Below are 115343 nucleotides of genomic sequence, written 5' to 3'. Positions count from 1 at the left end.
TCCGGACAGCAGTCGCTTCAGGAGATTTGGCGTTTCCATGTGCAACTCCGTTCGTGGGGGGTTGACGCCACTCTGTGCTCGCCGAAGGGGTAGCACGCCCCGTGGGGCGACACAAGCGGGCGTGTCTTCGCCCTGTCCGGAGCTGCACTCTGGCATCTGACGAACATTCAACTATCCATGACTGTACGGAGATTGAGGTACCAGGTGGTCCCGAATGGTTCCGGCCGTCCTCGGGCGGCGGTGCCGATGCCTCCGTATGGCATCGGTGGACGTTATACCCCGAGTCAACGGTGTAAAGGCCTTGGCGCAAACACGTGCCGTGTGCGCACGGTCACTCTCGACCACGGTCGCGGGCCGCTGATTCACTTGCGGCGCGCACGGCTCCCGCGGCGGTGCAGGCGCTCCGTCCGCGGGGGCCCGGTGTGCTGGTCCCCCATGCCGTTGGAAGGAAACAGGATGACGACCGCATCGTCGGCGGAGCAGGCGGAGGGCCCTGAACAGAGCGCGGGGCAGGCACAGTTGAGTCTGGGCGTGGCGGCCGCGCGGAACCTCGCGACCACCACCAAGACCGTCCCGCAGATGCAGGGCATCAGCTCGCGCTGGCTGCTGCGGACGCTGCCCTGGGTCGAGGTGCGCGGCGGCACGTACCGGGTCAACCGGCGTCTCGTGTACGCGGTCGGCGACGGCCGTGTGACCTTCGTACAGGAAGGTGCCAACGTCAGCGTCGTCCCCGCCGAGCTGGGCGAACTGCCCCTGCTGCGCGGGTTCGACGAGGCCGACGCGCTGAACGCGCTCGCCGCCGGATTCGCCCAGCAGGAGTACGCCCCCGGCCAGTTGATCGTGGAGGCCGGACGCCCCGCCGACCACGTCTATCTGATCGCGCACGGCAAGGTCGAGCAGCTCGGCACCGGCAAGTACGGCGAGGAGACGCGGCGCGGCGTCATCGCCGACGGCGGCTTCATCGGCGGCCAGGTCGTCGGAGAGGACCCCGGCGACTGGGAGTTCACGGCACGCGCGGCCACCGCGTGCACCGTCCTCGCCCTGCCCCGTCAGGCGTACGAGGAGGTGGCGGGCCGGCACGAAGGGCTGCGCGCCCATGTGCTCAGAAGGCAGTCCGAGGCCGGCCGCCCGCAGAACAGGCGCGGCGAGGCCGACATCCTGCTCGCCTCCGGGCACGCGGGCGAACCGGCGCTGCCCGGCACCTTCGTGGACTACGAACTAGCGCCCCGCGAACACGAATTGAGCGTCGCGCAGACCGTCCTGAAGGTGCACACACGGGTCGCCGACCTCTACAACGACCCGATGAACCAGGTCGAGCAGCAGCTCCGGCTCACCATCGAGGCGCTGCGCGAGCGCCAGGAGTACGAGCTGGTCAACAACCGGGAGTTCGGGCTGCTGCACAACGCCGACTACGGGCAGCGCATCTCCACCCACTCCGGCCCGCCCACGCCGGACGACTTCGACGAACTCCTCAGCATGCGGCGCCAGACCAAGGCGTTCTTCGCGCACCCGCGCGCCATCGCGGCCTTCGGACGCGAGTGCAACAAGCGCGGCATCTACTTCGGCGACGCCGACGTGAACGGCCACCGGATTCCCGCGTGGCGCGGCGTGCCGATCTTCCCGCTGGGGAAGCTGGAGGTCTCGCCCGAGGGCGCCACCTCGATCCTGGCGATGCGCACCGGCGAGGAGGCGGAGGGCGTGGTCGGCCTGCGCCAGACCGGCATCCCCGACGAGTACGAACCGGGCCTGAACGTCCGCTTCATGGGCATCAACGACCAGGCCCTCATCTCCTACCTGGTCAGCACGTACTACTCGGCGGCCGTACTCGTCCCCGACGCGCTCGGCGTCCTGGAGAACGTCGAAGTCTCCCGTACGCCCGCCTGACACCTGCCGTAAGGAGTTCCCACGATGACGACCATTCCGGCAGTCTCGGACGGCGTGGTGCGCACCGCCTACCAGCGGGCCGTCGCGCAGTACTGGAACAACGAGAAGGACCCCGTCAACCTGCGCCTGGGCGACGTCGACGGCCTCTACCACCACCACTACGGAGTCGGTGACTGGAACCCCGCGGTCCTCGACGGCCCCGAGGAGACCAGGGCGGAACGCATCATCGAGGAGCTGCACCGTCTGGAGACGGCGCAGGCCGACGTCCTCCTCGACCACCTGGGCGCCGTCGCGCCGGGGCACCGCCTCCTCGACTCGGGGTGCGGCCGAGGCGGCACCAGCATCATGGCCAACCAGCGCTTCGGCTGCCGGGTCGACGGCGTCTCCATCTCCGAGTCCCAGGTCGACTTCGCCAACACCCAGGCCCGCAAGCGGGGCGTCGACGACCAGGTGCGCTACCACTTCCGGAACATGCTGGACACGGGCCTGCCGTCCGGCGCTTTCCAGGGCATCTGGAACAACGAGTCCACCATGTACGTGGACCTCTTCCCGCTCTTCGCCGAATACTCCCGGCTGCTGGCCCACGGCGGGCGGTACGTCTGCATCACCGGCTGCTACAACGACGTCACCGGCGGCCGCTCCAAGGCCGTCAGCCGCATCGACGAGCACTACACCTGCAACATCCACCCCCGCAGCGCCTACTTCAAGGCACTCGCGGCCAATGGCCTGGTCCCCATCAACGTCGTCGACCTCACGGCCGCGACCATCCCGTACTGGGAGCTGCGGGCCAAGTCCTCCCTGGCCACCGGCATCGAGGAACCGTTCCTGACCGCCTACCGCGAAGGCAGCTTCCACTACCTCCTCATCTCGGCCGACCGCGTCTGACCCGACCGCGTCTGACCCGACCGCGTCCGACCTGACCGCGTCCGACCCGACCCGTGCGGATCCGGCGGCGCGGACCGGGCCAGGCACGCGATGACCTCCTCGTCGGTGGTCTGCGAGAAGTCCCGGTACCACTGGCCCACGGACCCGAACAGGGCCGGCGTGGACAGGCTCACCACCTCGTCCGCCACCTCGCGCAGCCGGTCCAATGTGTCGGGCGGCGCCGTCGGCACGGCGAGCACCACGCGCGCCGCGCCGTGCGCCCGCGCCACCCGGCACGCGGCCGCTGCCGTGGCGCCGGTCGCGATCCCGTCGTCGACCACCACGACGGTCCGGCCCTCGACCGACGTCCGGGGCCGGCCGTCGCGGTACGTCCGCGCCCGCCGCAGCAGCTCCCGCTCCTCCGTACGCTCCACGGCCGCGCGCTGCGAGGACGTGACCCGGCAGTGCCGGACCACGTCGTCATTGATGACGCGTACGCCGTTCTCGCCGATCGCACCGAACGCCAGTTCCGCCTGGTGCGGAACCCCGAGTTTGCGGACCACGATCACGTCGAGCGGCGCTCCGAGCGCCAGCGCGACCTCCCGGGCCACCGGGACACCGCCCCGCGGCAGCCCGAGGACGACGGGATTGTCCTCCCGAAGGTGCCGCACTGCCCTGGCCAGGCGCCGCCCGGCATCCACACGGTCGGTGAACAGCACCGTGCTCACCCCATCCTCGGGGAGGGAACCCACCTTCGTACCCCCGCACCTTCGGACTAACTCCGTTCGCGGCACTTCGCAACCGGAGGGCGGGCACACCACCGGGTCCGCACCCGCTGCGAGGCGATCCGGCGGTGGCTACCGTCGGTCGTATGGAACGAGTCGGCGCGGTCCTGATCGACATCGACGGGGTACTCACCGTGTCCTGGGAGCCACTGCCCGGAGCCGTCGCGGCCATGGAGCTGCTGCGTGCCGCCGGGCTGCCCTTCGCGCTGGTCACGAACACCACCTCGCGCACCCGCGCCTCGATCGCCGCCCGGCTCGCCGACGCGGGGTTTCCCGTCGCCGAGGACGACATCCTCACGGCACCCGCCGTGACCGCCGGATACCTGCGGGAGCACTACCCAGGCGCCCGGTGCCTGCTCCTGAACGCCGGTGACATCCGGGAAGACCTGACGGGCGTGACGCTGCTCGGTGAGGAGGACCAGGAGGCGGACGTGGTCGTCCTCGGGGGCGCCGGGGGAGAGTTCAGCTACGCGGCCCTCAACCGCGCCTTCCGGCAGCTCCAGCGCGGAGCACGCCTCGTGGCCATGCACCGGAACCTGTACTGGCGTACGTCCGAAGGACTCGACCTCGACACGGGCGCCTTCCTGCCGGGCATCGAACGGGCCGCCCGGACCGAGGCCGAGATCACCGGCAAACCGGCGGACGCCTTCTTCGCCGCCGCGCTCGCCCACCTCGGCGCCGAACCCTCCGAGGCGCTCATGGTCGGCGACGACATCGAGTCCGATGTGCTCGCGGCCCAGCGCGGCGGCGTCACCGGCGTACTCGTCAAGACCGGCAAGTACCTGCCCGAGACCCACCGGGCCGCGACCGGCACCCCGGACCATGTCCTCGACTCCTTCGCCGACCTGCCCGAACTCGTCGAACGCCTGGACGCGCGCTCCGGGTGAGCCGGGGGCGACAATGGAGGTGCGGAACTCCTCCGCCGTCGCGGGGAGGCGATGCGGACATGCCCTACGTGACGGTCACCGCCCTGAGCCATCCGGGGCTCGTGCGCGAGCAGAACGAGGACAGCCTGGTCGTCGGACCCTGGACGCTCTGCGGAACCATGACCGAGAACCCGCAGACGCTGGGGTTCCCGCTCGGCGCGCCGCTCCTCGTCGCGGTCGCCGACGGCATCGGGGGCCAGCCCGCCGGCGAGGTGGCCAGCGGTGTGGTCGTGCGGAACCTGGCGCTGATCGGTCCGGTCCTGGAGAGCGAGCAGGCCGTACAAGACGCCCTGAACGCCTGCAACCGAGCCGTGTACGCGGCGGCCGAACGCGACCCGCAGCTGAGCACCATGGGCACGACGGTCGCGGGCGTCGTGGTCCTGGAGGAGGAACTCCTGGTCTTCAACGTCGGCGACAGCAGGGTGCTCGACGTGGCGGGGGACGGCCCGGCCACCGAGCTGCGGCTGCTCAGCGTCGACGACAATCCGCCGTTGCCGCCGGGCCGTCGTACCACCTCGATCGTCACGCAGGCACTCGGCGGCGCCCCGCACTTCACGGCGATCACGCCGCATGTCGGCACCGTGCCGCTCGCCCTCGGGAAACGCTACTTGGTGTGCACGGACGGCCTCACCGATCCCGTGCCCGATGACGTGCTCGCGGCCGTGCTGGGGGAGCACGACGGAGGCCGCGCCGCGTTCGAGCTGTGGAAGTCCGCCATCGAGGCGGGCGGACCCGACAACATCACCCTGGCGCTGATCGGCGTCCAGGAGTAGGCGCGGCAGGAGCAGGCGCGGTCAAGCCGGACGACAGGCCCGCTCAAGCCCGGCTGCAGTCCGGGCACAGACCCCGGTACGTCACCTCGACGTCGGAGACGGTGAAGCCGAACCGCTCGGAGGCCGGCAGATCGGACAGCGGATCGCCGCCGGGGTGCACGTCCCGGATCGCGCCGCAGCCCGAGCACACCAGATGCTGATGCGGGTGATGGGCGTTAGGGTCGTAGCGCTTGGCCCTGCCGTCGGTGGCCACCTCGATGACCTCGCCGATGGTGACCAGCTCACCAAGGGTGTTGTAGACGGTGGCGCGGGAGATCTCCGGCAGCCGGGCGGTGGCGCGCGCGAGCACCTCGTCGGCGGTGAGATGGACGTGTTCGCCGTCGAGCACCTCGGCGACCACCCGGCGCTGAGCGGTCATCCGCCAGCCGCGTCCGCGAAGTCGTTCGAGCAGGTCACTCATGACCACCAGCCTAACTGTGCATAGTCCGCCGAATGAATCCGTACGGCCCTGTCTGTCGTATTGACTTGGACTTGGTCCATCGTAGGATCGGTTCCGGCCGACGGCCAAGGGACAGGGCAACAGCAGGGAAATACGCGTGACTTCAGGAGACGGGTCCGCTCGCCGCGGCATCCGGTGCCCCGCTCGCGGAGAATCAGTACCGCGAGCAGGCGGCCTTTCTCGGCCCGGTGCGGGTGCAGCACCGGGTCCCGCTGGAGCAGGCTCCCCAGACTGTTCCATCGCCCCCCAGTTCTTGAGCACCGTGATCCGCCCCGTCCGGAGGGATTTCCATGACTGAGAACAACGACGCGATCGTCACCGACGCGAAGCAGGAAGAGACAGGTGGCTGCCCGGTCGTGCACGGGCGTGCGCCGCATCCGACCCAGGGCGGCGGAAACCGCCAGTGGTGGCCGGACCGGCTGAACCTGAAAATCCTGGCCAAGAACCCTGCTGTGGCCAACCCGCTCGGCGAGGACTTCGACTACGCCGAGGCCTTCAAGACCCTCGACCTGCCCGCCGTCAAGCGGGACATCGCCGAGGTGCTCACCACTTCGAAGGACTGGTGGCCCGCCGACTTCGGTCACTATGGCCCCTTCATGATCCGCATGGCCTGGCACAGCGCGGGCACCTACCGCATCAGCGACGGCCGCGGCGGCGCCGGTGCCGGTCAGCAGCGCTTCGCGCCGCTCAACAGCTGGCCGGACAACGCGAGCCTCGACAAGGCCCGCCGTCTGCTGTGGCCGGTCAAGAAGAAGTACGGCCAGAACCTCTCCTGGGCCGACCTCATGATCCTCACCGGCAATGTCGCCCTGGAGACGATGGGCTTCGAGACCTTCGGCTTCGGCGGCGGCCGCGCGGACGTGTGGGAGCCCGACGAGGACGTGTACTGGGGCCCCGAGACCACCTGGCTCGGCGACGAGCGCTACACGGGTGACCGTGAGCTGGAGAACCCGCTCGGCGCGGTCCAGATGGGCCTCATCTACGTCAACCCCGAGGGCCCCAACGGCAACCCGGACCCGATCTCCGCGGCCCGCGACATCCGCGAGACGTTCCGCCGCATGGCGATGAACGACGAGGAGACGGTCGCCCTGATCGCGGGCGGTCACACCTTCGGCAAGACCCACGGCGCGGGCCCGGCCGACAACGTCGGCGACGACCCCGAGGCCGCCCCGATGGCGCAGCAGGGCCTCGGCTGGAAGAGCACGTACGGCACCGGTGTCGGTGCCGACGCGATCACCAGCGGTCTCGAGGGCATCTGGACGAACACCCCGATCGCCTGGGACAACAGCTTCTTCGAGATCCTCTTCGGCTACGAGTGGGAGCTGTTCAAGAGCCCCGCGGGCGCCCACCAGTACCGGCCGAAGGACGGCGCGGGCGCGGGCACCGTCCCCGACGCGTTCGACGCGTCGAAGACGCACGCCCCGACGATGCTGACGACCGACCTCTCGCTCCGGTTCGACCCGGCCTACGAGCAGATCTCGCGGCGCTTCAAGGACAACCCCCAGGAGTTCGCGGACGCGTTCGCGCGCGCCTGGTTCAAGCTGACCCACCGCGACATGGGCCCGATCGTGCGCTACCTCGGCCCGGAGGTCCCCGAGGAGACGCTGGTCTGGCAGGACCCGCTGCCCGCCGTGACGCACCAGCTGATCGACGCGGCGGACATCGCCGACCTCAAGAGCAAGGTGCTCGCCTCGGACCTGACGGTGTCCCAGCTGGTGTCCACGGCGTGGGCGTCCGCCTCGTCCTTCCGCGGCAGCGACAAGCGCGGCGGCGCCAACGGCGCCCGGATCCGTCTGGAGCCGCAGAGCGGCTGGGAGGTCAACCAGCCCGACGAGCTGGCGACGGTCCTGCGGGTCCTGGAAGGGATCAAGCAGTCCTTCGACTCGGCCCAGTCCGGCGGCAAGCAGGTCTCCCTCGCCGACCTGATCGTGCTGGCCGGCGCCGCCGGTGTCGAGCAGGCGGCCAAGGACGCCGGCTTCGAGATCGAGGTGCCGTTCACGCCTGGCCGCGCGGACGCGACGCAGGAGCAGACGGACGTGGAGTCGTTCTCCGCGCTGGAACCGGCCGCGGACGGGTTCCGCAACTACGTCGGCAAGGGCAACCGTCTCCCGGCGGAGTACCTGCTGATCGACAAGGCGAACCTGCTGACGCTCAGCGCCCCCGAGCTGACCGTGCTCGTCGGTGGTCTGCGCGTCCTGGGCGCCAACCACCAGCAGTCGAAGCACGGCGTCCTCACGACGAAGCCGGGCACGCTGACCAACGACTTCTTCGTCAACCTGCTCGACCTGGACACGACGTGGAAGGCGACCGCGGACGACGAGAGCACCTTCGAGGGCCGCGACGCGTCCACGGGCGAGGCCAAGTGGACCGGCACCCGTGCCGACCTGGTCTTCGGCTCGAACTCGGAGCTGCGTGCGCTCGCCGAGGTCTACGCGAGCGATGACGCCAAGGAGAAGTTCGTGACGGACTTCGTCGCGGCGTGGACCAAGGTCATGAACCTCGACCGGTTCGACATCGCCTGAGCCGTAACGGCCGGAACATGATGGCGTCCGGGCCGACCCGCAAGGGCCGGCCCGGACGCCATCGGTCTGTGAAAGACCGGATTCCCGCCCGTCGTACGATTCGGATGTAGCCCCCACCGAAATAGCGACAGAGGGAGCCCAGTTGAACGTCGGCGCACCGGTTCCGGACAGCTACTACGTACGGATAGACGAGCACCGCTACAAGCCCACCGCCCACGCGAGCGGCGCCTGGGATCCCGACGAGCTGCACTTCAGCCCGCTCGGCGGGCTCGTCGTGCACGCCGTCGAGCGGCATCTCGCCGAACGGGCGGCGGACGCGGGCCTGCTCATCGGCCGGATCAGCTTCGACATCCTCGGGCGGCTCGCCCTGGAGGAGTGTGAGATCCAGGTGGAGACCGTCCGCCCAGGCCGCACCATCGAGCTGGTCGAGGCCACCGTGCGGGTCGCGGGCCGCGCCGTGGTGCGCGCCCGCGTCTGGCTCCTGGCCGCGCTCGACACCGGCGCGGTGGCGGGCGGAGCGCAGGCCCGGCTGACTCCGCCCGAGGAGCTGGCCCCATGGGAGATGGCCTCCGTCTGGCCCGGCGGCTACATCGCCTCCGTCGACGTACGCCCGCTGTCCCCGCCGCAGCCGGGACGTACGACCGCGTGGATCTCCACGGCACTCGACCTCGTCGCGGGCGAGAAGGCGAGCCCCCTCGCGTCGTACGTGGGCCTGGTCGACACCGCGAACGGCATCGCCGTACGCGAGGACCCCACCGCCTGGATGTACCCGAACGTCGACCTGACCCTCCACCTCCACCGACAGCCCGAAGGCCGCTGGACCGGCCTGGACACCACCGTGATCTTCGGCGGCACCGGACAGGGAGTCACCAGCACAGTGCTGCACGACGTCACCGGTCCGGTCGGATACGCCCAGCAGATGCTCACGGTGCGGCCGCAGCCGACGGAGCGGTGACCGGCCCGCGGGTCCGGACGGACGGCGGAATCCCTGCGGATCTTGACCGGCCCAACTACCTTTGCGCGTAAGGGAACTGGGAGAAGGGTCGGGCCGCGTGAGGTATTACCTCTATGTCTCCAGAGGGAAACTGGACATGCTGTTCGAGCAGATCCCGCGGAAGCTGCTGTCGAAGGTCGCCGCGGAGGCGAAGGTCGACCTGAAGGTCCTCAGCGCGTCGGTACAGAAGACGCCCACGGATGCGGGTCTGTACGACCGTCTCGACGTGGTCGAGAAGTATCTGGACCGCGAATACGACATCAGCTGGGCCACCGATCCCGCGCCCTGGTTCCGGGGTGACCTGGGCCTGCGGATCGCGGAGTACGCGGACGGGCCGCCCGGGCCGGTGTTCATGATGGGTGAGGCGGGCGGCACCGTGGTCGTGCTCATCGGTTCGGCCCACCATCTGGTGGGCAGGCAGCCGGGCCTGGAGGCGACGGTGAGCCATTCCTTTCCGTATTCCGTGCTCCGGCTGCTGCAGCAGATCCCGGAGGAATGGCAGCCCGGTGCGCCGATCCCCGGCGTGAACGGATCCCGCCTCTCGGACGACGAAGAGCCGCTGCACCTCCTCCTGCACTTCTCCAAGTCGATGACCAAGACCGCCACTTACTGCGAATTTCTCGCCCGGCGGCTGATGCACGGACGGGTCACCGGCCGGGACGGGATCGAGAAGGAGATCGTCGTCGGCACGCCGCTGTACGTGGCGCTCGCGGACGAGGAGCCGGAGGGGGAACACTGATGCCGAAGCCACCGACTCCCCCTTCCTCGGCGCGTATCGACGTGGCGCGGATGTGGCTGGACGGCGACGTGGACGCCTTGTGCGCGACCGTGGAGTCGGGCGACGCGCGGTCCGCCCGCCTCGCCGCCGAACTGCTCGCGGAGCGGCCGGACCCCCGGGCTTCGGATGCGCTGCTGCGTCGTCTCGAGGTCGTGGACGAAGCCCGGCCGTGGCTGTTCCTCGACGCCGTACGGGCGCTCGGACTGCTGCGCGAACGCCGGGCCGTTCCGGGCCTGGTGCGGCTCCTGGACGGCGGGCGGCTGCCCAACCTCGGCGCGCGGTACTGGATCCTGCGGGCACTGGGCCGCATCGGCGGCCCGGAAGCCACCCGGGTGCTCCTGGAGTGCCTGGACGACCGGGACCTGAACGAGGTGGTCCTCGAGGCGCTGGGCGACCTCCGTGACCCGGAGATCACCCCGATGATGCTGGCCGGGCTCTGGCGGTTCCTGCCGGGGCACGCCGTGGAGTCGATCGAGGTGCTCGACGCCTTGCGCGACGTACGCACCGCACCCGCGCTGCTCTTCCTCGCCGACGCCGAGGGGTCCGCTCCGGATGTGCGCAGGGCCGCGCTGCGTGCCCTGGCGCGACTGCCGCACGACGACTGGCCCGCTCCCGCGCAGGTGGCCGCGGTGGGGATGCTGATGCGCGGCCTGCGGGATCCGGACCCCGAGACGGGCCGGCTGGCGGCGGAACTCCTGGTCAGGACCGAAGACGGGCGGGAGAGACTGCGACGGGTCCTGAACCCGCACTTTCCGGCGATGTCGCGGTGGGCCGCGCGCGTCCAGGCCTGTACGGCGATACGGGACAACCCGGGGCTCTTCGCGAACCTGCGCGAGGACCCCGCGCCCCTGATCACCCTCCTGACCCGAGCGCCACGAGCCATCGACCGCAGGGCGGCGGCCGAGGCATTGGGCGCGCTCGGCGGCGAGGAGTGCGCCGCCGCGCTGCTCGCGGCGCTGGACGACGCCCCGATCGCCGACGCCGTGGGCACGGTCCTGGCAGGTCTCGCCGAGCCGCCCGCCGAGCGGCTGCTGAAGCTCGTCGGCGACGCCTCGGACGGCGGTCCAGGCAGTGGCGAGTCCCGGCGCCGAGGGGCCATCAAGGCGTTGGGACTCATGGGTCGCGAGGCGGCCGTCCCCTTGCTGCTGTCCGTACTGGACCCGGAGGAGTCGCCGTCCCTGCGTTCCGCCGCCGTCGACGCGCTCGGCGCGCTGCGGCACGGGCCCGCGCTCGGGCGGTTGACGGCACTGGCCGCCGACGATTCCGGCCGGGTGCGGGCCCGTGCCGTACGCGCCGTGGGCCTGATCGGCGGACCACAGGTGCAGCCGACGCTGCTCGCGGCGCTGGACGACCCCTCCGAGGCGGTACGCCTGCGGGCGGCGACGGCACTGGCCGACCATCCCTCACCTGAAGTCGCCGACAGGCTGGGGCAGTTGGCGGTGCGCGACGAGGACCGGACGGTGGTGCTGGGGGCCATCCGGGCCCTGGGCCGTATCGGCGCACCGGCGGCGGCCCCGCTCTCGGCCCTGGTGGACCTGGCGCTCCTGGACGACGCGCTCGTACGTGAGCGGCCGAGGGAGGAGCGGTACGAGTGGTCGCTGCGCATGAGGCAGCGCTTCGAATGGGTCTCGCGGACGCTGGTCGAGGCCCTCGCGCGCTGCCCCGGACCCGAAGCGACCGCAGCGCTGGCCCGGCTGGTCACCCATCAGGCCGCCCCCTGGGGGATCCACGAGGCCGCCGCCGAGGCGCTGGGGGACCGGCGCGACCCCGGCATCGCCACGCTCCTGATCCGGATGCTGGGCGAGGCCCGCGAGAGCTACCATCCGCCGCTGCTGCGAGCCCTCGCGCACATCGGCACCGACGAGGCCGTCGAGCGCGTCTCGGCCTACTATTTGGGCTCCTTCCACTACCCGGAGATCGACGGCCCAGGTGCCCGTGACGGGGCGCGCGCAGCGCTCGCCATCATCGCGTCCGGCCGCACCAGAGAGCCTCGGCGACCCTGACCGGCCGTCCAAGGAGTCGCGGGGCCCCGCTAGCCCACGATCCCGCGGGCGAACTCCAGTGACCGCGTGAAGATGTCCTCCGCCTCCGACGCGCTCAGCCCGTACCAGACGTGGTCCGCGCCCGGGACCGTCCACAGGTCGACCGGGGCTCCGGCCTTGCGGAGGTGCTCGGCGAGGGTCTCGCTGTGGCTGCGGTCCACCATGGTGTCCGCCTCGCCATGGACGAGGAGGAGCGGCGGGGCGTCGGCGTGGACGTGGGTGAGCGGGCTGGCCGCGTCGGCGAGTTCCGGGGCCGCGGCGGGGGCCGAGCCGAGCAGCAGGGCCTCGGGGCCGGCGGGGCTCGCCGGGTCGTAGCCGCCGCGGGCGGTGGTCAGATCGCTCGGCGCGTACCAGATGATGCCGCCCGCCAGGGACGGCTCGTCGTGGGTGAGGGCGAGCAGCGAGGCGAGGTGGCCGCCCGCCGACTCGCCCCACACCACCGTGCGCGCGGTGTCGACGCCGAGGTCGGCCGAGCGCAGCGTGAGCCAGCGCAGCGCGGCCCGGAGATCGTCCAGCGGGGCGGGGAAGACGGCCTCGCCGCTGAGCCGGTAGTCGACACAGGCGACCGCGAAGCCCGCCGCCGCGATACGGGCGAAGGGGCCGGGCGACCATCCCCGCGTATGCAGCCCCATGTCGTCGCGCCGCCCGCGGCGCCAGGCTCCGCCGTGCACGAAGAGCACCAGCGGGGCCGGCGAGGCGGAGTCCTCGGTTCCGGGCAGCCACAGGTCGAGCTCCAGCGGCCGGCTGCCCTCGGGCACGTCGTACGGGATCCCGCGCAGCACGCGGACCCCGGGCTCGCAGGGCGCGGCGGGCGGCAGCGTCGCGACATCCGGGTGCGGGGAGCCGATGACCTGCAGCAGGCCGGGGAGTTCCGAGGACACTGTGCGCTCCACTGGTGGTCGGGCAGGGAACGACCATCGTACTGGCGGGTGTTGACGCCAGGCCCGGCGCCTCAGGCAGGGGCGTACTCCCGCTCGGCGACGAACTGCTGCGTGAGCCGGGTGAACGCGCGGGCGGCGGCGCTCCGGTAGGCGTTCTCGCGGCGCAGCAGCGTGACCGTGCGGGGCGGCAGGGGAGGGTCCAGCGCGACGGGCCTGAGATGCGGGTGCTCATGAGTGATCGCGTCCGGCAGCACGGTGGCCAGCCCCGTGCGCCGCACGATCTCGGTCAGGGCCTGGATGGAGTTGGCCTCCACGGCGATGTGCGGGCGCACCGCGTGGGCGGCGAGATAGGCGTCGATGTGCGCTCGGGTCGCGAAGTCGCCGCTGAGCAGGGCGAGGTGGCGGTCCGTCAACTGCCGTACGGGTACTGGGGTGTTGCTCCCTGAGTCTCCCGCCCCCGTCACCAGGCCCAGCGTCTCCGTGAACAGGGGCGAAGCCGTGATGCCGGGCAGGTGCTGGCCGTGGAAGGCGATCCCCAGGTCCAGTTCGTCGGCCAGCAGAGCCGCTTCGATCCGCTCCTGCGTCATCTCCTTGACGTCCAGCGTGATGCCGGGATGCCGGCCGTGCAGTTCCGCCGCGAGCGGTCCCACCAGGTAGGCGGTGAACGTCGGGGTGATCGCCAGCCGCAGATGGCCGCGCGAGAGATCGGCGACGTCCAGGACGGCCCGGTCGGCGGCGGCCAGGTCCCGCAGCGCCCTGCGTGCGTAGTGGGCGTAGGTCTCGCCCGCGTCGGTGAGCCGCACGGTGCGCCCCGTGCGGTCCAGGAGCTGCGCGCCCACGTTCCGCTCCAGCTGCTTGATCTGCTGCGAGAGGGTCGGCTGCGACACCCGCAGGTCCTCGGCGGCGCGGGTGAAGTTGGCGTGCTCGGCGACGGCGAGCAGATAGCGCAGATGACGGAGCTCCGGGGCGGCCATGAACCCAACTATAGATGACATCGATAGAAGGCATGGGTATTGCGTCTTGGACGCTATAGGTGCAGTTCGTGCAGGGTGGATTCCATCAGCCCGGCGGGACGGCGGCACGAGGCCGCCCCCTGGGTGACCGTACGAAGGGAGTGACCATGCGCGACCTGACCGAGGGCGTCACGCGTTTCCGGCGCGACGTCTATCCGGCCAAGGCGGAGCTGTTCGCGGGGCTCGCCGCGTACCACCGGCCGTCGACGCTGTTCATCAGCTGCTCCGACGCCCGTGTGGTGCCGGAGCTGATCACCCAGAGCGAGCCGGGTGAGTTGTTCGTCATCCGCACCGCGGGCAATCTCGTCCCCGCCCACGCCCCTGGGGCGGACGGCGTCGCCGCCAGCATCGAGTACGCCGTGGCCGTCCTCGGCGTCACCGAGATCGTGGTCTGCGGGCACTCCGCCTGCGGCGCGATGACCGCCCTCGTGGAGAACCACGACCTGAGCGGCACCCCCGCCGTCGCCGACTGGCTGCGGCAGGCCCGGAGCGCCGCCGAGTCCTCCCGGTCCGGCGTGGGCACGGTGGCGGATCTCGTACGCGAGAACGTCCGCGCCCAGCTCGCGAACCTCGCCACCCACCCCTCGGTGTCCCATGCCCTGGAGGCGCGGCGGCTCACGCTGCGCGGCTGGGTCTACGACATCCCCACCGGCACCGTCGAGGAACTCGACACCGCCGGCCGCACGGCCACGCTCGTGGCCTGATCCCCGAAGTGACACCTCTGAAAGGAAGTTCCACCATGCCGCAGGCCCAGTTCGACCCCGCCGCCCGTCAGGCCCTCTCCATCGCCGCCGTCGAGGCGAAGGTCCGCAAGGACCTGTCCTGGAAGGAGATCGCCGACGCCGCGGGCTACTCGGTCGCGTTCGTCACCGCCGCCGTCCTCGGCCAGCACGCCCTTCCCGAGCCGTCCGCCCGTGCCGTCGCCGAGCTGCTCGGCCTGGACGACGACGCCGTACTGCTGCTCCAGACCATCCCGACCCGCGGCTCCATCGACGGCGGCATCCCCACCGACCCGACGATCTACCGCTTCTACGAGATGCTCCAGGTGTACGGCACGACCCTGAAGGCCCTGGTCCACGAGGAGTTCGGGGACGGCATCATCAGCGCGATCAACTTCAGGCTGGACGTGAAGAAGGTCGCCGACCCGGAGGGCGGCGAGCGCGCGGTCATCACCCTGGACGGCAAGTACCTGCCGACCAAGCCCTTCTGAACCCGGCGAAGAGACCCCGGGTCAGGCCTCCGGCTCGGGGTCCTTCAGCTGGAGCCCGTTCTCCCAGATCTTGTTGAGCGTCGTGACGAGCCGCTCGAAGGGGATGCGCTGTTCCAGCACGAACACCATGTAGGCCATCCGGCTCACCATGACGGACAGGGCGTGTGCCGTCACCAGCGGATCCAGGCTGGTGTCGGCCTCGCCGTTCTCCTGCAGCGTGCTGATCAGTTTGGCGTTGCGCCGGGCGAAGGCGTTGCCCCGCTCGATGCGCAGCGCCTTGAACTGCTCGTCGACCTGGGCGACTTGCTCGAACAGGGCCATGAGCCGTGCGTTCTTCTTGTACGCGCGCAGGTACTCGCGGTTCGAGGCGTCGATCAGCTGCCGGGTGTCGGTGATCCCGGTGCGCTCGCGCAGGTGCGGGTGGAGCATCTCCTCCTGCACCTGCTCGACGAGCGCCTGGAAGATCTCTTCCTTGCTGTTGAAGTACGTGTAGAACGACCCGGAGGCGACATGCGCCGCCTTGGAGATGTCCGTGATCCGGGCGTCCAGGTAGCCGTCACGCTCGAAGACCTCGCGGGCGGCGGCGATCAGCGCGTTGCGCGTCCTGACGCCCCGCGCGCTGCGTGGCGTGATCGGTTGCTTCTGGCCGCCGTCAGCGGCCGGGGCCTGCGCAGCCAAGGCGATCCATTCACTGTCGTACGAAACTCGCGGACACTTGCCGACACTCGCGGCACCGGTGGCAGCGGATGCTATCAGGGGAGGTCGGCGAGGAACTCCAGGAGCGCGGCGTCGACCTCGTCCGGGCGCTGCTGCTGGATCCAGTGGCCCCCGCCGTCGATGACGACGTGCCCGCGCAGATCGGTGAGCACGCGGTCGAGCGCGCCCGCGGGCATGTACCGCGCGACGGGGTCCTTGGAGCCGGTGATGAACAGCGACGGCTGTGCGATGGGGCGGCCGTCCAGCTGTTCCGTGAGCGTCCAGTTCCGGTCGATGTTGCGGTAGTAGTTGAGACCGCCGGTGAAGCCGGTCTCCTCGAACGCCTTCACGTAGTACGCCAGCTCCTCGTCGCCGAGCCAGCGCGGCGCCGGCAGATGCTCGTCCGGTCGGGCGGCCCACTCGGCGGAGTAGATCTCCTTCGCCACCAGGGTCCTGCGGACGTTCTGGCCGAGCGCCCGGTCGGCTACGCCCTGCTCCTGGAACCACACGATGTAATAGTCGTCGCCGAAGCGCGAGCGCAGGATCGGCAGCGGCGGTGCCGGGGCGCGCGGCGTCACCGGCACGCTCATCCCCACCACGGCGCGGACCCGCTCCGGGTACGCCCAGGCCATGTGCCAGACGACGGCCGCGCCCCAGTCGTGCCCCACGAAGACCGCGTCGTCCGCCCCGATGTCGTCCAGGAGTCCGGCGAGGTCGGCGCAGAGGGTCAGTACGTCGTACGCGTCGGCGTCCTGCGGGCGTGAACTGCCTCCGTAGCCGCGCATGTCCAAGGCGATCACGCGATGGCCCGCCGCCGCGAGCGAGCGGACCTGGTGGCGCCAGGAGAAGGCGAGCTCCGGGAAGCCGTGGACAAGGACCACCGGGGGCCTGCCCGGCTGTCCTGCCCCGTGCTCGAAGACCCGGAGCGTGATGCCGTTGGTCGCGACGTCCCTGACCGCGACGCGCTCCCAGTCGGTCATCGGAGTGTCTGTCGTCATCTGCGGAACTCCCTCGACAGCGTGGACCGGCGCCTGGAACTCGCGCTGGTGGGGGGCGTGTTCAAAGTATTGAACTTGACGTTGGGTTCAATTATACAGAGCGGGCCGTGAGTGCGGTGCGAAGCGCCACAAGAGGAGGCCACGACCCGTGAGTGGAAGCAGCCGGACGTCCCCCGAGGAAACGGTCCTCGCCCAGCGGCGCGGCCCCGTGCTCGTCCTCACGCTGAACCGCCCCGACCGTCTGAATGCCTGGACCGACGAGCTGGAGGCCCGCTACTTCGCCCTGCTCGACGAGGCGGAGGCGGACGCGGACGTACGGGCGATCGTGCTGACGGGAGCCGGACGCGGCTTCTGCGCGGGAGCCGACATGGACGACCTGCGCCAGGTGGCGTCCCCGGATCAGGCCGCCGCCGGCCGGCTGCCGAGGGAGCGCCCGCGCTGGTTCCCGCTCACCCTGCGCAAACCGCTGATCGCGGCGATCAACGGGCCGGTGGCCGGGCTGGGCCTGGTCGAGGCCTTGTACTGCGACATCCGGCTGAGCACCCCGGACGCCAAGTTCACCACGGCGTTCGCGCGGCGCGGGCTCATCGCCGAGTACGGCATCGCCTGGCTCCTGCCGCGGCTCGTCGGGCCGAGCCGGGCCATGGACCTGCTGCTGTCCGGGCGAGTGCTGCGCGGGACGGAGGCCCACGAGATGGGCCTGGTCAACCGGATCGTCGCACCGGGGCAACTCCTCGACACCGCCGTCGAGTACGCCACTGACCTGGCCGCCTGCTGCTCGCCGGAGTCCATGAGCGTCATGAAGCGGCAGGTGTTCCAGGCGCTCGACACGGACTTCACCACGGCGGCGGCGACCGCGGACGCGCTGATGCTCGACGCGTTCCGGCATCCCGACGCCGCCGAGGGCGTCACCAGCTATCTGGAGGGCCGCGCGCCCGCGTTCCGCCCCCTCGACCCCAAGTGACGTACGGAAGGTCATCGCATGCCCAATGCCGCCGCATCCGTCTGGGAACACGCCCGTTCCGCCCCCGAGAGTGTCGCCCTGCGCGGCGAGGGCGCCGACTCCTGGTCGTATGGCAGGCTCCGTGAGCGCGCCGCCGCCGTCGCGGGACGCCTGACGGAGCAGGGCGTGCGCCCCGGCGACCGGGTGCTGCTGGTCGCGCCGTCCGTGCCCGAGTTCGCCTTCGCGTACTACGGGATCCTCGCGGCCGGGGCCATCGCCGTCACCGCCAACACCATGGCCACGCGCCGGGAGCTGACGTACATCGCGCAGGACGCGGGGGCCCGCACCGTGCTCGGGTGGCACGGGATCACTCCGGCCCCCGAGCAGGCGGCAGCCGAACTCGCCCTTTCCTACTGGGAGTTGCGCCAAGGTCTCGCCGGCCTGCCCGAGACCGACGCGACCGGCGCGCCGCACCCCGTATCGGCGGACGACACCGCCGCACTGCTCTACACCTCCGGCACCACCGGGCGGCCCAAGGGCGCCCAGCTCACGCACGGCAATCTCGACGCCTGCGCGGAGATCTTCCGCGAGGTGCACGGCATCACGTCCCACGACCGCGCCGTGACCGGACTGCCCCTCTTCCACGTCTTCGGCCAGGCCTGCGTCATGGCCACCACGATGCGCGCCGGCGGCAGCCTGACCCTCCTCGAACGGTTCCGTACGCCGATGATGCTGGCCCTGATCCAACGCGACCGGCCCACCTTCATCTCCGGGGTGCCGACCATGTGGAACGCCCTCCTCGGCGCCGCCGACGGCACCGACGCGGACTTCGGCGGGCTGCGGCTCGCCTCGTCGGGCGGCGCCTCGCTGCCGGTGGAGGTGATGCGCGCCTTCGAGGAGCGGTTCGGCTGCGCCATCGTCGAGGGGTACGGCCTGACCGAGACCACGGGGGCCGCCACCTGTCATGTAGCGGGCGGACCCGCCAAGCCCGGCTATGTGGGCAGGGCGCTGCCGGGCTGTGCGATCTCCGTGCGCGACGACGAGGGGCGCGAACTGCCGCCCGGTGAAGTCGGCGAGGTGCACATCAAGGGCCCCGTCGTCATGAAGGGCTACTGGAACCGCCCCGACGCCACCGCCGAGGCGCTGCACGAAGGCTGGCTGCGCACCGGCGACCTCGGCGCCACGGACGACGAGGGAGACCTGCGCATCGTCGACCGGAAGAAGGACCTCGTGATCCGGGGCGGCTACAACGTCTACCCGCGCGAGGTCGAGGAGGTGCTCTACGAACACCCCGACATCGTCGAGGCGGCCGTCGTCGGCGTCCCCGACGAGCACTACGGCGAAGAGGTCGCGGCCGTCATCGCGCTACGGCCGGGCGCCGTGCTGGGGGAGGCGGAACTGCGGGCCTGGGCGAAGGAGCGGCTCTCCGCCTACAAGGTGCCCCATGTCGTCGCGGTCGTCGACGAGCTGCCGAAGGGGCCGACCGGGAAGATCCTCAAGCGGGCGATCGACCTGGCCCTGCCGGCTTCCGGGGCTGCCGTGCCGTCGCCGCCCGCCGAGCATTGAAGTTGACATCGGATTCAACTACGGTGAAGACGCACCGGAACAGAGTCGGTCCACCGAGCGGGAGACTTCGTGCAGATCAACGGGAGAGTCGCGATCGTCACGGGCGCGGCGGGCGGCATCGGTGCCGCCATCGCAGGGCGCCTGGTCGAGGGCGGTGCACGCGGCGTCCTGCTCACGGACCTCGACGCCGGCCGTCTCGACGCCACAGTGCAGAAGCTCGCCGGGACACACGGTGAGCGCGTGTGGGGCGAAGCGGCCGACGCGGCGTCCACGGCGGACGTCGAGCGGCTGATCGGGGCGGCCGAGGAACGGTTCGGGCCGGTCGACCTGTACTTCGCCAACGCCGGGGTCGGCGGCGGACCGGGGCTCGACGCGAGCGAGGCGGAGTGGAGCCGGGCGCTCGACGTCAACGTCATGGCGCATGTCCGCGCGGCGAAACTCCTCGTGCCGGGCTGGGTCGAGCGCGGCGGCGGCTACTTCTTCAGCACGGCGTCGGCCGCGGGCCTGCTCACCCAGATCGGCTCGGCGACGTACTCCGTGAGCAAGCACGGCGCGGTCGCCTTCGCCGAGTGGCTCTCGGTGACGTACGGAAAGGACGGCGTACGCGTGAGCTGCCTGTGCCCGCAGGGCGTGGAGACCGAGCTGCTCATGGCTGGCACGCGGTCGGCCGATCCGGTCGAACGGGCCGCCGCCCAGGCCGTGTTGGACGCGGGAGAGGTGCTCTCGCCGCTCGACGTCGCCGATCACGTGATGGAGGCGATCGGGGACGAGCGGTTCCTCGTCCTGCCGCATCCGCAGGTGCTCGACTTCTACCGGCACAAGGGCAGCGACTACGACCGGTGGCTGCGCGGCATGCGGCGCTACCAGGAGACGGTGCGATGAGCGGGGAACGGCCGCGCCACGCGGTCCTGTTCGACTTCGGCGGCGTGCTCACCACGAGCGTGGTCGCCGCCTTCGAGGAACTGAGCGCGGAACTCGGCGGCGAGCCGCGGCTGTTGCTGCGGCTCCTGGCCAAGGACCCCGAGGGCAGCGCGCTGCTGGTGGCGCACGAGGAAGGGCGGCTCGGCGAGCGGGAGTTCGAGGAGGGTCTTGCCGCCCGGCTGCGGGCGCACGGTGTGCCGGTCGAGGGTGCGGGACTCGTGGGCCGGATGCAGGAGAAGCTGCGGCCGGACCCGGACATGATCGCGCTCGTGGCGAAGGTCCGGGCCGAAGGACACCGGGTCGGGCTGCTGTCCAACTCCCTCGGCGACGACTGCTACGCCGGATTCGATCTTCCGGCCATGTTCGACGCCGTGACGATCTCCGGGGAGATCGGCGTGCGCAAACCGTCCCGACGCGCGTACGCCATCGCCTGCGAACGCCTCGGCACACGCCCCGAGGACACCGTGATGGTCGACGACCTGGAACAGAACATCACCGCCGCGCACCGCATCGGCATCGCCGGAGTCGTGCACCGCGACGCCGCCACGACGGCCGCCGCGCTCGCGGGGCTGCTCGCGCCGCCGGCCGACCAGTGAAATCTTGAGAACCTGACTTGTTGGAGGATTCGTGTTCGAGCTGTCCGACCGCGCCAAGGAGTACCAGGACAAGCTGCTCGCCTTCATGGACGAGCACATCTACCCCGCGGAACCCGTCTACGAGGCGCAGATGGCCGAGTCGGGGAACCCGCACTTCCAGCCGCCGGTCATCGAGGAGCTGAAGACCGAGGCGAAGAAGCAGGGCCTGTGGAACCTCTTCCACCCGCACCCCGAATGGGGTCCCGGCCTGAACAACCTGGAGTACGCGCCGCTCGCTGAGATCATGGGCCGCAGCGCCCACCTGGCGCCCGAGGCCACCAACTGCAACGCCCCGGACACCGGCAACATGGAGGTGCTCACGCTCTTCGGCACCGAGGAGCACAAGGAGAAGTGGCTGAAGCCGCTGCTCGCCGGTGAGATCGCCTCCGCCTTCGCGATGACCGAACCGGCCGTCGCCAGCTCCGACGCCCGCAACATCGAGATGCGGATGGAGCGCGACGGCGACGAGTACGTCCTCAACGGCCGCAAGTGGTGGACGTCCAACGCCCTGCACCAGAACTGCAAGGTCCTGATCGTGATGGGCAAGACCGATCCGGAGGGCCCGAGCCACCGCCAGCAGAGCATGATGGTGGTGCCCCTCGACGCCCCCGGCGTCACCGTCCTGCGCGGCCTGCCGGTCTTCGGCTACCAGGACCGCGAGGGCCACGCCGAGGTGCTCTTCGAGGACGTACGCGTACCGGTCACGGCGCTGCTCGCGGGCGAGGGCGACGGCTTCATGATCAGTCAGGCGCGGCTCGGCCCCGGCCGTATCCACCACTGCATGCGCTCGATCGGCATGGCCGAGCGAGCCCTCGACCTGATGATCGACCGTGCCCAGTCGCGCACGACGTTCGGCGCCCCGATCGCCGACCGGGCCAACATCCAGGACTGGATCGCCGAGTCCCGCATCGAGATCGACATGGCGCGGCTGCTCACCCTGAAGGCCGCGTACCTGATGGACACCGTCGGCAACAAGCAGGCCCGCACGGAGATCGCCGCCATCAAGGTCGCCGCCCCCGAGGTCGCCCTGAAGGTCGTCGACCGCGCCATCCAGGTGCACGGCGGCGGGGGAGTCTCCGACGACTTCCCGCTCGCGAGCATGTACGCCCATCTGCGGACCCTGCGCCTTGCCGACGGCCCGGACGAGGTGCACAAGCGGACGATCGCGGTGCGTGAGCTGCGCCGCCGCGAGCACGAGCGGAGCGCGCGATGAGCCGTCCGCTGGAGGGGAAGGTGGCCCTCGTCACCGGCGCTTCGCGGGGCATCGGCCTCGCCGCCGCCGCGGCGCTGCGCGACCGGGGCGCTCAGGTCGTCGTGACGTCGCGCAGCGAGGAGCGCGCCAAGGAGGCGGCGGCCGAACTCGGCGCAGGCGTCGCCGGTTTCGGCGCGCACGCCACCGACGAGGACGCGGCCCGCGCCTGTGTGGACTTCGTCGTCGGTACGTATGGACGGCTCGACATCCTCGTCAACAACGCCGGCACGAATCCGGCGTACGGCCCGGTCGTCGACCAGGACCACGGCCGCTTCGCCAAGACGATGGACGTCAATCTGTGGGCGCCGATCCTGTGGACGTCCCTCGCCGTGAAGGCGTGGATGGGGGAGCACGGCGGCTCGGTCGTCAACACCGCCTCCATCGGCGGCTATTCGGTCGCCGCGGACTTCGGCGTCTACCACGTGTCGAAGGCCGCGCTGATCCATCTCACCAAGCAGCTCGCCCTCGAACTCGCCCCGAAGGTACGGGTCAATGCCATCGCGCCCGGCGTCGTACGGACGAAGCTGGCCGAGGCGCTCTGGCAGGAGCACGAGGCGAAGGTCGCCGGAGCGACCCCGCTGGGCCGGATCGGCGAGCCGGAGGACATCGGCGAGGCGATCGCGTTCCTCGCCGGGGGAGAGGGCGCGCGCTGGATCACCGGGGAGACGCTGATCGTGGACGGAGGGCAGCTGCTGGGCCCCGGAGCCGTGTGAGGGGGGTCCGCCCGGCGCTGGGCGGACCCCCGCCGCACCATGGCATCAGCCACACTTTGGCAAGCCATAAGGCCGCCTTATGAGGTCATAAAGCCGACCCGGTTACTAACTAAGGCTTGCCTTAGTTTAGGCTTCCCGTCGAGTCACCCAACGCTCGAAGGGAACCTGAACATGCCTCGCCCTCTGCGGGTAGCCATTGTCGGAGCCGGCCCGGCCGGGATCTATGCTGCCGACGCGCTGCTGAAATCCGCAGTGGCCGCCGATCCCGGTGTGTCCATCGACATCTTCGAGCGGATGCCGGCCCCGTTCGGTCTGATCCGTTACGGCGTCGCCCCCGACCACCCGCGCATCAAGGGCATCATCACGGCCCTGCACCAGGTCCTCGACAAGCCGCAGATCCGGCTCTTCGGCAATGTCGACTACCCGCGCGACATCAGCCTGGACGATCTGCGCACCTTCTACGACGGCGTGATCTTCTCCACGGGCGCGACGGCCGACCGCGCCCTCGACATACCCGGCATCGACCTGGACGGTTCCCACGGTGCCGCGGACTTCGTCTCCTGGTACGACGGCCACCCGGACGTGCCGCGGACCTGGCCCCTGGAGGCCGAGAAGGTCGCCGTGCTCGGCGTCGGCAACGTGGCCCTCGACGTGGCCCGCATCCTCGCCAAGACCGCGGACGAGCTGCTTCCGACCGAGATCCCGGCGAACGTGTACGACGGCCTGAAGGCGAACAAGGCGCTGGAGGTCCACGTCTTCGGGCGCCGCGGCCCCGCCCAGGCGAAGTTCAGCCCCATGGAGCTGCGGGAACTCGACCACTCCCCGAACATCGAGGTCATCGTCGACCCCGAGGACATCGACTACGACGACGGCTCGATCGCGACCCGGCGCGGCAACAAGCAGGCCGATATGGTCGCCAAGACCCTCGAGAACTGGGCCATCCGCGACATCGGCGACCGCCCGCACAAGCTGTTCCTGCACTTCTTCGAGTCGCCCACCGAGATCCTCGGCGCGGACGGCAAGGTCGTCGGCCTGCGCACCGAGCGCACCGCCCTCGACGGCACCGGCAACGTCAAGGGCACCGGCGAGTTCAAGGACTGGGACCTCGGCGCCGTCTACCGCGCCGTCGGGTACCTCTCCGACGAGCTGCCGAAGCTGCCCTGGGACGTCGAGTCGGGCACGGTCCCCGACCAGGGCGGCCGGGTCATCGAGGACAGCGGCGAGCACCTCCGGTCGACGTACGTCACCGGGTGGATCCGGCGCGGCCCCGTGGGCCTCATCGGCCACACCAAGGGCGACGCCAACGAGACGGTCGCGAGCCTCCTCGACGACCACGCGAACGACCGGCTGCACACCCCCGGCTCGCCCGAGCCGGAGGCCGTGGACGCCTTCCTCGGCGAGCGGAACATCCGCTTCACCACGTGGGACGGCTGGTACCGCCTCGACGCCGCCGAGAAGGCGCTCGGCGAGCCCGAGGGCCGCGAGCGAGTGAAGATCGTCGAGCGCGAGGACATGCTGGACGCCAGCGGCGCCTGAGCCCGCCCATCGCGGCAGACCTGAGCCCGCCCTGCGCGGCAGACCTGAGCCCGCCCCTCACCGGAGAGGCGTGACCGTCACGGAGACGGTCACGCCTCTTCGGCGTTTCTCGACGGCCGGGAACCAGCCGGAGTCCGCGGCCGACCACTGGTGCATGAACTGGTACGAGGATGACGGATTCTGGTCGGACTTCGCCGAGACGATGTTCTCCGAACGGCGGCGGGCCGAGACGGCGGAGGTCGTGGCCCGTTCGCCCCTGCTCCAATTCCCGGCGCACAGCCGCGTCCTGGACCTGTGCTGCGGCCCCGGCCTCTACCTCGTGCCCCTGGCGGAGCGCGGCTACCGGGTGACGGGCGTCGACCTCAGTGCCGAGATGCTGAAGCGGGCCGGCGCGGTCTGTGCGGCGGCGGCGCCCGAAGTGCGGCTGCTCCAGGCCGACATGCTCACCCACGTCGAGCCCGCCGCGTACGACGTGGTGCTCAACGTGTTCACCTCGTTCGGCTACTTCGACGACCCCCGGGACAACCTCCGGGTGCTGACCAACACCCATGAATCCCTGGTCCCCGGCGGGCAGCTGCTCATCGACGTCATGGGGAAAGAAGTCCTCGCCGGCTGGATCGGCCGCCCCCAACTCGTCCGGCTCGACGGCGCGTACGTCCTGCAGCGCGACACCGTCCTGGACGACTGGACGCGGCTGCGCACCGACTGGACGCTCGTACGCGACGGCACCGCGCGCGAGGCGTCGATCACCTCCTTCCTCTACAGCGCGGCGGAACTGCGCGCCCTCTTCGAGACGGCCGGATTCACCGACGTCGAGTGCTACGGCGGCTTCGACGGCGAACCCTACGACCAGCACGCGCGCCGGCTGATCGTGCGCGGGACCAAGCCCGGCAGGTGAGGTGCGCGGTTCGTGAATTCGCGGGAACTCAACCGCCGCGCGGGCCGACTTCTGGACCGTGCCGCACACCGAGCGCGCGCCGCATGCCTTTGAACTACCCCATGCCTGAAGGGACTTCATGACCGAGGTCACATTGGAGCCCACATCCTCGCGTCCCGCCGAACCGCCCCCGAGCAGCCGGGCGGGCCGCGGCAGACTCGTCACCACGCTCACCGTGCTGTCGGTGACCCTCGTCGTCTCCGTCCTCGCGGGCATCGCCCTGGGGCCGACCGTCGTGGCACCCGCGGACGTCGCCCGCTTCCTGGGCGCCGCCCTCACCGGCGGCCCGATCGGCGCGGACGAGGTCAGCGAGTACTCCATCGTCTGGCACGTGCGCACGCCACGGGTACTGCTCGCGGCCGTCGTCGGCGCGGGACTCGCGGTCGTGGGCGTCGCCGTCCAGGCGCTGGTGCGCAACGCCCTCGCCGACCCGTTCGTCCTCGGGATCTCCTCCGGCGCGTCCGTCGGGGCCACCGCCGTCGTGGTGTTCGGGGTCTTCGCGGGGCTCGGGATCTACGCCCTGTCGGCCGCCGCGTTCCTCGGGGCGCTCGGCGCCACCGTCCTGGTGTACCTGGCGGCGCGCGGGCCGCTCGGTCTGACGCCGCTGCGCCTCGTGCTCACCGGGGTCGCCCTGGCATACGGCTTCCAGGCGCTGATGAGCGTGCTCGTCTTCCTCTCCCCGAACGGCCAGGCCGCGCGCACGGTGCTGTTCTGGCTCCTCGGCAGCCTCGGCTCGGCTTCGTGGGAGTCGCTGCCGCTCGCCGCCGGGGCGGTCCTGGTGACCGTCGTGGTGCTGCTGCGGCAGAGCAGGGCCCTCGATGTGCTGTCGCTGGGCGACGAGACCGCGGCCAGCCTCGGCGTCGACGCCGAGGTGCTGCGCCGGCGGCTCTTCCTGCTCACGGCGGCGGTCACCGGGCTGATCGTCGCGGTCAGCGGCGCCATCGGCTTCGTCGGGCTCGTGCTGCCCCATGTCGTCCGCATCCTGGTGGGCTCGACGCACCGCCGTGTCCTCGCGGTCGCGCCGCTCGCCGGTGCCTGCTTCCTGGTCTGGGTCGATCTGGTCGCCCGCACCGCGTTCGCCCCCGAGGAACTGCCGCTCGGCGTCATCACCGCGCTGATCGGCGTACCGGTGTTCATCACGGTGATGCGGCGGCGCGGCTATCTGTTCGGGGGACGGTAGATGAGCCTCGTCCTGCGCGATCTCACGGTCGAGGCCGCCGGCCGCGCCCTGGTCGACCGGCTGAACATCGAGGTGGCCGCCGGCCGGGTCGTCGGGCTCGTCGGCCCGAACGGCAGCGGCAAGTCGACCGCGCTGCGCTGCGTCTACCGCGCGCTGCGGCCGACATCGGGCGCGGTGCTCCTCGACGGCACCGAACTGACGTCGCTGAAACTCCGCGACAGCGCGCGGTCCATCGCAGCGCTGACCCAGGAGAGCCATACCGAACTCGACTTCACCGTCGAGGAGGTCGTGGCGCTCGGCCGGACTCCGCACGGCTGGGGCAACCAGCCCCTCACCGCGCACGAACGCGCCCTGTGCGCACGGGCGATGGAGCGGCTCGACGTCACCCACCTCGCCGACCGCGGCGTACTCACCCTCTCCGGAGGCGAGCGGCAGCGCGTCCTCGTGGCCCGCGCCCTAGTCCAGGAACCCCGCGTCCTCGTCCTCGACGAACCCACCAACCACCTCGACATCCGCCACCAGGTGGAACTCCTGTCGTTCCTGCGCGGATCGGGCCTGACCGTGCTCACCGCCCTGCACGACCTGAACCTCGCCGCCGCGGCGTGCGACAGCATCGCCGTCCTGAGCGCGGGATCGCTCGTCGCGACGGGCGCCCCCGCCGAAGTGCTCCGACCCGGCCTGATCCGCGAGGTGTTCGGCGTCGACGCCACCGTCGTGCACCACCCGCGCACCGGCACACCCCAACTCGTCTACGACCTCGCCCCCACCGGCACCCCGGCATTCGCCGACGCCCTACCAGAAGGACCGCACCCATGAACCGACCACCGCTGCCCCGTGCCCTGGCCGCCGCCGTGCTGCTGGCGACCGGGCTCCTGACCACCGGCTGCGGCGCCGAGGTCGAGCCGGCCGCCAAGGGCGCGGACGACAAGGTCACCGTCTCCAACTGCGGCAAGGACGTCACGTACACCCGGCCCGAGCGCCCGGTGGCCTACGACGTCAGCGGCGCCGAGAAGATGTTCGCCCTCGGCCTCGCCGACAAGATGCGCGGCTACGTCATGAACAAGCTCGGCGACCCTGCCATCAAGGGCTCGCCCTGGCGCGCGGACTACGCCGACGTGGAGCGGCTCGGCACCGAGCGCATCACCCGGGAGATCGTTGTCGACGCCAAGGCCGACTTCGTCCTCGCCGGGTGGAACTCCGGCTTCAGCGAGGAACGGGGCATCACCCCCGCCCTCCTGGACAAGGTCGGCTCCGCGAGCTATCTGCACACCGAGACCTGCTGGGACTACGGCGACAAGAGCGTCGACGTGACCCCGCTGGAGGCGCTCTACACGGACCTGGGCAACCTCGGCCGGATCTTCGGCGTGGAGAAGCGCGCGGACAAGCTCGTCACCGAACTGAAGGGGCGCGTCACGGCGTTGAAGAAGACCTGGCCCCAGAAGGGCGACCCCGCGAAGGTCTTCGTCTACGACTCGGGAACCGACCAGCCGTTCACCGCCGGACGCCACGCCGCTCCCGACGACATCATCCGCTCGGCGGGCGCCGAGAATGTCTTCGACGATCTCGACAAGGGCTGGACGACGGTGGGCTGGGAGCCGGTGATCAAGGCGAAGCCCGACGTCATCGTCATCATCGACTACGCCGACCAGCCCGCCAAGGAGAAGATCGCGTACCTGAAGTCGCAGCCCGGCCTGAAGTCGGTGCCCGCGGTCAAGGAGAACCGCTTCTTCGTCATGTCGTACGGAGACGCCGTCAGCGGCCCGCGCAACGTCAAGGGCGCGGAAGACCTGGGCGGCTACCTCCGGTCGGTCGGACGGTGACCGCCCTGCACACGGCAGCGGCTCTCCCGGCCCCCGCAGCGGCCACCGCCACCGTCCACGGCCACATCACCGACGCGATGAAGACCCCCGACCTGCTGCGCCTCGCGGACAACGTCGTCCTTGCCCGGTTCGAGACGATGAAGGTCTACGCGGCGCTCGGGGCGGTCCGCACCCTCATCGAGCGCGGCACCGTGAGCCCCGGCCAGACCCTCGTCGACAGCTCCAGCGGCATCTACGCCCTCGCCCTGGCCATGGCCTGCCACCGCTACGGCCTCGGCTGCCACATCGTCGCCTCCACCACCGTCGACGCGGCGATGCGGGCCCAGCTGGAGATCCTCGGGGCCACGGTCGACCAGATGCCGCCCGCCGACGACCTCCGGCTCGACCAGGAACGCCGGGTGCGGCGCGTGCGGCAGCTGCTCGCGGACCGCTCCGACGTGCACTGGATGCGCCAGTACCACGACGCCGTCCACTACGACGGCTACCGGGAGTTCGCCGACCTCGTCGACGCGGCGCTGCCAGACGCCCCGCTCACCGTCGTCGGCGCGGTGGGCACCGGCGCCTCCACCGGCGGCCTCGTCAGGCCGCTGCGCGGGCGCGGCCGGGACGTGCGGCTCCTCGGCCTGCAGCCGTTCGGCAGCGTCACCTTCGGCAGCCAGCACTTCAGCGACCCCGAGGCGATCATCGCCGGGATCGGCAGCTCGATCCCCTTCGACAACGTCCGGCACGAGCTGTACGACACCCTGCACTGGGTCGACTTCCGGCACGCCATGGCGGGCGCCGTGGACCTGCTGCGCGGCCACGCGGTGTTCGCCGGGCTCTCCACGGGCGCGGCGCACCTCGTCGCGGGATGGGAGGCGGCCCGCCGCCCGGACCGCATGCACCTGGTCATCGGCGCGGACACCGGCCACCGCTACACCGAGCGGGTCTTCGCCCGCCACCAGGAGGCGCTCGACCCGCGCTCCCTGAAACCGCATCAGATCACCGACCTGGCCGACCTCGCACCACCGTGGTCCGCGATGGAGTGGAACCGGCGCCCGTACGACGTACACATGCCGAAGGACCACGACCTGCACGGCCGACAGACGGACGACGTACCCGGTCAGCGGAACGACAAGGAGAGGACGGCATCGTGACCATCGCCGCCCTGGAAGCACTCACCTTCGGCCTCGGACGGCTGGCGGAGGCGGCCGACGCCGCCGGGCACCGGCTCTGCCTGCTCACCGGCAACCGGGCCGTCTACCGCCACGAGCTGGCCCGCATCGCGCCGGAAGCCGTCGACGTCGTCGACGTCGACACCCGCGACCCCTCCGCGTGCGCCGACGCGCTCGCCGCACTCCCCGGCCTGAAGGGGCTCATCAACTCGACCGACACCTGGAGCGTCCCCGGCGCGGACCTGGCGGCCCGACTCGGCCTGCCAGGACCCGATCCGGCAGCGGTGCGGGTACTGCGGGACAAGTCCCGCGTACGCGATCTGCTGCACGAACAGGGGCTCAGCCGGGGCCCCGCCCTCGCGATCCCCGCCGACCCCGCGGCGGCCGAAGACGTACTGCGGACCATCGGTCTGCCCGCGGTCCTGAAGGACTCGGCCGGCACCTCGTCCCGCAACGTCTGGCCGGTCCGCGACGAGCGGCAACTGCGCACGGCCCTCGACGAGGCCGCCCAACTCCCGTTCAACGGGCGGCTGTTCGCCGAGCCCTTCTTCGCCGGGCCGGTCTACAGCGCCGAGACGCTCAGCTGGGCGGGGAGCACGAAGCTGCTCGGCGTGCTCAGCCGCCAGATGTCGCCCGAACCCTCCGTGCGCGAGGAAGCGGCGGCCTTCCCGGTGGCCCTGCCCGCCCCGGAAACCGACCTGATCGAGGAGTGGGTGGGGCGCGTCCTGGAGACGGCGGGGCACGACGCCGGATTCGCCCACGTCGAGTTCGTCCTCACCGCCGAAGGACCCGAACTCGTCGAGATCAACCGGCGCATCGGCGGAGCGCTCGTCGGCGAGGCGCTGTGCCGCGCCCTGCGCGCCAATGTGTACGACGCCATGGTGTCCGTCGCGCTCGGCCTGCGCCCCGAGGTGCTCGACGCCCCGCCCGCAACAGGCCCCGCCACGGGATTCGTGCTCGTCTACCCCGACCGGCCCGGAACCCTCACCGGATGGACGGGCCTCGACGGCCTCGACGCCTTCCCCGGCTCGCCGGAGTGGTATCCGACCGCCGCTCCCGGCGACCGCGTCGACCATGTGCGCGATCAGCGTGGCTGCACGGGGATCGTCCTCGCGGAGGGCGCGACCTCGGAGCTGGCCCTGCACCGCGCGCTGAGCGCGGCGGGCAGCATACGGCCGGTCATGACCGCCGACGCGCCGGAGTGACGGGGTCCGGGAAGCCGCGCGGGCGCCTGCGTTCGGGCCTCGCGCGGCTCACCGCGCCCCAGCGGTTCCTGCTGGCCGGGTCGTTCCTGATCCCGCTCGGCAGCTTCGCGGTCCTGCCGTTCATGTCGGTGCTGCTGCACGAGCGCCTCGGCATGGGGCTCGGCACGGTCGGCGTGGTGCTCGCCGTCGCGTCGCTCGTCCAGTTCTCCGGCGGTGTCGCGGGCGCGGCGCTCGCCGGGCGGATCGGCCTGCGCCGCACGATGCTGCTGGCCCTGGTGATCCGCATGGCGGGGTTCGCGTGCTTCCTGCCGGGGCTGCGCCACCCGGCCGCCGCCGTGCTCGCCCTGTTCCTGGTCTCCGTCGGCGCCGCGCTCTATCTCCCCGCGAACAAGGCCTACTTGATCCACGCGGTGGACGAGGAGCAGCGGCCCCTGCTGCTGTCCGCGAGCGGCTCCGCGCTGAACGCGGGCATCGCCCTCGGCCCGCTCGCGGCGGCGCCGTTCGTGCTCGGCGCCTCGGCCGGACTCTTCACCGCGGTCACCGTGCTGTTCGCGGCGATCACGGCCGGGCACGCGCTGCTGCCGGCCGAAGCCCGCGACCGCCACGGGGAGGAGCGGACCGAACGGCGCCCGAGGGGCCTGACCGGGCCCGAAGTGCTGCCGTTCGCGGCCACTGTGCTGGGCCTCTACCTCTTCATGTTCTTCCAGCACTACCTCGCGCTGTACGCGGTGCCGCGCACCTCGACGACGTACTACGCATTGGTCCTCGCGCTCTATGCGCTCCTGCTGGTCGTCGCGCAGCCGCTCCTCTCGGACCGGATCGCCGCACTGCCCTACGCCCGTGCCCTGGTCCTCGGCTTCGCCGCGCTCGGCACCGGCATGGCCACGCTCGCCGTCGGCGGCCACGTCGCGATCCTGGCGGGCGCCCTGCTGATCTGCCTCGGCGAGATCGTCCTCTTCCTCAAGAACGACCTGGAGGCACTGGACCGTTCGCCGCGCGCACCCGCCGTGGTCTTCGGGCGCCAGCGCCTCGCGGCCGGAATCGGCGCCTTCGCCAGTGGCGCCGCCGGGGGCGAGGGCTACCGCATCGCCGAACGGACCGGCGGGCCCGGCCTGTTCTGGGCCGCGATAGCCGTGCAGTGCGCGCTGCTGCCGCTGCTCCTGGTCCCGGCGGTGCGCCGGGGGAGCCGGGCGCCCGCCGTCACAGGCCGAGGTCGCTGAGGCCGGGGTGGTCGTCGGGGCGGCGGCCCAGCGGCCAGTGGTATTTGCGGTCGGACTCCGCGATGGGCAGGTCGTTGATGCAGGCGTGCCGGGCGCGCATCAGCCCGTCGTCGTCGAACTCCCAGTTCTCGTTCCCGTACGAGCGGAACCAGTTCCCCGAGTCGTCGTGCCATTCGTAGGCGAAGCGCACGGCGATGCGGTGGCCGTCGTGCGCCCACAGCTCCTTGATCAGCCGGTAGTCCAGCTCGCGGGCCCACTTGCGGGACAGGAAGCCGACGATGGCGTCGCGCCCGGTGACGAACTCCGCGCGGTTGCGCCAGCGGGAGTCCTCGCTGTACGCGAGGGCGACCTTCGCGGGATCGCGGGTGTTCCAGCCGTCCTCCGCGAGACGGACCTTCTCGGCCGCGGTCTCGCGGGTGAACGGCGGGAGGGGAGGGCGTGCGGTCGTGGTCATGGCTCTCTCCGGAACGTCGGACGATGGGGGAGAACGTGCGTTCTCCGATGTTGTGCCACGATAGGAGAACGGTCGTTCTCGCGCAAGGGTGCGGGTGCGCTCCTCCTCGTAGTACCGTCGAAGAACGCTCGTTCTCGTTCATTTCCTTCCTTCGGACCGGGGCTCTCATGGATCGCGCAGAGGCGGAAGCCAGACTTCTCGACGCCGCCGAGAGCCTCTACTACGAGCGGGGGATCCAGTCCGTCGGCATGGACCAGGTCCGGGCCGCGTCGGGCGTCTCGCTCAAGCGGCTCTACCAGATCTTTCCGTCGAAGTCGGAGCTGGTCCTCGGCTGTCTCGAACGCCGCGACCGCCGCTGGCGCGCCCGGCTCGCCGAGTACGTGGACGGGCTCCCGGAAGGTGGGCGCCTGCTCGGGGTCTACGACTGGCTGCGCGAGTGGTTCGCCGAGCCGGACTTCCGGGGCTGCGCCTTCATCAACTCCTTCGGTGAACTCGGCGCCGTCGACCCCGCGGTGGCCGACGCGGTCCGGGCGCACAAGGACGCCTTCCATGCGTACGTCGCCGGGCTCGTCGCGGCCGAGGGGCGGCCGGAGTGGCTGGTGGGCCCGCTGGTCCTGCTCGCCGAAGGGGCCATGGCCACGGCCGCGATCTCGGGGTCCCCGCAGCCGGCGCTCCAGGCGCGGGAGGGCGCGGCCCGGCTGCTGTCCGCCGGGTGAGCGCTGATTGATCCGCCGCGGTCCTGAAGTGCCGCGCATTCCCTCAAGTTCACTCTTTTTGTGGTCTTTCACCGGCTTTGCCTGCCGTGATCAGCGGGCTGGAGATAGTTCTTACCGGGGGGTAGGCCAGCCGCGATTCCTTGTTATACGGTCCGTAAATAAGCGGGCTCTGGCGGCGTTGCGGGACGGCGCACCGGTCCGTTGCCCCGCCGTTGGCGCATACCTCCGAGCCAAGGAGCCCCAGCATGGCAAGCAGCACTGTCCGGCCGACCGCACAGGACCACTCCGAGGGTGACGACGTGGCCCGTCGGCTGCTCGACTCGGCGGCCGTTCTGGCCTACGACCCGGCGACCGAGGTCGACTGGGACACGCCGCTCGACCGTGACTGCCACGGGGCGAGCCCCGAGTGGAGCTCGCTGTACGGCACCGCCTACTGGCAGGAGCTGACCGAGGCGCAGCGCAAGGAACTGACGCGGCAGGAAGCGGCGTCGGTGGCCAGCACGGGCATCTGGTTCGAGATGATCCTGCAGCAGATGGTGCTGCGCGACGTGTACGCGAAGGACCCGACCAGCGACGAGGTCCAGTGGGCGCTCACGGAGATCGCCGAGGAGTGCCGGCACTCGATCATGTTCGCCCGCGGCGCCCAGAAGCTCGGGGCCCCGGCCTACCGGCCGCCCCGGCCCGTCCTTGAGCTCGGCCGCGTGTTCAAGACGCTGGCCTTCGGCGAGGCGGCGTACGCGGCGATCCTGGTGGCCGAAGAGGTCCTCGACGTCATGCAGCGCGACTGGATGCGCGACGAGCGCGTCGTGCCCTTCGTCCGCACCATCAACAACATCCACGTGGTCGAGGAGTCGCGGCACATGAAGTTCGCCCGCGACCAGACGCGCAAGCGGATGGTGGGCGCGGGCCGGATGCGCCGGCAGATCAACGCGTTCGTGATCGCGGTCGCGTCGTACTTCATCGTCACGAGCATGGTGAACCGTCAGGTGTACGCCAACGCCGGCCTGGACGAGAAGCGCGCGCTCGCCGAGGCGAAGGCCAACGAGCACCACAAGTCGATGATGCGGTCGAGCTGTTCGGGCCTGATGGAGTTCCTGGCCTCCTCGCGGCTGCTCACCAAGCCGGCGCTGGCCTTCTACAAGCGGGCCAACCTCATCTGAACCGGCCTGATCCGGGCCCACGCAAGCCGATCCGAGCCGAACGAGTCGAGCCGCCACCATGACCTATGCCATCACCCAGACCTGCTGCACCGACGCCACCTGCGTCGCCGTCTGCCCGGTCAACTGCATCCACCCGACGCCACAGGAACGGGCCTTCGGCAGCACGGAGATGCTGCACATCGACCCGGCGACCTGCATCGGCTGCGGGGCCTGCGCCGACGCCTGCCCGGTCGACGCGATCTTCCCGGTGGACAGTCTGTCCGCCGCGCAGCGGGAGTACGCCGACATCAACGCGGCGTACTACGAGGGCGAGACGCCTGCGCCCGCCTCGGACGGGCCGAACTTCCACGCCTGGGACGAGCCCACGTTCCCGCGCGTCCTGCCGTCGGACTTCGCGCCCCTGAAGGTCGCCGTCGTCGGCACGGGACCGGCCGGGATGTACGCCGTGCAGGACCTGTTGCTGCACACCGCCGCCGAAGTGACGCTGATCGACCGGCTTCCGGTGGCCGGCGGACTCCTGCGGTACGGAGTCGCCCCCGACCATCCCGCGACCAAGAAGGCCGGCGAGACGTTCGCGCGCTTCCACACCCACCCGCGGGTGCGCATGCACCTCGGCCTGGAGGTCGGCACGGACGTCACGCAGCGGGAACTGGCCGCACACCACGACGCCGTCATCTACGCCGTGGGAGCCTGTGCCGACCGCACCCTCGGCGTCCCCGGCGAGGACCTGCCCGGCACGGTCTCCGCGCGTGCCTTCGTCGCCTGGTACAACGCCCACCCGGACGCGGCCCCCGACGCCGTCGACCTGTCCGCGGAGCGGGTGGTCGTCGTCGGCAACGGCAACGTGGCCCTCGACGTCGCCCGCATCCTGCTCGCCGACCCCGACCGGCTTGCCCGCACCGACATCGCCGACCACGCCCTCGCGGCGCTGCGGTCGAGCAAGGTCCGCGAAGTGGTGCTGCTCGGACGCCGGGGCCCCGAGGACGCCGCGTACACGACGTCCGAACTGCTCGCCCTCAAGCACCTGCCCGGCGTGGAACTGACCGTGGACGACCACGACCCCCGCATCGCGCGGGCCATCGACGAGGCGAACCCGAAGGACAAGGCCGCCGTCCTGCGCGGCGTGCGGCGCGAGGGCACGGACTGGGACGCGCCGCCCGCGCCGGGGCGGCGCATCGTGCTGCGCTTCCACTGCGCGCCCCTGGAGGTGCGGGGCGAGGACGGCGTGGAGACCGTGCGCGTCTCGGACGGCTCCGGCGAGCGGACGATCCGCACGGGCATGGTGCTGCGGGCGATCGGCTACCGAGGGCTGCCCGTCGCGGGACTGCCCTTCGACGAGACGACCGGCACCGTGCCGCACGAGGGCGGCCGGGTGACCGGACGGCCGGGCACCTATGTCGTCGGCTGGATCAAGCGGGGCCCGAGCGGCGGCATCGGCGCCAACCGCACCTGCGCCGCCGAGACGGTCACCACGCTGCTCGCCGACGCGGTCGCGGGCACCCTGCCCGCGCCGGAGCACGCGCAGAAGGCCTTCCACCGGCTCGCGCGGCGCCGCAACCGCAAGGTCGTCGACGCGCGCGGCCTGGCGGCGATCGACCGTGCCGAGGTCACGCGGGGCGAGCGCGCCGGGCGGCCCCGCGTGAAGCTCGCCACCGTCGAGGAGCTGGTGTCGACGGCACGGAAGAGCCGCGGGGGCGTGCTGCGCTGAGCGGCGCCGTGCCGGGCCCGCGGAAGGGTCCGGCACGGCCGCGGCTCACTTGGCGCGGTCCTCGCCGAGGGTGTGCGCCACGAGGGCGTTGGCGTGTCCGTGCCCCAGGCCGTGCTCGGACTTGAGCCAGCCGACCAGCTCCATGTGCTTGGTCAGGGGCGAGGACCGGATGAGCCCCTGCCACTCGGAGATGGGGCGGCCGTACTTCTTCTCGATGGAGGGGAAGTAGGCGGCGGGGCCCTTGGCGGCGGTGCTCATGATGACGATGTCCCGTCTGTCGTGGTGATGTCGCAGGCCATGGTGGTGTCGCAGGTAAGACGGGCGGGGGCGGGAAAAGTCATCGGTGGTCGCCCTGCCGATCCCCTGTCGATCGAATGGCGGGCCGTCGGCGGCGGGACTAGCCTTGTTCCAGTGAACGCATCCGTTCACTGCCGGGCTCACGGCGAACGCCGCTGCCGGGCTTGAGGCGTAGGCAATCCCATGACGGGCGCTCGATCCACACCCTCGGAGTCTGCCGAATCCCCGGAGCGGGGACGGGGCAGCGGTATCGCGCTTCTCGTGATCGCCTCGTGTCAGCTGATGGTGGTCCTCGACATCACCATCGTGAACATCGCCCTCCCGCACATCCAGACCTCGCTCGGCTTCTCGACCGAGAACCTGTCCTGGGTGATCAACGCCTACACGCTGACCTTCGGCGGACTGCTGCTGCTCGGCGGCCGGCTCGGCGACATCCTCGGTCGGCGCAGGGTGTTCATGTTCGGCGTCCTGCTCTTCGTGTTCGCCTCACTGCTCGGCGGACTCTCCCAGGAGTCCTGGCAGTTGCTCGCGGCACGCTCCCTGCAAGGCGTCGGCGGCGCGATCGCCTCGCCCACCGCCCTCTCGCTGATCACCACGACCTTCCGCGAAGGACCCGAGCGGAACAGGGCGTTCGGCGTGTTCGCCGCCGTCTCCGCCGGCGGCAGCGCGATCGGGCTGCTCGCGGGCGGACTGCTCGTGGAGTGGCTCGACTGGCGGTGGGTCCTCTTCGTCAACATCCCCATCGGGCTGCTCATCGTGGCCGCCACGCCCCGCCACATCCGGGAGTCCGAGCGGCACCCCGGACACTTCGACATCCTCGGCGCGCTCACCTCCACGGTCGGCATGGTGCTGCTCGTCTACGGCTTCATCCGGGCCTCCGAGGACGGCTGGAGCGACACCCTGACCATCTCGGCCTTTGTGGCCGCCGTACTGCTCCTCGGCGTGTTCCTCGCCGTCGAGCGGCGGTCGAGGCAGCCCATCACCCCGCTGTGGATGTTCCGCGACCGCAACCGCGCCGGTGTCTACGGCATGATGCTGAGCCTGGCCGCCGCGATGTTCGGCATGTTCTTCTTCCTGACGCTTTTCGTGCAGAACATCCTGGACTTCAGCCCGTTGCGGGCCGGGCTCGCCTTCCTGCCGGTGAGCGCGATCATCGCGGTCGGCGCGGGGCTCGCCTCGCAGTTCCTGCCCAAGTGGGGTCCCAAGCCGTTCATGGTGGTGGGCGCGATCCTGGCCGCCGTGGGGCTCGGCTGGCTGACGATGACCGATGTCGACAGCACGTACGTGGGCAGCCTGCTCGGTCCTGTCCTCGTCTTCGGCTTCGGCATGGGCATGCAGTTCGTCTCCCTTACGCTGATGGCCGTGTCCGGGGTGGAGCCGCACGAGGCCGGCGCCGCCTCCGGGATCCTCAACGCCACGCAGCAGGTGGGCGGTTCGCTCGGCCTGTCCGTCCTGGTCACCGTCTTCGGCACGGCCAGCCGCAACGAGGCCACCGACCAGGTGCCGCGGTTCCTCGCGGAGGCCGGCCCCGCCCAGATCGTGGAGTTCCGCAGGACCGGCCAGCTGCCGGGGCGCTGGGGCGACGAGGTCCTCGCCTCGGGCATCTCCAGCTCGTTCATCGCCGCCGCCGTCTTCGCGCTCGTCGCCGCGCTGATCGCCCTGTTCGTCATCCAGGTGCGCCCGGACGACCTGGAACGGCTCAAGGGCAACGGGGCGGGGCCGTTCGCGCAGTCCGGGGAGGAACCGGCGGCCGAGCGCAAGGACCCTGCGTGAAAATGCGCAGCACCATGGCCTGATTCCCTTTCCCCGTACGCCGGTTGGGGCGTGACGGACGTAACATGACCGGACGTCGGGGGCGACGTGCGGGTGGGGGCGGTACGGGGCAGGGACGCATGGAGAGGGCGTGGAGACGAACACGGACTACCGCCTGCTGGGACCGGTCGAGGCGTGGCGCGCGGGCCGCAGGCTCGACCTCGGTGGACCCAAGCCCCGCGCGCTGCTCGCCGCGCTGCTCCTCGAACCCGGACGCGTCGTGTCCGTCGACGCGCTCATCGACGCCATCTGGGGCGAGCACCCGCCGGACACGGCGCGTTCCCTGATCCAGTCGTACGTCTCCGCGCTGCGCCGCGCGCTGTCCGCCGACGCCATCGAGACCAGGCCGCCCGGCTATCTGATCCACGCGGACACCGCCCTGGTCGACCGCGCCGCGTTCGAGCGACTGACAACCCGCGGCCGGCAGGCCGCCGCCGCGGGCGACCACCCCGCGGCCGCCCGGCTGCTGGGAGAGGCCCTCGCCCTGTGGCGCGGCCCCGCGCTCGGCGGGATCGGCGAGACCCTGCGGGCCATGGCCGACCAGCTCGACGAGGCGCGGCAGACCGCCCTGGAGGAGCGCATCGCCGCCGAGCTGTCCGAGGCGGGCCGCGAGACGGAACTGGTCGCCGAGCTGACCGCCCTGGTGGCCACGCACCCCACGCGCGAGCGGCTGCGGAGCCAGCTGATGCTCACCCTCTACCGGTTGGGCCGCCAGGCGGACGCACTCGCCGTGTACGTGGAGGGCCGCGACGTCCTCGCGGGGGAGCTGGGCATCGATCCGGGGCCCGATCTGCGGCACATGTACGAGTCGATCCTGCGCGCGGACGCCGAGCTGCTGCCGGGCGCGGGAACCCCGCCGGAACCCGAGGACGCGGCCCCGGCGCCCACCCCGCCGCCGGCCCTGCTGCCGCCGGTCATCGGCGACTTCACCGGACGCTACCGGCAGCTCTCTGAGGTGCGGGCCGCCCTCGCCGGGCCCCGCGAGGCCACGCCCGTCGTCGTCGTGTCGGGCACCGGCGGCGTCGGCAAGTCCACCCTCTCCGTCAAGGCCGCGCATCAGGTGGCCGACGTGTACCCGGACGGCCAGCTCTACGCCGAACTGCGGGGCTCCACCGACCCGGTGGCACCCGCCGAGGTCCTCGGCCGGCTGCTGCGGGCGCTGGGCGCCGATCCGCCGGACGGGGACGCGGAGCGCCGGGACCTGTTCCGCAGCATGGTCGCGGGGCGCCGGTTCCTGCTCGTCCTGGACGACGCGGGCAGCGAGTCGCAGGTCCGTCCGCTGCTGCCGGGGAGCGCCAGCTGCGGGGTGCTGATCACGGCACGGGCGCGGCTCGGGGCGCTGCCCTGCACCCACCGGGCCGAACTGGAGGTGTTCGACACCGGGCCGGGCATCCAGCTCCTGGCCCGTGTCGCGGGGGAGCGGCGGGTGCGGGACGAGCCGGACGCCGCCCGGCGCATCGTCGAGCTGTGCGGCGGCCTTCCGCTTGCCATCCGGATCGCCGGGGCCCGGCTCGCCACCCAGCGGCACTGGACGCCGCGGATGCTCGCGGGACGGCTCGCCGACGAGCGCCACCGGCTCGACGAACTCGCCGTCGGTGACCTGGAGGTGCGGGCCGGTCTCGGGCTCAGCTACCGGGCGCTGGACGTCCCCGCGCGCACCGCCCTGCGCCGCATCGGCCTGCTCGCCGCGTCCGACGTCCCGGCCTGGGTGGTGGCCGCGCTCCTGGACATCCCGGAAGCCGCCGCGGACCGCGTCGTGGAACAGCTCGTCGACGCCCAACTGCTGCACTGCACAGGCGTCGACCGGGTGGGACAGGCCCGCTTCAGGCCGCACGACCTGGTGCGCGTGTACGCCGCCGAACGCGCCGACGCCGAGGACCCGCCCGCCGAGCGGACCGCGGCGGTCGCCCGCGCGCTCGGCGCCTGGCTCTGGCTGACCGGCCGGGTCGCCTCCGTCACCCCGTCCGGGGCGGTCGAGCTGCACCGGCGGCTGCTGGACGGCGGCGGGGAGATGTGCGGGGCGGTCGGCCACGTCGTACGGCCCATCGGGCCCGAGGCCACCCGGCGCGCGCTCGCCGACCCGGCCGCCTGGTTCGACGCGGAGGCCGACGCCATCGCCGCCGCCGTGGAACGCGCGGCCGCCCTGGACCTGCACACCCTGGCCTGCGAGGCCGCGTCCGCGCTCTGCTCGTCGGTGTACACCGTCGGCAACCGCTTCGAGGCCTGGTGGCGTACGCACGACGCGGCCCTCGCCGCCGCCCGCCGCGCCGAAGACCAGGGCGGAGAAGCCCTGTTGCTGATCGGGCTCGGCCAACTCCGCTACGAACAGGACCGGTTCGACGACTCCCAGCGCTACTTCCGGCAGGCCGCCGGGCTCTGCGACGAACTCGGCGACAGCTGGGGCCGCGCCGCCGCGTACGCGGGACTCGGCAGCGCGCTGCGGGAAGCGGGCAGCCTGCGCGCCGCGCAGGACGTCCTCGCCGAAGCGGTCGACGGCTTCCGCCGGATCCACGACGACCCGGGCCTCGGCCTGTCCTGCCGCTACGCCGGATCCGTACGGCTGGAACTCGGCGACCACACCGCCGCCCGCACCCTCCTCGACGAGTCGCTGCTCGCCTACCGCAGACTCGGCAGCCGCCGCGGCGAGGCGCTCACCCTGCGCTCCATCAGCCTCGTGCACCGGGCGCTCGGCGAATACGCGGACGCGGCGGACCTCGCCGGGCGCGCGGTGGACCTCCTGAGCACCCTCCAGGACCCGCTGATGTCCGCGTACGCCATGCAGGCCCGCGCCAAGTCCCTGGTCCGGCTGGGCCATTGGACCGAAGCGGAGGACGAGATCCGCGATGTACTGGAGGTCTGCCGCGCCCACCGGGACCGCTTCGGCGAGGCACTGGCCCTGCGCACCCTCGGCGAGTGCGAACTGGCGGCGGGCCGCGTCCACGCCGCCGAACGCAGCCTGGCCGAGGCGGCCGACCGCTGGGACGCCCTCGGCCTGCCGCTGCCCCGCGCCCGCACCCTGCGCGATCTCGCCGCGACGCGGGTCGCGGTCGGCGACCGGGCGGGAGCGGACGCGCTGCGCGCCGAGGCACGGGAGGTCTTCATGGCGTACGAGGCACGGGAACGGGACGAGCCATGGCTCTGAGAGACCTTGACAACAAACCTGGCGGCCCGGCGCATTCCACTTGCCGTGGATTTACAGAGAACTTGCAGCGGCCTGCGCCAAGCTGGTCATGTCGGCGGGCGGCAACCCGCCGGTGCAACGGGGGAACAGGGAAAAACAACGGGGGACTCAGCGGAATTCGACGGGGGTTGACGGGGGAAGGCCACTGATGCCTCGTACGGTCCACATCGCCGGCGTCGTCGGGGGTGTGGACCGTTTCCCGTGCAACGGCCCCGCCAGGAACGAGGAGGGGACTCCGGGGGGGGGCGGCAGCCCGCCCCCGGAGCTGTGCCCGTCGCCGTCGCCATGAAGGGCCAGCATGCCGCCGATCATCCTCATGAACGATCCGAGAGTCGTCGACATCCCGGTCCAGGAATGCGGTGAGCCCCTCGTCGACCTGCGCCAACTGCCCTTCCTCGCCGTCGACGAACGGCTCGCCGACCCGGCGGGCGCCTACGCCCACCTGCGCGAGGGCGTCGCCTGGCGCCTCGCCCGCGCGGCCCGGCTGCTGCCGGACGGCCTGCGCCTGCTGGTCACCGAGGGCTACCGTCCGCTCGCGCTGCAGATCAAGTACTTCGACGAGTACGCCGCCGAGTTGCGCAAGGACCACCCCGACTGGTCCGAGGCGTATCTGCACCGCCAGACGAGCCGCTCCCTCTCGCCTCCGGAAGTGGGCCCGCACGTCGCGGGCGCCGCGGTCGACCTCACCCTGTGCACGGCCTCCGGCGCCGAACTCGACCTCGGCACACCGGTGAACGCCAGCCCCGAGGAGAGCGACGGCGCCTGCTACATGGACGTCGACTCGATCTCCGGCGCCGCCCGCCGCAACCGCCGCACCCTCACCGCGGCCCTGGCCACGGCGGGCCTGGTCAACTACCCCACCGAGTGGTGGCACTGGTCCTACGGCGACCGCTACTGGGCCCTCGCGACCGACGCCCCCAAGGCCCTCTACGGACCCCTGGAGTTCGAGGGCCGGTGACGTCTGCCCCTCGAATCGAGTCAACCTCGAGTCGGGTCGGCGCGTTGTGCGACTACCGGACCGGCCAGTGGGGATAGTGCTCCTGTCCGCCACCATGTGATCGTCGGCAAATGAGACCCGATCACGCCGGAAGAACGGAAGGGAGCAACGATGCACGCCGACCTGATCAAGGTCCCCGGCTATGTCGCCGGCACCTGGCTGATCGACCAGGCCCACTCCGACGTAGGCCTCCTCATACGACACCTCATGATCAGCAAGGTGCGTGGCCACTTCACCCGCTTCGAGGGCCGCATCGTCACCGCCGAGGACCCGCTGAAGTCCGAGGTGACCGCCACTGTCGACATGAGTTCGATCGACACCTCGTCCGCCCAGCGCGACGAGCACCTGCGCGACGCCGACTTCTTCGAGGTCGAGAGGTACCCCACCATGACCTACCGCTCCACCCGCATCAGACCCGACGGAGACGACTTCCTGGTCGAGGGCCATCTCACGCTCAAGGGCGTCACGCGGCCCGTACCGCTGCGGATGGAGGTCAACGGCTTCGCCGTCGATCCCTACGGCCCCGATCCGGGTACGGGGGCGCGCGCCGGGTTCTCCGTCACCGGCGAGATCAACCGCATGGACTTCGACGTCACCTACAACGGCCCGATCCCCGGCGGCGGCGCGGCGCTCGGGGAGAAGGTACAGATCGTCATGGAGATCGAGGCCGTGCTGCAGCCCGGATAGCACCGGGTCCGGCGGTCATCGGGGCCGGGGAGCTTGTGCGCCGGGCGGGCGAAGCCGGTCGGCGCGGCAACAAATTGTGCGGAACTGCGGTCAGCAGCCGCGCTATTGTGGTCCGGCAGCTCCCTCTGGGCTGTCGAGCTCGCGCGCGCGTGAGCGGTTCGGTCAGGCTGCGGCTCCCCTCGGCTGTGCCTCCTGATTCCTGGGTGTGAGTGCGGTGTGACTGAGCAGCACGGAGTCGAATCAGAGCTGGTCGACCTCAGCGGCGTCAGCCCGGCCGACGCCCGTACGCTGGATGCCGCACTCGTCGAGGCCTCGATGCAGCGACTCCTGAGCCGCATCGATGATCCGGCGGGCAGCATGGGCGGCTACAACCCACAGCGGGACGAGTAGCCCCGCAAGGCCTGGAGCCGTCATGCACGTCGAAACGCAACCCCACCGCGTGGCCCACAAGCCCTACGGCGATCTGCTCTCCGGCGCGTGCGGCCCGGACGCGGTGGCATCGCTGCGCGCCGCCGAGCGCAGCTGGCGCCTGCTGCTCCTGCGGGCGCTCATCGACGCCGCAGACGGCATCCCGACCGCACCCCTGGCACCCCTCGACGACGGCTGGGCACTCCTCACCCGCGCCTGGGAAGCGGACCCCGAGCCGGTGGAACGCCTGCTCCTCTACCCGACGGTGGGCACCTGGGCCGCCCACGCGCTGCGTCGCGTCCGCGGCGCCGTGCCGGGCGACTCTCCCCTGTGGGCGGAGCTCGGCCGACTGCACGCCGTGGCCGCGTCCGCCGCGGTCCTCGCGGGAGTGGACTTCCGGACCAGCGTCCCGGTGCGCGACGGCTGGGTGGTGCTGCCGATGCTGGGCGGCGCGCGCGTGCCGGAACCCGCCCCGGACGGCACCGCCGAGGTCTTTGCCGACGCGGGCATGGTGCACGTCGCAGGCGTACGGCAGAACGGCCCCGGCTGGTTCCCCCTGCGGGAGTTGCGCGCCGACGGCTGCGCCCTCCTGCTCGACGACCTCGACCCCTACCGCGCCCTGCGCGCCCCCCGGCCGCCCGAGCCGCTGCCGACCGCCGACCGCTGGTCCGCGCTGTTCGCCGAGGCCTGGGAACTGCTCGCCGACGACGACCCGGAAGCGGCACGGGCCGCGGCCGGGGGCCTGCGCTCGGTGGTGCCACGCCCGCGCGCGGAGCGCTACCGTCCGCACAGTGCCTCGTCCGGCGACGCGTTCGGCGCGGTGCTCGCCTCGGAGCCCGACGACGCGGAGCAGCTCGCGGCGACCCTGGTGCACGAGTTCCAGCACAACAAACTCAGCGCCTTCATGCACCTGTTCACGCTCCACCACGACGGTGGCGACGAGCGGTTCTACGCGCCTTGGCGCGACGACCCCCGCCCGCTCGGGGGACTGCTCCAAGGGGTGTACGCCTTCTTCGGGGTGACCCGCTTCTGGCGGCGACGGCGCGGTCCGGGCGCCGAGTTCGAGTACGCCCTGTGGCGGGCCCAGACCGTGCGGGCCCTGCACGGAATCCGGGCCTCCGACGGACTGACCGATCTGGGCCGGAAGCTGGTCGACGAGCTGACCGGCCGGCTCACCGCCTGGCAGGACGAGCCGGTGCACGGGACGGCACGGGACGCGGCGCGCCTTGCCGCCACCGACCACCACGCGACCTGGCGGGCCCATCACGTCGTTCCGGACCGGGCTGAGGTCAAGCGAGCCGCCAGGGCGTACGCCGAACGGAGCGGCCCCGTCCGGTTGCCGCGCGGCGCCGACGTGATCGTCGCGGGCGCGCCGCGCCGCGGCCTCGACACGCGGGCCGTGCTGCTGCGCCGGCTGCTCGACGCCCCCGAAGGGCTGCACGCGCTGAGCGCGGCTCCGGGAGCGGTCGTCGAGGGTGCGCATCCGGAGGACGTCGCACTGGTCACCGGCGACATCGACCGGGCCAGGCGACGGTTCGAGCGCCGGGTGCGGGAGGGCGACGCGAGCCCCGACGCGTGGGTCGGTCTGGGGCTTGCCCTGCGGGCCGAGAGCCACCCGGCGGCCGAAGTCCTGCTGGCCCGGCTGGAGTTCGTGATGGCAGTGCACGCGGCCGTGGGCGGCGGCGACCCCGTGCGCCTCGCGTCCGCGTTCCGCTCTTGACATTCCTGATGCCTCCTGACGCCTCCTGAGGTCTCTTGAAGGCTCCCGGGCGGCTACAACGGCAGCGGGTCGATGTAGCAGTTGGCGCGCGTCCAGTCGGCCAGGTTCGTCGTCGCCGGATGCAGGTCGCCCAACTGCGTGCGCAACTCCTCCAGGATCGAGCTGTGCAGCGCGTCGCACTCGTCGCGCCGCTGCAGCGCGTGCAGATCGAGCGCCCGGTTCGCGGCGGTGCTGAGCGTCGACGGATGCACCGGACCGAGCACCTCCGTGCACCGCTCCAGCGTCGCCGTGCCCAGTTCCAGCGCCTCCTCGTACCGTTCGAGAGCCGCCAGATCACTCGCCTGGTTCGTCGCCACGACCAAGGTCAGCGGATGCCGCTCGCCCAGCTTCTCGGTCAGCGCGGCATGCGCGCGCACATCCAGCTCGTACGCCTCCTGCGGCTGCCCGTCGAGCCGCAGGGTGATCGCCAGATTGGCCTCCGCCGACACCGTGTGCGGATGCTGAGGACCGAAGATGCGCCGGTAGCGCCGACAGCACGCGTCGGAGAGTTCCCGCGCCCGGTCCAGCTGCCCGTCGTGGCGCAGGTCCACCGAGAGGCCGAGCGTCGCCTCGATGGTGTCCGGATGCTCCCTGCCGAACCGGCTGAGCATCACCTCGAGCACCTCCTCCGACACCTCGAGCGCCGCATGGTGGTCACCGGCCTTGCGCCGGGCCACCGCGAGGACGCGCTTGGCGTGCAGGGCCGCCGGGGTGTCGGACCGCAACTGGCGCTCGTACTGGGCGACGACCTCCTCCTGCCGGTCGCGGGCCAGGGCGTACCGGCCCAGTTCCCGCTCGTCGATCGTCAGGCCGACCTGGGTCAGGAGCGTCAGTGCGTGGTCGGTGCCGAAGAGGGTCTGCTTCAGCTCCCAGGTGGTGCGGTCGAGTTCGTACGCGTCCTGGAAGCGGCCGACGAGGCGCAGACAGACGCCCAGGTTGTGTGCGGCGTTGATGGTCACCGGGTCGTCCTGGCCGAACGCCGCCGTCGCCTGCTCGTACACCCGCTGCGTCAGCGCGAGCGCCTCGTCGAAGTCCCCCTTGACCCGCAGATCGGCGGCGACCGCGCCCATGGCGTCCAGATGGCTCTCGCGGGTCTCGGACACCGGGACGGGGGACGGCTGCTGGGCCGTCTCGTAGGCCTTCAGCGTCTCCTTGTTGAGTTCGGCGGCCTCCTGGTAGTGCCCCATGCTGAACAAGATCCAGCCGAGCCAGAACGCCAGGGTCAGCGTCTTCTCGTCCTGCCGGCCGAACAGCTCACGGGCCGCCGCGTACGCCTCCCCGGTGAAGCCCAGGGCGCTCTCGTGATCGCCCCAGCGCTGGAGATACTTGGCGATGTTGACCACAAGATTGTGCACCCACGGATCGGTGGAGCGGACGGCTCCGGCGGCCACGGCGTGCGGATAGAGCACCGCATAGCGGTTCCAGGTCAGGTTGGACTCGGGATTGCGCGGATCGGCCGATGCGAGCAGCAGCTGCGCGCCGCGTTTCATCTGCTCCTGCTGCAACGGCGTCATGCGGTTGATCAGGACCGCCTGCACGAGCCGGTGGATCAGCAGGGAGTTGGTCCGCAGGTCCACCCGCGCCAGCGAGTACCGCTTGATCTCCCGGACGGCCCGGCTCAGCCGCAGCGGATCGGCGAGCGCCGCGTCCAGCTGCGGGGCGATGGAGCTGCGGTGCACATGGGAGAACAGATCGCGCGGAATCGGCTCGGGGGCGAGGAACGCGCAGACCTGGAGGAGCTGGATCGCCTCGGGGTTGGTCTGCTCGACATGGTCGAGGGACACATTCCAGGCGGTGGCGATCGACTGCTGGTAGGCGTAGGGCGCGGACTCGAAGAGCAGCTCGCTGCGTTTCTCCTTGAACAGCCGCAGATACTCCTGGACCGGCATCCCCGTCTCGGCCCGCCAGGCGGCGGCCTGCTCGATGGCGAGCGGCAGATCGCCGAGCGCCTCCGCGAGCAGGTCGGCGTCCTCGTGCGAGAGTTCCGGGCCGCGCCGGTTGAGCAGTTTGATGCTCTCGTCGCGGTCGAAGACGTCCACTTCCAGACAGCGCGCCACATTGTCCCAGTGCGGATTGCGCGAGGTCACGACAACCGTGCCGAGGCGGGAGTTGGGCAGGAACGGCGCCAGGGTCTCGGCGTTCTCGGCGTTGTCGAAGACGAGCAGCCAGCGGCTGTACGGTTCGCCGCGGCGCAGCGCGTCGAGGACGGCGGGCACCGTGCTGCTCGCGTCGGAGCCCTGGCTGATGCCGAGCCGGGCGGCCAGCTGGGCCAGGGCGTTGACGATGCCGGAGGTGTGCTCGCTGGAGATCCAGCAGATCAGGTCGTACGAGGCCTGGTGCCGGTAGACGTACTCGACGGCGAGCTGGGACTTTCCGATGCCGCCGAGTCCGTACATGGCCTCCGGCAGGACGGCCGCCGTGCCGCCGTTGTCCAGGCGTTCGGCCAGCTCGGCCAGGAGCTGCTCGCGGCCGGTGAAGTTCGGGTTGCGCGGGGGTACGTTCTCCCAGACCACCGGGGTCGAGGCCGCGCTGCGGGGCGGCTGCGGATCCCGAGGCGGGTTCCCCGACGGGACGGGCACATTGGTCATGGATCCCCCTCGGGCTAGGTCGCCGGTGATGGCCGCCGCCGCGTACGGCTCGCTGTGCCAGTGCTCCAAGGCGTGGTCCAGGAGCCGGGCGCGCTCCTGGTAGGGGCCCGCCAGTGCCCGCAAAGCCAGCTGCTCGATGCGCAGGAGACGGGCGTTGGCGGCGGTCACCTCGGGGATGGGCACGGCCTTGGGCGAGGCGACCACCGCCTTGAAGTATCCGCCGCGCGGCCGGTGCCGTGCCGCCGCGGGGACGAGGTCGTCCAGGGCGAGCAGCACGCGCTGCGTGTCGGTGCGCCGCGCCCCGTCGAGCAGCAGCGCGCGGCAGCCGTCGACCATGTCGAAGCCGCCGGACCCGTAGGGCGCGGGCGCGAGCAGGCCGAACGCCATGAGTTCGGCCAGATCGGCGGGCCCGGCGCCGGGTGCGAAGCGCTCTCGCAGGGCCTGGATGACCGGGAGCGTCAGCGGGGCCGCCGCGAGCAGTGAGGCCAGGGCCGATCCGGCGGCCGAGCAGCCCGCCCGGTAGGCGGCGATGCGGGCCGCCGGATCGGCGGGGGGCTCCAGGCCCGCCCCGGCCGTCGGCTGCCCGTGGCGCGGTTCGGGCCCGCCTCGATCGTCGGCCGGCGGAATCGTGTGCGCGAGAAGCTCCGTCCACCCATGGGCCGCCCCGGTCAGCCACCGGGCCCAGCGGGCCGGCCAGCGGCCGCGCGACGGGAGCAGCGGGAGAGGAACCGTTCCGCCCGGCAGCGGAGTTTCCTGCGGGGCGAGGGCGTTGTCGCCCACGAGGATGCCGGGCGGCTCGTGTGCGGCGCGGCCGGGAGCGGCGAGGCGGATCCGCCGCGACGGCAGACCGGACCGGGGCCACAGCCGCTGCGGCAGCAGGTGCAGACAGGCCACCGGATGCCGGGCCGCCCAGCGTGCGACGGCCGTCTGGGCGGTGCCGTCCCGCCATGCCTGGGCGAGGCCGTCGGTGACGACGAGGATCAGCCGGTCGCGACCACCGGCGGGGAAGCGGCCGTTCGGTCGCACCGGGTCCAGGGTGCAGTCCCAGACGAACTCCGTGACACGCAGGCCCCGTCGGCGCCCCAGCGTGTCGCGCAGCCGGGACGTCACCGGCTGCCAGAGGGCCATCTCCGGGGCGGTGTCGAGCACCAGGCTGACATCCCGGCCGCGGTCGGCGCGGCCGAGCCTGGACAGGCCACGTGTGAGGGTGTCCCAGTCCGGCTCGTCCGAAGCCGACCGGCCGGGCGGCGGACCGGGCGCGGCGCCCACCGGCCGCCCGAGCACGGCGCCGTCGAGCCGGTCCAGCAGCCGCGGGTCGTTCATGGCGTGCCTGGAGCGTGCGCCCGCAACAGCTCCACCAGCCGTGCCGCGACGGCCTCCGGCGACTGCTCCGGCGGCCACGGAGCCGCGGCGGCCAGCGTGACCGCGTCGAGCACCTGACCGGCGGTCAGCTGACCCAGTGCATGCGGATCGGCCGACCACGCCTCGGCCAACTCCGCGACCAGGGCGAGCAGTCGCGGATCGGAGCTGTCCGTGATCCCGGCCCGCGTCCGCACCAGCGCGGTGAGGTCCTCGACGGTCGGCACCGGATGCTCCCAGTGCAGACACCCCGCGAGGAACTCCGCGGGGAGCGCCTGGCCGCGTCCCGCGGTGATCACCGTGACCGGCGGCTCATGACAGGCGACGACACCTTCCGGCACCGGAGCCGTCACCCCCGGATCGTCCGCCGTGACGGTGGCGGAGTCCTCGTCGGCCAGCTCCGGGATGTCGAAGCCGCCGCGCAGCAGCGCCGCGCGGAGCTCCAGCGGCAGATCGAAGTCGCCGCGGTCGAGTCCCTCGACGAGCAGCACGCGCGGCCTGCCGTACGGCAGCAGGGCCGTGCCCACCGGACCGAGCCGCACTCGCGGGACGCCCTCCACGACACGCGCCCTGTACAGCGCTCCTCGCAGGTGCGACGCGCCGGTCACCGTCCAGTGCAGAACGCGGCCGAGCCCCAGCTCCCGGGCCACCCGGAAGGCGACCGCGGAGCGGCCCACCCCGGACGGGCCCGTGACGAGCAGCGGCTTGCGCAGCAGGAGCGCCGCGTTCACGGCGGCCGCCTCGCCGGTCGTGGCCGCAGGCACCCACGGGACCGGGTTCGCCGCGCCGAGCCTGCGGTCGGCCTCCGCCTCGTCGTCGGGCGGCGGCGGCAGATCCGGGCCGCCGCGGTAGGTGCGCCAGGGCGGCGGGGCGGGCAGTACGGCGGGCGGCCGGTGCGGCAGGCCCGTGCCGCGGTACGGACCGGGGCCGGTGACGGTGCCCGCCGTGGGTCCGGCACTGCGTGGCGAGTTCACGAAGCCGCTCCGTAAATCAGCTCGGGTAGCCCGTCCGGCGTGTCGTAGATGATGACGATCTGCCGATGCCAGCCGACGGTCTCGGGCCGGGCGGTGCCGCCGTCCCCGCCATCATCCCGACCGAACTCCCGTACGTCGAGGCCGCCTTCGGTCATGATGCGGGTGAACAGCAGGGAGAAATCGGGCTGTGCCCGCTCGTCGTGCCGCCACATCACCAGCGGCACGCCGTGCCGCAGAGCCTGCGCGACGTCCTTGCGGCCCTCGGCGGAACTGGGCTTGTGCGCGAGGACGAGACCGGCCACCGGCTCGTCGCCCTCGAACTCGCTGCCGTCCGCGCTGAGCGCCCTGACCTGCTGGAGCAGCCGCCCCGCCTCCGGCTGGCCGCTGAGCGGGCGCCAGCGCTCCCGCCAGGTCCGGCACCAGGGGGGATGCCGCATACGGTCACGGCTGTGCACGATCACCGGGAACATGACGCCGAACTCCGGGAGGCCGCCACGCCGGATGAGGGTGTCCGGGTGGTCGATGAGGTCCAGAGGCAGTACGTACTCGACGTCGATGCGCTCCGGGGGCACTCCGTAGTCCCGCCGCAGCCGCTCCCGCGCCAGTTCGACCCGAGCGAGCAGATCGGCGAGGCGGATGCTCCGTTCGCTGTGCGGCAGGGGCAGCCGCCGCCAGCCGCCGGGGGCAGGACGGCAGCGGAAGTAGAAGGAGACCGCCCAGTCGTCCGGGTCGTTGCCGGGATCGGGCTCCAGCTCGACCAGGAGTTTCGCCGAGGTGGCGGGCTGCACCGGCGTCTTGACGAGACTGGCCCGCAGGGCGTCCACCTGGTCCTGGTATCCGGTCCGGCGGCCCGTCCGGGGGCGGGCGGCGTACGGCAGCAGGCCCTGCCGGGCAGTCTCCAGGCGCAGTGCCCAGGCACGGCTGTACGCCTGGATCTCCCCGGCGGTCGCACCGCCGACCGCGCTGGCGACGAGTTCCAGGAAGTGCACGGCGGGCGGCAGCCCTTCGGAGGGCATATTGCTCCCCGCGAGGTTCACGAACGCCTTCCACAGGCCGTCGCAGTGGGCGGGCATGCCCTCGCTCAGCGCGCGGGTGGCGCGCGCGTAGAGCGCCGACACCGGTATGCCGTTGAGGTCCGAGGCGTACAACTTGGTGAGGGAGGACCGCAGTTGGACCCAGCCCTCCGCGCCCATCTGCCGCAGCGCCTCCAACTCGTCCGCCCGGAAGCGCAGTCCGGCGGCGACTGCCCGGTCGCCGGGATGGGCATCCGCGTACACCGAGACGAGATCGCTCATCCCGGTCGGGCTGTCGGCGCACCGGTCGACGAGCACCGCAAGCAGCAACTCCTCGGGCAGCGCGACGCTCTCGACGTCGTCGGCCGTGTCCGGGAACAGCCGTCGCAGCAGCGCCATCCGTCGTCCGTACCCGCGCAGCGACTCGGTCTTCTCCAGGAGCGCCCGGATGTCGGCGAGGATCCGGCGCCGGTTCTGCGGCTCGCTGAACCCGCCCGCGCACTCGGTCAGCCGGTGGCGGCAGTCGGCCTGTTCCAGGAGCGCGTCCACGGGCAGGACGGTGAGCTTCCTGCGGCTGCCGTAGTCACTCTGCAGGACGACGCCGACCAGGGTGCGCCGCTGGTCGACGAGGACCGCGGCGCCGGAGATGCCGCCCCAGTCGTCGCCGGTCTCGGGGCAGTCGTCCTCCGCCACGTCCAGCGCCATCAGCCGGGACCGCGCCAGGTGCGCGGGACGGAGCCTGCCACCGCCCTGAAAGGGGTTGTGGGCGTGCGCGGCCTCATAGGTGAAGCTGGGGAACCCGAAGATCTGGAAGTCGACGATGTCCGCCTCCAGGAGCCCGAGGCGCGGCTTGGTGTCCGGTTCCGGAGGCACCCAGCCGGAGCCGGTGACGACGAGCAGCGCCGCGTCGGGCGGGGGATCCGTATGGGGCTCCACGGCCGCGCCCCACGGGGAGGTGTCGCGGCCCGCGGACTGCAGGCCGCTCCACACGATCTCGCACGGGTGCCAGGGCAGATGAGCGGCGTGCATGCCCTGACGCACCTCGACGACGAGCCCGGCGAGGTCCCCCGGCTCCTCCCCGGCCCCCTCGGGCAGCAGCACATGGGCGGCGGTGACGATCAGGTCCGCGTCGATGACCCAGCCGGAGCCGTAGCCGACCGCGCGTCCGCTGTCGTCCCGCACACTGATCTCGACGAGCCGGTCCGGCACCAGCCGTACGGAGCCCGGCACGCATCACTCTCCGGTGCCGGCCGCCGTCTGCCCGGGAGCGCGAGGCGGTGGACTGTTCCGGGGCCGGTCGGCCCGCTCCCCGACGTTCAGGACTCCGCGCGGCTTCAGCGTCACGACCAGGCGCGTCCCGGTCCGCCGTACGCTGCTGCGGCTCCCCTTGGCGGTCACGTACCAGGAGACGCCGCCCTCCAGGGTGGTGTTCCGCTCGGCCTGGACGTCCAGTTCGACACTGATGCCGTCGACGGAGAACCCGACGGCCTTGCCGATCCCCTGCTGCTGGGCGGCGGTCAGATCCTGACGCAGTGACTCGATCGCCTCGGTCAGGCTCAGTCGCCGTGGTTCACGTGCCATTCGGTCCCCCCGGATGCAAGCGTGCCGACATCTGCGTTCGTCCTACCCGGATGTCAATTGGCCGACACGGAAGGGGAGTTGGATGGTCAGTCGGACTCCGCGGCGGGTGCCCGGTCGAGATAGGGGCTCGGCGGTTCGGGGATCCGCCGCACCGAGTCGGCGTCGAGCGCCAGGGCGGCGGACGAGGTGCCGAGCCTGCCCTTCGGATGCCAGGTCCCGGTGACCTTCACCCAGGTGTCGGCGGGCGGCGCCTTCGCCCCGTGGACCGTGACCGTCAGGGACTGGGAGTCGGCGGCGCAGCAGGCCACAAGGAGCCGCGTCAGCTGCCAGGTGCCGTGCTTGCCCGGGGTGACGAATCCCGACATCAGGACCGTACGTTCCTTCAGGCTCCCCTTGTCGTCCTGCTGGGCCCGCGCGATGAACTCGGTCAGGGACAGCGGGGCGGGCCCGTGCGCGGGCAGCGGCTCGAACCGGTCGTAGTCCGCGACGACCTTGGGGCTGTCGCGGGCGGCGGTGTAGGAGCCGAGGGCCGGCGGCGCGAAGAACAGCAGCGCGAGCGCGGGCGGCAGCAACAGCCAGGCGACGCGGGGCCCGTGGGAGTGGTCGTGGCCGTGCGCGGAGGCTTCGGCGGCCGGGGCGGAGTCGGTCCGGCACCTTCCGACGAACGGCACCCCATCGCGTACGACACCCGTAATCCCCACGCCCACCAGCACGAATCCGGTGGCGACGAGGAAGGGGACCAGGCCCTCCTTCACATAGCGCAGGGCGAGGTCGCCGACGAGCGTGGCCCGCAGCACGGCCACGCCGACCAGCAGGAGCAACACCGCCTGGAGATTGCGTCTCACAGCAGCCACCATCCGGTCAGGGCGGTGCAGACGACGGCGGTGATCGCCGTGGCCGTCGAGAACCGCAGGGCGAAGGAGCGGCCGAAGGTGCCCGCCTGCAGGGCGATCAGCTTGAGGTCGACCATCGGCCCGACGACCATGAACGCGAGTCGGGCCGTGGGGGAGAAGCCGGTCAGCGATGCGGCGACGAACGCGTCGGCCTCGGAGCAGACGGCGAGGACGATCGCGAGCGCGGCGAGGAAGAGCACCGACAGCCAGGGCGAGTCGGCGAAGGTGTCGAGGACCGAGCGCGGCACGGTGACGTTGAAGGTGGCGGCGGCCATCGCGCCGAGCACGAGGAATCCGCCCGCGTGCAGGAAGTCGTGCTGGAAGCCGAGCCGGAACTCCTCCCGGCGGCTGTGCCCGTGCTGGTGCCCGGTGTGCCGGGACGGCATCGTCAGCCATTCGGCCCTGCCGAGCCTGAGCCAGAGCCAGCCCATGGCGGCGGACGTGGCGAGCGAGGCGACGAGCCGGGCGGCGACCATCTCCGGGTTGCCGGGGAAGGCGACCGCGGTGGAGGCGAGGACGATCGGATTGACCGCGGGCGCGGACAGCAGGAACGCGAACGCGGCGGCCGGGGTGACCCCGCGCCGGATGAGGCTCCCCGCGACCGGCACCGACGCGCACTCGCAGCCGGGCAGCACCACGCCCGCCGCGCTGGCGACGGGCACCGCCAGCGCGGGGTTCTTCGGCAGGACCTTGCTGAACACGTGCGCGGGCACGAAGGCGTTGACAGCACCGGAGATCAGCGTGCCGAGCACCAGGAACGGCAGTGCCTGCACGGTGATCGCCAGACACACGGTCTGCCAGGCACGGAACCCCGGATGGGTCAGCCATCCGGCGCCGCCCATGGCCCAGGCGAGGGCCAGGACGAGCAGCACGGAGAGTGCGCCGGTGGCGATCAGGCCGGGGACGGGCGGGCCGTTCGGTGGTCGGTTCGGTGCGGGGTCGGGACCGGTCGGCGGTCTTTCGATCAGTTCCGAGTTGCGCACATTTTCTCCGATTAGCTGGGATCGGGCGCAACGATAGCGAGCCGACCGGCCCGGGTGCGGTATTTCGGCGGGCGTCAGGAGTCGAGGAAGTCCAGCAGATCGGCGTTGAACGTCTCCTCGAACGCGCCCGTCAGTCCGTGCGGGGCGCCCGGATAGATCTTCAGGGTCGCGTCCTTGACCAGATGGGCGGACTTGTGGGCCGAGGCGACGACCGGCACGATCTGGTCGTCGTCGCCGTGCGCGATCAGCGTGGGTACGTCGATGCGCCGCAGGTCGTCGGTGAAGTCCGTCTCGGAGAACTCGGCCACGCAGTCGTACGCCGCCTTCGCGCCGGTCTGCATGCTCTGCAGCCAGAAGGCGTCCAGGGTGCCCTGCGACACCGTCGACGCGGGACGGTTCGCGCCGAAGAAGCTCAGCGACAACTCCCGGTAGAACTGCGAGCGGTCGGTGCGGACGCCCTCGCGGATGGCGTCGAACACCTCGCGGGGCAGGCCCTCCGGGTTGGCCGGGGTCTTCAGCATGAGCGGCGGCACCGCACCGAGCAGGACCACCTTGGCGATCCGGTCGTCGCCGTGCCGGCCGATGCTGCGGACCACCTCGCCGCCGCCGGTGGAGTGCCCGACGAGCACGGCCTCGCGCAGATCCAGGTTCCAGACCAGCTGCGCCAGGTCGTCGGCGTACGTGTCCATGTCGTTGCCCTGCCAGGGCTGGCCCGAGCGTCCGTGGCCGCGGCGGTCGTGGGCGATGGCGCGGAAGCCGCTCTCGGCGACGAGCCGCAGCTGGCTGTCCCAGGCGTCCGCGTTGAGGGGCCAGCCGTGGCTGAAGACGACCGGACGGCCCTCGCCCCAGTCCTTGTAGTGGATCGAGGTCCCGTCGACGGTGGTGAACGTGCCCATCAGCGTGTGTCCTCTCGGGAGGCGGGCAGTCGGACGAGCCGCGGTCACACGAAGCGGCGCAGGAAGGTCAGCGCCGTGTCCGCCACCTCCTGCCAGCGGCTGTCGATGATCAGCGCGTGGTCGCGCCCCGGCAGCTCGGTGATCTCCGTGACGCCGGCGTTCTGCTGCTGCTTCTTGAACGCTCCGTTGGCCAGCGCCCAGGGCACGGCGTGGTCCTTCTCCCCGGAGATGATCAGGAGCGGGCCGCGCCGGGGATTGCGGCAGTCGACCTTCGCCTCGGTCCACGGGTTGACGTTCGACGCCGCGACCTGGAAGGGCGGCGCGCACGGCGCCGGAACGGCGAACTCCGCGTAGATCTCCCGGGCTTCCCGCTCGCTGACCGCGTTGGCGTACGCGTACCGGAACTGCTCGAACGTCAGGGGGAGCGCACGCTTCCGGTTGGCCGGATTGGAGATCACGGGGCGCAGCGAGCGCAGTGTCGACAGGGGAACCGCCATCACACCGCGGAACGGCACCGGATCGATCGCCACCGACGCGGCGCTCAGCCCGCGCCCCGCGAGGATCTGGGTGAGCAGCCCGCCGACCGAGTGCCCGACCACCGCGGGCTTGCGCTCCAGGCCGTCGATGAGACCGGCGAGATGGTCCGCGATGCGGCCCACGGTCTTGCCCGCGAACGCCTCGGGGTGCCGCCTGGCCTCTTCCACCGAGTCCGGGTCGTCGGGCCAGGACAGCGCCAGGGGCACATATCCGGCCGCCTCGAAGTGCGCGGTCCACCGGTCCCAGCTGCTGGGCAGCATCCACAGTCCGTGCACGAACACGACCGGCACGCGGTCGGTGGCTGCGTTGGCCCGGTCGATCTGCTGTGCGTCGTTGGGGGACATAACCTGAAGTTAGGGTCGCGAGTCCCCCGCGAACATAGGACGGTTGACGGGTTGGCCGGTGTTGCACGGTGCTTGTCCGGTCTACTGCACGGCGCTCGTCCGGTCTACGCGAGACGGCGCCGCACGACCGGACGCCCCGCCCGCGCCCCGGTCAGCGTTCGGCGCCCGCCAGCACCCGGTCGACCTGCCGAGGCGACAGGGCGTGCTCGACGGCGAGGATGCCCGCCCCGACCGCCGCCGCGTTCTCGCCCGTCCGGCTGGGCTCGATCCGCAGCACATGGGTGGCCAGCGGATGCGAGCGCCGGTACACCGCTTCCCGTACGCCCGCGAGGAGTTGGTCGTGGACGGCGGCCAGCGCACCGCCGACCACCACGGTGTCCGGGTTGAAGAAGTTCACCAGGCCCGCGAGCACCTCGCCCACCGCGCGGCCCGCCTCGCGCACCATGCGCACGGCATCGCGATTGCCGGACTTCACCAGGCGTACGACATCGCTGCCCGACGCCGCGTCCAGGCCGAGCCCGGAGAGCTTGCGGGCGATCGCCGCGCCGCCCGCGACCGCCTCCAGACACCCGGAGTTGCCGCACCGGCAGGGCTCCTCGATGTCGCCGACCCGGATGTGCCCGATGTCGCCCGCACTGCCCTGCGCACCCCGGTGCAGCCGGCCGTCCGCGACGATGCCGCAGCCGATGCCCGTACCCACCTTGATGTAGAGCAGATAGCGGGTGTCGGGGAACGCGCGGCGCTGCTCGGCGAGCGCCATCACGTTCACGTCGTTGTCGACCAGGGCCCGCGCGCCGAACCGCTCGGCGAAGAACTCCGGGATGGGGTACTGGTGCCAGCCCGGCATGATCGGCGGATCCACCGGCCGCCCGGTGGAGAACTCCACCGGACCCGGTACGCCGACACCGATCGACTGTAGCGAGGCCGCGTCCCGGTCGGCCTCCTTGAGCAGGGCGTTCAGCGTCCGCTCGACATGGCCGAGTACCTCCTGCGGGCCGTCCGCGATGGAGAGCGGGTCCTCGCGCAGGGCGAGCATCTCGCCGCCGATGTCGAGCAGCGCGACCCGGCAGTGCGAGGCCCCCAGGTCGACGCCCGCGACGGCGTGTTCGCGGGTGCGCAGCCGCAGCCGGCGCGGTGGCCGGCCGCCGGTCGAGCCGCCGTCCGCCTCCTCGGTGACGAAGTCGTGCGCGATGAGCGCGTCCACCCGCTGCGACACCGTCGACCGGGCGAGCCCCGTCAGGCGGGCGATGTCGGCGCGCGTCGCGGCGGCCCCCGTCCGGATCAGGGCGAGGACCTCGCCGGGCGACGACGGGACGGAAACGGGGTGATCCGGCGCTCCAGACATGGCAGTCACCATAGGGACGACTTCTGCTGCTCACAAGGCTGATGGTGTTCGGCAGTCGACCTAAGTCACCGTCAACTGCCGTACAAAGAAAGCTGCTTGAGCCCTTGACAGGTCAAAGCGGGCTCATCACATTGCTCTGCAGACCGCTGCCGAAGGAGCCGAGGGTGCAGGCGATGCAGGCGACGCAAGTGATGTTGGCGATGCACGGGGTGTCCAAGAGCTTTCTCGGAGTGCGGGTGCTGCACGGCGTCTCGCTCGACCTCGCCGCGGGCGAGGTGCACGCGCTCGTCGGCGAGAACGGCGCGGGCAAGTCCACCCTGATGAAGGTCCTCGCGGGCGAACACGTCCCGGACGAGGGCCGCATCGTCCTCGACGGAACCGAGCGCTCCTTCAGCCATCCGGCGCAGGCCCAGGCCGCCGGAATCGGCATCATCCACCAGGAGTTCGCGCTGCTCCCGCACCGCACGGTCGCCGAGAACGTCTTTCTCGGCTGCGAACCGACCCGCTACGGTCTCGTCGACCGCCGCACGATGGAGTCCCGCACCGCGCAGATCCTCGCCGAGGTGGGCGTCGCGGGCATCACCCCGCGCAGCTACGTCCGTGATCTGTCCGTGGCCCGTCAGCAGACCGTCGAGATCGTCAAGGCGCTCGCCTCCGACGTCCGCGTCCTGGTCATGGACGAGCCGACCGCGCCCCTCGCCGACCACGAGGCGGGCCTCCTGCACGACCTCGTGCGCCGCCTCGCGGGCCGTGGCCTCGGCATCCTGTACATCTCGCACCGGCTGCGCGAGGTCTTCGAACTGTCCCAGCGGATCACGGTGTTGAAGGACGGCCGGCACGTGACGACGGTCCGCACCGCCGACACCGACACCGACCAGGTCGTACGCGCCATGGTGGGCCGGGAGCTGAGCGCCTACTACCCGCCGCGCGCCCGCCCCGAGGAGATCGGCGAGGCCCGCCTCACCGTCACCGGCGGCGGCAACGACCGGCTGCACGGCATCGACCTCACCCTGCGCGCCGGCGAGATCACCGGCATCGCGGGCCTGGAGGGCTCGGGGCGTACCTCCCTCGCGCGCGCCCTCTTCGGCGCGGCACCGTTCACCGACGGGACCATGACGGTGGGCGGCGCCCCCCTGCGCCCCACCACACCACGCCGGGCCATCCGCGCCGGGATCGCCCTGGTGACCGAGGACCGCAAGGCCGAGGGGCTCGCCCTGCGGCAGTCCGTGCGCGACAACGCCCTCCTCGTCACACGGGCCGTACCCGCCCGCGAAGGTCCGCCCGCCGCCCGTGAACTCACCGCCCTCCTGGAACGCGTCAAGCTCCAGGCACGCGGCGAGGACCAGCAGGCCCAGTTCCTCTCCGGCGGCAACCAGCAGAAGGTCGTCATCGCAAAATGGCTCGCCGCCCGCCCCCGCGTGCTGCTCTTCGACGAGCCCACCCGAGGCGTCGATGTCGGGGCCAAGGCCGCCATCCACACGCTCGTACGCGAACTGGCCCGCGAGGGCATCGCCGTCCTGATCGTCTCCTCCGAACTGCCCGAACTCATCGGCATGAGCGACCGCATCCTCGTCATGGCCGAGGGGCGCGTCACCGGGGAGCTGCCGGCCGGGGCCACGGAGGAGGACGTGATGCGGCTCGCCACGAGCAGTCTGCCCGGAGAGGAGCCCGCCGCGTGAGCGGAACCACCGTCGCCCCGCCGACCTCGCTGAAGACCCGCACGCCGCACCGGAGCAGGCTCACCGACCCGGCCGTCGGCGTCTGGCTCGCGGCCGGTGCCGTCACCGTGCTCGGCTGGATCGTGGTCGCCGCACGTGGCGGCGACTTCCTCACCCTCTCCAACGTCGTCGGCATCCTGCAGAACTGCGTCGCCCTCGGCCTGGTCGCCGTCGGCCAGACCGCCGTCATCCTGACGGGCTCGCTCGATCTGTCGGTGGCCTACCTCATCAGCCTCGGCACGCTCGTCGCCGCCACCACCATGGAGGACGGCGGCGTCATCACGGCGGTGCTCGCCGTGCTCGCCCTCTCGGCGGCCGTCGGACTCGCCAACGGCCTCATCGTCACCGGGCTCAAGGTCAACGCGTTCATCGCGACGCTCGGCACCGCGTTCATCCTGCGCGGCTGGATCGAGGACAACTACACGGGCCCGGCGGGCAAGGTCCCCGCCTCCTTCCAGCATCTGGGCTACGACCGGATGGGCCCGGTCCCCGTCTCGCTCTTCCTGCTCGCCGCCGTCGCCGCCGCGATGTGGCTGGTCACCCGCCGCACCCGCTTCGGCCATCATCTGTACGCCACCGGGGGCGACGAACACGCGGCGCGGCTGTCCGGTGTCCGCACCCGGCGCACGGTCATCGCCGCCCACGTGCTGTGCTCGCTCTGCGTGGGCGCCGCCGCCCTCTTCCTCGCCTCACGGCTCGGCGCCGGCGCCCCCTGGGCGGGCACCGAAGCCCGCTACGACCTGGAGTCGATCGCCGCCGTGGTGCTCGGCGGCACGGTCCTGGCGGGCGGGCGCGGGGGAGTGGTGGGCACGCTCGGCGGTGTCCTCGTGCTCGCCGTGCTCGACTCCGTCTTCAACCAGCTCGGCGTCGACCCGTTCTTCAAGAACGTCGTACGCGGCGTCGTCATCATCGCCGCTGTCGCGATCTACGCCCGGCGCGGCAGCAGGAGGTCCGCATGAGCAGCCAGCCGGCCCTCCAGGCCGAGACGGCAACGGCCGCCCGATACAAGAGAGCTGTCCGGTCGCTCGGCACCGGAGCGCCCGTCTTCGCGCTGCTCGTGGTGCTCCTCGTCGCGCTCGCGGCAACCGACCCCGGATTCTACGAACCCGACCGCTTCCTCGCCTTCGTCAAGCGTGCGGCGCCGCTGGTGATCCTCGCCGCCGGACAGTATCTGGTCATCGTCTGCGGCGAGTTCGACCTGTCGGTCGGGGCGATCGTCACGGCGGGCGTCGTCGCGGCGGCGGAGGTCTACGGCTCGTACCCGGACGCACCCTGGCTGCTGATGACGGTGGGGCTGCTCGTCGCGGGGGCCTTCGTCGGTCTCGTCAACGGCCTTGTCACCACCCGCCTGAGAGTCCCCTCGTTCATCACCACGCTCGGCATGATGCTGATCCTGGAGGGCGCCGTCTTCTTCTGGACGGGCGGCTCCCCGCACGGACAACTGCCGGAGGACTTCCGCAGGTTGGGGCGCGGCACCGCCATGGGCTGGCTGCCGTGGGCCGTCCTCGCCTGCCTGGTCGCGGGCTGTGCCGCCGTGCTGCTCATGCGCTCCGACTTCGGCCGCACGCTGATGGCGACCGGGGACAGTGAACGCGCCGCCGCCCTCGCGGGGGTGCGGGTGCACCGCGCCCGCGTCATCGCGTTCGTGCTGTCCGGTGTGGCCGCCGCGCTCGCCGCCGTCCTCGTCGGCGGTTTCTCCGGGGTGTCCGCGCAGGCCGGGCGGGGCTACGAGTTCGAGGCCATCACCGCCGTCGTCCTCGGTGGGGTCGTGCTCGGCGGCGGCCGGGGCGGTGTCGTCGCCGCGATGGCCGGCGCCTTCTCCCTCCAGGCGCTGTTCACGCTGCTCAACCTCCAGGGCGTGTCCGGCGCCCTGGAGTCCACCGTCCAGGGCGTCATCGTCATCGCCGCGGTCGGGCTCGGCGCCGCCGACTGGTCCCGGCTCCGTCGCCGTCGTACCCACTCCTCAGGAGGCAGACCCTCGTGACGCACATCCAGCTGAACCGCAGACGCGCGCTCGCGCCCGCCGCGCTCCTCCTCGCGGGCGCGCTGCTGACCTCCTGTTCCAGCGACGCGCCGCCCGACTCGCCGGCCGGCGCATCGGGGAGCAGCGCGGAGGAGAACGGCGACAAACCCTCCAAGTTCTTCGAACAGGCCGAGTACGACCGTCAGTTGGCGCTCGGCAAGGAGAGCCCAAAAGGCCCGGCGGACAAGCCCTGGGAGCAGATGCTCGAACCGGAGATGACCGACACCGCCCAGTACAAGAAGAAGGGCTCGGGCGGCACCCACCTGTGCTTCTCCAACGCCGGGGTCTTCAACCCCTGGCGGCAGGTCGGCCTGAAGAACATGAAGGCCGAGGTGAAGCTGCACAAGGAGATCAGCGACTTCACGGTCCTCGATGCCCAGGGCAAGGACGACAAGCAGATCTCCGACATCCAGGAGCTGGCGGGCAACAAGGACTGCGACGCGCTGATCGTCTCGCCGAACACCACCGCCACCCTCACCCCCGCCGTGAAGGAGGCCTGCGGGAAGCTGCCCGTCATCGTCTTCGACCGGGGTGTGGAGACCGACTGCGCGGTCACCTTCGTCAATCCCATCGGCGGGTACGGCTATGGCGCGGTCGCCGCCGATTTCCTCGTCGACGAGGTCAAGCCCAAGGGCAAGATCCTCGCCCTGCGCATCTCGCCCGGCGTGGACGTCCTGGAGACCCGCTGGTCGGCGGCGAAGCTCGCCTTCGACAAGAGTGAACTGGACGTGGTAGACGCCAAGTTCACTGACGGCGACCCGGCCAAGACCAAGTCGATCGTCTCCGACGCCATCTCCCGGCACGGCTCCATCGACGGGGTCTGGATGGATTCCGGCGCGACGGCCGTGGCCGCCGTCGAGGCCTTCGAGGACGCGGGTGTCGACGTCCCGCCGATCACGGGAGAGGACCAGCAGGACTTCCTCCAGGCCTGGAAGGACAAGAAGCTCACCGCGATCGCCCCGACCTACCCGACCTTCCAGTGGCGTACGCCGGTCATCGCGGCCCTGCGCGTCCTGGACGGCAAGGAGGTCCCCAAGGAGTGGAAGCTGCCGCAGCCCACGGTCACGCAGGAAAACCTGGACGAGTACCTCCAGGAGGGCATGCCGCCGCTGCACTACGCGATGTGCGGCTGCCAGAAGCTGCCGGGGTACCCGAAGGACTGGGGTGGCAAGAAGTGACGTCATCCGGTCTCGAAGTGGTCCTACCCGCCTGGCAGTTGGGGGCCAACCCGTGGATCTGGTACTCCCCGGTGACCGGTGAGGCCCTCGCCGAGACCCTGCCGCGGCTCGCGGCCTGGGGCTTCGACTGCGTGGAGCTCCCGCTGGAGGGCCCCGACGACTGGGAGCCCGCCGCCGTCGCCAAACTCCTGGACGCCACGGGGCTGAGCCCGGCGGCCGTCGTCGCGGTCATGCCCGAGGAGCGGAACCTGGTCCGTGCGGAGCAGGCCACCGTGCGGGCCACGCAGGACTATCTGCGCCGCTGCGTCGACTCCGCCCACGCGATCGGCGCCCCCGTGGTGGCCGGACCGGTGTACGCGGCGGTCGGCCGGACCTGGCGTATGGACCGGGCGGCGCGTTCGGCGGCGTACCAGGAATGGCGTGCCCACATCGCGCCCGTCGTCGAGTACGCCGCCCGCGCCGGCGTCCGCATCGGCGTCGAACCCCTCAACCGCTACGAGACGAGCCTGTTCAACACCGTCGCCCAGACCCTCGACGGGCTCGCCGGCCTGCCCGAGGACGCGATCGGCGTCGCCCTCGACACGTACCACCAGAACATCGAGGAGCACTCGCTGCCCGAAGCAGTCCGGACGGCGGCCGGGCGCATCGCGCATGTCCAGGTGTGCGCCAACGACCGCGGCGCACCCGGCACCGACCACCTCGACTGGCCCGGATTCCTGCGCGCCCTGGGCGAGTCCGGCTACCAAGGCACCCTCTGCATCGAGTCGTTCACCGCCCACAACGACGCCATCGCCGTCGCCGCCTCCGTGTGGCGTCCGCTCGCGCCCACCCAGGACGCGCTCGCCACCGGCGGCCTCGGCTTCCTGCGCCGCGCACTCGCGGCACGCTGATTTCCGGCATCCGGCACCCGCACCTCCGTCCACACAGAGAGGACCACCTCATGGGCTGTCATGCTCGTGACATAAGAGGTCTATGGAGTCCGCGAAGAGGGGTGGTCGCGCTGCTGGCGGCGCTGCTCCTCACCGTGGCCTTCCTGCCCGGCACCGGAGCCACGGCCGCCGACAAGGCGCCCGCCTTCCGTGCGCTGCTCTTCACCAAGGCCGTCGGCTACGTCCACGACTCCATCCCGGCCGGCATCCAGATGGTCAAGGAGCAGGCCGCGGCGGAGAACTTCGAGGTCGTCCAGACCGATGACGCCACCGTCTTCGACGACGAGAAGCTCAAGGACTTCGACGTCATCATCATGCTGCAGAACTCCGGCATGGTCTGGGACACGGAAGCCCAGCGCGACGCCATGAAGAAGTACGTGAAGAGCGGCAAGGGCGTCGTGGCGCTGCACAACACCCTGGACATGGGCGTCGAGGACTCCTTCCCCTGGTGGGACGACCTGATCAACGCGGGCGCCCACATGCCCGCGCATTCACCGGGCGTCCTCAAGGGCACCGCCAAGGTCGCCGACCGCGTCCATCCCTCGACCAAGGGTCTGCCCGAGCGCTGGGAGCGCCCGGAGGAGTGGTACAACTTCGACAAGAATCCCCGGGGCGACGTGCACGTCCTGGTCACCGCCGACGAGACGACGTACAACCCGGGCGGTTCCGCGATGGGCGCCGACCACCCCATCTCCTGGTGCCGGGGCGCCGAGGGCGGCAAGGTCTGGGCCACCGCCATGGGCCACGACAAGGCCTCCTACACCGAACCCGCCTTCCGCGAGCACGTCCTCGGCGGCATCAAGTGGGCCGCGGGCAACGCGCCCGGCGACTGCGGCGGAACCGTCTGGTCCGGCTACGAGAAGACCGCCCTGGACGACAACACCGCCGACCCCATGGAGCTCGACGTCGCCAAGGACGGCAAGGTCTTCTACGTCCAGCGCAGCGGCGAGGTGAAGATCTTCGACCCGAAGAGCCACTCCACCTCCACCGCCGGGAAGCTCGACGTCTACACCGGCGGCGAGGACGGCCTGGTCGGCATGGAACTCGACCCGAAGTTCGCCGACAACCGCTGGATCTACCTCTACTACGCCCCGGCGTCGGCGAAGGACGACGTCAACCGGCTCTCCCGCTTCACGGTCAAGAAGGACGACACCCTCGACCTGGCCAGCGAGAAGAAGCTCCTCGACGTCCCCGCCTACCGCGACCGCAGCTTCCCCGAGCCCGGTCACACCGGTGGCGCCGTCGAGTTCGGCCCGGACCGCACCCTCTACCTCGGCGTCGGCGACGACGTACCGCCCAACCTCGACCCGAACTGGCAGGGCTACGCCCCGCTCGACTGGCGCCCCGGCAAGGAGCGCCTCGACGCCGCCCGCACCGCGGGCAACACCAACGACCTGCGCGGCAAGATCCTGCGCATCAAGCCGACCGACTCCGGCGGCTACACCATCCCCAAGGGCAACCTCTTCGCGAAGGGCACCGACAAGACCCGCCCCGAGATCTACGCGATGGGCTTCCGCAACCCCTTCCGCTTCACCGTCGACCCCAAGACGGGCTATGTGCACGCCTCCGACTACGGCCCCGACCGCGGCGGCCCGACGACCGACCGCGGCCCCGAGGGTCTGGTCGAGTACAACGTCATCAAGAAGGCGGGCAACTTCGGCTGGCCGTTCTGCCACGGCAACAACCAGGCGTACGCGCCCTACGACCCCGACACCCAGAAGGTCGGGACGAAGTTCGACTGCGCCAAGCCCACCAACCCCTCGCCCAACAACACGGGCCTGAAGGACCTGCCGACGCTTCAGCAGCCCGAGGTCTGGTACGGCTACGGGGAGTCCAAGGAGTTCCCGGAGATGGGCGCGGGCGGCTCGGCGCCGATGAGCGGGCCCGTCTACCACTACGACGCCAAGAACCCCTCCAAGACGAAGTTCCCCGCCTACTTCGAGGGCGCCAACTTCTTCTACGAGTGGGCCCGCGACTCGGTCAAGGAGATCCGCTTCGACAAGGACGGCAAGCTCCTGAAGATCAACGACTTCCTGAAGTCCGCGAAGTTCGCCAAGCCCATGGACATGACGTTCGGGCCCGACGGTTCGCTGTACGTCCTGGAGTGGGGCAGCGAGTTCGGCGGCGGCAACAACGACTCCGGCCTCTACCGCATCGACTACGCCCAGGGTCAGCGCACCCCGCTCGCCCAGGCCAAGGCGTCCGCCACCAACGGCCCCGTCCCGCTGAAGGTCGACTTCTCCAGCGAGGGCAGCAAGGACCCCGACGGCGATCCGCTCACCTTCGCCTGGGACTTCAACGGCGACGGCACCTATGACTCCACCGAGGCCAACCCCTCCCACACCTACGACAGCAAGGGAGACTTCAACGCCCAGCTGAAGGTCACCGACTCCACCGGCAAGTCCGGGTACGCCAACGTCCCCGTGACGGCCGGCAACACCGCGCCCAAGGTGAAGATCGAGACCCCGGTCGACGGCAAGCTCATCCAGTTCGGCGACAAGATCCCCTACAAGGTCACGGTCACCGACCCGGAGGACGGCACGATCGACTGCACCAAGGTCACCGTCAATCCGGCCCTCGGCCACGACGACCACGAGCACCCCACCACCGACATCCCCGGCTGCGAGGGCACCGTCGACACCGGTGACCTGGGCGGACACCCGGAGGGCGCCGACCTCACCTACGTACTCAACGCCAAGTACACCGACAAGGGAGGCGACGGCGTCAGCGCCCTGACCGGCTACGGCCGCTCCGTCATGCACCCCAAGCACAAGCAGGCGGAGTACCACGACGACCAGTCCGGAACCCGCATCGTCTCCCAGGCGGGCGCCGAGAACGGCAAGCGCATCGGCGACATCAGCAACGGCGACTGGATCGCGTACAGCCCGATGAGCGTCGAAGGCGTGAGCAAGGTCGGCTACAAGCTGTCCTCGCCCTATGGCGTCGGCTCCATCGAACTGCGCGCGGACGCCCCGGACGGCAAGCTGCTCGCCACCACCCCTGTCCCCAACACCGGGGGCTGGGACAACTATCAGGCCACCCCGGACGTCCCCGTCGAGGCGTTGACCGGCACCCACAAGCTGTACCTGGTCTTCAAGTCGACGCAGGACAATTCCTTCGACGTGGACGCGGTGCAGTTCACCACGTCGTAGACGGAGTGCAGTTCACCGCGTCATAGTCGAACAGCAGTAGCCAGGGGCATACGAAGGTCCGCAATGCGCCGCTTTCCCCAGCGCATTGCGGACCTTCCTCCCCGTCAGCGAGTACCGACCGCCGCACGCACGGCCCGCCGGGCCAGCTGGCAGTCGTCGTGCAACCGCCTCAGCAGCAGTCGCTGTTCCTCGCCGGACGGCGCAGCACCGGGATGGGCCGGGCCCGATGCCGCCGGGGCCGTGTCGTGCATGGAACGCTGCACGGCCATTTCGTACGTACGGATCTCGCGGGTCAGGATCAGCATCAGGTTGACCAGGAACGCGTCCCGCGCCGCGGGTCCCGCGTGCTGCGCCCGCTGGCTGATCTCGCGGCGCTCCACCGGTGCGTCACCAAGGACCGCCCAGAGCGTCGCCAGGTCATAGCCGGGCAGATACCAGCCCGCGTGCTCCCAGTCCACGAACACCGGACCGGCCGGCGAGAGCAGGATGTTCGACAGCAGCGCGTCGCCGTGACAGAACTGCCAGGTGTCCTGCTGTCCCGCCGAGTGCGCGATGCCGTGCAGCAGCTTCTGCAGGTCGCCCATGTCCCGGTCGGTGAGCAGACCCAGCTCATGGAAGCGGGAGATCCGCTTGCCGTAGTCCATGGGCCTGCCGAACATCTCCTGCGGCGGACGCCACCCGTTGAGGCGGTCGATCGCGCCGAGCGCCAGCCGCACGTCCGCACGCGGCGGCGGCTCCACGGGGTGCCGGGAGAGCGCGGCGACCCGGCCCTGCATCCGCTCGATCACCAGCGTGCAGTCCTCCGGGTCCGCGGCGATCAGCCGGGGGGCCCGGACGGGCGGACGGTGCCGGACGAACGAGCGGTAGGCCGCTATCTCGTGCCGGATCCGCTCGGCCCACACGGGGGAGTGGTCCAGTAAACACTTGGCGATCGCCGTGCTGCGCCCTGTCGTGCCCACCAGGAGCACGGTGCGTCCGCTGCGGCGGAGCACCTGGACCGGGTTGAACTCGGGACAGATGCGGTGCACCGAGGCGATCGCGGTGCGCAGTTGCGCCCCCTGGGGGCCGGACAAGTCGAGTCTCCCGCTGAGCGGTTGGGTGCCGGGCCCCGGGACGCGTCGCGTCCGGCCGGCGCCGAGCGACCCGGCCGCGGGGCGCGCGGGCTCCAGGTAGGGGCCGCTGCCGGGCTGTCGGGCGTGCAGCGGCCGAGGCGGGGCGGACACGGAGGACGATGCTGCGTACATGGGCGATACAGATCCCTTCGTGTGCCTGTGAGTTGCGGCGCCGCCCGCCCGGCCCGCCGCGGTGCACCCTGGGGAATGTCCCCCGGGGGTCCGGGTCGGGGTGGCGCACTCCTACCTGACACCCGGCGTCCCCTGGCACACCATGTGGCGCACCCTGGCGAACCCTGGCGAATAGTCGCCCAGCAACTGACAGAGGGCTACTGTCAACTCAGCCGAGAACCTGGGGGCTTGACGTGAACGGACAACCCAACACCCGACTGTCGGACCTATTCGGTCTCGCAGGCTGGTCCAAGGGGGAGCTCGCGAGACTGGTGAACCGGCAGGCGGCGGCCATGGGTCATCCGCAGCTGGCCACCGACACCTCGCGGGTGCGGCGGTGGATCGACATGGGAGAAATCCCGCGTGATCCGGTGCCCAGGGTGTTGGCGGCGCTGTTCACCGAGCGTCTCGGCCGTGTCGTGACCATTGAGGATCTTGGTCTGGTCCGGCACGGGCGTGTGGGGAAGCGGCGTGGCGACGGGAGTGTGGAACATCCCGACGGCGTGCCGTGGGCGCCCGAACGGACAGCCGCGGTCCTCACCGAATTCACGGGAATGGACCTCATGCTCAACCGACGCGGCTTGGTGGGCGCGGGCGCTGCGCTTGCCGCAGGATCCGCACTCAGCAGCGCCATGCACGACTGGCTGCACACCGATCCGGCCCTCGTTGCCGATGCTCCCCGTACCGACCATCCCCTGCACGCCGACCCCGCTGGGTTCGACCGCTATGAGGCCGCCCCCATCGGGTCGCAGGAGATCGAGGAACTGGAGACGTCCGTAGAGGTGTTCCGCGCCTGGGACGCGGCCCGCGGCGGCGGGCTGCAGCGCAAGGCTGTGGTGGGACAGCTCAACGAAGTGGGCGGAATGCTCGCCTACCGACACCCCGACCATCTCCAGCGGCGCCTGTGGGGCGTCGCTGCCAATCTCGCCGTCCTCGCGGGCTGGATGTCGCACGACGTCGGCCTGGAACCCACGGCCCAGAAGTACTTCGTGATCGCCGCGCACGCGGCCCGCGAGGGCGGTGACCGGCCGCGCGCCGGTGAAGCCCTGTCCCGGGCGGCGCGCCAGATGGTGCATCTGGGCCGGCCCGACGACGCCCTCGACCTGATGAAGCTCGCCAAGTCGGGATCGGGAGAGGAGACGCTGCCGCGCACCCAGGCCATGCTCTACACCATCGAGGCCTGGGCACAGGCGTCGATGGGCAAGGGCCAGGCGATGCGCCGCACCCTGGGCCTCGCGGAGGACCTCTTCGTGTCCGACAAGGGCGATGTGCCACCGCCCAGTTGGATGCAGATGTTCGACGAGGCGGACATGCACGGCATGCAGGCGCTCGCCTACCGCACCCTCGCCGATCACGAGGCATCCGCGGCGGCCACCGCCCAGCGCCACGCCAAGGAGGCGATCGAGCTGCGGTCCAAGGGCCGCGACCGGTCGCAGATCTTCGACTACATCTCACTGGCCTCGGCATGCTTCATCGCCGACGACCCGGAACAGGCCGACCGGTACGCGCGGTTGGCGCTGGTGTCGATGGGATCCAACTCCTCGCACCGCACCTGGGACCGGCTCCGGGAGATGTACCGGCTCACCGCGCAGTATTCGGGCTATCCGAAGATCGAGGACCTGCGCGAGGAGATCAAGCTGGCGCTGCCCAAGGGAGCGGGCAAGGGCGGGGGTGGCAGGCGGGCCCAGGCGTAAGGCCTTTGGCCAGGAAGATGAGGCGGCGGGTCAGGAATTGACCCGTGCGATCAGCAGGCAGGCGTCGTCCTCGCGCGGAGCGACGCCGAACTCCTCGACGACCATGCGTACGCAGTCCTGCGCGCCGGCCGTGTCGGTGAAGCGGGGGGCGAGGGAGAGGAGTCGGCTGGTCGCCGCGTCCCGGGCGCGTCGCGGGACGAGTCCGTCGGTGTGCAGCAACAGCACGTCGCCGGGCAGGAGTTGCTCCTCGGCCTGCTCATACGTGGCTCCGGAGGTGGCTCCCAGGATCACGCCGTCCGGTGGCGTCAGCGCGCGCCCCGTCCCGTCGCGGAACAGCAGCGGGGCGGGGTGTCCCGCCTGCGCCCAGGACAGCGTGCTCGTCTCCGGGGAGTAGCGGCAGCAGATCGCGCTGCCCAGGGCCGGTTGGACGGAGGTGTCCAGTAACTGGTTGAGCCAGCCCATCAGTTGGCCCGGCTGTACGCCCGCGACGGCCATGCCGCGGACCGCGCCGAGCAGCATCGCCATGCCGGACGTGACGCTCACGCCGTGCCCGGTGAGATCGCCGACGCTCAGCAGATACTGCCCGTCGGGCAGCTCCATCGCGTCGTACCAGTCGCCGCCGATCAGCGCGCTCGTCGACGACGGGAGATAGTGCGCGGCGAGGTCGAGCGCCGCGGGCCCGCCCTGCGGGAACCGCAGGGAGCCGCGCCACGGCGGCAGCACGGCCTCCTGCAGTTCGACCGCGAGCCGGTGCTCTGTCTGCGCGATGTGCCGCTGGCGCTGCAGCGAGTCACGGGTCTCGCGCACCACTCGCTGGCTGCGACGCAGCTCGCTGACGTCGCGCAAGACCGCCCACATCGAGGCGGTGCTGCCGTCAGCGGCGAGCACGGGCTCGCCCATCATGTGCACCTGCCGGACGCCGCCGTCGGGGCGCAGGATCCGGAACTCGCCGTCGATCGGCTTACCGTCGATCAGGCAGTCCGTGACCATGGCCGTCAGCATCGGCTGGTCGTCGGCGTGCACCAGGGAGGGCAGTTCGTCCAGGGAGAGCGGGGGAGCGGCCGGGTCCCGGCCCAGGATCTGGTAGAGCTCGCCGGACCAACTCGCCTCGTCGTTGAGGAGGTTCCACTCCGCGCTGCCCACCCGGCTGAGCAGGGAGCCGCGGCGCGGCTCCAGGGGCGCGGGGATGGCCGGGGCCGGTGGCTGGACAACCGGCGGGACGGGGCCGTCCCGCAGCTGGGCGAGATGGTCGTCGAGATCGTTGAGCTGGTGCACCGCGAGATCGCACAGTGCACGCTGCCAGCGCCCCTGCGGGTCGCCCCGGTCGGTCACGGCGTCGCGCCGGACGGCGTCCACCTCGCCCCGGAGCCGGCGCGTCTGCGTGATCAGCGCGTCGACCGAGCCGCGCTCGGGCGGCTGGGCGGCAGGGCGGTCCGCGAAGACGTGGGACGGCATGAGGTGCTCCGATGACGATGCGGTGCGACCAGACTGGCGGGATGGACCGCTAATGACTTTCGCACAGCAAGGGGTGGCTCGTAAGGGATTTGGCAACACCCGACGCGTTGTTGCATCTGGCATATGTCTATGTCCATCTGATCAACGGTGTTCCGCACGCCCCCTTTGTCAGCCGCGCAAGTAGCGGATTACGGCCAGCACACGCCGGTTGTGGTCATGTGACGCGGGCAGGCCGAGCTTGTCGAAGACGGCGGCGACATGCTTCTCGACCGTGCCCGCCGAGACGACGAGGCTCTGCGCGATCGCCGCGTTGGACCGCCCCTCGGCCATCAGCGAGAGCACTTCGCGCTCCCGCTCCGTCAGCGGCGCGAGCTCGGCCGCCCGACTCCCCGCCCCGGCCAACTGCGTGACGACCTCCGGGTCCAGGGCCGTACCGCCCGCCCCCACCCGCTCCAGGGCGTCCGTGAACTCCGCGACATTGGCGACCCGGTCCTTGAGCAGATAGCCGACGCCCGCCGACCCCGCCGCGAGCAGCCGCGTGGCGTACTTGGTCTCCACGTACTGCGAGAAGAGCAGCACACCCGTGCCGGGGTGATCGCGACGGATGTCGATCGCCGCCCGCAGTCCCTCGTCCGAGTGGGTGGGCGGCATCCGGATGTCGGTCACCGTCACGTCCGGACGGTGCTCGGCGACCGCGGCGCGCAACGCGTCGGCGTCCCCCACCGCCGCGCAGATCTCATGCCCCCGCTCGGCAAGCATCTGGCCCAGCAACTCCCGCAGTACGGCGGCATCCTCAGCGATCACGACGCGCATGGCGGCATGCTCTCACGCGTGCAGAGGAAGATCGACTGTGACGGTGGTCGGCCCGCCCTCGGGGCTGCTCACGTTCAGTCGGCCGTCGACCGTACGGACACGCTGCACGAGCCCGGTCAGTCCGCTCCCGGCGCCGAGGCTCGCACCGCCGCGCCCGTCGTCGCCGACCTGAACGTAGAGCCGCCCGCCCGACTGGGCCACGGTTATCGCGGCCCGCCGTGCCCCGCTGTGCTTGATGACGTTGGCGAGCAGTTCGGCGGCGCAGAAGTAGGCGATGGTCTCGATCGCCGGGGTCGGCCGCTCCGGCACGTCCGTCACCAGATCGACGGGAACGGAGCAGCCGGCGGTGAGCGTCGCCAACGCATCCGGCAGACCGTCGTCGAGTACCGGTGGGTGGATCCCGCGCGCCAGGTCCCGCAGTTCGGTGAGCGCGTCGGTGGCGTTCTGATGTGCCCCGTCGACCAGCTGTCGGATACGGCCCACGTCCAACGTCTCGTTCCCGTCGTGTGCGCCGAGCCGCTGTCTGATCATGTCCAGGCTCATCGCCACCGCCACGAGCCGGACCTGCGCGCCGTCATGCAGATCGCGCTCCACCCGTCGCAGCAGCGCCACCGAATCGTCCACCGCAAAGGCCCGCGTCTCCTCCAAGTCCCGTACGCGTCCCGTCAGTTGGCCTGGAGCGAGCAGCTTGCGCACGAGCCAGCGGTCGGCCGTCGTCGCGAGACGGGTCACCCAGGGCGCGCAGAACAGGACGGCGAGGCCGACCCCGGCGGCGAAGAACGTCCCCGCGAACGTGTCCACGTGCAGCCCACCCGCGGGGACGGGGGAGAGCACCGGCATGCCCTCCGGATCCCCCGGCTCGGGCCGCTGTCCGAACACCGCCCACCGCAGCGGCGCGGTCAGACTCGCCAGCCCCGTCAGCCACCACAGCACGGCGTACCCTCCCAGGCAGCCGACCGGCAGCTTCGCCAGCACATACGCAGCGGCCCGCCATCCGTCCCCGTCCCACAACCGGGCATCGACACGGGAGACGAACCGGCCCTCCGGTCTGAGCGCCGGCGGCGCCTCCACCTCCTCGCCCAGCATCGCCGCGGCGAGCCGCCGGTGCACCCCGCCCAGCGCGCGGGCCAGCCGCAGCCCTCCGATGACAAGCAGCGCGCCCACCACGAAGAACACCACCGACACGGTGAACCCGGCCCCCAGGGCGAGCAGTACCGCGAGCACCACCCCGCCCGCCAGGCCCAGCGGGAACGCGATGAGGCAGTACGCCGCCTCGACCCACGCCCGCCGAGTGAGCGGGGCGCACAGCACGGCGCGCACAGAGAGCCGCGCCTTGTCCGCGCCCCCTGCTGTCGCGGGGCGCTCCGGCGTGATCGTCGGGGGTGTGGCGTGCATGGCGTCCAGTGTCCTGTCCTCGGGATCGGGCAACGTCAACGTTAGGTCTGCGACGGGCCCCGCCGGAACGTGGCTTTCCTCCGTCTGTACTGGGGGTTTTCCCCCAGAGGCGGTGGACAGGGCCACGGACGCCCGGCCCGACCTTCGCTTCTGGCTGCGCCGCCATGCCGCCGTCCCCGACGATGGTGGGGGTCACGATCGCCCGAGTGGGGCGTGGGCAGGGGCGAGGGCTAGGGAGATGAGCTGTGCCGCAGCAGTTGACGATGAGGCTGGGTGACGGCAGCGCGACAGCCGCCGTGTTCGAGACCGACGCCGACGTGAGTGGCGGCGATCTGGAACTGGCCGCCGGGGACGGTGTGGTGGCGCGGGCGCGCATGTCGCTCCAGGAGGCCCTGGACGAGGTGAGGCCGACGCTCGCCAGGGTCGCCGATACACTGCGGGAACTCGGGCCGGACGAGGCGGAGGTCGAGTTCGGCCTGAAGATGGGCGGCGAGACCGGCGTGATCATCGCCAAGGGGACGGCGGAAGTGAACTTCGTCGTCCGGCTGACGTGGAATCGCCCCTGACGCCATGGGCACACAGCGCGAAGGGTTCATCGTCAAGATCCGCGCCGGTGTGACGGGGGCGCCGGTCGGCGTCGGCTTCGTCGTCGGCGACAAGGAGATCGTCACCTGCGCCCATGTGGTCAACGCCGCGCTGGCGCGGGCGAAGGACTGCCCCGATCCTCCTCCCGGGGAGTCCCGTATCCAGGTCGAGTTCGTGTTGCTGGGGGACGCGGAAGGCGCACCCCTGCGGCACTGCCGCATCAGTTCGTGGGATCCACCGCCCGGGGCCGGGCGGCTGGGCCGGGACGTGGCGGGTCTTGTCCTCGTCGGCGGGGACACGCTTCCGGTCGGCGCCGGTGCGGCCCGGCTGGTCGACGCCCGGATCGGCCTTGGCGGCGACGCCGAGGTCAAGGTGTTCGGCTATCCGGGAGATCCGCCCCGCAAGGCCAACGGCGCCTGGAGCACATGTGTGCTGCGGGGTGCGGTCGGCGGCGGCCTCGTGCAGCTGGACGCCGACAGCGAGTCGGCGCTGCGCGCCCAACCGGGATACAGCGGCTCGCCGGTGGCGGCGGCCGACCGCTGGGGCGACGCGGTCGTGGGCATGCTCGCCATCGCGAGCCGTGACGGCGCGGCCACCGACGCGTACGCCGTGCCGCTGGCGGAAGTGTCCGCCGCCTGGCCCGAGTTCCTGGGCCGGAGCATCCTGCCCTCCTGTCCCTACCGGGGGTTGCAGGCCTTCAGCGCCGAGGACGCCCTGGCCGGAGTGTTCGTCGGCCGGGAACGCGAGGTCGAACGCCTTCGGGCCATGGTGAAGGCGCAGCCGCTGGTCATGGTCACCGGGCCCTCCGGAGTGGGGAAGTCCTCACTGGTCGCGGCGGGACTCGAACCCGAACTGGCCTCGGACGGCTGGTCGGTGGCCTCGTTCCGGCCGGGCGTGGCGCCCTACGATTCCGTGGCCCGTGCCCTGCTGGAGCTCGAGGACCCCAACGGCGACCACAGCCTGGAGAAGCTGGAGCACCGCGCCCGTGCCGTGCGCGAGGAGGGATTCTGGCCAGTCGCGTCGAGGCTTGCGGTCCTTACGAGCCGCCGACTGGCCCTGATCGGGGACCAGTTCGAGGAGGTGCTCAGCAGCGGGGCCGACCGTGAGGAGCCGCTGAACTTCCTGCGACAGCTGCTGCCGCCTCCGGACGAGGCGCAGGACCCGCGCGTACGCCTGGTGTGCACCCTGCGCGCGGACTTCCTGCCCGACCTGTTGGAGCTGCCCGATGTCGGACCGCGCCTCCAGGACCGGCAGCTGAACGTGTCCCCGCTCGACGAGGCGGCCCTGACCCGGGTGATCGTCGAACCGGCGGCCGTGACCGGCGTGGCCTTCACCCCCGGCCTCGCGGAGACCATCGCCGCCGAAGCCAGCAAGGCCGCGGGGAGCCTTCCGCTGCTCGAGTTCACACTGACGGAGCTGTGGCCCCTCCAGCGCGACCGGCGCGTCAGCTTCGACGGCTATCACAGCCTCGGCGGTGTGTCCGGCGCCCTGAACCAGCACGCGGAGACCGTGTACCGGTCGCTGTCCCAGCAGCTGGACGAGTCCCGGATCCGTCGCGTGCTGCTCTCCATGGTCCGTGCCCGAGGCGGCGCCGCCAGCGCGGTCCGCGTCACCGCCCACCGGTCCCACCTGGGCAAGGACTGGTACATCGCGCAGCTTCTCGCCGCCCCGGAGCAACGCCTTGTCGTCCTGGGTCCCGAAGGGCCCGACACGGCGGAGATCGCGCACGAAGCGCTGATCCGGGAATGGGCCAGGCTCGCCACCTGGGTGGAGGACGACGCCGACTTTCAGCAGTGGCTCGCCGTCATCGAGGAGCGGGCCGCCGAAGGCGACCTGCTGTCCGCCACCCGGCTCGCGGAGGCCGACCGTTGGCTGGGGGAGCGTGCCCACGACATCCCCGAGCAGGTCGCCACCCTCATCGAGGGCAGCCGCCAAGAGATCATGATGCAGCAGCACACCGAGCAACTCCTCAGCGCCTCACAGGAGTTGACCGAGCAGCTGCGGCAGCGCTCGGCCGAACTGGAGGAGCACCGGACGGCTCTGCAGGCCTCCAACGCCGAACTGGAGGAGAAGGCCGAGCTGCTGGCCCGGCAGAACCGGGACATCGAGGTCAAGAACTCCGTGATCGAAGAGGCCAGGCAGGTCCTGGAGGAGCGTGCCGAGCAGCTTGCGATCTCGATGCGGTACAAGTCCGAGTTCCTGGCCAACATGTCGCACGAGCTGCGGACGCCGCTCAACTCGCTCCTGATCCTGGCGAAGTTGCTCGTCGACAACAACGAAGGGAACCTCACCCCGAAGCAGGTCGACTTCGCCGCGACGATTCACGGCGCGGGATCGGACCTGCTGCAGCTGATCAACGACATCCTCGATCTGTCGAGGGTCGAGGCGGGCAAGATGGACGTCTCGCCGACGCGCATCTCGCTGGCTCAGTTCGTGGACTACGTAGAGGCCACCTTCCGCCCCTTGACCGAGGAGAAAGGGCTCGATTTCAGGATCGGTGTGTCTTCGGAGCTTCCGGCGATCCTGCACACGGACGAACAGCGACTGCTCCAGGTGCTGCGCAATCTGCTGTCCAACGCGGTGAAGTTCACCGACTCCGGAGCGGTCGATCTCGTGATCCGGTACGCGAACGCCGATGTGCCCGACGCCATCCGCGAGCAGCTCCTGGAGGCCGGATCGCTGCGGGACGGCGACGCGGATCTGATCGCCTTCTCGGTGACCGACACCGGCATCGGCATCCCGGCGGGCAAGATGCAGGTGATCTTCGAGCCGTTCAAACAGGGTGACGGCATGACCAGCCGCAAGTACGGAGGGACGGGCCTCGGGCTCTCCATCAGCCGGGAGATCGCGCAGCTGCTCGGCGGCGAGATCCACGTCCTGAGCGAACCAGGCGGCGGCTCCACCTTCACGCTGTACCTGCCACCGGGCACCGCGGAACCGCCGCCCCGGTACCCGGAGATCCCGCCCGAGCGACGTGCCGTACCCCCTGCGGCAGCCCGCCGCGAGGATCCGCCGGTCACGGCACGGCCACGTCTGACGACAGGAACGCCCACGGGGTCGGCGTGGGAGGAGTCGGCACCCGTCTTCCAGGGCGAGAAGGTGCTGCTCGTCGACGACGACATCCGCAACGTGTTCGCACTGACCAGCGTCCTGGAGCGGCAGGGCCTGTTCGTGCTGTACGCCGAGAACGGGCTCGAATGCCTCGAAGTCCTCGACCGGCACGGCGATGTGACGCTCGTGCTGATGGACATGATGATGCCGGAGATGGACGGCTACGCGACGACCACGGCGATCCGCAGGCTGCCGCACTTCACCGATCTGCCGATCATCGCGCTCACCGCGAAGGCCATGAAGGGCGACCGGGAGAGGGCCATCGAGTCCGGCGCCTCCGACTACGTACCGAAGCCGGTCGACATGGATCATCTGCTGCCGCTCATGAAGCGGTGGATCCAAGCGGGGGACGACGTCTGAACGCCGGGCGGGGCGCACGTCGCGTACCCGCCCGGCGACCAGGCACCATGCGGGGTGGGAGCCGCGATCGCGATCATCGCGGGTCCGCACGCCCCGAGCCGGAAGGACCGCCGTTCATGGCCACGCACAGACCGCCGTTCGACGAACTGGACCGCAAGATCATCGCGGCCCTCATCGCGAACGCGAGGACGAGTTTCGCCGAGATCGGCGCGGACATCGGCCTGTCGGCGACCGCCGTCAAACGCCGGGTGGACCGGCTGCGCGAGACGGATGTGATCACGGGCTTCACGACCACCGTCCGCCCCTCGGCACTGGGCTGGCGCACGGAGGCGTACATCGAGGTCTACTGCGACGGCGCCGCGCCGCCACGGCGCCTCGCGGAAGTGGTGCGCGACTACCCGGAGATCACGGCCGCCATGACCGTGACCGGCGGCGCCGACGCCCTGCTCCATGTCAGGGCCGTGGACGTGGAGCACTTCGAGGGCGTCCTGGAGCGCATCCGGGCCGAGCCCTTCATCCGCAAGACGGTCAGCTACATGGTGCTGTCCCACCTGCTGCCGGAGAGCCCGGAGGCCGCGGCCCGTGAGAGCGCACCCGACGACGCACCAAAGCTGCGCTGACCCACCCCAGCACGCAGGGATCATGTGCATACGCGCAGTTTCCCGATCTTGTCGAGTGCCGTCGCCGCTTCCTACCGTTGAGGGCATCCCCCGACGGTCCGCAGGAAGCGGAGGTACCCCTCTGTGCCCAACACCCGTGTGCCGCGTGCCCGGCGCTATCTCGTCTGCCCACCCCGGTACTTCGGAGTGGAGTACGCGATCAACCCCTGGATGCGGGAGGACACCGCGGTAGACCTCGCGCTCGCCGGCAGCCAGTGGCAGGCGCTGCTGCGGGCCTACCGCGAGCACGGCCACACCGTGGAGAGCGTCGAACCCGTCCCCGGGCTGCCCGACATGGTCTTCGCCGCCAACTGCGCGCTCGTACTCGAAGGCCGGGTCTTCGGCTCCCGGTTCCACGCCGAGCAGCGCCGGGCCGAGTCCACGGCCTACGAGGCCTGGTTCAAGGAGGCCGGATTCACCGTCCACCGGCCCCAGTCGGTGTGCGAGGGCGAGGGCGATCTCGTCCCCGTGGGCGGTCACATCCTCGCCGGGTGGGGCTTTCGCACCACACGGCAGGCCCATGACGAGGTGCAGGAGCACTTCGGCGTCCCGACGATCGGGCTGCGCCTGGTGGATCCGCGGTTCTACCACCTGGACACCGCGCTGTTCGCCCTCGACGACGACAACGTCGCCTACTACCCGCAGGCGTTCTCGCCCGGCAGCCGCGAAGTGCTGCGCCGCCTCTTCCCGCGGGCCGTGCTCGCGAGTCAGCAGGACGCGCTGGTCTTCGGCCTCAACTCCGTCTCCGACGGTCTGCACGTCTTCGTCGACGAGCGGGCGTCGGGCCTGATCGACCGGCTCGCCGACCACGGCTACGTCCCCGTCCCTGTCGCCCTGTCCGAGCTGAACAAGGCCGGCGGCGGCATCAAGTGCTGCACCCAGGAGATCCGCGCATGAACACCACCACGACCGTGCACCTCCCCGCCGCGCCCCGGTCGTCCACCGATCTGATCCGGGCCGAGGCACCCGTACTCGCGCGGAACTACCACCCCCTGCCGGTGGTCGTCGCCGAGGCCGAGGGCACCTGGGTCAAGGACGTCGAAGGCCGCCGCTACCTCGACATGCTGGCGGGCTACTCGGCCCTCAACTTCGGCCACCGCCACCCCGCCCTGATCGAGGCCGCGCACCGCCAGCTCGACCAGCTCACCCTCACCTCCCGCGCCTTCCACCACGACCGCCTGGCCGGCTTCGCCGAGTCCCTGGCCGAGCTCACCGGCCTCGACATGGTGCTGCCGATGAACACCGGGGCCGAGGCCGTCGAGAGCGCCGTCAAGGTGGCCCGGAAATGGGCGTACGACGTCAAGGGCGTCCAGCAGGACCGGGCGACCATTGTGGTGGCCGCCGACAACTTCCACGGCCGGACCACGACGATCGTCAGCTTCTCCACGGACGAGACGGCACGCGCGGGCTTCGGGCCCTTCACACCAGGGTTCCGGGTCGTGCCCTACAACGACCTCGCCGCGATGGAGGCCGCGGTGGACGAGACGACGGCCGCCGTGCTCATCGAACCCGTCCAGGGCGAAGCGGGCGTCGTCATCCCCGACGACGGCTACCTCACCGGCGTACGCGAACTGACCCGGCGCACCGGGTGCCTGTTCATCGCCGACGAGATCCAGTCCGGGCTCGGACGCACCGGCCGTACGCTCGCGGTCGACCACGAGTCCGTGGTTCCCGACGTCCTCCTGCTCGGCAAGGCACTCGGCGGCGGCATCGTCCCGCTGTCCGCGGTCGTCGCCCGCCGGGACGTGCTCCAGGTCCTGCGCCCCGGAGAACACGGCTCCACCTTCGGCGGCAACCCCCTCGCGGCCGCCGTGGGCACGGCCGTCATCGAGTTGCTCGCCACCGGCGAGTACCAGGACCGCGCGGCGCGCCTCGGCGAGACGCTCGCCGCCGGACTCGCCGGGCTGACCGGAAAGGGCATCACCGGCTACCGCTGCCGGGGGCTGTGGGCGGGCGTCGACATCGACCCGGCGCTCGGCACCGGGCGCGAGATCAGCGAACGGCTCCTTCGTGAGGGAATCCTCGTGAAGGACACCCACGGCTCCACGATCCGGCTTGCCCCGCCCCTGACGATCACCGAGAACGAGCTGCGGACCGCGCTCCACGCCCTGGAAGGAGTCCTCCGCTAGCCGCCGGACCCGTCGCCCTCAGCCGCTGTACCGAATCCGCAGTCGGCCGGGCTCCGCCGGATCCCGGTCGACGACCTGGATCGGCGGCTCGGCCCACTGCCACACGCTGATGCCCGGCGTGCGGGTGAAACTGATCCGCCCGCGGGTGCCCTCGGCTTCGACGCTCGGCCAGGCCGCGGCGACGCGTGCCCGGTCCGTGCCCTGAGCACGCAGGGACTCGGCGAGGACGGTGGCCGCGTCATAGCCCTCGAAGGCGACGAAGGAGGGCGCTCGGCCCAGCCGTTCGCGCAGCGTCTTCTCCACGCGCGTACCGAGTGCCGTGAAGTGCTCGGGCAGGTAGCGCAGGAACGGGACCCCGGCGCCGTCCTCGCCCAGTGCCGCCGTCCATGCGGCGAACTCCGGCTGCCCGGCCGGTGCGCCGATCAGGATCTCGGCGAGGCGCGGGTCGGCGCGGACGGACCTGACGATCGGCACCGCCGGGTCCGGGTGGCCGACCAGAAGGAGCAGGGCCGTGGCGCCGCTCTCGACGAGCGCGTCGCACACGGCCTCGGGGGCCAGCGCGGTCATGTCGAGTTCGGTGACGGTGCCGCCGTGTGCGGCGAAGTGGTCCCGCAGGATGCCGGTGCCGGCCGCCCAGTAGACCGTCGGCTGGGCGGCCACGGCGATATGACGGTGGCCCGCGTCGCGGAGGAAGTCGCCGTAGAGCCGCCAGCCGCGGGACTGCGGCGGGGAGAGCCGGGCGACCCACTCCGTCGGCTGTTCGGTGAGCGCGTCGAGCACCGCCGAAGAGCAGAGGAACGGTACGCCGAGGGCGTCGGCCCTGGTGGCGGCGGTGCGAGCGACGACGCTGTGATACTCCCCGACCAACGCGGCCACGCCCAGGCCCGCCAGTTCGTCCACGGCCGCCGACGCCTTCTGCGGATCGGCCGCGGTGTCCCGCACCACGAGCTCCAGCGGCCTTCCGCCGATGCCGCCCGCCTCATTGATGTCGCCGACGGCCAACTCGAGCCCCGCGACGAGGTGTTGGCCCGCCTCGGTCCAGCCGGGGCGGGTCAGCGGGGCCAGGGCGCCTATCAGGACGGGCGATCCGTCGGTCCGCTCCGACTCAGGGCGCGATGGTGGCGGCGTATGCATGGCGGGCTTCTCCTCGTTCCGTACGGCGACTCACTCGGGTGATCATGCCTGATCGGTACGGGACCGCCCCGGCCGCGGGGACCGCCCACCGCTGAGCGGCGGTGCTACGGCGTCATCACGCGCACCCGCGCCACGGTCGCCGCCCGGAGGTCGAGCAGCGCCCCGTCGCCGCCCGGGAGGATCGTGTCGAAGCGGTCCAGGCGCCGGCCGTCGAGCGAGACGGTTCCGTCGAGGACCACCAGGGCGGTGGCGGTCGTCTCGGCCACGGGGAGCCGGGTGTCGCCGTGGATCAGGTCGAGGCCGCCGCGGATGCCGTGCCGTGTCATGAGGTTGAGGGCGCGCGCCCGGCCTTCGACCGCCGTCGTCGCCACCTCCGAGTCCCCTGCGAACGACACCACTTGGGTGTAGCGCACGTCGTGCGGGACTCCGTCCACGGTCAGCCGCAAGGTCACCGGGGCCGCCGACATCAGATGGCGGTCCATCCCCGGCAGCGACGAGAAAGGACCGGTCTCCTCGATGTCCGCGAGGCTGAGCCGCCAAGTGACCGGCACGGACGCGCCCCCGCCGGGCTCGCGGTGGATCTCACGGGTCCAGCCCCGCCCGTTGGCCCACTTCTGCGGTTCCAGAGAGGCCATCGGGATCACGCGGGTCGCGTCCTCGGGACGGGCGTGCGGCTGCGGTTCGGTCGGCTTCGGTGTGAGCATGACGAGATCATCTCGCACCACGGTCCTCTCCCGCCTCAGTCGTCCCAGTCGTAGTCGTAGCCATAGCCGTCGTCGTCACGGTTCACCGTGCCGCTCGTGACATGGCCCGCGAGACCCAGCAACAGGAAGACCACGACGAGGACCTTGGCCGGCGTGCCCAGGAGCAGTGGACGGGTGCCCGAGCGGGGCGCTTCCTGCGGGGTCGGCTGGTCGCCGAACAGACGCTTGGGATAGGCGGGCGTCAGCATCGTGGCGTACGCCGTGAAACGCATCCCGAAGCGGGCGACGGCGGCCGTGGCCGCGAAGACGGGCTCCGGCAGCCGCCCCAGCACGATGCCGATCAGCCAGAAGACCCAGCTCAGGGCGAACCACCCGGCCAGCGCCAGGTTGCTGACGATCGCCGCCGGGATCAGCAGGATCAGCCGGAAGAGCACCGCGAGCCGGTTCAGCGGCGTCGGCCGCAGCTCGATCCGCACGGGGTGGTCGGGGGCCGAGAACGAGAACGGCGGATAGCGGTCGACCAGCAGCATCGAACTCGCGGCGACCCGCGTCCGATAGGCGAGGACCGCGCCGAGGAACGAGAAGACCGCGTCCGGCAGCCGTCCCAGGAACAGCGCGGCGAACCATCCGAAGACCGTCACGAAGAACGCCGCGACGGAGAGCAGCGCCACCACCACGAACTGCGGCAGAAGCAGCAGCCAGCGCAGCAGCACCGTCCAGCGCCGCTGCCGCGCGGGAGCGGGCACGTCCAGGACCGGCAGCCACTCACCGCCTCCGGGGTCGCTGTCGGCCCGAGGAGCCCAGCCTGTCGCCATGAACACTCCCAGCAGCCGGTTCCGCCTGACAGCTCCATGCTGCGGCGGCGCGGTGCTCCGCGCTCCCCGCGCAGGGCCGAACGAGGCGCCCGCCCCTCCCCACCGAAGCCCGGATCACCGCGAATCCGCAGGTGACCGGCAGTGTCCGGTCGCGACCGGGACCGTCGTCCGGTGGCCGGGACCCTCTGTGAGCATCGGGCCACCAACAGTGGAGTGACTCGGGAGATCGGCATGCGCAAGTGGCAGGAATGGACGGCGGCCGTGCGGCTGCTGTGGCGAGCGGGACCCCGGCACACGGCGGCACTCGCCCTGACCGTACTCTGCGGGGCGCTCACCGGCCCGCTCATCGTGGTCGCGACCGGGCGGCTCGTGGGCGCGCTGCCCGGAGCCGTCACGGCGGGCGCGGGCTCGGCCGCGGCCCGGCACGCACTGGGCCTCCTCGTGGTCTTCGGCGTCCTCACTTTCGTACGCACCGGACTGCGCAGCCTGGAGAGCGGGCTCGCCGCGGAGCTGCGGCTGCGGGCCGACAGCGTGGTGGAGGACAGGGCCGTCGCGGCGGGCATCGGCCCGGACGGCATCGGACATCTCGAGGAGCCGGGATACGCCGACACCCTCCGCCTGGCCACCGAGCCCGGCACCCGCCCCGACCAACTCGCCCTGCTGCTCCCCGAGATCGTCCGCCCCAGGATCGAGGGGATCGGCCTGCTCGTACTCCTCGCGCCCCTCGCGTGGTGGGCGCCACCGCTGCTCGCCGTCGCCGCCGTGCTGACCTACCGCTCCTATCTGCGCCTGGCCCGTCAGGTGCACGGCAGCATGGAGTCCGTGAGCGCGGTGATCCGCAGGGCCGGCTATCTGCGGTCCCTCGCGGTGGACCCCGAACCGGCCAAGGAGATACGTGTCTTCGGGCTCGGTCACTGGCTCGCCGGGCGGATGACGGACGTCTGGCAGTCGGGCATGGCCGAGGTGTGGGCCACCCGCAGCAGCGCCGCGCGGCGGGCCCTCGGCGCCGTGGGGTTCGTGGTGCTCGCCGAGGCCGTGGTCCTCGGGTACGCGGCCTTCGCCGCCGCCCGCGGCGACCTGGACCTCGCCCAGCTCGTGATCTGCGTCCAGGCGGCGCTCGCGCTGCCCGCGCTCGGCTGGATCGGCGACGACGACCTCGTGCTGCGGGACGCGCTGCTCGGGCTGCGGTCGCTCGCCGCACTGGAGCGCCGGGGGAGTGCCGACGGCGCGGGGTGGAGCGGACCGGCTCCGGCCGTCCGGCGCGGGATCGCCTTCGAGTCCGTGGACTTCACCTATCCCGGTACGGACAAGCCGGTGCTGCGCGGGCTCGACCTGGACATCCCGGCCGGGGGCTCCGTCGCGATCGTCGGGGCGAACGGCTCCGGCAAGACGACGCTGATCAAACTGCTCGCCCGGCTGTACGAGCCGGATGCCGGCCGCATCACGGCGGACGGCGCGGACGTGCGGGAATGCGACGCGGGGGAGTGGCGCCGAGGGGTCTCCGTCGTCTTCCAGGACTTCGTGAAGTACCCGCTGACGCTCCGCGACAACGTCGCGATCGGCGCACCGGACACCGAAGGCGACCCGCGTGACCTGGAGCGCGCCCTTGAGCTGGCCGACGGCGCCGAACTGCCCCGCAGGCTCGGCGCGGGCTGGGACACCGTCCTCTCCCGGCAGTTCGCGGGCGGCGCCGATCTCTCCGCCGGACAGTGGCAGCGGGTCGCGCTCGCCCGCGCCCTGCTCGCCGCACGGTCGGGTGCCGTGCTCGTCCTCGACGAACCCACCGCCCATCTCGACGCACGGTCGGAGGCCGCCTTCTTCGACCGGTTCCTGACGGAGAGCGCGGTGCGCGGCGCCGTCACCACGATCCTCGTCTCGCACCGCTTCTCGGGTGTACGCAAGGCCGGACTCATCCACGTCATGGACGGCGGACGGATCGTGGAGAGCGGCACGCACGACACACTGATGGCGCTGGACGGGCGGTACGCCCGGATGTACCGGCTGCAGGCCGAGCGATTCACCGACGGCGACGGCGGCCACGGGAGCGCGGACACCGGGGCCGAACAACTCGTTCCCAACGGCGCGCCCCGCGAGTCGCCGCCGGAGGCACGCCGGCTGCCGGACGACGCCGACGCCCCCGAGGTGCCCGAACGCACTTGGCGCGGCGTGCTCGACGCGCTGCGCACCCTGGTCGTCGGATCCTTCCGGGAGTCGTGGAAGCTCGCCGTGCTCGGACTTCTCCTCGTGCCCGCGGCCGCCGGACTGGCGACGCTCCAGGCGCTGTGGCTGAGGTCCATGGCCGAGGGCACCCAACAGGGCGTCCTCACACCCGTGTTGACGTCGGCGCTGCTCCTCGTCGTGAGCCTCGGCGTATGGGAGGCCGTCGAACTCGCGGCCGTCGGGGCCAGGATCGGGCTGAGCGAACGGGTGGGCTTCGCCTTCGACCGGCTGCTCGCCCGGCTCGCCGCGGGCATCCCCGGACTGCGCCACCAGGAGTCCCCCGCCTTCCAGGACCGGCTCCACCTGCTGCGCGACCGCACCCTGGCCATGGGCGCGCTGCTCAACTGGGTGCTCAACCTGCTCGAACAGCTCGGCGGCTTCCTGGTGACCGCCGTACTCCTCGCCACCGTCCACCCCGCCCTGCTCGTGCTGCCGCTCATCGGGGCACTCGCCCTGCGCCTGCAGATCTCCGCCCGCGGTGTCATCGCCCGCGCCCAGGACGCCACGGCCGCCGACTACCGGCTCGCCGCACGCCTGGCCGGCCTCGCCACCGCACCGGCGGCGGGCAAGGAGCTGCGCGTCTTCGGGGCCGGACCCGAACTGCACGCCAGGGTCGGCGAGTTACGCCATCGGGCGGACCGCGTGACGAGCCGCGCCCAGTGGCGGTTCGCGGGCATCGGCTGTGTGGCGGGGCTGCTCAACTCGCTCGGCCTGATCGGCGCGGTCGCCTTCGTCGTCCAGCTCGCGGTGACGGGACACACCGGCCTGGGCGCCGTCCTGCTCGCGGTCGTCCTGGCCGGACGGTTCACCGGACATGTCGCCGGGCTCGTCCAGACGACGGGGGTCGTGGTCGAACTCCTGCAGAACGCCGAGCGGTTCCGCTGGCTGCGGTCGTACGCCGAGCAGGAGAACCGCACAGCGGGTACGACGAAGAGGTCCCGTGCGATCACCGCTTTCGCCGAGGTGCCGTCGAGGCTTAGGCAGGGCATCGCCGTGGAGGGTCTCACCTTCCGCTATCCGGGCACCCCGGCCGCCACACTGCACGACGTCGAACTGTGGCTGCCCGCCGGGGGAGTCGTGGCCCTCGTCGGCGAGAACGGCTCCGGAAAGACCACCCTCGTCAAACTGCTGTGCCGGATGTACGAGCCGACGCTCGGCCGGATCACCGTCGACGGCGTCCGGCTCGACGCGCTTCCCCCGGAGCGGTGGCGTGGACGCATCGGCGCCGCCTTCGAGGACTTCGTACGCTATGAGTTCGCGCTCCGTGAGACGGTCGGCGTCGGGGACGTACGGCAGATCGCCGACCTCGGGGTCATCGCCGGCGCCCTCGACCGGGCCGGGGCCGCGGACCTGCCCCGCACGCTGACCGACGGTGTCGGCACCCAGCTCGGCAGCCGCTGGGCCGGTGGGGTCGACCTCTCGACGGGCCAGTGGCAGAAGCTGGCGCTCGCGCGGGCGCTGATGCGTCCGGTCCCCCTGCTGCGCATCCTGGACGAGCCCACCGCGTCCCTCGACGCGGAGACCGAGCACCTCATCTTCGAGCGGTACGCCGACGCCGCCCGCCGGCCCCACCCGGACGGCAGCCGCCAGAGCACGGTCACGCTGCTGGTCTCGCACCGCTTCTCGACCGTGCGCGGCGCCGACCTCATCGTCGTACTCGACCGCGGACGGGTCGTCGAGACGGGCAGTCACGAGGAACTCCTCGCCCTGCGCGGCCGCTACGCGCAGATGTACGGGCTTCAGGCGCGCGCCTATCGGTGACGGCACGCGGAAGGAGCGCCGGCCCGGGCCGGCGCTCCTCCGTCGATCAGGTGTCCCGGGACCTCCGGGACAAACCGCCGATTACGCGGCGGAGTTCAGCGGGACCACCCACGCCGGGTCACGGGGCTCCACCTTGTTGGCGTAGGCCACGAGCTGGGTGTAGGCGGACAGGTCGGCCATGGCGGACTGGATCCGCGGCATCGCCTGATCGGCCGACGGGTCGTCGATCCGCTCCAGCCAGTCGGCGATCAGCGTGGCCACGTCCATCGTGCGGTTGCGCATGTCGTGGCAGATGCCGAGCGGGCCGCCGGTGACGGCCTGGCGGACGAACGCCTCCCACAGCTCGGCCGCGTGCGGCACCTCGCCCAGGCTGATGCCCCTGCGGTACAGCCGGTCGTAGTCGAGCCTGCTGTACCAGGCGGCCGACTCCTTGGTGAGGGTGCCCGTCGCGAGGATCTCGGCGACCCGGTTCAGCATCCGGACGGCGCCGTCGAGCCGGTCCTTCGCGGCGGCGGCGTACACGGAGGCCCCGGCGAGACCGTCGCCGTGCTCGGCGAGCTCGAGCGCCCGGGACAGCTCACTGCTGGCCGCGGTCACCTCGACGCCCGCTGTCTGCGCGAGCTGCTTCTTGTCGCGCAGATCCTCCTCGCTGAGGGTGAGGAGCTTGTTGCAGACTGCACTCATGGTCCAGTCGTCCTTCCGGTTCAGGCGCCGGTGACGGCGCTCGGGGTCATTCCGAGGATGTTGATGACGGCCAGTGCCTGCCCGTAGATCCGGATGCGGTCGAACGCCGTCAGGAACTGCCAGGCCAGCCGCTGCCAGTCGGCCGGGCTCGCCTCGACCGACCGGGCCGCGAAGCGGTCGAGCTCCGCCGACAGCTCGGTCAGCGCGGTCACGAAGTGGCCGAACGCCGCCTCGTCGCCACCCTCTTCGTAGCGGCGCACGATGGTCTCGACGTCGTTCTGGTCCAGCTGGACCAGGTCCGACCCGCGGGCGGAGTCGAGCGTCTCGCGCACCGGGGCGGTACCGCCGCCCGCGGCCCGCAGCCGCTCGTCGTGGACCGGGTAGAAGCCCAGCTCCTGGGCGACGCGGTGCGAGGTGCGGTACTCCACCAGGGCCGCCCGGACGGCGACGGCCGCGCAGCGCACGCGCAGGGTGGCCTGGCGCACGTCGTTCAGCTCCAGGTCGGAGTGCATCAGGTGGAGCTCACTGCCCGCCCGCATGAAGTGGGCCGAGCCCGTTGCGATGGGGCCGTCCACGCTCTCGTACAGCGACTGGTCGGCCACGCTGTCGCTGGGCAGACTGGGCGCTTTGTTGCAGACCCTACTCATATGAGTCTCGTCTCCTTCGTTGTCCGATGCCGGTCGTGCGGTGTGCGACGCCCGGTGGCCCGCCTCCGGTCAAAAGCCGCACCAAACCAGCGGGCGGCATTCCACGAATGCGTAAGCGACAGCCGGTGCGGTGCCCGATCGCCGGAACGCGGGATCCGAGCGGTAGCTGGATGCTCGCAGCGAGTCCCGTGGGGCAGACCGCCGAATCGGGCACCGCCGGACAGGTCCGGATGGCCTCGGCCGGGCGACGGTCACCACCGTCGCCCGGTGCGGGCCGGTGCGGAGGATACGAACGTTGGCCGGGGGAACAGGGGCGGCGGGACACCCGACGGACGGGGGAACGGGGGATGCGGCAGCGGGCGTCGGCCCGATCGAATCCGTCGATACGGCACAGGAGTTGGCGGTGCTGCTGCGGCAGCTCCGCAGACGCGCCGCGCGCAGGGACGGCGGCGCGCAGCTGACCTACCGGCAGCTTTCGGCGCGCACGGGCTGGGCGCACGGGGTGATCGGCGACTACTTCTCGGGCAAGACCCTGCCGCCGACGGACCGCTTCGACACGCTGGTCCAGTTGCTCGGCGCCACCGGCCGCGAGCTGCGGCTCCTCGCCACGGCACGGGACCGGGTGGAGGAGGCGCGCCGCTCCCGGCTGGCCGCGGGCGGGCGCTCGGGTCAGGCGGGCAGGGACGAGGGCGGTCCCCTGCCCGTCCCACGCCAGCTGCCCGCCGACATCCCCGAACTACCCGGACGGGACGGCGAGTTGGAGGCCCTCGACCTGCTGCGACCGGCACCCCGCGGCAGCGGGCCCGCCGTGGTCGCGCTCGACGGGCCCGGCGGTGTCGGCAAGTCGGCGCTCGCCGTGCACGCGGCGCATCGGCTCGCCGCACGGTTTCCCGACGGGCAGCTCTACGCCGACCTGCGGGGCGACCGCCGCGACGAGCGCCCCGTGGCGCCCGCCGTCGTCCTGCGGCGGTTCCTCGGTGCGCTGGGTGCGCCGAAGCTCTGCTCGGGCAGCGAGGCGGACGCGGCGGCGGCCTTCCGCACGCTGCTCACCGAACGCCGGATGCTGATCGTCCTCGACAACGCCCTGGACGCGGCCCAGGTACGGCCGCTGCTGCCCGCGGCGCACGGCTGCGCGGTCCTGGTGACCAGCCTCGGTGTGCTCGCCAATCTGAACGGAGCCATGCATCTGCACCTCACGCCCCTCCGGCCCCCGGCGTCCGTCGCGGTGCTCAGTCTCTGGGCGGGACCGGAGCGGCTGACCGCCGAGCGCGGCGCCGCGGAGACGATCGCACGGCTCTGCGGTCACCTCCCGCTCGCCCTGCGGATCGCGGGCGCCCGTCTCGCGGCCCGTCCTCGCTGGCCGGTGCGGGAACTCGCCGACCGGCTCGCGGATCCGGCACGCCGCCTGGCGGAACTGTCCTTCGCGGACCTGGACATGCACGCGACCCTTGCCGCGGGCCACCGGGAGCTCCTGTCCCGCGGCGCCACGGGCCGGGCGGCGGCCGTGGCGCTTCCGCTGCTGGCCGCGGAGCGGGGCGAGCTGACGGTGGCGGAGGCGGCGGCGACCACCGGCGGGGCCCGCTCGGCGACCGAGGTCATCCTGGAGCAGCTGGTCGACGTACAGCTCCTGGAGTCCAGGGCGCCGGGCCGCTACCGGTTCCATCCGCTGACCCGGCTGTTCGCCCTGCACTCGGGGAACGGTGCCGGGCGGCCGGGCACCGCGTCAGGCGGTGGCCGTTGAGGTCGGCCCGGGGCGTGTGCGCCGCTCGGAGCGGTGCATCCACAGCCCCAGTCCGCCCGCGAGGAGCAGCAGTCCTGCGCCGACCACGAGGCTCGGCGCCGCCGCGATGACGTGGGTGCGGCTGGGGCGGACGAGGAACACGGTCAGGAGTCCGGCCGGCAGCGCGAGCGCCGCGACGCGGGTGACGATCCGGGTCCGGCGCGGGACGCGGGGATTCGGCGCGCCCTCCAAGTCGGCGCGGCCGTGGAAGTACCCGACGCAGGCCAGCCAGCCCGCCGTGAACGTGAGGACGAACACGAGGCCGTGCGGGGTCAGTTCGACGCGGTCCAGGTCCCGGGACAGGGCGCGCCAACCGAGCATCACCGTGCAGGTGAGGGCGGCGCTCGCGATGCCCCGGCGGAGCAGGGAGCGAGGGTGGGCGACCGTGCTCATCGGGCCACCGCCCCAAGGGAGTCGACCCGACCCGCGGCGACCGTCGCCGGTCCCCGGCGGCGCGCCGTCCACAGCACCGCCGCCCCGTACAGACAGACCAGCGGCGCGTCGACGGCCACCATCGTCCACGTCATGTCGGCCGCCGTCTCCTCCGAGGCGAGGGCACCGACGACGCCCGCCGCGAAGCCCATCGAGAGCAGGTTGTTGAGGACGTGCAGCGCGATGGCCGCCTCGAGTCCTCCGGTCCGCACGGTCAGCACGGCCGCGACCACACCGAACACCAGCAGGTCCACGAAGCCCCACGGCGTGCCCCAGCCGTGCGCCGCCGCGAACAGCAGGGCCTGCGGCACCACCGCGACCCACGGCGAGCGGCACCAGGCGCCGACCGCCTGAAGGAGCCAGCCCCGGAACACGTACTCCTCGGCGGCCGCCTGGAACGGGACGAGGGCGCACACGACCGCGAGCCCGGCGAGGAAGGGCAGCCATCCGGTCCATTGCAACGCATCGCCCGCCCCGCCCGCCCCGCCGTCCTCGTCGGGCAGGAGCAGCGAGATGCCGAGGGTCGCTCCCGCGACCGGCAGCGCGAGCGCCAGGCAGCGGCCGAGCCAGCGCCGACGCAGCCGCCCCGACACCGAGGAGACCGTGCCCGCCGGGCGCCGCCCCGCCCAGCGCACGGTCAGCAGCACGACCGGCGTGAGCAGGGCCAGGGAGAGCAGGGCGATCGCCGTGTCGCCGATGCCGCCGAACTCGCTGAATCCGTCGGCGTCTTGCGGGCGGTGCAGGGCGGATCCGGCGATGTCCGCCGCGGCGAGCACGGCAAGCGTGGCGGCGAGGGTGCCGCACAGGAGCAGGGCGGCTCCGGCAAGAGGGCGCCACCAGCGGTGGGTTCCCGAGACCAGGGCCAGTCGGTGGTACGGGAGCGGGGCCCGGTCCGGCTCGTGCGCCTGCCCGGGAGCCGGACCGGGCACGGGGTACGGCGGGTACGTCGTCGTCATGTGATCCAGCATTCCGGCCGCCCGCGGCCCCCACGTCGGCCGTCCGCACGAATCGGATCTCTATCCCGAGATAGAGAAGGCCGGCTTTCGGGAGGGAGAAAGCCGCATCCGTGCGGGAGTCAGGCGCTTGAGCGAGGCGGTAAGCCGTGTCCGTGCGGGAGTGATCCGCATCCGTATCATCGACGCCATCATGGAGCACATACGGAACTGGCTGCTGCCCGCCCTGGTGGCGGTCGTGCAGCTCGCCGTCTGGCCGGGGATCGGCCCGGTCGTCGACGGAGGAACGGGGAAGGCGGACGCCGGTTGGCAGCTCGCCGTCGCGTCCGTCCTGCTCGTCGTCGCCACCGCCGCACTCGGCGTCCGCAGGCGGCTGCCCGTCGTCTCCGCTCTCGCCGTCGAGGCGACCCTCGTCGTGGGGCTCCTGATGCCGGCGGACGCGACGATCGTGTACGAGGCGGGCGTCGGCATCGCGCTGTTCTCCGTCGCGGTGCGCTGTCCGGCACGGACGACCCTCCTCGTAGCGGCGGTGCTGTGCTGCTCGTCGGTGGCCAGATCCCTGCAAGAGGGGTCCGCGATGGACGTCGTGGGAGGAGCCATTTCGACCCTCGCCCTGTTCGCCGTCATCAGCGGGTCAGGCCGCGAACGCCGCCGCTGGCACGCCGGTCGCAGGGACGCCGCGCGGGAACTGGCACGGGCCGAGGCCGGACGGTCCGCGGCCGCCGGAACCGAACGCCACCGCCTCGCCCGTGAACTGCACGACGTCAGCGCCCACCACCTCACCTCCGTCGTCGTCACCGCCGACACCGCGCGCCGCCTCGGCGACCGCAAGCCCGAACTGACCGCCGACGCCCTGCGGTTCGCCGCCGACAGCGGACGCGAGACGGTGGACGCGCTGCACCGACTGGTCGCCGTGATGGAGACCTCCGCCGCCGACGAGGGCAGCGCGCTGGAGGACCGGGTCACCGAACTCACGGCGGGATTCGCGCGGTTGGGGCAGCCCGTGGACGTACGGATCGACGAGGAGTTCACCGGGCTGCGCGGAGCGGCGGCCGAAGCGCTCTTCGGCATCGTTCGTGAGGCGCTCACCAACGCCCTGCGGTACGCGCCCGGAGCGGACGTACGGGTCGTGGTGCACGCCCGTGACGCGGCCACGCTGGAGCTGCTGGTCGAGGACGACGGAACCCCCGCTGCCGCCGCGGAGCCCGGCGCCGGCACCCGGCAGCGGCTCGGCGGCGGACGCGGCACCACCGGAATGCGCGAGCGCGCCACGGCCCTCGGCGGCACCCTGACGGCGGGCCCCCGGACGGACGGCGCCGGCTGGGCGGTCCGGGCCCAACTGCCGCGCTTTGGCCCAGCGGCCACGGCGGCGCGCCGCAGGCACGTCCTGAACCGAGGCATGTCGGTGGACGCGGCGGCGGTCTTCGCCGTCGCCGTCACGCCCTTCCTCGTGGTCCTCGTCGAACAGCCCGGCACCGCTCTCGCCTACGCGCCCACCGCCGCACACGCCCTGCCCCTGCTCTGGCGGCGCCGCTCACCCTGGGCCGTCCTGTGGGCGGTGCTCGCGCTGTCGTGGGCGGCACCCGTGGCGCTCGCCTTCGGGGCGTTCACCGGCCTCCTGGCGGGAGCCCTCGCGGTGGGCAGCGCTGCCGCGGTGTGCGTCGCGCTCTACACGGTGGCCGCTTACGCGGGCCGGGCGGGACGGACGCTGCCCGCGCTGCTCCTGACGGCGGGCGTGACCGGGCTGACGTGCACCGCGCTGGGCCTGCTGAGCGAACAGTCGGCGCCCGAGGAGCCGCACGGGTTCGTGAGCTTCCTGGCCGTGCTTCTGACCCTGGTCCTCGGGGTGCCGCTGGCCGCCGTGTGGGGCTGGGGCGCGCTGGTCCACCGGCGGCGCGCACGCGTCCGGAGCCGGGAGGGCAGCGCGCTCGCCGAGGCCGTGCAGGCGGCGGTCGTCGAGGCGTACCAGGAGCGGCAGCGCATCGCCACGGAGCTGCGCTCGACGGTCCTCGGGCCGGCGCGGGACGTGGTGACGGCCGCGGGCCGGGGCGACCTGGAGGCGGTGGCCGAGCGGGCGAGGGCCGGTCTCGCCGCGATGCGCGAACTGCTCGCCGCGCTGCGCGAGGTGACGGGCGAGGACGCGGAGAACGGCAACAGCGATATCCGGAACAGCAGCACCAGCAGCAATAGGAACAGCAGCACCAGCAGCACCAGCAGCACCAGGAACAGCAGGAAGAGCAACGAGGTGATCCCATCTCTGTCCGAGTGATGGTCGTCGACGACCAGGCCGTGGTCCGCACCGGATTCGTCGCCATCGTCGACGCCGAACCCGATCTCACCGTCGTCGGCGAGGCCGCGGACGGCGCGCATGCCGTGGAGCTGGCACGGCAGGTCGCCCCCGATGTCGTACTCATGGACATCCGCATGCCCGGCATGGATGGGCTGACCGCGACCCGGCTGCTCACCGCCGATGACCCGGCGCCGCGCGTCCTCGTCCTGACCACCTTCGACCAGGACGCGTACGTCCATGACGCGCTGCGCGCGGGCGCCTCCGGGTTCCTGCTCAAGGACGCGCAGCCCGAGGAACTGCTCAACGGCATCCGGATCGTGGCGTCAGGGGAGGGCATGCTCGCGCCGACCGTGACGCGCCGGCTGATCGACGCCTTCGCGAGCGCCACGCCGCCTGCGGGGCCGGGCCCCGAGGCCGCCGTCCTGGAGTCGCTCACCGCACGCGAACGCGAGGTCCTCTCGCTCGTCGCCGCCGGACTCGCCAACGCGGAGATCGCCGATTCCCTGGGCGTGACGACGGGCACGGTGAAGTCCCATGTCAACGCGCTGCTCGGCAAGTTGGGGCTGCGCGACCGGGTGCAGGCGACGATCTTCGCGTACGACACCGGGCTCGCCCGGCCGCGCGGCGCTCGCTGAGACCTACCGGCGCCCCGGACGCAGACGCCCCCGGCCTCAGACGCGCCCGGCAGCCGCCTTCTCGCGGCGCGGCAGCAGCAGTGGCGTCGCCAGCAGGAGGACTCCCGCCGCGGCGGTCGCGGTCCGGGGGCCGGTGACGGCGGCCAGCAGTCCCCACAGGGCGGTCTGGGCCGCGATGGCGGCGCTGCTGCTGACCGACCACGCGGACAGCGTGCGGGCGACCCGGTCGGAATCGGTGTGCTGGAGCCGGTGGGTGGCGAGCACCGGATTGAACACGGCGCAGCAGGTCACCAGGCCGAGCTGGACGACGATGACGAGCACCATTCCGGGCACGCCCGGCTGGACGAACGCGAGGCCGATGGGCCAGCACGCCCGCAGCCACCCGGCGGTGCGCAGCACCCTGTGCTGCCCGAACCGTGTCACGAGGCGGCGCGCGAGGCGTGAGCCGACGAGCCCGCCGACGCAGGGCGCCGCGAACACCAGCCCGTACTGCCAGGGCGCGAACCCGAGCGGGCCGAGGAGCAGCACGGCCATCAGCGGCTCCGCGGCCATGATCAGGCCGTTGACCGCGATCGCGTTGAAGAACAGCGGGCGCAGCGTCCGGTGCCCGAGGATGTGGCGCCAGCCGTCGAGGAGATCACCTGCCCGCGGTCGAGGGGGGCTCGTCCGCGCGGGGCGCGGTTCCGTGCCGCCGATGGCGCGGATGCCCAGGGCCGAGAGCAGATAGCTGACGGCGTCGACCAGCACGGTCGTCACCGGTCCGAGCGCGGCGATCGCGGCTCCGCCGAGCGGCGGTCCCACCATCGTCGAGGTCCAGGTCGTGGACTCGAACCTGCCGTTCGCGACGAGCAGGTCCTGCGGCGGAAGCAGCGACTTCAGGAACGCGCCGCCGGCCGCCGTGAAGGCGATGTTCGCCGCCGCGACGACGACGGAGACGACGAGGAGCTGCGCGAAACTCAGCGCGCCGAGCGCGAACGCGGCGGGGACGCTGAGGAGCGCCGCGAACCGGATCAGGTCCATCGCGATCATGACCGGCCGCTTGCGGCGGAACTCCACCCAGGGCCCGAGCGGCACCGCGACCACAGCGCCCACCGCCCGCCCCGCGGCGGCCAGCGCCGCCACCTGGGCCGGACCGGCGTGCAGGACGAGGATCGCGATCATCGGAAAGGCGCCGAACCCCAGCGTCGTACCGTACGAACTGACGGCGAACGACGCCCACAGCCACCCGAAGCGCCTGCCCAGCGCCCGTCTCCCCGTCATGCCCCACACATCTCTCGCGCCACCCCGAACACACACTTGGCTCACGCCGCCCGAACAACTGCTCGCTGACCGTCGACATCAAAGCGAGTGGCAGAGTGCGAGATCAAACAACCGACCGCTCAGCAAAGCACAACCGCCGGTTGTGTCACCAAGTCGCCGGGTCACTACGATGACCGGCGTGGATCTCGATGCTGTGCGGACCTTCGTGATGGCCGCGGACGCGGGGCGTTTCCAGGACGCCGCCGCCGAATTGTCCGTCACCCAGCAGGCGGTCTCCAAGCGCATCGCCACGCTGGAGAAGGTCCTCGACGTGCGGTTGTTCACACGTACCGCGCGGGGAGCGAAGCTCACCATCGACGGGCAGGCGTTCCTGCCCCACGCCCGGGACCTGCTGCGGGCCGAGGAGCGGGCACTCGCCTCCGTCCGCGTCGGACGCCGCGCGCTGCGCGTCGACGTGATCGGCCGGCGGCTCGCCCCTGCCGGTGTCCTCGGCGGCTTCCACCGCGCGCGACCCGAGGTCGACCTCGACGTCGTGACGCTCTTCGACGTCGACGCGGCCGTCGACGCCCTCCGGTCCGGCACGATCGACGCGTCGTTCCGCGCCGTCACGATGCCCGGACTGCGGCTCCCCGACGACATCCGGGCCGCCCCGGCCTTCGATGAACCCATCCAGCTGCTCACCGGGCCGGACCACCCGCTGGCCGCCGCCCGCGCGGTCGCCGCCGCGGAGATCGCCGGGCACCGGATCTGGATGCCCGGCATCGTCTCCGGCACTGAGTGGGCCGCCTACTACGACGCGCTGGCCGCCGCGTTCGGGCTCACCATCGAGATCACCGGCCCCGACTTCGGCACCGAGCCCCTCCTGGACACCATCGCCGACTCCCGGACGCTGGCGACCTTCGTCGGCGAGCAGACCCGCCTCGTCTGGCCCGCCGACCACGGGCTGCGCCGCATCGCCGTACGGGACCCGGCACCGGTCTACCCCCACTCCCTCCTGTGGCACCGAGACAACCCGCACCCGGCGCTCACGGCGCTGCGCGAGCACTTCACCTCGGGCGGGTCCGAGCGCCGTGCCTCCGGGACCTGGATCCCGGAATGGGCGGAGTGAGCGTCACCTCCACGGGCGAGTTACCACAGGCATTCACATGGTTACTCTTCGTGACGAGTCGCCGCTCGGGATTCGCCCGCCGGCACGACCGAGATCCGGGGTCCGTGATGTTCCTGCTGCCAGCCGCCAAGCGCCTTCCCGTCCTCGTGGCACTGGCCTCCGTCGTCCCCGCGGTCGGCGCGGCCCCAGCGGCCGCGGAGAGCTCCGGGCTCTTGGGGCAGTGCTCGGTCAGTGTCCACGCACCCGAGCACGCCGGGAACCACGTCTGGGCCAACACACCCTGGAACTGCGGCAATCTGCCCGCGGACGGCGGCGCGAAGATCTATCTCTACATCCTCCGGGACGGTGAGGTGGTGAAACGGGCGGAGTTCTGGCAGAAGGGTCCCTTCAATCTCACCTTCGCGACCGCCGTCCCCTGCGTGGGCGGCAGCCACACCTACCAGATCCGCGCGCACGGCTGGGACACCGACCTCGTCCAGTACGACGTCCACAGCCCGGCCGTGACGCTTCCCTGCTGACCGGTGCGGTGGCCGGTCAGGCCAGCTTCCTGAGCAGCTCGGCTGCCACCGGTGCGGCCGATGCGGGGTTCTGGCCGGTCACCAGGTTGCGGTCGACCACCACGTGCGGCGCCCACGCCTCACCGACCACGACGTTCACGCCGGCCTCGGTGAGGCGGTCCTGGAGCAGCCAGCGCGCCTTGTCGGCGAATCCGCTCTGGGTCTCCTCCTCGTTGGTGAACGCGGCGACGTCGTATCCCTTGAAGGAGTTCGTGCCGTCGGCCTTCGTCGCGGCGAGCAGCGCGGCCGGGCCGTGGCAGACCACGGCGAGCGGCTTGCCGGACTCCAGGGCGAGGGTGAGCACCTCGCCGGAGGCGGCGTCGGCGGAGAGGTCCTCCATCGGGCCGTGACCGCCGGGGTAGAAGACGGCGGCGTAGTCGTCGAGGCGTACGTCCTCCAGCCTGATCGGGGAACCCAGTTCGGTGAAGGAGGCGAGGCCCGCGGCAACCTGGTCGGCGCCCTCCTGGCCGCCGTTGAACTGGGGCGCGAGGCTGGCCTGGTCCACGGTGGGGACGACACCGCCCGGAGTGGCGACGACGATCTCGTGACCGGCGGCCTTGAACGCCTCGTACGGCGCGACGGCCTCCTCGGCCCAGAAGCCGGTGGGGTGCTTGCTGCCGTCGGCCAGCGTCCAGAAGTCGGTGCCTGTGACGACGAAAAGAATCTTCGACATAGGGGGCTCTTCTCCGAGGAAACGGGTCCGCCCGTGCGGACCCGGAGTGATGGTGTGTGTCGGTCGCGCGATGTCTTCGACCGTAGGCCCCCTGCGGGACGGTGACCAATGAGGGATCCAATGCCCGCCATAGGTTCCTTCATGGCAGGTGGCATAGGGCTGTCCTAGGCTCTCCGTCGTGAGTCATAGAGATGTCGATGGCAAGGCTGAGGTCCGTCCGGGTGCCCGGCAGCCGCCCGCCCTGCCCGACCTCAACCTGCTGCGCACGTTCCTCGCCGTCTACCGGCTCGGTTCCTTCACGGCGGCGGCCCACACCCTCGGGGTGTCGCAGCCCACCGTCACGACACAGATCCGCTCCCTGGAACGGCAGACGGGGCGTGAGCTGTTCGAGCGGCTGCCCCGTGGTGTCGTCCCGAACTCCGTCGCCGACGAACTGGCGGCCCGCGTCGCGGCCCCGCTCGACGCGCTCGGCCGGGCCGCGGGCTCCGGCACTGGCGAGGGGGCGCGGGCCGAACCCGTGCACCTGGCAGGACCCGCCGAACTCCTCGCGACGTTCGCGCTGCCCGCCCTCGGGCCGCTCGTGGCCGAGGGCGTGCGGCTCCGGGTGACCCCGGGCCTGACCGATCCGCTCCTGGACGAGCTGCGCGCCGGACGCCACGACCTGGTGATCGCCACGTCACGGCCCCGAGGACGCGCCCTGACCTGGGTGCCGTTCACGGACGAGGAGTTCGTCCTGGTCGCCGCCCCCGTCTGGGCGGACCGCGTCAAGGAGCGGCTGGCCGAGGAAGGGCCCGGCGTGCTGCACACCGTTCCCCTCGTCTCGTACGCGGAGGACCTGCCGATCGTCCGCCGGTACTGGCGGCATGTCTTCGGCAAGCGGCTCGACTGCCGTGCGGCCGTCACCGTGCCCGACCTGCGCGCCGTCCTGGCCGCGGTCGTCGGCGGCGCCGGATTCAGCGTGCTGCCGCGCTATCTGTGCACCGCCGAACTGGCCTCCGGGGCGCTGGTCCCGCTGGGCGACCCGGAGGATCCGCCGATCAACACCGGATTCCTCGTGCGGCGTCCGGGCGTCTGCGCCAACCCGGACGTCGACCGCGTACGCGATCATCTGGTGGCGGCGGCGCGGACGGGCTGACGGTCAGACGCGGACTGCGGACCGCTCGGCGAGGACGCGCAGGGCGAGTTCGCCCCAGCGGATGTTCTCCCGCTCGAACTCCATGCCCCGCAGCAAGGTGAGGTAGGGGCCGATGCGCTCCGCCTCCGCCAGATGCCGCTCCTCGGTGCGCCCGCCGAGGAGCTTGGCCTGGAGCCGTTCGTAGCGGGCGAGTTTGGCCCGCGCCCACTCGACCCGTTCGGCGATCGAGGCCCGGACGGCGTCGGCGTCACCGGCGTCCACGCCCTGCACCTTCACGAGCAGTTCGTCACGGATCGCGGTCGGCTTGGCGGGCGGCTCCTCGCTGTAGGACCGCACGGCGGCGAGACCGGCGTCGGTCAGGCTGAACAGGCGCTTGTTGGGGCGCCGCTCCTGCTCGATGACGCGGGCAGTGATGAGCCCGTCGGCCTCCATGCGCTCCAGCTCGCGGTAGAGCTGCTGGGGCGTCGCCATCCAGAAGTTGGCGACCGAGGCGTCGAAGCCCTTGGAGAGGTCGTATCCGGAGGCCTCGCCCTCCAGCAGGGCGGCCATCACCGCGTTGCGCAGGGCCATGCCGGTCAACCTAACAGTGGGTTTGTCCGGTCAACAACGTGACTAGGGGCGCCCTTCGGCGGCCTCACGCGCGATCCGGTCGAACTGGGCGCCCATCGCCTCGGACAGCGCCTGCGCGGCGGAGAGCGGGCGGACCATGACGGTGAAGTCGTCGATCTTCCCCTCCTCGTCGAAGTGGAGGAAGTCGCAGCCCTGGATCTGCTTGCCCGCCACGGTGGCCGTGAAGACCAGGGCGTGATCGCGGCCGCCCGGATCGGCGATCTCCCGTACGTAGGAGAAGTCCTCGAAGACGCGCAGCACGCCGCGCAGGATCGCGGCGGTGATCGGCTTGCCCGGATACGGCTTGAAGGCGACCGGGCTGGTGAAGACGACGTTCTCGGCGAGCAGTGCCTCGACGGCGGCCTCGTCGCGGGCCTCCACGGCCTTGCGGAAGGGGTGCACGGGATCACCTCTAGTCAATTAATTGAATAGGTGTGTCGGAGAGTATTGATGTCGACGGGGGTTGTCCACCCCTCGGCTGCGTCGGGCAGCCCCTCCTGTGGTGTTTGAGAGGCTCACGAGCCGCCTCCGAGTCGGCCCCGCCAGACTGGACGCAAGGAAACTGCACGCCCGTTCGACATCGGGGCGGTCGTCTGTCCGTCGCGGCAGTCGCCTGCGTACCGAGGCAGTCGCCTGCGATCCGGGAGCAGGCGTGATCGACCAGAAGAGGCTCACCCACCGGCGGACCGCCGGCCCCGCACCTCAGAGGAGCTCGGCACCGCGGCCGCTCACTCCTCGCGACTGAAGGAAAGTGAGCACGCTCTTGAACGTGTCGTCCGATTCCCGGGATTCCGCACGTCTGGACGATGGCATCGCCGTCATCGGCGTGGCCTGCCGCCTGCCCCGGACGCCCGGCATCCACCCCTTCTGGCAGCTCCTGGTCTCCGCATCCCGAACCGGCGCCGAGAACCCCGCGCTCCTGCGCGAACTCGCCGGGGAAGCCCTGGAGGACGCGAACACGGTCACCGCGAGGCTGGACGACGAATCCACCGGCATCTTCGTCGCCGCCGTCGAGGGCGAGAACGTCACCGTCCTGCACCACCAAGGCCTCGACGGCGCGCCCGGCCGCACGACGGGCCCGACCCTTGAACCCGCCCTGCTGGCCGTGCACTTGGCCTGCGAAAGCCTCCGGTCCGGAGAGTCCGGACTTGCCGTCGCCGGTGAGGCCCGCAGCGGGGCGGCGTCCGAAGTCCCGTCGGGTGAGCCGCAGTTCGGCGCTCTTGCCGTCCTCAAGCCACTGCGCCGGGCCGTCGCCGACGGCGACACCGTCCACTGCGTGATCCGCGACAGCACGGCCGACGACGAGGGAGCGATCGACGTGGGAACAGGTGACGTGGGAACGAGTGACGTGGGAACGAGTCACGTGGGAAGTTCAACCGTCCTGCCTTGGGTGATCAGTGGACGCAGCGCGCGGGGACTGCGGGCGCGGGCGGCGCGGCTGGCCGGATGGACGCGGGAGAACGACGGCATCGAAGTCGCGGACATCGCGGGCGCGTTGGCATCCCGACAGCCCGCGTTCGAGCACCGCGCGGTGGTGCTGGGAAGCGACCGCGAGGCGCTGCTCGCCGGTCTGGGGGAGGTCGAACGGGGCCTTCCGGGCGCCGGCGTGATCACGGGAACGGCGGCGGCGACGGCGGCGGAAGAGGTGCCGGGCAAGGTGGCCCTGGTGTTCCCGGGGCAAGGGGGGCAATGGGCCGCCATGGGACGGGAGTTGTACGCATCGTCGCCGGTGTTCGCCGCCCGGATCGACGCCTGCGAGCGGGCGCTGGCGCCATACGTGGACTGGTCGTTGACCGACGTGCTGTGCGGAGCGGCCGACGCCGCCTCCCTGGAGCGCTCGGACGTGGTGCAACCCGCGGCATGGGCGGTGATGGTCGCGCTGGCGGCGGTGTGGGAATCCCTGGGCGTCCGCCCCGACGCGGTGGTGGGCCACTCGATGGGCGAGACCGCCGCCGCGGTGGTGTCGGGCGTGCTGTCGCTGGCCGACGCCGCGCGCCTGATGGCGCTGCGCAGCCGGGTGGTCGTGGAACTGAGCGGCCAGGGCGGCATGCTGTCGGTCGCGGCGCCCGTCGCGCGAGTACGGGAGTGGTGTGCCGCCTGGGGCGAGCGGGCCTCGGTGGCGGCGGTCAACGGCCCGACGGCGGTGGTGGTCTCCGGCGAGCCCGCCGCGCTGGACGGACTCATCGCCACCTGCGAGGCCGACGGCGTCCGGGTCCGGCGCATCCCGGTCGACTACGCCTCGCACTCTCCCCAGGTGGACCGGATCATCGGCCGCCTCGAACGGGAGCTGGCCTCAGTGACTCCGCGGGCGGGACGGATCCCGCTCTACTCGACGGTGGAGGCCGCCTGGGTGACGGGGGAGACGCTGGACTCCGCGTACTGGATCCGGAACGAGCGGCGGCCGGTGCGGTTCGACGAGGCCGTGCGCGGGCTCTTGGACGAAGGGTTCAGGCACTTCGTCGAGTGCAGCTCCCACCCCGTGCTGACCGTCGGGATCGAGGAGACCGCCGCGGCCATGGGCGTGGCCGACGCGGTGGCCACCGGAACACTGCGCCGGGGCGAGGGCGGCCTCGAACGGATCGTCGCGTCGGCGGCCGAGGCCTTCGTCAGCGGCGTACCCGTCGACTGGAGCACGCTCACCCCGAACAGCCAGGTGCAGCTGCCGAGTCACGACGCCCCGAGCGGGCGCGGCCGGACCGCCGCGGACGTCTCCGCACTCGATCTCGTCCGCACGCAGGCGGCCGTCGTGCTCGGCCACGCCACTCCCGACGCGGTGACCGCCGACCGCACCTTCAAGGACCTCGGATTCGACTCCCTCAAGGCCGTGGAACTCCGCCGCAGGATCAATGCCGTCACCGGACTCCGGCTGCCGACGAGCGTGGCCTTCGACCATCCGACGCCCGCCGCCCTCGCGGCGGAGATCCACGCGCGGCTGACGCACGGCGGAAGCTCCGTGGACGAGGCCGCCGAACCGGCGACGGCATCCCCGCACGACCACGACGACCCCATCGCCATCGTCGGAATGAGCTGCCGCTTTCCCGGCGGCATACGGTCGCCGCAGGACCTGTGGCGCTTCGTCGCCGACGGCGCCGACGCGATAGGGGAGCAGCCGACGGACCGGGGCTGGGGCGTCGACGGCTACCAGGGCGGATTCCTTTACGACGCGGGCGAGTTCGACGCCGCGTTCTTCGGCATCTCACCGCGTGAGGCGCTGGCGATGGACCCGCAGCAGCGGCTGCTCCTGGAGGCCTCGTGGGAGGCGCTGGAGCAGGCGGGCATCGACCCGCACTCGCTGCGCGGGAGCCGCGGCGGTGTCTTCGTCGGAGCGATGTCGGGCGACTACGCGCACCGCTTCCGCGAGACCCCGGAGAACGTGGCGGGCCACGTCCTGACGGGCAGCGCGGGCAGTGTGGTCTCCGGCCGGGTCGCCTACACCCTCGGCCTAGAAGGCCCCGCGGTGACCGTCGACACCGCGTGTTCGTCGTCGCTGGTGGCCCTGCATCTGGCGGCGCGGGCGCTGCGCGACGGGGAGTGCTCGCTGGCGCTCGCGGGCGGGGTGACCGTGATGGCGACGCCCTCGATGTTCGCGGAGTTCAGCAGGCAGCAGGGCCTCGCGGCCGACGGCCGGTGCAAGGCGTTCTCGGCCGACGCGGACGGCACGGGCTGGGCCGAGGGTGTGGGCGTCCTGGTGGTCGAGCGGCTGTCGGAGGCGCTGCGGCGCGGTCACCGGGTGTGGGGAGTGGTGCGGGGCTCAGCGGTGAACCAGGACGGCGCGTCGAACGGCCTGACGGCGCCGAACGGTCCGGCCCAACAGCGGGTGATCCGGCAGGCGTTGGCGGACGCCGGGGTCGGCGCCGCCGATGTGGACGTCGTGGAGGCCCACGGGACGGGGACGCGGCTCGGGGACCCGATCGAGGCCCAGGCCCTGCTGGCCACCTATGGCAGTGCGCGGCCCGAGCCGGGGTCCGAGCCGGTGTGGCTGGGCTCGCTGAAGTCCAACATCGGGCACGCACAGGCGGCCGCGGGCGTGGCGGGCGTCATCAAGATGGTGATGGCATTGGGCGCGGAAGTGCTGCCCAAGACGCTCCACGCGCAGGAGCGTTCCCCGCACGTCGAATGGTCGTCGGGCGGCCTCGACCTGCTGACCGAGGCGCGGGACTGGCCGCGGCCCCCGGACGGCAGGGCGCGGCGCGCGGCGGTGTCCTCCTTCGGGATCAGCGGCACCAACGCGCACGTGATCCTCGAACAGGCCCCGGCCCAAGAGCCGGTCTCCGACGAGGAGCAGACGGTACGTTCCGGGGCCGTGCCCTGGGTGACGAGCGCACGTGGCGCGCAGGCGCTCCAGGCTCAAGCGGGCCGCCTCCTGGCCCACTTGACCGGCCCGGGGTCCGGCGCGAGTCCGGCGGATGTCGGCTACTCCCTGGCCACGGGGCGGGCGACCCTGGACCACTACGCGGTGCTGACCGGCGACGACCACGAGGAACTGCTCGCCGGCCTGACGGCTCTGGCCGAGGGCCGGGCCGCGGCCAACCTGGTCCAGGGCCGGCAGCCGGACACCGGCGGCCGGACCGCGTTCATGTTCACCGGCCAAGGCGCCCAACGGCTTGGTATGGGCCGAGAGTTGTACGACGCGTTCCCGGTCTACGCCCGCGCATTCGACTCCGTCGTGGCCGAGTTGGACCGGCACCTCGGCGAGCACGCCGGGAGCCGGTCACTGCGCGAGGTGATGTGGGGAACGGACGCGCCCCTGCTGGACCGCACCATCCACACCCAGTCCGCACTGTTCGCCTTCGAGGTGGCGCTGTTCCGCCTGCTCGAGTCCTGGGGCGTGCGCCCGGACTTCGTGACCGGACACTCGATCGGCGAGCTGGCGGCCGCCCATGTGACCGGGGTGCTCTCCCTGCCGGACGCCGCCGTCCTCGTGGCCGCCCGCGGCCGCCTGATGGACGAACTGCCGGACGGCGGGGCGATGGTGGCGGTGCAGGCGACCGAGGACGAGGTCCGCCCGCTGCTCACCGACCGGGTCGGGATCGCCGCCGTCAACGGACCCGACGCCGTGGTGCTTTCCGGCGCCGGGGATGTGGTCGACGAGCTGGCGGCGCACTGGGAGGCGCTGGGGCGCAAGACTCGGCGGCTCGCGGTGAGCCACGCCTTCCACTCGCCCTTGATGGACCCGATGCTCGACGCCTTCCGGCGGACGGCCGATGCGCTCACCTACTCGGCGCCCGAGGTCACCCTCGTATCGAATCTGACCGGGACACCGCTCCCGGACGAGCAGCCGATACCGGCGGCGGAGCACTGGGTGCGGCACGTCCGCGAGACCGTGCGGTTCGGCGACAGCGTGCGGCATCTGCGCGAACAGGGCGTCACCCGCTTCGTCGAGCTGGGGCCCGACGGCGTACTGACCGCCCTGGCCCAGCACTGCCCCGACACCGCAGGCCGGCTGATGGTGCCGACCGCGCGGCGCGGCCGCTCCGAGCGGGCGACGCTCGCCCAGGCTCTCGGCCAACTGCACGCGGCGGGCGCGAGCGTCGACTGGGACGCCTTCTACGCCGGTTCGGGCGCCCGACGGACCGAGCTGCCGACCTACGCCTTCCAGCACGAACGGTTCTGGCTCGACTCCGAGTCCGCCACCGGCGATGTGACGGCCGTGGGCCTGGAGCGGGTCGAGCACCCGATACTCGCCGCGGCCCTGCCCCTGGACGACGGGGCCGTCCTGACGGGACGCCTGTCCGCCGGAAGCGTGCCCTGGCTCGCGGACCACCGTGCCGGCGGCGCGGTCGTCGTACCCGGAACCGGCCTGGCGGAGATGGCGATCCGTGCGGGCGCCCGCCTCGGCTACCCCCAGCTGGACGAGCTGACCCTGCACGCCCCGCTGGTGATCTCCGCCCAGGGCACGCTGGATGTCCAGGTCAGGGTGGGAGCGGGGAGCACGCCCGAACAGCGCCAGGTGGACCTGCTGGCCCGGCGCACCGGCGAGGACGACTGGGACCGGCACGCCTCGGGCGTCCTGGTTCCGGGGCCGACCGTCACGGAAGAGCGGCTCGCAGAATGGCCTCCGCGCGGCGCGACGCCGGTCGATGTGGATGACGTGTACGAGCGTCTCGCGGTCGGCGGCCTCGAGTACGGCCCGGCCCTGCGTGGCCTGGAGGCCGTCTGGCGCGGCCGGGACGAGGCCTTCGCGGAGGTGCGGCTGCCCCAGGGGACGGCGGATCAGGCGGACCGGTACCTGGTGCACCCGGCGCTGTTCGAGGCGCTGCTGCACGCGGTGTTCGCGAGCGACGTGCTGCCGGGGGCGGCGGGGAACGGGACCGGCGCGGGGGCCACGGGCGCGGGGGCCGGGACGGGCGCGGAAGTGCGGCTTCCGTTCGCCTTCTCCGCAGTGGCCGTCCACGCTGTCGGCGCCTCCGAGCTGCGGGTGCGGCTGACCGCCGTGGACACGGACACGGTGGCGGTGTCGGCATGGGACGCGGCCGGCGATCCCGTGCTGACCGCCGGGACGGTGGTGCTGCGGCCGGTGTCCGACGAGCGGATGCGGGCGGCGGTGTCGGCCGGCCGGGACGTTCTGTACCGCGTGGCGTGGGAGCGGCAGGAATCCCCGGCGGCAGAGGCGATCGGGCTCGGGCCGGACACGCTGTGCGTGGTCGTCGCCGGTGGCGGGCTCGCCGGGGAGCTGTCCGCCGCCGGAGTGGCGGCCGAGGAACTGGGCGCGGGCGCGCCCGCCGACGGACCGCTCACGCGGCGGGTACGGGCCGGTCTCGGCGCGGCGCTGGCGGCGGTCCAGTCGTGGTCGACGGGCGAACGCGCCGCCGACGCGCGCCTGACGCTGGTGACCCGCGGGGCCGTGGCGGCACTGCCGGGCGCGGACGTCGACCCGGTGCAGGCCGCGATATGGGGCCTGGTGCGCACGGCACAGACGGAGCACCCCGGCAGCTTCCAGGTGGTGGACGTCGACGACGACCCGGCGTCCGTCGCGGCGGTGGCCCGGGCGCTGCGATCGGCGCAGCCGCAGATCGCCGTACGCGCGGGCGGACTTCACGTGCCGCGCCTCGTACGGGCCGGGGCCCCCGCCCTGCCGGACGACGCGGCGCAGGACGCCCCGCGCGGCCGGACGGAAGGCGGCTGGAGGGACTCCTCGCTGCTCGTGACGGGCGCGGGCGGCGTCGTGGGCTCGGCCCTGGCCCGGCACGCCGTGACCGAATACGGCGTGGGTCATGTCGTCCTGCTCAGCCGCAGAGGCGAGCAGGCACCCGAAACAGCCGCGCTCGCGACCGAACTGCGGGACCTCGGCACCTTGGTCACCGTCGAGGCGTGCGACGCGGCCGAGCGGGACCAACTGGTGGGCGTCATCGCGCGGTTGCCCGAGGAGTTCCCCCTGCGCGGGGTGATTCACGCCGCCGGGGTCGCGGCGGACGCGGTCCTCCAGGCACTCACACCGGACGACCTGGACCGGGTACTGCGGGCGAAGGCCGACTCCGTCGCCTGGCTGGACGAACTGACGCGCGACCTCGACCTGGAATGGTTCGTGACGTGCTCGTCCGCCGCGGGATGGTGGGGAACCGCGGGGCAGGCCAACTACGCCGCCGCGAACGCCTGCGTCGACGCGCTGACGCAGAAGAGGCGCGCGGCGGGCTTCCCCGCGCTGTCCCTCGCCTGGGGACTCTGGGAGGAACGCAGCGAACTCAGCAAGGGACTGACCGAGGCGGACCTGCTGCGCCTGGCCCGCACCGGCATCGCCCCGCTGCCGACTACCGAAGCCCTGACCGCCTTCGACACGGCACTCGTCCTCGACGAACCGGTCCTGCTGCCGATCCGCCTGGACACCCGGAACCTCACGATCAGCGGCACGCCTCCGCTCCCCCCGCTGCTCACCGCGTACGCACGCAAGGAGGCACAGCGGCCACCGGCGGCCCAGCCGCGCAATGCCGTTCCGGCGGGCACCGGCACCCTCAAGGAACGCCTGGCGGCCATGACGGACGACGAGCGGGACCTGTCCCTGAAGCAACTCGTCCGTGACGAGGCGGCAGCGGTCCTGAACCACAGCAACCCCGCCGCCGTCGACCTCGACCGCGGATTCCTGGACCTGGGCTTCAATTCGCTCACCGCCCTCGAACTCCGCAATCGCATCGGGGCGACGGTCGGCATTCCGCTGCCCTCGACCACGATTTTCGACTACCCGACACCGGGAGCGCTGGCGAAATACCTGTCCACCCGGCTCGCGCCCAGCCGCGAGGACGTACTGACATCCCTGGGCCGCGACATCGACGCGATGGCCGAGCGATTCGACGCGATCGGCGACGAGACGATGCGGGCCGAGATGGCGGAGCGCCTTCAGGATCTGCTCTCTCACTGGGCAAGCGGCACGGGCGGCGCCACCAGCGCCGGAAGCGGACGCGGCACCGATTCCGCGGGGGCGGATCCGGACGGGCACGGCGACATCGAGTCCGCGAGCGCGGACCTCATGTTCGACCTCATCGACGCCGAGTTCGGCCAGTCCTGACGGAACGCTCCTAGGTCCTGACCGCCCCATTCGAGGCTTTCCACATTTTTTTCGAGGAGGAATAAAGATGAATGCGAATGAGGAAAAGCTCCTCGAATACCTCAAGCGCGTCACGGCCGACCTGCGGCAGGCCAACCGCCGTATCCAGGAAGCGGAGCAAGCGAGCCACGAGCCGATAGCGATCGTCGGGATGGGCTGCCGCTTCCCCGGCGGGGTCACCTCTCCCGAGGGCCTGTGGCGGCTCGTCGCCGAAGGCGCGGACGTGCTCGGCGATTTCCCGGACGACCGCGGCTGGGACCTGGAGAGCCTGTTCGACGACGACCCGGAGAGCCTCGGCACGAGCTATGCGAGGACGGGCGGCTTCCTGGACGACGCCGCGGGATTCGACGCCGCGATGTTCGGCATTTCGCCGCGTGAGGCGCTGGCGATGGACCCGCAGCAGCGGCTGCTCCTGGAGACCTCGTGGGAGGCCCTGGAGCGTGCCGGTATCGACCCCCGTTCTCTGAAGGGCACTTCGGGCGGGGTGTTCATGGGAACGAACGGCCAGGACTACGGGCGGGTGGTCCTGGAGGAGGGCTCGGGCTCGTTCGAGGGCTATGTGGCCACGGGCAACGCGGCCAGCGTCGTGTCGGGCCGCGTGGCGTACACGCTGGGGCTGGAGGGCCCCGCACTCTCTGTGGACACGGCGTGCTCCTCGTCACTGGTGGCCCTGCATCTGGCGGCGCAGGCGCTGCGGAGCGGGGAGTGCTCGCTCGCCCTGGCCGGTGGTGTGACCGTGATGGCGACGCCGAACTCGTTCATCGAGTTCAGCCGGCAGCGGGGACTGGCGCCGGACGGCCGGTGCAAGGCGTTCGCGGCGGCTGCGGACGGCACGGGCTGGGGCGAGGGAGCGGGTGTCGTCGTGGTGGAGCGCTTGTCGGACGCGCGCCGCAACGGGCATCGGGTGCTTGCGGTGCTGCGCGGTTCGGCGGTGAACCAGGACGGGGCGAGCAGCAGTCTCACGGCGCCGAACGGCCCGTCCCAACAGCGTGTGATCCGGCAGGCGTTGGCGGACGCCGGCCTGAGCGCCGCCGAGGTGGACGCGGTGGAGGCACACGGCACGGGCACCACACTGGGCGACCCGATCGAGGCGCAGGCACTCCTGTCGACGTACGGCCAAGGACGTCCTGAGGGCAGCCCGTTGTGGCTGGGCTCGCTGAAGTCGAACATCGGTCATACGCAGGCTGCCGCGGGCGTGGCCGGCGTCATCAAGATGGTCATGGCACTGCGGGAAGGCCTGCTGCCGCAGACGCTGCACGTCGATGAGCCGTCGCCGCACGTGGACTGGTCCGCGGGCGAGGTGGAACTGCTGACCGAGGCACGGGACTGGCCCGACGTGGACCGGGCCCGACGGGCGGCGGTGTCTTCCTTCGGGATGAGCGGCACCAACGCGCACGTGGTCCTGGAGCAGGCCCCGGAGCCGACGGAGGACGAGGGTTCCGTACGTCCGGGGGTCGTGCCCTGGGTGCTCAGTGGCCACACCGCGGAGGCACTGGAGGCACAGGCGGCACGCCTTGCGGACTGGGCGCGGGAGAACGGCGACGGCGACGGCGGTGGCGTCGACATCGGCGGAGTCGCGGGCACGCTGGCGACCGGGCGGGCGGTGCTTGAGCATCGTGCGGTGGTGGTCGGGGGCGGTGGTGGGGAGCTGCTGGGTGGGTTGGCGGCTTTGGCTGGTGGTGGTGTGGCGGGGAATGTGGTGCGGGGGCAGTCCGGTGTGGGTGGCCGGGTGGTGTTGGTGTTTCCGGGTCAGGGTTCTCAGTGGGTGGGGATGGGGCGGGAGTTGTATGCGTCCTCGCCGTCCTTTGCCGCTCGAATCGATGAGTGCGCGGCGGCGTTGGCGCCGTTCGTGGACTGGTCGCTGACGGATGTGCTGTGCGGGGTCGAGGGTGCTGCGTCGTTGGAGCGGGTGGATGTGGTGCAGCCTGCGTCGTGGGCGGTGATGGTGGGTCTGGCGGCGGTGTGGGAGTCGTTGGGTGTGCGTCCGGGTGCGGTGGTGGGTCACTCTCAGGGTGAGATTGCGGCGGCGGTGGTGTCTGGGGCGCTGTCTTTGGAGGACGGGGCGCGGGTCGTTGCGCTCCGCAGCCGGGTGATCGGTGAGGAGTTGGCCGGTCTCGGTGGGATGGTGTCGGTGGCGGCGCCTCTGGAGCAGGTGCGGGAGTGGCTTGAGGCTTGGGGTGAGCGGATTTCGGTGGCTGCGGTCAACGGGCCGTCCTCCGTGGTGGTTTCGGGTGAGCCTGGGGCCTTGGACGACCTGGTGGCCGCCTGTGAGGCCGAGGAGGTGCGGGTCCGGCGTATCCCCGTGGACTACGCCTCGCACTCGGCGCAGGTGGAGCGGATCGAGGCGGCGCTGCATGAGGCGTTGGCGCCGATCCGTCCCGGCCGGGCCGGTGTCGGGTTCTACTCGACGGTCCTGGACGCCTGGGTGCCGGGGGAGACGCTCGACGCCCGGTACTGGTACCGGAACCTGCGGGAGACCGTCCAACTGCGGCGGGCCGTCACCGCGTTGGCGGGCGAAGGCTTCGACGTCTTCGTCGAGTGCAGTGCCCATCCGGTGCTTGCCGCCGCCGTCGAGGACGCGCTGGTCGACGCCGGGTCCCCTGGAGCCGTCGTGACCGGGACGCTGCGCCGCGACGAGGGCGGCCTCGGGCGTGTCCTCGCCTCGGCCGCCGAGGTGTTCGTGCGCGGCGTACCGGTCGACTGGAGCACGGTCACCGGCGCCCCGAACACCTCTGTGGATCTTCCCACTTACGCCTTCCGGCACCAGCGCTACTGGCTCGAACCGCAGCCGGGGAGCGGCGCCTCGGATCCGGCCGCCCTGGGGCTGCGTGGTGTGGGGCATCCCCTGCTGGGTGCGGCGGTGTCGCTGGCCGACGGCGGCGGGGTGGTGCTGACGGGACGGTTGTCCGCGGCCCGGCCGGGCTGGGTGACGGATCACCGGGTGGGCGGTGCGGTGGTGGTGCCGGGGACAGCGCTGCTGGAGATGGCGGCGCGGGCCGGGGAGCAGGTGGGCTGTGCGCGGGTCGAGGAGCTGGTCCTGCACACGCCGTTGGTGATTCCCGCCGACGACGCCGTCGACGTACAGATCGAGGTGACGGCCGCGGCCGAGGACGGCAGCCGGTCGGTGACGGTTCAGTCCCGCCCGGACACGGCCCTCACCGAGAGCCCGTGGACCGCCCACGCCGACGCCTCGGTGAGCACGGGCCGCGCGACGTCCGCCGAGCCGCTGCCGTCATGGCCGCCGGCGGGCGCCGAGCCCATCGAGACCGAAACCGTGTACGCCGACATGGCGGACCGAGGCTTGGAGTACGGGCCCGGCTTCCGGGGTCTTGAGGCCGTCTGGCGCGGAGAACGCGACGGCGAGGTCTTCGCCGAGGTGCGGCTGCCGCAGCCGCTGGTGGAACAGGCCGGGCAGTACATCCTGCACCCCGCTCTCTTCGACGCCGTACTGCACGCCGTCGTACCGAGTGGACTCCTGTCGCGCGCCGGCACGGACCCGCAGGCGCGGCTGCCCTTCTCGTGGAGTGGCGTCGAGATCCAGGCGGCCGGTGCCTCGGTCCTGCGCGCACGGCTGACCGCGCTGAACGACGACTCGGTGGCGCTGACCCTGTGGGACGCGGCCGGTGGGCAGGTGGCCACGGTCGACGAGCTGATGGTCCGGCCCGTCGGGCCCGACGAACTGCGGGCGATCGGCGCTCGCGGGAACGACGACTCGCTGTTCCGTCTGAGCTGGCAGCCGCTGCGGGCCGACGCGGGGGCGGCCTCCGGGCGCTGGGGGCTCCTGGGCCCGGACGCGCTCGGGCTGCGGGAGGTACTGGAGGCGGGCGGCCTCTCGCCGACGCCGTTCGATTCGCCGGGCGGCATCGGTAACGGCAACGGCAACGGCATCGGTACCGGTACCGATGCCGATGCCGATGCCGATGAGACCGTGCCGGAGACGGTGCTGCTGGCGGTCCCCAGTGGAGTGGCCGACGGGTCGCAGGACATACCGGGCCAGGTGCATGACCTGGTGTGCTCGGTCCTCGACACCGTGCGGGAGTGGCTCGCCGACGAGCGCTTCTCGCGGTCGCGCCTGGTCGTCGTCACGCGCGGCGCGGTTTCCGTTGGCGACGGCGTTCCCGTTGGCGATGGCGTTCCCGTGGGCGACGACGCGGAAGCCCCCGATCCGGTCGCCGCGGCGGCCTGGGGTCTGTTGCGGAGCGCCCAGACGGAACACCCGGACCGTTTCGTGCTGCTGGACCTCGATCCCGCGGCTGACGGCGACCTTCGCGACACGGCTGACGCTGTCCGGGCGGCGCTCGGCACCGGCGGTGCGCCGCAGCTCGCCGTGCGGTCCGGCACGGCCTTCACGCCGAGTCTGGTCCGCGTCACGGAATCGAAGCAGGCGCACGCCCAGGACGACGCGCGGCCGATCGATGTCTCCGGCACGGTCCTGGTGACCGGGGCCTCGGGCAAGCTCGGCGGCCTGATAGCCCGTCACCTGGTGGCGGAGCACGGTGTACGACGGCTGCTCCTGACGAGCCGCAGGGGCCCGGCGGCCCATGGAGCCGACGAGCTGCGGGCCGCGCTGGCAGCGCTCGGGGCCGAGGCGACCGTCGTCGCCTGCGACATGGCCGACCGCACGGCGGTGGCGGAACTGCTGGCCGGAATCCCGGCCGAGCACGGCCTGTCGGCGGTCGTCCACGCGGCCGGCGTCCTGGACGACGCCGTACTGGAAGCCCTGTCACCGGAACAGGTGGCCGCCGTGCTGCGGCCCAAGGCGGACGCGGCATGGCATCTGCACGAGCTGACGCAGGACATGGACCTCTCGGCGTTCGTGCTGTTCTCGTCGGTGGCGGGCACGCTCGGCAGTGCGGGCCAGGCGAACTACGCCGCCGCCAACGCCTTCCTCGACGCCCTGGCCGCCCTCCGCAGGACACGCGGGCTCGCCGCATCGTCCATGGCCTGGGGACTGTGGGCCGAGGCCAGCGGAATGACGGGCCACCTGGACCAGACGGACCTGCGGCGACTCGCCCGCCTCGGGGTGGCGCCGCTGTCCACGGCGGCGGGCCTGGCGGCCTTCGACGCGGCGCTGCGGCTCAACGCACCCGTCGTCGTACCGATACGCCTCGACACACGAAGCCTGGCGAAGGCCACGGAGGGGGCGGTGCCGCCGCTGCTCGCCGCGTATGCGCGCACCTCGGCGACACGGCGACGGGACGCGGCCGCGGATTCCCCGCCGTCGGCCACCGGTCTGGTGGACCGGCTGCGCACCCTCACCGCGGACCAGCAGCTGGAAACCCTGCTCGAGCTGGTGAACAAGCATGTCGTGTCGGTCCTCGGCGGGCGCGAGGACGCGATGACCTCCGTGCAGACGGAGACATCCTTCAAGTCGCTCGGCTTCGACTCCCTGACGTCGGTGGAACTGCGGAACCGCCTCAACCGCGAGACCGGCCTGCACCTCCCGGCGACGCTCGCCTTCGACCGCCCGAATCCCGGTGCGGTGGCCGCATTCCTCCAGACGGAGCTGACGGGAGCACTGACCGCCGACGCGCCTGCCCATCGGGCCGCCGCCACCACGACCTCGGCGGACTCCGCGAACGACGAGGATCTGATCGCGATCGTGGGAATGGGCTGCCGTTTCCCGGGAGGCGTGGAGTCTCCGGAGGAGCTGTGGCGGCTGGTCGCCGACGGCGTCGACGCGATCGGCGAATTCCCCGCGGACCGCGGCTGGAACCTGGAGGACCTGTTCGACGACGACCCGGATCACTCGGGGACCAGCTATGCGCGCACGGGCGGATTCCTTTACGGGGCCGCCGAGTTCGACGCCGGGTTCTTCGGTATCTCGCCGCGTGAGGCGCTGGCGATGGACCCGCAGCAGCGGCTGCTCCTGGAGACCTCGTGGGAGGCGCTGGAGCGTTCGGGCATCGACCCCCGCTCGCTGAGGGGCACTCGGGCCGGCGTCTTCACGGGCGTCATGTACAACGACTACGCAGCCAGGCTGATGCACGCCACCGAGGGACTCGAGGAGTACGAGGGCCAGCTCGGCAGTGGCAGCGCGGGGAGCGTGGCGTCGGGCCGGGTGGCGTACGCGCTGGGGCTGGAGGGTCCTGCGGTTTCCGTCGACACGGCGTGTTCGTCGTCGCTGGTGGCCTTGCATCTGGCGATACGTGCGTTGCGGAGCGGGGAGTGTTCGCTGGCGCTGGCGGGTGGCGTGACCGTGATGGCCACGCCGTCGATGTTCGTGGAGTTCAGCCGTCAGCGGGGGTTGGCGGCGGACGGGCGGTGCAAGGCGTTCGGGGCGGGTGCGGATGGCTTTGGTCCGGCCGAAGGTGCGGGTGTCTTGGTCGTGGAGCGGCTGTCCGATGCGCGTCGCCATGGGCATCGGGTGCTTGCGGTGGTGCGGGGTTCGGCGGTCAATCAGGACGGGGCGTCGAATGGGCTGACGGCACCGAACGGACCCGCCCAACAACGGGTGATCAGCCAGGCCCTGGCGGATGCCGGAGTGAGTGCCGCCGACGTGGACGTGGTGGAGGCGCACGGGACGGGCACGAAGCTCGGGGACCCGATCGAGGCGCAGGCACTGCTGTCGACGTACGGGAAGCGGGCCTCGGATCAAGAGCCGTTGTGGCTGGGCTCGTTGAAGTCGAACATCGGTCATACGCAGGCGGCTGCGGGTGCGGCGGGTGTCATCAAGATGGTGATGGCGCTTCGAGAGGGTGTGCTGCCGCGCACGCTGCACGTCGATGAGCCGTCGCCGCATGTGGAGTGGTCCTCGGGTGGGGTGGAGTTGCTGGCCGAGGCGCGGGATTGGCCGGAGGTGGGTCGTCCGCGACGGGCGGCGGTGTCTTCCTTCGGGATCAGTGGGACCAATGCGCATGTCGTGCTGGAGCAGGCTCCGGAGCCTGTCCAGGAGGTCGGCGGTGGGGATTCTGTACGTCCGGGAGTCGTGCCCTGGGTGCTCAGTGGCCACACCGGGGAGGCACTGGAGGCGCAGGCGGCGCGGCTCCTCGCCGATCTGACCGGGCAGGAGTCCGGGAAGAGCCCCGAGGATGTCGGGTTCGCGCTCGCCACCGGGCGGGCGGTGCTTGAGCATCGTGCGGTGGTGGTCGGGGGCGGTGGTGGGGAGCTGCTGGGTGGGTTGGCGGCTTTGGCCGGTGGTGGTGTGGCGGGGAATGTGGTGCGGGGGCAGTCCGGTGTGGGTGGCCGGGTGGTGTTGGTGTTCCCGGGTCAGGGTTCTCAGTGGGTGGGGATGGGGCGGGAGTTGTATGCGTCCTCACCGTCCTTTGCCGCTCGAATCGATGA

At 71.8% G+C, this 115343-nt stretch carries 85 protein-coding genes and 3 pseudogenes (1 of these 88 running past the window's edge); 55 read left to right on the top strand and 33 right to left on the bottom strand.

Annotation, left to right across the window (positions count from 1 at the left end; genetic code table 11):
• A protein-coding gene (locus ACIBKX_RS24560; RefSeq protein WP_363276908.1) for a family 2 encapsulin nanocompartment cargo protein terpene cyclase crosses the window boundary here: on the bottom strand, window positions 1-39 show its start. Its footprint begins 1074 nt before the window's first position; 39 of the gene's 1113 nt are visible here — the first part of the coding sequence; it begins with the start codon at window positions 37-39; its stop codon lies beyond the left edge, outside the window.
• Window positions 40-456: 417 nt separating this feature from the next.
• On the opposite strand from ACIBKX_RS24560, the gene ACIBKX_RS24555 reads away from it, so the two are divergent.
• Both ACIBKX_RS24555 and ACIBKX_RS24550 read left to right on the top strand, forming a co-directional pair.
• Window positions 457-1884 (top strand): family 2B encapsulin nanocompartment shell protein, encoded by a 1428-nt coding sequence (locus ACIBKX_RS24555; RefSeq protein WP_363276907.1) that lies wholly within the window; start codon window positions 457-459, stop codon window positions 1882-1884.
• Between the two features lie 24 nt (window positions 1885-1908).
• Window positions 1909-2769, top strand: a complete 861-nt coding sequence (locus ACIBKX_RS24550) for a geranyl diphosphate 2-C-methyltransferase (protein ID WP_363276906.1) — start codon at window positions 1909-1911, stop codon at window positions 2767-2769.
• A gap of 68 nt (window positions 2770-2837) precedes the next feature.
• On the opposite strand, the pseudogene ACIBKX_RS24545 reads toward ACIBKX_RS24550, so the two are convergent.
• Window positions 2838-3467, bottom strand: a pseudogene (locus tag ACIBKX_RS24545) (phosphoribosyltransferase); the annotation flags it as partial.
• 152 nt (window positions 3468-3619) lie between these two features.
• Here ACIBKX_RS24545 and ACIBKX_RS24540 point away from each other — a divergent pair.
• Window positions 3620-4420, top strand: a complete 801-nt coding sequence (locus tag ACIBKX_RS24540) for an HAD-IIA family hydrolase (protein ID WP_363276905.1) — start codon at window positions 3620-3622, stop codon at window positions 4418-4420.
• A 59-nt stretch (window positions 4421-4479) separates the two neighbouring features.
• Window positions 4480-5232 (top strand): protein phosphatase 2C domain-containing protein, encoded by a 753-nt coding sequence (locus tag ACIBKX_RS24535; protein ID WP_363276904.1) that lies wholly within the window; start codon window positions 4480-4482, stop codon window positions 5230-5232.
• Window positions 5233-5275: 43 nt separating this feature from the next.
• Here ACIBKX_RS24535 and ACIBKX_RS24530 read toward each other — a convergent pair whose 3' ends face one another.
• Complete coding sequence (locus ACIBKX_RS24530) at window positions 5276-5692, bottom strand: Fur family transcriptional regulator (RefSeq protein WP_363276903.1); 417 nt, start codon at window positions 5690-5692, stop codon at window positions 5276-5278.
• Between the two features lie 329 nt (window positions 5693-6021).
• Here ACIBKX_RS24530 and katG point away from each other — a divergent pair, with 329 nt between their 5' ends.
• The 4 genes from katG to ACIBKX_RS24510 all read left to right on the top strand — a co-directional run bounded on the left by katG (window position 6022) and on the right by ACIBKX_RS24510 (window position 12028).
• Window positions 6022-8253, top strand: coding sequence for a catalase/peroxidase HPI (katG, locus tag ACIBKX_RS24525; RefSeq protein ID WP_399376044.1), 2232 nt, complete (start codon window positions 6022-6024; stop codon window positions 8251-8253).
• Window positions 8254-8395: 142 nt separating this feature from the next.
• Window positions 8396-9208, top strand: a complete 813-nt coding sequence (locus ACIBKX_RS24520; RefSeq protein WP_363276092.1) for a thioesterase family protein — start codon at window positions 8396-8398, stop codon at window positions 9206-9208.
• Window positions 9209-9305: 97 nt separating this feature from the next.
• Window positions 9306-9986 (top strand): DUF7019 family protein, encoded by a 681-nt coding sequence (locus ACIBKX_RS24515; protein ID WP_363276091.1) that lies wholly within the window; start codon window positions 9306-9308, stop codon window positions 9984-9986.
• Entirely contained in the window at window positions 9986-12028 is a 2043-nt protein-coding gene (locus ACIBKX_RS24510; RefSeq protein WP_363276090.1) for a HEAT repeat domain-containing protein, read from the top strand. The genes ACIBKX_RS24515 and ACIBKX_RS24510 overlap by 1 nt, the downstream gene beginning before the upstream one ends.
• Before the next feature lie 29 nt (window positions 12029-12057).
• Here the strand turns inward: ACIBKX_RS24510 and ACIBKX_RS24505 are convergent, their stop codons facing one another.
• The gene (locus tag ACIBKX_RS24505; protein WP_363276089.1) at window positions 12058-12948 is read right to left on the bottom strand and encodes an alpha/beta hydrolase; all 891 of its coding nucleotides are present in this window, start codon (window positions 12946-12948) and stop codon (window positions 12058-12060) included.
• A 71-nt stretch (window positions 12949-13019) separates the two neighbouring features.
• Window positions 13020-13922, bottom strand: a complete 903-nt coding sequence (cynR, locus tag ACIBKX_RS24500; protein WP_363276088.1) for a transcriptional regulator CynR — start codon at window positions 13920-13922, stop codon at window positions 13020-13022.
• Window positions 13923-14068: 146 nt separating this feature from the next.
• Between cynR and ACIBKX_RS24495 the strand changes: the two genes are divergently transcribed.
• Entirely contained in the window at window positions 14069-14665 is a 597-nt protein-coding gene (locus ACIBKX_RS24495) for a carbonic anhydrase (protein ID WP_363276087.1), read from the top strand.
• Window positions 14666-14700: 35 nt separating this feature from the next.
• The gene (gene cynS, locus ACIBKX_RS24490; protein ID WP_363276086.1) at window positions 14701-15171 is read left to right on the top strand and encodes a cyanase; all 471 of its coding nucleotides are present in this window, start codon (window positions 14701-14703) and stop codon (window positions 15169-15171) included.
• Window positions 15172-15192: 21 nt separating this feature from the next.
• Here cynS and ACIBKX_RS24485 read toward each other — a convergent pair whose 3' ends face one another.
• Window positions 15193-15849, bottom strand: coding sequence for a TetR/AcrR family transcriptional regulator (locus ACIBKX_RS24485; protein WP_363276085.1), 657 nt, complete (start codon window positions 15847-15849; stop codon window positions 15193-15195).
• Window positions 15850-15923: 74 nt separating this feature from the next.
• Complete coding sequence (locus tag ACIBKX_RS24480) at window positions 15924-16865, bottom strand: alpha/beta hydrolase (protein WP_363276084.1); 942 nt, start codon at window positions 16863-16865, stop codon at window positions 15924-15926.
• A 148-nt stretch (window positions 16866-17013) separates the two neighbouring features.
• Between ACIBKX_RS24480 and ACIBKX_RS24475 the strand changes: the two genes are divergently transcribed.
• From ACIBKX_RS24475 to ACIBKX_RS24410, 14 genes are all read left to right on the top strand, one after another.
• Window positions 17014-17829 carry an enoyl-CoA hydratase-related protein gene (locus ACIBKX_RS24475; RefSeq protein ID WP_363276083.1) on the top strand — a complete coding sequence of 272 codons (816 nt, stop codon included), beginning with the start codon at window positions 17014-17016 and terminating at the stop codon, window positions 17827-17829.
• An 18-nt stretch (window positions 17830-17847) separates the two neighbouring features.
• Window positions 17848-19374, top strand: coding sequence for a long-chain fatty acid--CoA ligase (locus ACIBKX_RS24470; RefSeq protein ID WP_363276082.1), 1527 nt, complete (start codon window positions 17848-17850; stop codon window positions 19372-19374).
• A 69-nt stretch (window positions 19375-19443) separates the two neighbouring features.
• Window positions 19444-20256: an SDR family oxidoreductase gene (locus ACIBKX_RS24465; RefSeq protein ID WP_363276081.1), complete on the top strand. Its 813-nt coding sequence runs from the start codon at window positions 19444-19446 to the stop codon at window positions 20254-20256.
• Window positions 20253-20891 carry an HAD family phosphatase gene (locus tag ACIBKX_RS24460; protein ID WP_363276080.1) on the top strand — a complete coding sequence of 213 codons (639 nt, stop codon included), beginning with the start codon at window positions 20253-20255 and terminating at the stop codon, window positions 20889-20891. Before ACIBKX_RS24465 ends, ACIBKX_RS24460 begins: the two co-directional genes overlap by 4 nt.
• 31 nt (window positions 20892-20922) lie before the next feature.
• Complete coding sequence (locus ACIBKX_RS24455; protein ID WP_363276079.1) at window positions 20923-22143, top strand: acyl-CoA dehydrogenase family protein; 1221 nt, start codon at window positions 20923-20925, stop codon at window positions 22141-22143.
• On the top strand, window positions 22140-22895 hold the full coding sequence (locus tag ACIBKX_RS24450) for an SDR family oxidoreductase (RefSeq protein ID WP_363276078.1): 756 nt from the start codon (window positions 22140-22142) through the stop codon (window positions 22893-22895). Before ACIBKX_RS24455 ends, ACIBKX_RS24450 begins: the two co-directional genes overlap by 4 nt.
• A 171-nt stretch (window positions 22896-23066) precedes the next feature.
• Entirely contained in the window at window positions 23067-24431 is a 1365-nt protein-coding gene (locus tag ACIBKX_RS24445) for an FAD-dependent oxidoreductase (RefSeq protein ID WP_363276077.1), read from the top strand.
• A 154-nt stretch (window positions 24432-24585) separates the two neighbouring features.
• A complete protein-coding gene (locus tag ACIBKX_RS24440) occupies window positions 24586-25329 on the top strand; it encodes a methyltransferase domain-containing protein (RefSeq protein ID WP_363276098.1) in 744 nt (247 codons plus the stop codon).
• A gap of 118 nt (window positions 25330-25447) precedes the next feature.
• A complete protein-coding gene (locus tag ACIBKX_RS24435) occupies window positions 25448-26548 on the top strand; it encodes an iron ABC transporter permease (RefSeq protein ID WP_363276076.1) in 1101 nt (366 codons plus the stop codon).
• The gene (locus tag ACIBKX_RS24430) at window positions 26549-27364 is read left to right on the top strand and encodes an ABC transporter ATP-binding protein (protein WP_363276075.1); all 816 of its coding nucleotides are present in this window, start codon (window positions 26549-26551) and stop codon (window positions 27362-27364) included.
• Entirely contained in the window at window positions 27361-28368 is a 1008-nt protein-coding gene (locus tag ACIBKX_RS24425) for an ABC transporter substrate-binding protein (protein WP_363276074.1), read from the top strand. The genes ACIBKX_RS24430 and ACIBKX_RS24425 overlap by 4 nt, the downstream gene beginning before the upstream one ends.
• A 77-nt stretch (window positions 28369-28445) precedes the next feature.
• Complete coding sequence (locus ACIBKX_RS24420) at window positions 28446-29504, top strand: pyridoxal-phosphate dependent enzyme (protein WP_363276097.1); 1059 nt, start codon at window positions 28446-28448, stop codon at window positions 29502-29504.
• Window positions 29501-30727: an ATP-grasp domain-containing protein gene (locus tag ACIBKX_RS24415; protein WP_363276073.1), complete on the top strand. Its 1227-nt coding sequence runs from the start codon at window positions 29501-29503 to the stop codon at window positions 30725-30727. The genes ACIBKX_RS24420 and ACIBKX_RS24415 overlap by 4 nt, the downstream gene beginning before the upstream one ends.
• On the top strand, window positions 30724-31947 hold the full coding sequence (locus tag ACIBKX_RS24410; protein WP_363276072.1) for an MFS transporter: 1224 nt from the start codon (window positions 30724-30726) through the stop codon (window positions 31945-31947). Before ACIBKX_RS24415 ends, ACIBKX_RS24410 begins: the two co-directional genes overlap by 4 nt.
• Here the strand turns inward: ACIBKX_RS24410 and ACIBKX_RS24405 are convergent.
• On the bottom strand, window positions 31928-32401 hold the full coding sequence (locus tag ACIBKX_RS24405) for a nuclear transport factor 2 family protein (RefSeq protein WP_363276071.1): 474 nt from the start codon (window positions 32399-32401) through the stop codon (window positions 31928-31930). The two genes, ACIBKX_RS24410 and ACIBKX_RS24405, sit on opposite strands and share 20 nt — an antisense overlap.
• 167 nt (window positions 32402-32568) lie before the next feature.
• Here ACIBKX_RS24405 and ACIBKX_RS24400 point away from each other — a divergent pair, with 167 nt between their 5' ends.
• The 3 genes from ACIBKX_RS24400 (at window position 32569) to ACIBKX_RS24390 (ending at window position 35985) form a co-directional block, all read left to right on the top strand.
• Window positions 32569-33117 (top strand): TetR/AcrR family transcriptional regulator, encoded by a 549-nt coding sequence (locus ACIBKX_RS24400; RefSeq protein ID WP_363276070.1) that lies wholly within the window; start codon window positions 32569-32571, stop codon window positions 33115-33117.
• Between the two features lie 245 nt (window positions 33118-33362).
• The gene (locus ACIBKX_RS24395; RefSeq protein ID WP_363276069.1) at window positions 33363-34277 is read left to right on the top strand and encodes a diiron oxygenase; all 915 of its coding nucleotides are present in this window, start codon (window positions 33363-33365) and stop codon (window positions 34275-34277) included.
• Window positions 34278-34335: 58 nt separating this feature from the next.
• A complete protein-coding gene (locus tag ACIBKX_RS24390) occupies window positions 34336-35985 on the top strand; it encodes an FAD-dependent oxidoreductase (RefSeq protein ID WP_363276068.1) in 1650 nt (549 codons plus the stop codon).
• A 45-nt stretch (window positions 35986-36030) separates the two neighbouring features.
• Here the strand turns inward: ACIBKX_RS24390 and ACIBKX_RS24385 are convergent, their stop codons facing one another.
• Entirely contained in the window at window positions 36031-36243 is a 213-nt protein-coding gene (locus ACIBKX_RS24385) for a DUF4287 domain-containing protein (RefSeq protein ID WP_363276067.1), read from the bottom strand.
• A 222-nt stretch (window positions 36244-36465) separates the two neighbouring features.
• On the opposite strand from ACIBKX_RS24385, the gene ACIBKX_RS24380 reads away from it, so the two are divergent.
• From ACIBKX_RS24380 to ACIBKX_RS24355, 6 genes are all read left to right on the top strand, one after another.
• Complete coding sequence (locus ACIBKX_RS24380; protein ID WP_363276066.1) at window positions 36466-38055, top strand: MFS transporter; 1590 nt, start codon at window positions 36466-36468, stop codon at window positions 38053-38055.
• A gap of 130 nt (window positions 38056-38185) precedes the next feature.
• Entirely contained in the window at window positions 38186-41236 is a 3051-nt protein-coding gene (locus tag ACIBKX_RS24375; RefSeq protein ID WP_363276065.1) for a BTAD domain-containing putative transcriptional regulator, read from the top strand.
• 337 nt (window positions 41237-41573) lie between these two features.
• Complete coding sequence (locus ACIBKX_RS24370; protein WP_363276064.1) at window positions 41574-42233, top strand: M15 family metallopeptidase; 660 nt, start codon at window positions 41574-41576, stop codon at window positions 42231-42233.
• A gap of 150 nt (window positions 42234-42383) precedes the next feature.
• The gene (locus ACIBKX_RS24365) at window positions 42384-42959 is read left to right on the top strand and encodes a YceI family protein (protein WP_363276063.1); all 576 of its coding nucleotides are present in this window, start codon (window positions 42384-42386) and stop codon (window positions 42957-42959) included.
• A gap of 216 nt (window positions 42960-43175) precedes the next feature.
• Window positions 43176-43349, top strand: a complete 174-nt coding sequence (locus ACIBKX_RS24360) for a hypothetical protein (protein ID WP_363276062.1) — start codon at window positions 43176-43178, stop codon at window positions 43347-43349.
• A gap of 22 nt (window positions 43350-43371) precedes the next feature.
• The gene (locus ACIBKX_RS24355; protein WP_363276061.1) at window positions 43372-45087 is read left to right on the top strand and encodes an HEXXH motif domain-containing protein; all 1716 of its coding nucleotides are present in this window, start codon (window positions 43372-43374) and stop codon (window positions 45085-45087) included.
• Between the two features lie 53 nt (window positions 45088-45140).
• On the opposite strand, the gene fxsT is transcribed toward ACIBKX_RS24355, so the two are convergent.
• The 9 genes from fxsT to ACIBKX_RS24310 form a co-directional block, all read right to left on the bottom strand.
• Entirely contained in the window at window positions 45141-49037 is a 3897-nt protein-coding gene (gene fxsT, locus ACIBKX_RS24350; RefSeq protein WP_363276060.1) for an FxSxx-COOH system tetratricopeptide repeat protein, read from the bottom strand.
• Window positions 49034-50047, bottom strand: coding sequence for a MoxR family ATPase (locus ACIBKX_RS24345; RefSeq protein WP_363276059.1), 1014 nt, complete (start codon window positions 50045-50047; stop codon window positions 49034-49036). The genes fxsT and ACIBKX_RS24345 overlap by 4 nt, the downstream gene beginning before the upstream one ends.
• Complete coding sequence (locus tag ACIBKX_RS24340) at window positions 50044-52290, bottom strand: hypothetical protein (protein ID WP_363276058.1); 2247 nt, start codon at window positions 52288-52290, stop codon at window positions 50044-50046. Before ACIBKX_RS24340 ends, ACIBKX_RS24345 begins: the two co-directional genes overlap by 4 nt.
• Before the next feature lie 3 nt (window positions 52291-52293).
• Complete coding sequence (locus ACIBKX_RS24335; RefSeq protein ID WP_363276057.1) at window positions 52294-52641, bottom strand: trypco2 family protein; 348 nt, start codon at window positions 52639-52641, stop codon at window positions 52294-52296.
• A gap of 86 nt (window positions 52642-52727) precedes the next feature.
• Entirely contained in the window at window positions 52728-53486 is a 759-nt protein-coding gene (locus ACIBKX_RS24330) for a TIGR03943 family putative permease subunit (protein ID WP_363276056.1), read from the bottom strand.
• On the bottom strand, window positions 53483-54517 hold the full coding sequence (locus ACIBKX_RS24325) for a permease (RefSeq protein WP_363276055.1): 1035 nt from the start codon (window positions 54515-54517) through the stop codon (window positions 53483-53485). Before ACIBKX_RS24325 ends, ACIBKX_RS24330 begins: the two co-directional genes overlap by 4 nt.
• A 74-nt stretch (window positions 54518-54591) precedes the next feature.
• Window positions 54592-55413, bottom strand: a complete 822-nt coding sequence (locus ACIBKX_RS24320; RefSeq protein ID WP_363276054.1) for an alpha/beta hydrolase — start codon at window positions 55411-55413, stop codon at window positions 54592-54594.
• 44 nt (window positions 55414-55457) lie between these two features.
• Window positions 55458-56294, bottom strand: a complete 837-nt coding sequence (locus ACIBKX_RS24315) for an alpha/beta hydrolase (protein WP_363276053.1) — start codon at window positions 56292-56294, stop codon at window positions 55458-55460.
• A 151-nt stretch (window positions 56295-56445) separates the two neighbouring features.
• The gene (locus ACIBKX_RS24310; RefSeq protein WP_363276052.1) at window positions 56446-57639 is read right to left on the bottom strand and encodes an ROK family transcriptional regulator; all 1194 of its coding nucleotides are present in this window, start codon (window positions 57637-57639) and stop codon (window positions 56446-56448) included.
• A 191-nt stretch (window positions 57640-57830) separates the two neighbouring features.
• On the opposite strand from ACIBKX_RS24310, the gene ACIBKX_RS24305 reads away from it, so the two are divergent.
• Genes ACIBKX_RS24305 through ACIBKX_RS24280 form a run of 6 tightly spaced genes read left to right on the top strand, consistent with a single transcriptional unit; the run spans window position 57831 to window position 66639 of the window.
• Window positions 57831-59318: a sugar ABC transporter ATP-binding protein gene (locus ACIBKX_RS24305; protein WP_363276096.1), complete on the top strand. Its 1488-nt coding sequence runs from the start codon at window positions 57831-57833 to the stop codon at window positions 59316-59318.
• The gene (locus ACIBKX_RS24300) at window positions 59315-60316 is read left to right on the top strand and encodes an ABC transporter permease (protein WP_363276051.1); all 1002 of its coding nucleotides are present in this window, start codon (window positions 59315-59317) and stop codon (window positions 60314-60316) included. Before ACIBKX_RS24305 ends, ACIBKX_RS24300 begins: the two co-directional genes overlap by 4 nt.
• A complete protein-coding gene (locus ACIBKX_RS24295) occupies window positions 60313-61341 on the top strand; it encodes an ABC transporter permease (RefSeq protein ID WP_363276050.1) in 1029 nt (342 codons plus the stop codon). Before ACIBKX_RS24300 ends, ACIBKX_RS24295 begins: the two co-directional genes overlap by 4 nt.
• A gap of 5 nt (window positions 61342-61346) precedes the next feature.
• Window positions 61347-62558 carry a substrate-binding domain-containing protein gene (locus ACIBKX_RS24290; RefSeq protein WP_363276095.1) on the top strand — a complete coding sequence of 404 codons (1212 nt, stop codon included), beginning with the start codon at window positions 61347-61349 and terminating at the stop codon, window positions 62556-62558.
• Entirely contained in the window at window positions 62555-63448 is an 894-nt protein-coding gene (locus ACIBKX_RS24285; protein ID WP_363276049.1) for a sugar phosphate isomerase/epimerase, read from the top strand. The genes ACIBKX_RS24290 and ACIBKX_RS24285 overlap by 4 nt, the downstream gene beginning before the upstream one ends.
• Before the next feature lie 50 nt (window positions 63449-63498).
• Window positions 63499-66639: a ThuA domain-containing protein gene (locus ACIBKX_RS24280; RefSeq protein WP_363276048.1), complete on the top strand. Its 3141-nt coding sequence runs from the start codon at window positions 63499-63501 to the stop codon at window positions 66637-66639.
• A 104-nt stretch (window positions 66640-66743) separates the two neighbouring features.
• Here the strand turns inward: ACIBKX_RS24280 and ACIBKX_RS24275 are convergent, their stop codons facing one another.
• Entirely contained in the window at window positions 66744-67883 is a 1140-nt protein-coding gene (locus ACIBKX_RS24275; RefSeq protein ID WP_363276047.1) for an aminoglycoside phosphotransferase family protein, read from the bottom strand.
• A 233-nt stretch (window positions 67884-68116) separates the two neighbouring features.
• Between ACIBKX_RS24275 and ACIBKX_RS24270 the strand changes: the two genes are divergently transcribed.
• On the top strand, window positions 68117-69616 hold the full coding sequence (locus tag ACIBKX_RS24270; RefSeq protein ID WP_363276046.1) for a hypothetical protein: 1500 nt from the start codon (window positions 68117-68119) through the stop codon (window positions 69614-69616).
• Between the two features lie 30 nt (window positions 69617-69646).
• On the opposite strand, the gene ACIBKX_RS24265 is transcribed toward ACIBKX_RS24270, so the two are convergent.
• The 3 genes from ACIBKX_RS24265 to ACIBKX_RS24255 all read right to left on the bottom strand — a co-directional run bounded on the left by ACIBKX_RS24265 (window position 69647) and on the right by ACIBKX_RS24255 (window position 73279).
• Complete coding sequence (locus ACIBKX_RS24265) at window positions 69647-71071, bottom strand: SpoIIE family protein phosphatase (RefSeq protein ID WP_363276045.1); 1425 nt, start codon at window positions 71069-71071, stop codon at window positions 69647-69649.
• A 168-nt stretch (window positions 71072-71239) separates the two neighbouring features.
• Window positions 71240-71884 (bottom strand): response regulator transcription factor, encoded by a 645-nt coding sequence (locus ACIBKX_RS24260; protein ID WP_363276044.1) that lies wholly within the window; start codon window positions 71882-71884, stop codon window positions 71240-71242.
• 12 nt (window positions 71885-71896) lie between these two features.
• The gene (locus ACIBKX_RS24255) at window positions 71897-73279 is read right to left on the bottom strand and encodes a sensor domain-containing protein (protein WP_363276043.1); all 1383 of its coding nucleotides are present in this window, start codon (window positions 73277-73279) and stop codon (window positions 71897-71899) included.
• Window positions 73280-73524: 245 nt separating this feature from the next.
• Between ACIBKX_RS24255 and ACIBKX_RS24250 the strand changes: the two genes are divergently transcribed.
• The 6 genes and pseudogenes from ACIBKX_RS24250 (at window position 73525) to rocD (ending at window position 80123) form a co-directional block, all read left to right on the top strand.
• Entirely contained in the window at window positions 73525-73845 is a 321-nt protein-coding gene (locus ACIBKX_RS24250; RefSeq protein ID WP_363276042.1) for a CU044_2847 family protein, read from the top strand.
• A 4-nt stretch (window positions 73846-73849) separates the two neighbouring features.
• Window positions 73850-75628, top strand: a pseudogene (locus ACIBKX_RS24245) (AAA family ATPase); the annotation flags it as partial.
• A gap of 60 nt (window positions 75629-75688) precedes the next feature.
• Window positions 75689-77335, top strand: a pseudogene (locus tag ACIBKX_RS24240) (hybrid sensor histidine kinase/response regulator); the annotation flags it as partial.
• Between the two features lie 116 nt (window positions 77336-77451).
• Window positions 77452-77955, top strand: coding sequence for an Lrp/AsnC family transcriptional regulator (locus ACIBKX_RS24235; RefSeq protein WP_363276041.1), 504 nt, complete (start codon window positions 77452-77454; stop codon window positions 77953-77955).
• 123 nt (window positions 77956-78078) lie between these two features.
• Complete coding sequence (gene ddaH / locus ACIBKX_RS24230; protein WP_363276040.1) at window positions 78079-78891, top strand: dimethylargininase; 813 nt, start codon at window positions 78079-78081, stop codon at window positions 78889-78891.
• Window positions 78888-80123 (top strand): ornithine--oxo-acid transaminase, encoded by a 1236-nt coding sequence (rocD, locus tag ACIBKX_RS24225; RefSeq protein ID WP_363276039.1) that lies wholly within the window; start codon window positions 78888-78890, stop codon window positions 80121-80123. The genes ddaH and rocD overlap by 4 nt, the downstream gene beginning before the upstream one ends.
• Before the next feature lie 18 nt (window positions 80124-80141).
• Here the strand turns inward: rocD and ACIBKX_RS24220 are convergent, their stop codons facing one another.
• The 3 genes from ACIBKX_RS24220 to ACIBKX_RS24210 form a co-directional block, all read right to left on the bottom strand.
• A complete protein-coding gene (locus ACIBKX_RS24220; RefSeq protein WP_363276038.1) occupies window positions 80142-81257 on the bottom strand; it encodes an ABC transporter substrate-binding protein in 1116 nt (371 codons plus the stop codon).
• A 104-nt stretch (window positions 81258-81361) separates the two neighbouring features.
• Window positions 81362-81961 carry a HutD family protein gene (locus ACIBKX_RS24215; RefSeq protein WP_363276037.1) on the bottom strand — a complete coding sequence of 200 codons (600 nt, stop codon included), beginning with the start codon at window positions 81959-81961 and terminating at the stop codon, window positions 81362-81364.
• Window positions 81962-81996: 35 nt separating this feature from the next.
• On the bottom strand, window positions 81997-82776 hold the full coding sequence (locus ACIBKX_RS24210) for a DUF4389 domain-containing protein (protein WP_363276036.1): 780 nt from the start codon (window positions 82774-82776) through the stop codon (window positions 81997-81999).
• A gap of 231 nt (window positions 82777-83007) precedes the next feature.
• Between ACIBKX_RS24210 and ACIBKX_RS24205 the strand changes: the two genes are divergently transcribed.
• Window positions 83008-86757: an ABC transporter ATP-binding protein gene (locus ACIBKX_RS24205; protein ID WP_363276035.1), complete on the top strand. Its 3750-nt coding sequence runs from the start codon at window positions 83008-83010 to the stop codon at window positions 86755-86757.
• 81 nt (window positions 86758-86838) lie between these two features.
• Here the strand turns inward: ACIBKX_RS24205 and ACIBKX_RS24200 are convergent, their stop codons facing one another.
• Both ACIBKX_RS24200 and ACIBKX_RS24195 read right to left on the bottom strand, forming a co-directional pair.
• Complete coding sequence (locus ACIBKX_RS24200) at window positions 86839-87441, bottom strand: hypothetical protein (protein WP_363276034.1); 603 nt, start codon at window positions 87439-87441, stop codon at window positions 86839-86841.
• Window positions 87442-87461: 20 nt separating this feature from the next.
• Window positions 87462-88088, bottom strand: a complete 627-nt coding sequence (locus tag ACIBKX_RS24195) for a hypothetical protein (protein WP_363276033.1) — start codon at window positions 88086-88088, stop codon at window positions 87462-87464.
• Window positions 88089-88383: 295 nt separating this feature from the next.
• Between ACIBKX_RS24195 and ACIBKX_RS24190 the strand changes: the two genes are divergently transcribed.
• Window positions 88384-89829, top strand: coding sequence for an NB-ARC domain-containing protein (locus tag ACIBKX_RS24190; protein WP_363276032.1), 1446 nt, complete (start codon window positions 88384-88386; stop codon window positions 89827-89829).
• Here ACIBKX_RS24190 and ACIBKX_RS24185 read toward each other — a convergent pair.
• Both ACIBKX_RS24185 and ACIBKX_RS24180 read right to left on the bottom strand, forming a co-directional pair.
• Window positions 89812-90261 carry a hypothetical protein gene (locus ACIBKX_RS24185; RefSeq protein ID WP_363276031.1) on the bottom strand — a complete coding sequence of 150 codons (450 nt, stop codon included), beginning with the start codon at window positions 90259-90261 and terminating at the stop codon, window positions 89812-89814. The genes ACIBKX_RS24190 and ACIBKX_RS24185 overlap by 18 nt on opposite strands.
• The gene (locus tag ACIBKX_RS24180) at window positions 90258-91256 is read right to left on the bottom strand and encodes a CPBP family intramembrane glutamic endopeptidase (protein ID WP_363276030.1); all 999 of its coding nucleotides are present in this window, start codon (window positions 91254-91256) and stop codon (window positions 90258-90260) included. The genes ACIBKX_RS24185 and ACIBKX_RS24180 overlap by 4 nt, the downstream gene beginning before the upstream one ends.
• Before the next feature lie 160 nt (window positions 91257-91416).
• Here ACIBKX_RS24180 and ACIBKX_RS24175 point away from each other — a divergent pair, with 160 nt between their 5' ends.
• Window positions 91417-93522 (top strand): histidine kinase, encoded by a 2106-nt coding sequence (locus ACIBKX_RS24175; protein ID WP_363276029.1) that lies wholly within the window; start codon window positions 91417-91419, stop codon window positions 93520-93522.
• Entirely contained in the window at window positions 93507-94178 is a 672-nt protein-coding gene (locus tag ACIBKX_RS24170) for a response regulator transcription factor (protein ID WP_363276094.1), read from the top strand. The genes ACIBKX_RS24175 and ACIBKX_RS24170 overlap by 16 nt, the downstream gene beginning before the upstream one ends.
• Before the next feature lie 36 nt (window positions 94179-94214).
• Here the strand turns inward: ACIBKX_RS24170 and ACIBKX_RS24165 are convergent, their stop codons facing one another.
• On the bottom strand, window positions 94215-95438 hold the full coding sequence (locus ACIBKX_RS24165) for an MFS transporter (protein WP_363276028.1): 1224 nt from the start codon (window positions 95436-95438) through the stop codon (window positions 94215-94217).
• Window positions 95439-95607: 169 nt separating this feature from the next.
• On the opposite strand from ACIBKX_RS24165, the gene ACIBKX_RS24160 reads away from it, so the two are divergent.
• Both ACIBKX_RS24160 and ACIBKX_RS24155 read left to right on the top strand, forming a co-directional pair.
• Entirely contained in the window at window positions 95608-96546 is a 939-nt protein-coding gene (locus ACIBKX_RS24160) for a LysR family transcriptional regulator (RefSeq protein ID WP_363276027.1), read from the top strand.
• A gap of 107 nt (window positions 96547-96653) precedes the next feature.
• Window positions 96654-97064, top strand: coding sequence for a hypothetical protein (locus ACIBKX_RS24155; protein WP_363276026.1), 411 nt, complete (start codon window positions 96654-96656; stop codon window positions 97062-97064).
• Window positions 97065-97080: 16 nt separating this feature from the next.
• Here ACIBKX_RS24155 and ACIBKX_RS24150 read toward each other — a convergent pair whose 3' ends face one another.
• Window positions 97081-97776 (bottom strand): type 1 glutamine amidotransferase domain-containing protein, encoded by a 696-nt coding sequence (locus tag ACIBKX_RS24150; protein WP_363276025.1) that lies wholly within the window; start codon window positions 97774-97776, stop codon window positions 97081-97083.
• Window positions 97777-97954: 178 nt separating this feature from the next.
• Between ACIBKX_RS24150 and ACIBKX_RS24145 the strand changes: the two genes are divergently transcribed.
• Entirely contained in the window at window positions 97955-98911 is a 957-nt protein-coding gene (locus ACIBKX_RS24145) for a LysR family transcriptional regulator (protein WP_399376019.1), read from the top strand.
• A 3-nt stretch (window positions 98912-98914) separates the two neighbouring features.
• On the opposite strand, the gene ACIBKX_RS24140 is transcribed toward ACIBKX_RS24145, so the two are convergent.
• Window positions 98915-99481: a PadR family transcriptional regulator gene (locus tag ACIBKX_RS24140; protein WP_363276024.1), complete on the bottom strand. Its 567-nt coding sequence runs from the start codon at window positions 99479-99481 to the stop codon at window positions 98915-98917.
• Between the two features lie 42 nt (window positions 99482-99523).
• On the bottom strand, window positions 99524-99922 hold the full coding sequence (locus ACIBKX_RS24135; protein ID WP_363276023.1) for a nuclear transport factor 2 family protein: 399 nt from the start codon (window positions 99920-99922) through the stop codon (window positions 99524-99526).
• A gap of 367 nt (window positions 99923-100289) precedes the next feature.
• Here ACIBKX_RS24135 and ACIBKX_RS24130 point away from each other — a divergent pair, with 367 nt between their 5' ends.
• Together ACIBKX_RS24130 and ACIBKX_RS24125 are read left to right on the top strand one after the other, a co-directional pair.
• Window positions 100290-108020, top strand: a complete 7731-nt coding sequence (locus tag ACIBKX_RS24130; protein WP_363276022.1) for an SDR family NAD(P)-dependent oxidoreductase — start codon at window positions 100290-100292, stop codon at window positions 108018-108020.
• A gap of 28 nt (window positions 108021-108048) precedes the next feature.
• Window positions 108049-115343 (top strand): type I polyketide synthase (locus ACIBKX_RS24125; RefSeq protein WP_399376148.1); only part of this gene is annotated, 7295 nt, incomplete at its 3' end.

The organism is Streptomyces sp. NPDC050658, assembly GCF_044457025.1.
Taxonomy (GTDB): Bacteria; Actinomycetota; Actinomycetes; order Streptomycetales; family Streptomycetaceae; genus Streptomyces.
Note: the sequence above shows the minus strand (reverse complement) of the source record. Positions and strands in the feature narration are given on the sequence as shown.

Bases quoted from the DNA above. Each gene is read 5' to 3' on its own strand.
- ACIBKX_RS24165 (WP_363276028.1), bottom strand. From the start codon at position 95,438: ATGACGGGGAGACGGGCGCTGGGCAGGCGCTTCGGGTGGCTGTGGGCG.
- ACIBKX_RS24200 (WP_363276034.1), bottom strand. From the start codon at position 87,441: ATGAGTGCAGTCTGCAACAAGCTCCTCACCCTCAGCGAGGAGGATCTG.
- ACIBKX_RS24305 (WP_363276096.1), top strand. From the start codon at position 57,831: ATGTTGGCGATGCACGGGGTGTCCAAGAGCTTTCTCGGAGTGCGGGTG.
- ACIBKX_RS24480 (WP_363276084.1), bottom strand. From the start codon at position 16,865: ATGACGACAGACACTCCGATGACCGACTGGGAGCGCGTCGCGGTCAGG.
- ACIBKX_RS24470 (WP_363276082.1), top strand. From the start codon at position 17,848: ATGCCCAATGCCGCCGCATCCGTCTGGGAACACGCCCGTTCCGCCCCC.
- ACIBKX_RS24315 (WP_363276053.1), bottom strand. From the start codon at position 56,294: ATGTCCCCCAACGACGCACAGCAGATCGACCGGGCCAACGCAGCCACC.
- rocD (WP_363276039.1), top strand. From the start codon at position 78,888: ATGAACACCACCACGACCGTGCACCTCCCCGCCGCGCCCCGGTCGTCC.
- ACIBKX_RS24185 (WP_363276031.1), bottom strand. From the start codon at position 90,261: ATGAGCACGGTCGCCCACCCTCGCTCCCTGCTCCGCCGGGGCATCGCG.
- ACIBKX_RS24160 (WP_363276027.1), top strand. From the start codon at position 95,608: ATGACCGGCGTGGATCTCGATGCTGTGCGGACCTTCGTGATGGCCGCG.
- ACIBKX_RS24355 (WP_363276061.1), top strand. From the start codon at position 43,372: ATGCACGTCGAAACGCAACCCCACCGCGTGGCCCACAAGCCCTACGGC.
- ACIBKX_RS24390 (WP_363276068.1), top strand. From the start codon at position 34,336: ATGACCTATGCCATCACCCAGACCTGCTGCACCGACGCCACCTGCGTC.
- ACIBKX_RS24380 (WP_363276066.1), top strand. From the start codon at position 36,466: ATGACGGGCGCTCGATCCACACCCTCGGAGTCTGCCGAATCCCCGGAG.
- ACIBKX_RS24150 (WP_363276025.1), bottom strand. From the start codon at position 97,776: ATGTCGAAGATTCTTTTCGTCGTCACAGGCACCGACTTCTGGACGCTG.
- ACIBKX_RS24180 (WP_363276030.1), bottom strand. From the start codon at position 91,256: ATGACGACGACGTACCCGCCGTACCCCGTGCCCGGTCCGGCTCCCGGG.
- ACIBKX_RS24400 (WP_363276070.1), top strand. From the start codon at position 32,569: ATGGATCGCGCAGAGGCGGAAGCCAGACTTCTCGACGCCGCCGAGAGC.
- ACIBKX_RS24540 (WP_363276905.1), top strand. From the start codon at position 3,620: ATGGAACGAGTCGGCGCGGTCCTGATCGACATCGACGGGGTACTCACC.
- ACIBKX_RS24295 (WP_363276050.1), top strand. From the start codon at position 60,313: ATGAGCAGCCAGCCGGCCCTCCAGGCCGAGACGGCAACGGCCGCCCGA.
- ACIBKX_RS24425 (WP_363276074.1), top strand. From the start codon at position 27,361: ATGAACCGACCACCGCTGCCCCGTGCCCTGGCCGCCGCCGTGCTGCTG.
- ACIBKX_RS24395 (WP_363276069.1), top strand. From the start codon at position 33,363: ATGGCAAGCAGCACTGTCCGGCCGACCGCACAGGACCACTCCGAGGGT.
- ACIBKX_RS24555 (WP_363276907.1), top strand. From the start codon at position 457: ATGACGACCGCATCGTCGGCGGAGCAGGCGGAGGGCCCTGAACAGAGC.
- ACIBKX_RS24280 (WP_363276048.1), top strand. From the start codon at position 63,499: ATGGGCTGTCATGCTCGTGACATAAGAGGTCTATGGAGTCCGCGAAGA.
- ACIBKX_RS24320 (WP_363276054.1), bottom strand. From the start codon at position 55,413: ATGGGCACGTTCACCACCGTCGACGGGACCTCGATCCACTACAAGGAC.
- ACIBKX_RS24215 (WP_363276037.1), bottom strand. From the start codon at position 81,961: ATGCTCACACCGAAGCCGACCGAACCGCAGCCGCACGCCCGTCCCGAG.
- cynR (WP_363276088.1), bottom strand. From the start codon at position 13,922: ATGGCCGCCCCGGAGCTCCGTCATCTGCGCTATCTGCTCGCCGTCGCC.
- ACIBKX_RS24235 (WP_363276041.1), top strand. From the start codon at position 77,452: ATGGCCACGCACAGACCGCCGTTCGACGAACTGGACCGCAAGATCATC.
- ACIBKX_RS24275 (WP_363276047.1), bottom strand. From the start codon at position 67,883: ATGTACGCAGCATCGTCCTCCGTGTCCGCCCCGCCTCGGCCGCTGCAC.
- ACIBKX_RS24365 (WP_363276063.1), top strand. From the start codon at position 42,384: ATGCACGCCGACCTGATCAAGGTCCCCGGCTATGTCGCCGGCACCTGG.
- ACIBKX_RS24405 (WP_363276071.1), bottom strand. From the start codon at position 32,401: ATGACCACGACCGCACGCCCTCCCCTCCCGCCGTTCACCCGCGAGACC.
- ACIBKX_RS24210 (WP_363276036.1), bottom strand. From the start codon at position 82,776: ATGGCGACAGGCTGGGCTCCTCGGGCCGACAGCGACCCCGGAGGCGGT.
- ACIBKX_RS24495 (WP_363276087.1), top strand. From the start codon at position 14,069: ATGCGCGACCTGACCGAGGGCGTCACGCGTTTCCGGCGCGACGTCTAT.
- ACIBKX_RS24265 (WP_363276045.1), bottom strand. From the start codon at position 71,071: ATGCCGTCCCACGTCTTCGCGGACCGCCCTGCCGCCCAGCCGCCCGAG.
- fxsT (WP_363276060.1), bottom strand. From the start codon at position 49,037: ATGAACGACCCGCGGCTGCTGGACCGGCTCGACGGCGCCGTGCTCGGG.
- ACIBKX_RS24255 (WP_363276043.1), bottom strand. From the start codon at position 73,279: ATGCACGCCACACCCCCGACGATCACGCCGGAGCGCCCCGCGACAGCA.
- ACIBKX_RS24385 (WP_363276067.1), bottom strand. From the start codon at position 36,243: ATGAGCACCGCCGCCAAGGGCCCCGCCGCCTACTTCCCCTCCATCGAG.
- ACIBKX_RS24220 (WP_363276038.1), bottom strand. From the start codon at position 81,257: ATGCATACGCCGCCACCATCGCGCCCTGAGTCGGAGCGGACCGACGGA.
- ACIBKX_RS24435 (WP_363276076.1), top strand. From the start codon at position 25,448: ATGACCGAGGTCACATTGGAGCCCACATCCTCGCGTCCCGCCGAACCG.
- ACIBKX_RS24430 (WP_363276075.1), top strand. From the start codon at position 26,549: ATGAGCCTCGTCCTGCGCGATCTCACGGTCGAGGCCGCCGGCCGCGCC.
- ACIBKX_RS24195 (WP_363276033.1), bottom strand. From the start codon at position 88,088: ATGAGTAGGGTCTGCAACAAAGCGCCCAGTCTGCCCAGCGACAGCGTG.
- ACIBKX_RS24420 (WP_363276097.1), top strand. From the start codon at position 28,446: ATGAAGACCCCCGACCTGCTGCGCCTCGCGGACAACGTCGTCCTTGCC.
- ACIBKX_RS24335 (WP_363276057.1), bottom strand. From the start codon at position 52,641: ATGGCACGTGAACCACGGCGACTGAGCCTGACCGAGGCGATCGAGTCA.
- ACIBKX_RS24510 (WP_363276090.1), top strand. From the start codon at position 9,986: ATGCCGAAGCCACCGACTCCCCCTTCCTCGGCGCGTATCGACGTGGCG.
- ACIBKX_RS24440 (WP_363276098.1), top strand. From the start codon at position 24,586: ATGAACTGGTACGAGGATGACGGATTCTGGTCGGACTTCGCCGAGACG.
- ACIBKX_RS24260 (WP_363276044.1), bottom strand. From the start codon at position 71,884: ATGCGCGTCGTGATCGCTGAGGATGCCGCCGTACTGCGGGAGTTGCTG.
- ACIBKX_RS24460 (WP_363276080.1), top strand. From the start codon at position 20,253: ATGAGCGGGGAACGGCCGCGCCACGCGGTCCTGTTCGACTTCGGCGGC.
- ACIBKX_RS24550 (WP_363276906.1), top strand. From the start codon at position 1,909: ATGACGACCATTCCGGCAGTCTCGGACGGCGTGGTGCGCACCGCCTAC.
- ACIBKX_RS24445 (WP_363276077.1), top strand. From the start codon at position 23,067: ATGCCTCGCCCTCTGCGGGTAGCCATTGTCGGAGCCGGCCCGGCCGGG.
- cynS (WP_363276086.1), top strand. From the start codon at position 14,701: ATGCCGCAGGCCCAGTTCGACCCCGCCGCCCGTCAGGCCCTCTCCATC.
- ACIBKX_RS24155 (WP_363276026.1), top strand. From the start codon at position 96,654: ATGTTCCTGCTGCCAGCCGCCAAGCGCCTTCCCGTCCTCGTGGCACTG.
- katG (WP_399376044.1), top strand. From the start codon at position 6,022: ATGACTGAGAACAACGACGCGATCGTCACCGACGCGAAGCAGGAAGAG.
- ACIBKX_RS24140 (WP_363276024.1), bottom strand. From the start codon at position 99,481: ATGGCCCTGCGCAACGCGGTGATGGCCGCCCTGCTGGAGGGCGAGGCC.
- ACIBKX_RS24530 (WP_363276903.1), bottom strand. From the start codon at position 5,692: ATGAGTGACCTGCTCGAACGACTTCGCGGACGCGGCTGGCGGATGACC.
- ACIBKX_RS24370 (WP_363276064.1), top strand. From the start codon at position 41,574: ATGCCGCCGATCATCCTCATGAACGATCCGAGAGTCGTCGACATCCCG.
- ACIBKX_RS24310 (WP_363276052.1), bottom strand. From the start codon at position 57,639: ATGTCTGGAGCGCCGGATCACCCCGTTTCCGTCCCGTCGTCGCCCGGC.
- ACIBKX_RS24535 (WP_363276904.1), top strand. From the start codon at position 4,480: ATGCCCTACGTGACGGTCACCGCCCTGAGCCATCCGGGGCTCGTGCGC.
- ACIBKX_RS24450 (WP_363276078.1), top strand. From the start codon at position 22,140: ATGAGCCGTCCGCTGGAGGGGAAGGTGGCCCTCGTCACCGGCGCTTCG.
- ACIBKX_RS24205 (WP_363276035.1), top strand. From the start codon at position 83,008: ATGCGCAAGTGGCAGGAATGGACGGCGGCCGTGCGGCTGCTGTGGCGA.